We start from the raw sequence: 115,343 nt of genomic DNA, 5'->3' as shown, positions 1-115,343 counted from the left end.
TAAATGAATTCTAAAAGAAGTGCCGAGATCCTGGTCGGTTTGTTTGTTGCTGCTGGGATTGCAGCGTTATTTGTTCTGGCGATGAAAGTAAGTAACCTGGGTGATTTTACCGACGATAAAGGGTATGAAGTCGTTGCCAATTTCCAGAATATCGGCGGTCTTAAACCTCGTTCACCAGTGACTATGGCCGGAGTCAGAGTCGGGCGCGTCTCGTCGATTTCGCTGGACCCGGATACTTATGACGCTAAAGTCACCATCAATATTTATCCGCAGTATGACAATATTCCAATGGACACATCCGCCAGTATTTTTACTGCCGGTTTATTGGGGGAGCAATATATAAGTCTGTCTCCAGGTGCTGACGACTTTTTTCTGCAAGATGGCGATATTATTGATTTGACTCAACCAGCAGTTGTATTGGAGCAGGTCATTGGTCAGTTCCTGTACAGTACCGCAGAAGGTGAATAATATGATTTACAATATCAAACGATTTTCTATCCAGCTGCTGGCAGTTGCATTTATGGGCATGATGGCGCTAAGTGCCTCAGCTCAGGCCATGCCGGAACCGCAGGCATTAGTGAAAGAAGCTTCAGACAACATGTTAAAAGCGTTGAAAGAACATGAGGCCGAACTGGAGCAGGATCCACAGAAAATTTTCTCATTGGTTCAGGATATTCTGATCCCGCATTTTGACTTTGAGCGTATGGCAAGACTGGCGTTAGGACGTAGCTGGCGTGATGCGTCAGCGGAACAGCAAGCCAAGTTTGTTGAAGAGTTCCGTCTGTTGCTGGTCAGAACCTATGCTACGGCGATGCTGGAATATACCAACGAAGAAATCCGGTTTTTACCATTCCGTGATGATATCGAAAAAGGTCGGGTAAATGTACCGATGGAAGTCGTACAGCCGAATGGCCCGTCCATTCCAATGGCTTTATCACTTTATAAAAATAAAAATGATGAATGGAAAGTTTACGACGTTAAAATTGAAGGCATCAGTCTGGTGACCAACTATCGTTCATCTTTCAATCGGGATATTCGTACCAGTGGCATGGATGCGTTAATTGAAAATCTTTCTAAACGTAACGACAGAGCCAGATGATGAATCTGATTTTTGATGACGTTGCGAAACGTATTCTGGTTTCAGGTGAACTGACGTTTGGCACGGCAGCCAGCGGAATTGATATGACCGAAGCGTTATTTGCTGAAACAGCCAATCTGGATGTTGATCTCAGCAAAGTCACTCACAGCGATAGTGCCGGTTTGGCGTTGCTGATTGAGTGGATGCGCCAGGCCAGGAAATTAAACAAACCAATTCGTTATTTCAATATGCCGGCACAAATGCTGGCGATGGCTGAAGCCAGCGGATTGGAAGAACTCCTTCCTCTACAATAAATTTACTATAAGTGGTGAAACATGAAAGCAGCAGATATCAAAATAATGATAGAAGCAGGCTTACCTGATGCTGATGTTGAAGTGTTTGGTGAAGATGGCCAGCATTTTGATGCCCGGGTTTTTAGTCCGTCATTCTCCGGAAAAAGCCTGATTGAACAACACCGTATGGTCAAAGCAACATTAGGTGACAGCTTCAGTAGTGGTGCTGTTCATGCCTTGTCACTTAAAACCGGTGTCTCTCGCTAATCCATTCCCTTATTCTTCCAGAGCAAACTCATGGACAAACTAATCATTAAAGGTGGTGTCGCGCTGGATGGCGAGATACGTATTTCCGGTGCAAAGAACGCAGCTTTGCCTATATTGATGGGCGCGTTGTTAGCCGATTCGCCTGTACGTATCGGCAACGTACCACATTTGCATGATATTACCACCACACTGGAGCTTTTAGGCCGCATGGGGGTAACGCTTACAGTTGATGAACGCTCTGGGGTATTAATCGACCCGTCGACTTTAACGATTACCGAAGCCGCTTATGATCTGGTCAAGACCATGCGGGCATCTATTCTGGTTTTAGGGCCGTTATTAGCTAAATTCGGTAAAGCCGATGTGTCATTACCCGGAGGTTGTGCGATTGGTTCTCGCCCAGTAGATTTACATTTACGTGGTCTGGAACAGATGGGCGCTGAAATCAAAGTGGAAAACGGTTATATCCGCGCGACCAGTGGCAAAGGCTTGAAAGGCGCGCATATCTTTATGGATCAGGTCACCGTAACCGGGACTGAAAACCTGATGATGGCCGCCACTCTGGCATCCGGAACCACAATCATCGAAAACGCTGCCCGTGAGCCAGAAGTCGTGGATTTGGCAAAATACCTGAATCAAATGGGCGCTAAAATTACCGGTGCTGGCTCAACAACGCTACAGATTGAAGGTGTTGAAAAGCTCAATGGTACGCATTACGCGATTCTGCCGGATCGTATTGAAACGGGTACCTATCTGGTGGCTGCGGCAATCACACGTGGTCGTGTCAAACTGAAAGACACCGATGCTAATCAGTTAGAAGCTGTGTTACTCAAGTTGGAAGAGGCCGGGGCTAAAATTGAAGTAGGAGAAGATTGGATTACATTGGATATGGAAGGCAGAAGGCCTAAAGCGGTTAATATCCGTACAGCACCATATCCTGCATTTCCAACTGATATGCAGGCCCAATTTACTGCGCTTAACAGTATTGCCGAAGGTCAGGCGACCATCGTTGAAACCGTATTTGAAAATCGTTTTATGCATGTGCAGGAAATGCAGCGTATGGGGGCTAATTTGCAGATCGAAGGTAATACCGTGGTTTGCAAAGGTCAGGAAAAACTGACGGCAGCGCCAGTGATGGCTACAGATCTACGTGCATCAGCATGTCTGGTGTTGGCTGCTTTGGTCGCTGAAGGCGAAACTCAGGTAGAACGTATATATCATATTGATCGTGGTTACGAGTGTATTGAAGAAAAACTACAGCAATTAGGTGCTCGTATACGCCGTATTCCCACTCAGGCACGGGTGGCTTCGAATGGCTGAAATGTTAACGCTGGCTTTATCAAAAGGCCGAATCTTTGAAGAAACATTACCGCTTCTGAAGGCGGCAGGCATCGAACCATTAGACGATCCGGAAAAAAGCCGTAAGCTGATTCTGGAAACCAATCTGCCGGATGTCCGACTCATCATCGTACGAGCTTCAGATGTACCGACATATGTTGAATATGGTGGCGCTGATATGGGTGTGGCCGGGAAAGATGTGTTGATGGAACATCCGGATGCCGAGCTGTATGAACCGGTGGATCTGAATATTGCCTGCTGCAAATTAATGACGGCTGGTAAACAAGATGAACAGAAGCCTCAAGGCCGGTTAAAAGTGGCAACAAAGTTTGTGGAAAGTACCAAGCGGTTTTATGCAGAACAGGGGCAACAGGTCGAGATCATCAAGCTCTATGGTTCAATGGAGCTGGCTCCTCTGGTCGGTATGGCGGATCGTATTGTCGATGTGGTTGATACTGGCAACACGCTGAGAGCAAATGGATTGACACCCATGGAGCATATTGCGGATATAAGTTCACGGTTGGTGGTCAATAAGGCATCCATGAAAACCAAACATGCACGGATTCAGCAATTTATTGAGCAGATCCGTAATGCAGTAAAAGAGCAGGCAAATGATAGAAATAAGTGAATTAAACTTCCAGCAAGCTGATTTCTGGCCCAAGCTTTCCGAGCTGTTGGCTTGGGAGGGTGTGTCTGATGCAGCGATTACGGATACCGTTAGAAGTATTCTGGCAGATGTAAAACAGCGCGGTGATCAAGCGGTGGTTGAATACAGTCAAAAATTTGATCGTGTTAAAGCTACTGTCATGACTGATCTGGAAATTCCGTTGTCTCGGGCTGCTGCTGCGTTGGAATCAATTCCTAAGGCACAACGCCAGGCTTTGGAAAAAGCAGCGGAACGTGTACGTCAGTATCACGAACATCAAAAACAGGACTCCTGGCACTACGTGGAAGATGATGGCACCGTGTTGGGCCAGCAGGTCACTCCTTTGGATCGTGCCGGTTTATATGTGCCAGGTGGTAAAGCGGCTTATCCTTCATCCGTCTTGATGAATGCCATTCCGGCCAAAGTGGCGGGTGTGCAGGAATTGATCATGGTGGTGCCGACACCGGATGATGAAGTAAACGATCTGGTATTAGCCGCTGCGGCCATTGCTGGTGTTGATCGTATTTTTGCCATTGGTGGTGCGCAGGCTGTTGCAGCATTGGCGTATGGTACTGAAACCATTCCACAGGTCGATAAAATTGTCGGTCCGGGTAATATTTTTGTGGCGACTGCCAAGGGTATGGTTTTTGGCACCGTGGGTATCGATATGATTGCCGGACCATCAGAAATTCTGGTGATTTGTGATGGAAAAACCGATCCGGACTGGATTGCCATGGATTTGTTTTCACAGGCCGAACATGATGAAGATGCCCAATCAATTCTGATTTCACCTGATGCAGACTTTTTACAAAAAGTTAAAGCCTCTATTGCTCGTTTGTTACCGACAATGGAACGCCAGAAAATTATTGAAACGTCATTAATAAATCGTGGTGCAATTATTCTGGTTGATGATATGCAGCAGGCGGTTGAAGTCTGCAATTATATTGCGCCAGAGCATTTGGAATTGTCAGTTGATGAACCGATGGAAATGGCTAAACAAATTCGCCATGCCGGTGCTATTTTTATGGGCCGATATACCCCTGAAGCTTTGGGTGATTATTGTGCAGGACCAAACCATGTATTGCCGACGTCACGCACAGCACGTTTCAGCTCACCGTTGGGAGTCTACGACTTCCAGAAACGTTCGAGTCTGATTCAGGTGTCACCGCAGGGTGCTCAAAGTTTGGGACAAATTGCATCGGTGTTGGCGCGCGGTGAAAGTCTTACTGCACATGCCCGAAGTGCTGAGTATCGTTTACAGGAAAAATAAATGAGCCGTTTCTGGAGTGATTTTGTTCATTCATTAGAACCCTATGTGCCGGGTGAGCAACCTCGCGGCCAGAATCTGGTCAAGCTCAATACCAACGAAAATCCTTTTGGTCCGTCGCCTAAGGTGTTGGAAGCGATTCGCATGGCAACTACCGACCGTTTACGCTTGTATCCGGTACCTGATGGCGGCCCCTTTAAACAGGCGATTGCTGACTATCATAATGTGCCAGCTGAATGTGTCTTTGTCGGCAATGGCTCAGATGAAGTACTGGCGCATGTGTTTAATGCCTTGTTCAAACATGGCAAGCCGGTGTTGTTTCCGGATGTCACTTATAGTTTTTATCCTGTGTATTGTCAGCTGTACGACATAGATTCGGTTTTAGTGCCTCTCAATGCAAAATTCCAAATTGATATCACTGATTACGAGCGTGATAACGGTGGGATTATTTTGCCGAATCCCAATGCGCCTACCGGCTGTTTATTATCTCTGGATGATATCCGGCGGTTAGTAGAAATGAACAGTGACTCAGTCGTGGTTATTGATGAAGCGTATATCGATTTTGGTGGGGAAACAGCGATACCGTTAACCCAGAGGTTCCCCAATCTGCTGGTGACTCAGACCTTATCCAAGTCTCGCTCTCTGGCTGGAATGCGCATCGGCTTTGCAGTCGGACATCCGCAATTGATTGAAGCATTGGTAAGAGTAAAAGACAGCTTTAATTCCTATCCATTGGATAGTCTCGCGATTGCCGCTGGTGTTGCAGCATACAAAGATGAAGTCTACTTTAAACAATGTCAGCAACAAGTCATCGCTGAACGCGAATGGGTAACTAAATCTTTAGCAGAGTTAGACTTTGAGGTTTTGCCTTCGGCTGCAAATTTTGTGTTTGCCCGTCATCCTCAGAATGATGCAGCAACACTTGCAGCCGGATTACGGGAAAAAGGGGTGATCGTACGCCACTTTAAAAAGCCGAGAATCGATCAGTTTCTGCGTATCAGTATTGGTAATCGTACTGAAAATCAGTTGTTGATGAGCCAGCTGGATCTTCTGGTTTAATCGGTCGTATCGGTTCCCAGTAGCTCTCGCAAACGTTGAAGATCCAGATCATATTGCATGTTGAGTGTCTCAATTTCAGTTTGTAACTGCTCCATGCTTGACTGATTGTTATCCAATTCTTGCTGGGCTGCCTTCAAACGACTTTTCAGGTTGGCACTGAGGCCAACACCACTTAATTCATTATCTGCTGCCTGTTGTTGTACCTGTTGCAGCCGCTGCTGTAATCCTTTGCGTTTGCTTTTTAATATTTCAATACGTTTTTCGCGATATTGCAGATCTTTATTGCGTTCATTCAGCAGATCTTCTTCAGATTGATAGACCGAGAGTAAATTATGATCGTAAATGGCTTGTTTACGGCGTTTTTCCGCTTCCATTTTTGCCTGTAGTTCTGCTTGTTCGCGGGCTTCCAAGTCAAGTTTCTTTTGAATTTCGCGCTCGGCGATTTCTGCTTCAGTGGGGGCAGGCGGGACACGCTCAATCACTCGCATCGATTTCTCATCCAGAATGTCGTAACCTTGCTGAGCCACTTCCGGTGGTAATGTTTTACTGAGTGTTGGTATACCGTTTTCATCGTTAAACCGGTAAAGTTGTGCCGCTGAAACGGTTGTTACAGAAAATAGTGTTGTGCTTAGCATCACCGCCACTAAAAAGCGTATTGAAATCATTATCTTTTCCCAGAGAGCATTGTTAATTTGAGCCTTGTTGAACATTTTATTCTGTTTGTCATTTCTTTGCTGGCAAATACGTTTTCGGCATTAAGCGGCGGTGGTGCAGGATTAATCCAGTTTCCGGTACTGATCTTCCTGGGCTTGAGTTTTTCCGTTGCCTTAGCTACCCATAAAGTGGCCAGCGTGGCGTTGGGTTTGGGGGCAGCTTTGCGTTATATTTCTACCAGCCGTCTGGAACGTCAGTTTGTGATCTTGTTATTGATCGCTGGCTTACCTGGTGTGGTGATTGGCGGTAGTGTGATTTTGTTAGTGCCAGACAGAATTGCCGAAATTGCCTTGGGAATATTAACCGGTTCACTTGGTATATATTCTCTATTCAAACCTGCGTTAGGGCAAACCTATTTGCCGGTTCATCGCGAGCGACGTGGTTACCTTATTGGCGCTTTGGTGTTGTTTTTTTTAGGTATTCTTAATGGTTCGCTGACGTCCGGAACGGGATTGTTTGTCACCTTGTGGCTGATATTGTGGTTTGGTATGGATTACCAGCGTGCAGTGGCCTATACGCTTATTCTGGTTGGGTTGTTCTGGAATGGAGCCGGTGCCATTACGCTGGGTATTTTGGGCGAAATACGCTGGGACTGGCTACCGGCATTGTTGTTAGGCTCTTTATTGGGCGGCTACCTCGGATCGCACTTAGCTCTGCTTTGGGGTAACCGCTGGATAAAACGCAGTTTTGAAGTTGTTACGTTGTTAATTGCGGTCAGATTGATTTGGGGGCCTTTTTAGCACTGGGAGGGGGGATCATCACTTTTAAGGAGATGATGATAGGGCTGGTGCTACTTTTCCACCTTATTGGACGAAAAAAATGCCTCCAGTAGTGGTGGCGATGAAAGAGCCAACAAGCCCTAGACCCCATATTGTTCCCGATAAGCTTTTACGGAAGGTAAGTGTTGTTGTAACTCGGGAGTGTCCTGCAGATAACTGAGTAAGTCGTTCAGACAAATAATACTCACGACAGGTATACCATGGGTTTGTTCGACCTGTTGAATAGCGGATAACTGACCTTGCCCACGTTCCTGGCGATCCAGGGCAATGATTACCCCCGCAGGTTCGGCACCTGCTGCACGGATGATTTCAACCGACTCACCTACAGACGTTCCGGCGGAGATGACATCATCAATGATCAATACCTTGCCTTGCAGTTCAGCCCCCACCAACTGACCACCTTCACCATGATCTTTCTTTTCTTTGCGGTTAAATACGTAGGGTACATCGCGATCATGTTGATCGGCTAATGCGACGACTGTTGTGGAAGCTAACGGAATGCCTTTGTAGGCTGGACCAAACAACACATCATAGTCGAGACTGGATTCACTAATCGCCTGAGCGTAAAAGCGTCCCAGCCGGGCCAGTGTTGCACCACTGTTGAATAAACCACTGTTAAAAAAATAGGGGCTAATCCGCCCTGATTTCAAGGTGAATTCGCCAAAACGTAATACACCGGTTTGCAGCGCAAATTCGATAAAAGCGTGTTGATAATCTTTCATGGGGTTCCGTTATGAATCAAATAAACAGCAATCTGGCCAAAAAGGTTGGGTAGTAAACGAATGCCAAGGGTATCTTTATGTTCGTGATTAACCACACTGCGGTTGACTACACTGAAGCCATACTGGCCACAAAGCTTTTCAAAATCTTTCAGAGTACATAAATGGATATTGGGCGTATCGAACCATGCATTCGGCAGGTTTTTGGATACCGGCATCTTACCGCGCATGCCTAATTGAAAACGGCATTGCCAATGGCCAAAATTCGGGAAGCCGATAATACCCTGTTTGCCAACCCGCATAATTTCTCTAAGTAAAAAATCCGGTCTTTTTACCGCCTGCAGGGTTTGTGACAGAATAACAAAATCAAAACTTTGATCAGCGAACTGGCTGAGACCTGCATCCAGGTCAGCCTGGATCACATTGACACCGCTTTGAATACATTCAGAAAATTTGCTGTTGTCTATCTCTAGGCCATAGCCTGTGATATGGCGCTGTTGCAGATGTTTTAATAATGCGCCATTACCACAGCCCAAATCCAGAACATGGGCATTATCTGGTATCCAATCACTGATTATTTGTAAATCAACGCGTAAAGCCATTAGCCATTCACCTCTTTAGCAACCTGCTGCATATAACTGGCAAAGATTTCCATATAACGTGGTATCGGCATCAAAAAAGCATCATGGCCCTGAGTGGCTTCGATTTCCGCATAGCAGACAGACTTACCTGCACTGAGCAAGGCATCGACGATTTCCAGTGAACGTAATGGTGAAAAGCGCCAGTCACTGGTAAATGAAATGATCAACGACTTGGCCTGAATTGCTTTGACGGCCTCATTCAGATCGTCATTAAATTCCTTGGCCGGATCAAAGTAGTCCAGCGCTTTGGTCATTAACAGATAGGTGTTGGCGTCAAACCGCTCGACGAAACTGGAGCTTTGATAACGTAAATAACTTTCTATCTGAAATTCAACATCGTAACCGTATTGAATTTTGCCGCTGCGCAGTTCACGACCGAATTTCTCGCCCATTGCTTCATCAGAAAGATAGGTGATATGCCCCAGCATTCTCGCCAGTCCCAGCCCTTGTCTGGGAACAGTATTAAATTCCTGATAGCGACCTTCGTGAAATTCAGGATCCGATTTAATTGCGGTGCGGGCGACTTCATTAAAGGCAATATTCTGGGCTGAGAGTTTTGGTGCGGCGGCGATCACCAGAGCGTGACCAACCCGTTCAGGCAGGGTAATCGCCCAGTGCAATGCTTGCATGCCACCCAGACTGCCACCAACAACGGCCGCCCACTTATCAATGCCTAATGAATCTGCCAGAATCGCCTGACTCTTTACCCAGTCAGCTACGGTCACTATTGGAAAATCAGGACCGTACAATTTGCCGGTTTGTGGATTAACCGTATTGGGGCCGGATGAGCCTTTACAACCACCCAGGTTATTCGGGCAAACTACAAAAAAATGATTGGTATCAATGGCTTTACCCGGACCAATTGCCGTATCCCACCAGCCAGGCTTGCGTTCTTCCAGAGAATGGAAACCGGCAGCATGATGATCTCCGGACAATGCATGACAAATCAGAACAGCATTGCTTTTATCTTCATTCAATGTGCCATAGGTCTCATAAATCAAATCAAATTGCGGCAGCACTCGACCACAATCCAGAGCTAGTGGCGTATCAATATGCAAGTGAGAAGGGGTTACCAATCCAACTGAGTCAGCTGGCAGGGAGTCCGACATAATGTATTGTGTCCTATAACAAAATTAATACTGGGGATAGGCTGTGCCGAGTAATAAAGGCATCACCAGCATCGACAGAACCTGCAGGCCTAATATGACGACTAACGGCGATAAATCAATGCCACCCAGTAAAGGCATTCTGCGCCTTACCGGATCCAGTAAAGGGGCATTAATCGCCTGGATCAGGCTGGCGACCGGATTGTAGCCTTGAGGGGCCAGCCAGCTGAGCAGAACTTCGATAATAATCGTGACAGTAAATAAGCTGATAAACAGTGAAAACAACTCTGCTACCGTGAACAGTATTAATCCGGTTAATGCCGGCCATGCACCTGCCAGACTGAGCAATAAAGTCAATTTAATCAGCGTAACCAGGATCAATAAAAGTAAAACAGCAGAATCAAATTTACGTGAGCTGGGCATAAAGCTGCGTAGTGGTGCACACAGCGGTTCAGTAATACGAATGATGGTCTGTATTAATGGATGCGTAAACGATGTTCTGATTAGCGGTAAAAGTAAGCGTATTGCAACGATGTACATATACAACTGAAACAGTGTTTCAATCAGAAACATCAATGGATTTGAGAAATAACTGTTAGGCATGGTGATCTTGTCCTAATTCATCTGCCAGTTCACGAGCGCGTAATGCCGCTGCCACTAACGCATTTTCAAATAGGCCGTGCAAACCACCATCCTCCAGTTCATGAATAGCTCTTTCAGTAGTGCCGCCGGGCGAGGTGACCTGTTTTCGCAACGTGCTGGCAGATTCGCCACTTTCCAGTGCCATTTTAGCGGCCCCAAATGCGGTTTCCAAACATAATAGTCTGGCTGTTTCCTGCGGTAACCCAAGCTCCACAGCTGCTTTTTCCATGGCTTCCATAACAAGAAAAAAGTAGGCAGGACCACTACCCGATAAAGCGGTGACAGCATCCATATGTTTTTCGTCTTGCAGCCAGATAGCTAGACCGCAGGCACGTAGAATTGATTCAGCCAGTTCATGTTGTTGATGAGTGACATTTTCATTGGCGAATAAAGCCGTAGCACCGGCTTCTACAAGCGCGGGAGTATTTGGCATGGCACGTACGATGGAGGCATGAGGTTTATCAAGCCAGCGGCTGATGTCTTTGATGCGAATTCCTGCTGCAATGGAAATCATCAGTTGCTGCTGTTGCCAGTCAGGATTGAGTTCCTTTACTACATCCTGAAGTTGCTGCGGTTTCACCGCAATAATAATAACGTCCGCGCCTTCAATGGCTTGACGATTGTCCGTAAATGTCTGAACGGGATAGCGACTGTTAAGTGATTCGAGTGTGTCCGGCTGTTTATCGGCAACATGGATATTGTCGGCAGAAATGCCATTGGCAATTAAACCACCAATCAGGCTGCGCGCCATATTTCCACCGCCGATAAAGGCGAGCTTACAAGGTATCATCTAATCAATCTCCATTGAGCCAAATGTTTAAGTGGGTAGTGTACTGGTTATTGTTTATCGGGTGTATGTCTCTCGCCAAACAAAGCGGTGCCAATCCGAACCATCGTGCTGCCCTGAGTGATTGCAGCCTGCATATCAGCAGACATTCCCATTGACAGTGTGTCGGCTTCGGGATGTGCGATTTTCAATTCAGAAAATAGCTGTTGCGCCCGACCAAAGGTATCCAGCTGTTTTTCCTCCGTCTCAGCAATAGCAGGAATGACCATTAAACCTCGCAAACACAGATTATCCAGTTGACTGACCGCTGCTGCGAGCTCCAGTAATTTTTCCGGCTGAACGCCGGATTTGCTGGGTTCGTTATCAATATTCACCTGCAGACATATATTAAGGGGTGTTTTATGTTGTGGCCGCTGAGCCGATAAACGCTGAGCAATTTTTAACCGGTCTACGCTCTGTACCCAATCAAAATGGACAGCAATTTCACGGGTTTTATTGGATTGGACCGGGCCGATAAAATGCCATTCCAATGTTAAATCATCTAACGCAGCGATCTTTTCCAATGCTTCCTGCAGGTAATTCTCACCAAAACGTGTTTGTCCGGCTTCGGCTAATTCTCTGAGCCGGGAGGCTGGCCAGGTTTTGCTTACTGCTAGCAATTTTACTGAGCCTGGATGTCTGTGCGCCTGTTGTTCTGCCAATTTGATGAAGTTCATCACAGATTGCAGACGTGTTTTTGAGTTTGTCATGTTGCAAGCCTGTCTGGAGCACGCTACCTTTAGCAGTATTCGCTATGTTGTCGTTGACGGGTAGCCGTAACTTTATGAATTAAGGAATGTGCATGGATATTACTGAATTGCTGACCTTTAGTGCAAAAAACAATGCGTCGGATTTGCACATTTCTTCCGGTGAGCCACCAATGATACGTGTTGATGGCGATATCAAACGTATAAACTTGCCGGCCATGGAGCATAAAGAGGTCCATGCCATGGTGTATGACATCATGAATGATCGGCAGCGCAAGGATTTTGAAGAGTTTCTGGAAGCTGACTTTTCGTTTGAGATTCCCAATCTGGCACGTTTCCGGGTCAATGTGTTTAATCAGAATCGTGGTGCAGCTGCTGTTTTCCGGACAATCCCTTCAACGGTCCTGACGTTAGAAGAATTGGGGGCCCCTGAAATTTTCAAACAGATTTCCGATAATCACCGGGGTATTGTACTGGTGACCGGACCAACTGGTTCAGGTAAGTCGACAACATTGGCTGCGATGATCAATTATCGGAATGATAAAGATAATGAACATATACTGACCATTGAAGATCCGATTGAGTTTGTTCACCGCAGTAAGAAGTGTCTGATTAATCAGCGTGAAGTTCATCGAGATACGCATGGGTTCAGTGAAGCCTTACGCAGTGCCTTGCGGGAAGATCCCGATATTATTCTGGTGGGGGAGTTACGTGATCTGGAAACCATTCGTCTGGCACTGACTGCTGCAGAAACCGGTCATCTGGTGTTTGGTACATTGCATACTTCCTCAGCGGCAAAAACTATTGACCGTATTATCGACGTATTCCCCGCCGCAGAAAAAGACATGGTACGTTCGATGCTGTCAGAATCATTACGTGCCGTTATTTCTCAGACCTTGCTGAAGAAAGTGGGTGGTGGTCGGATTGCTGCACATGAGATTATGATCGGTACCCCGGCGATTCGTAACCTGATTCGCGAAGACAAGGTGCCGCAGATGTATTCGTCAATTCAAACCGGTGGTGCCTTGGGCATGCAGACATTGGATCAGTGTTTACAGGATTTGGTCCGTCGTCAGCAAATCACCAAGCATGAAGCACTGCCTCGTGCTGTGAACAAGGACCTGTTCCGTTAGGAGATCAAAGTGGAAATTGTCACAATATTAAAAGCAGCTGTAAAACACGAAGCCTCTGATATTTTTATCACTTCGGGCAGACCTGCCACTTTAAAAGTAAATGGTCGAATGGCAACACTTTCACAGGAGCCTTTATCCGAAGAAGAGGCGCGTGAATTGGTATTGAGTACCATGAACGATGAACAGAAAAGGACTTTCGAGCGGGATAAGGAATGTAATTATGCCATCGATACCAAAGGTGCTGGTCGCTTCCGGGTCAGTGCACTTTATCAGCGTAGCCGTATTGCCATGGTTTTGCGACTGGTCAAAGGTGAGATCCCTACCATCGAAGAGTTGCATGTTCCTGAAATCATCAAAGAACTGGCAATGACCAAGCGCGGACTGGTGATGTTTGTTGGCGCTACAGGCAGTGGTAAATCAACCACGCTGGCGGCGATGATTGGCTATCGCAATCAGAACAGCACCGGGCATATTTTAACCATTGAGGATCCTATCGAGTTTGATCATAAACATGCAGGATGTGTTGTGACACAGCGTGAAGTTGGAGTGGATACGGATTCATACGAAATCGCCTTGAAAAACTCTTTGCGGCAAGCCCCGGATGTCATTATGATCGGTGAAATCCGGAGTCGGGATACCATGGACTACGGCATTTCATTTGCTGAAACCGGTCACTTATGTTTATCCACCCTCCACGCCAATAATGCCAATCAGGCGATGGAGCGGGTGATTAACTTTTTCCCGGAAGACCGTCACCAACAATTGTTTTTGGATTTATCTTTAAACCTGAAAGCCATTGTTGCCCAACGACTCATCCCCAAAAAAGATGGCGCCGGGCGGGCGGTGGCTGTTGAAGTGCTTCTAAATACGCCACTAATCGGTGATCTGATCGAGAAGGGGAAGGTATCTGAAATCAAGGATGTTATGAAACGTTCCCGTGAACTGGGGATGCAAACTTTTGATCAGTCCTTGTATGATTTGTACAGAGCTGGCGAGATTTCATACGAAGATGCGTTGCGAAATGCTGATTCAAGCAATGAAGTAAGGTTGATGATAAAGTTAGGTTCAGAGACCGGTGAACTCCCGGCCGAAGCCGGTGCCCAAGCTTTATCCCTTGAAATGGAAAATGAAACAATGGGCACACGTTTTTAGGTTTTTAGGGAGTTACAAAAAAAGGCAAATATGTCTTTTTTTTAATATGTTACACTTCAAACGTAAATCGTATTATTATGATGTTTGAGTCTGACACATGGAGTAACGGCCGTGTCAGTCAGGATATCAGCAAACGATTACCTACTAATAAGCAATAAATCTAAAGGAACTTAAACTATGAATATTACAGTTAAATTAACGGCAGCATTGCTGACGATTGGTTTGCTGGCTGGTTGTGCAGGCCCAAATCAACGTGCTTACGACAATTACACCTTATGTTCGGCGCTTGGTGGTGCTGTTGGTGGCGCAGCCGTTGGTGCTGCAGCGAGTGGCGGTTCTGGTGCAGTGGGTGGCGCTGCGGTTGGTGCAATGCTGGCATTATTACTTTGCCCTACCGATGAAGCGCAAGCAGAAGAAGTAACAGAAAAAACCATGTGTGAACATGAGCCAGTCCCTGGTGCTTTACTTGATGCCAATGGCTGCGCAATGGATTCAGACAACGATGGTGTCGTTGATGGTATCGATATGTGTGCCAACACTCCAGCGGGTGTAACTGTTGATAACGTTGGTTGCCCGATTGATTCTGATAGAGATGGCGTAGCGGATTACAAAGATCTGTGCCCTAACACTCCTGAAGGTGTAATCGTTGATGAAGATGGCTGCCCAATTGCTGGTCAAACCATTTTATCTCTGACGGGTGTGAACTTTGAATTTGATAAAGCGACTCTGACACCAGAAGCGCAAACCATTCTGGATGACGCGGTCACTGCTTTACTCAACACTGATGAAGTGGTTGAAGTGCGTGTAGAAGGTCATACTGACAGTATCGGTTCAGAAGAGTACAACTTGAAACTGTCTCAACGTCGTTCGGAATCTGTAGTTGAATATCTGGTATCTAAAGGTGTTAACGGTAACAACCTGATTCCAGTTGGTATGGGTGAGACTTCACCTATAGCAAATAACTCGACTGATGCTGGTCGCGCCCTTAACCGTCGTGTTGACTTCATTGTTAACACACAATAACAACCCGTTTTAGTTGTTACGAAAAAGGCCCTTAACCGGGCCTTTTTTGTGTCTGTTGTTTTTGATTGAGTCCTGGTTTGTATCTGAAATATTTACATTTCACTATGTTATTTCTTCTGATTTTTAAGGTTTTATTTCCAATGTGATTCTGTATAAACCATAAGGATCAACTGCTTATCGGAATGGCATGAATTCTGTAACACGCTGTGCAGGTTATAACTCCTTGTTGAAAACGGTTTCATCCAGGAGTTTTTCCGAGTCTTGAGATACAGAATGTTTGTTTTCTGTGTTCAGAGAGACGGACGTCTGGATATGAATTTAATGCCAGACTTTCCATTAATTAAGCGAAGAGGAGATTGTCATGAATAAAGATATTACCGAAGGTAAGTGGATACAATTCAAAGGTAAATTCAGAGAAAGCTGGGGTAAATTAACGGACGATGAAATTGAACAAACTAAAGGGAATGCTCAGCAACTTGCAGGCTTATTACAGGAGCGGTATGGCCTGGCAAAAGATCAGGCAGAAAAAGAGGTCGAAGCCCTTAATAAATAGTCATTAGTCAATTAAGCCTGAATATTATTTTTTCGGGTATCGATCAAAAGGCGTCGTTAAGACGCATTTTTATTTTAAAACGGTGGTTAAACATGAATATTTTCCCGATAGGGTTTGTAAATTATTCATGACGCCCTCTTTTTTGTTGCTGAATATCTGTCTAACTCATTGATCTTTATATGTATAAAAGGCTGGCATGGTTATAGCAAAATTTCATAAGTGACAATTAAATCGATAAGGAGATAAATAATGAAATTTAAAATGAATGGTTTAGCAATTTTGACTGCAGCGACATTAATCAGTACCCCGGCATTTGCTAATGATTGGCAAGGTGAAGCGAATGATGCCTGGTTGGATGGGAAATTGGAAACATCATTATTGCTCAACACGGAATTAAATAATTTTAAAATTGATACCGACATTGACAATGGTGTTGCCGTATTAACCGGGGAGGTTAATAACGAAACCCAAAAAGATCTGGCAGGTGAAATTGCTCGGAATGTAGAAGGAATTACCGACGTTAAAAATAATTTAACGATTGATCCGGATTACCGCCATGACGAAGCCAAAGATAACGATAACAAATCATTTAGCCGTGCTTGGCATGATATGACGGTTACTGCCGGTCTTAAAATGGAGCTTGCAGCTCATGATAAGCTCGAAGCTACATCCATTAATGTTTCAACTGATAATGGGGTTGTCACATTGAAAGGCAATGTGAAGAATGAGACCGAAAGGGATTTGGCTATCGAAATGGCAAAAGGCTACGACAAAGTTGTCGAGGTCAAAGATGAACTGGTTGTAACAAACTGAATGTCAGATGTTAAATAACAGAGATCAACAACTTATACATGAGTTGAGAAGTATCTGTGTAGATGGAGACAGCTTCTACAATATGATCGCAAGGAAAGCGATCAGTAGTGAGGTAAGAATGCTGTTTCGTGAAATGGCCCTTGTAAGGGCAGACATTGTTAATGATATAAATAAACGTTTTTCAGGGCTGAAAAATATTCAGCCCTGTAATACCGAGTTAGCGTTAACAATGCGGGCGATTTATAAAATTACATATGGAATGTGTAACCCTGCAATTGATAAGGAATGTCTTGCTGACCTTGAAACAATAGAAAGGCGTTCATTAGAGATTTTGAAAATCTATGTAAGAAGAATGAACGACCGTCGGATGTCCTCGTACTTAGCTGGTCATTTGGCTAATATACAGTTGAGCCAGGATCGTTTGCAAAGACTAAAAAATGATCGGCGACAACATCGGCGGGTAAGTTAGCCCGAATTTCACTCATTGAATTTAAAGAGGCTGGAACAATTGTTTCAGCCACTTTATCTATGTTAAGAAACCTGTAAATTGACCATGTTAGACTCAAAATCAACATTTAATTGATAACGAGTCTTATGCCAAAATTATTATTAATCTCACCGGATGACGAGCTCTCGGCGAAACTGAGCAATCAGCTCTCTGCGTGTAACTTTAGCCTGATTCAGGTTGCAGATTTGACTGAGCAAAGTTATGAAGCTGACCTGGTAATCTTTGCCCCCCAGCAAGTAACTGGGAGTGAATATAAATTATTCAAGGCACATCCATTATTAAGCACCGCTGACTGGATTTTATTAAGTGACGGCCTTCCCAATAAATGGCTGGATCTTATGATGAGTCAGGGGGTAGCCTATCATTTTCGACAGATGAGCGACTTTACTCCGCTCATAGAAATCGCTAAAGAATTTGCTGAAGAATTTAAACAACTTAAACGAAACCGTCATACTGCCACACTCACTTCCACTCTCGATCAATATGGTTCATTACTGGGGTCATCAGCAGTAATGCATAAGCTGTATCGCTTGATACGTCGTGTCAGTCAAACGGATGCCAATGTTTTTTTGATAGGTGAAAGCGGTTGTGGAAAAGAGGTCGCAGCAAGAACTATTCACGAACAGAGTGAACGGGCCAACGAACCAATGGTTTCAGTTAATTGTGCTGCCCTGGCTGCTGATTTGGTTGAAAGTGAATTATTTGGCCATGAAAAAGGCGCGTTCACTGGCGCGGTAAACCAGCATATCGGTTTTTTTGAGCAGGGTGGTAATGGAACATTATTACTGGATGAAATCACCGAAATGCCCCTTGCATTGCAAAGCAAATTGCTCAGAGTGCTGGAAAGCGGAGAATTCAGACGAGTGGGCAGTGACGTTGTTCGGCAATCCAAAGTAAGAATCATCGCCGCAACGAACAGGGAGCCCGACGAAGCGATTGAAGCAGGTTTTCTGCGGGAAGATTTATATTTTCGTTTAGCGCATTTTCCGATCAAAATTCCGCCATTGCGTCACCGTGATAATGATGTGATTGAGCTGGCAAAACATTTTCTTGCCTATCGTAATGAAGCGACCCAATCAGGAAAAGTTTTTGCCGATGAGGTTTTGGATATATTTGCTCAATACAGCTGGCCGGGGAATGTCAGAGAACTTAAACATTGTGTTGAGCGGGCTCATATTCTTGCGGAAGAACTTATTACTGTCGCTGATTTACCAAACTTTTCGAGTATCCAGTCTATAAAAGACAATGGTATTGGGCCAGGGACATCGATTAAAGATGCAGAAAAAAGTTTGATACTTTCAACGCTTGATGCTTGTAAGCAGAACAAAACTCAAGCAGCAAAACAACTTGGGATCACGGTTAAAACTTTATATAACAAACTGGATCAATATGGCCAGATGGAGCCGCCCCTCCAAACAGGTTCGGAGATTACTTAACCTGCCCTCGTAACAAGTCGATGTCGGAAAAGTGGTGCGCCTGACAGGAATTGAACCTGTGACCCTCGGTTTCGGAAACCGATACTCTATCCAACTGAGCTACAGGCGCTTTGACTTATTGCTGACAGCGCGAATTATACGGACTTTAATAGCCTTAAACCACCGAAAAAGCAGAAAGCCCCGGCCAGTAAGTATTTGCGTTTACGGGCAGAGGCTTTTTATAGCTGGAATCAGCTATCCGGATGTGGAGCGATTTTTTCCAGTTTCCAGATATCCTGATTATATTCTTCCATAGTACGATCAGTGGAAAACTTCCCGCTTCGGGCTGCATTGGTAATGCTCATTGCCGTCCACCGTTCTTTATCCTGATAGGCCTGACCCGCTTGGTGCTGGGCATCGATATAACTACGAAAATCCGCTATTGTCATCCACGGGTCATTTGGACTGGTAAAGGCACGAATGATGTTGTCAAAACAGCCAGGCTCAAACTGATTAAAGTGTCCACCGGTTAATAAATCCACTACACGTTTCAAATCAGCGTCATTGTCGATAATAGCCTGCGGATTATAGTGACCACGTTTTTCGGCAACTTCAACTTCAGAAAGACCGAATAAGAAAAAGTTGTCATCGCCCACTTCTTCGCGAATTTCGATATTAGCGCCATCCAGAGTGCCAATGGTAATCGCACCATTCATCATAAACTTCATATTGCCGGTACCTGATGCTTCTTTACCGGCAGTTGAAATTTGTTCAGATAAATCAGCTGCCGGACAGATGACTTCCATAACTGAGACTTGATAGTTCGGAAAAAACACCACTTTCAGCAAGTCACCAATATCAGGATCATTGTTTACGACATCGGCAACATTGTTAATAAGTTTGATGATCTGTTTAGCCATCACATAGCCCGGAGCTGCTTTTCCACCAAATAAAACACAGCGTTTGGGCAAACCTTCCGTTTGTCCTCGTTTGATCTGATCATACAAATGAATCACATGTAATACATTAAGCAGCTGGCGCTTGTATTCATGGATGCGTTTCACCTGAATATCAAACATGGCTTCTGGGTTAAAAGTGACACCGCAGTCTTTCTCGACCAAAGCGGCCAGGCGTTTTTTATTTTCATATTTGGCTTTATGCCAGGCGTCCTGAAAATCATTGTCATGGGCAAGTGGGGCAAGATTTTCCAGTTCGCTCAGACGGGTAATCCATTTGTCACCTATGGTATCTGTTATCAATTGGCTTAGCACAGGGTTACACCAGGCCATCCAGCGCCGCTGAGTCACACCATTGGTTTTGTTGTTGAATTTTTCTGGCCACAATTGATAAAAGTCTTCAAACAGACCTTTTTTCAGTAACTCCGAGTGGAGGGCAGCAACACCGTTTACTGAAAAACTACCGATAATGGCTAAATGGGCCATACGAACCTGTTGCTGGGAACCTTCCTCAATAATTGACATCCGCGCCAACCGCTCTTTATCGCCAGGCCAATGATTGGCAACTTCACGTAAGAAACGGGCGTTAATCTCGTAAATTATTTCCAGAATCCGTGGCAATAATCGTCCGAAAAGATTTGCAGGCCAGCGCTCCAAAGCTTCAGGCAGTAATGTATGGTTGGTATAGGCCATAGTGTTTGTGGTGATTTTCCAGGCTTTATCCCAGCCTAATTGATGCTCATCCATTAGCAGCCGCATTAATTCAGCAACGGCAACGGTGGGATGCGTATCGTTAAGTTGAAACACATTTTTATCCGCAAAGTTTTCAAAATCTTCACCGTGGGTAGTGACCCAGTAATCCAGAATATCCTGCAGGCTGGCTGAAGCCAGAAAATATTGTTGACGAAGTCGTAATTCCTTACCGTTTTCACTGGCATCATTTGGATACAGTACCATGCTGATATTTTCTGCTTCATTTTTAGCAGCTACAGCTTCTGTGTAGGAGCCGGCATTAAAATCTTCCAGATTAAATTCATCTGTGGCCGCGGCTTTCCATAAACGCAAGCGGTTCACCGTACCATTCTGATAACCGGGAACTGGTAAGTCATAGGGAACGGCCAGAACATCATTGGTATCAACCCACTGAATTTCCATTTGTCCGTTGGCATTGCGGCGTAATTCAGTATGTCCACCAAACTTGATCCGCTGAGTGTACTCCGGCCGTTCAAGCTCCCATGGGTTACCATCCCTTAACCAATGATCCGGCATTTCCTGTTGATGACCATTTTGTATTTTTTGCTGAAACATGCCGTATTCATAACGCAGACCATAACCTGTCACAGGTAGCTGCAGAGTAGCGCAGCTATCAATAAAACAGGCGGCCAGTCGCCCAAGACCGCCATTACCCAACCCGGCATCATGCTCAAACTCAGCGAGTTCTTCATATTCGAGCCCCAGGTTGATCAGGGCTTTTTTCAGTGGTTCTTCAATACCCAGATTTAATGCAGCATTGCCAGTTGCTCTGCCCATCAAAAATTCCATAGATAGGTAATAAGCTTGTTTACAGCGAGTATCCGCATAGGTGTGCTTGGTGTTTTTCATTCTTTCAAAAAGCCGATCACGCAGGGTGTGGGCCATGGCAGAATACAGGTAATGCCCTGAAGCACAGCCTTTGTCCTGACCGAGATATATTCCGAAATAGCGTTTAAAATCTTCGGTTAAAGCGAGCGTGTTCATCCCCAGTTTTGACGTCTGATAAAGCTCAGGCAAAGGGGTTGTTATCGCGGTATATCTTGGCGTCATAGCGGCAATCCTTGAATGGGAATCGTTATGGAAAAAAACAGATGTGGGTACGGGCTTTGGCTACGATGCCATGAAGCGCCAGCTTCAACATTGAACTTAATTATTCTATGGTAGCATTGCACCCATTGAAGTAAACGTTAGCAGAGAGTGGCGACATCTGCCATCACCTGCAGCATAAATTTTGTAATAAATTGATTCAGCAGAAAATTCTAATCTTGTGCTGGGGTTGAAAGCTCAAACCATTCATCAAGAACCTGTATCGCTTCATCACGACCCTGATGATTCAAAGATGAAAATAATTGTACTGAGGCATTTAATCCGGCTTCCTTCAATTCCTTTCGAACTTGCTGTAAAGCGTTGCCACCGGCTCCACGGCCCAACTTGTCAGACTTGGTTAACAGGATATGAATCGGCAGTTCAGCCTGTTTGGCCCAGCCTAGCATTTGTAAATCAAAGTTTTTTAGCGGGTGACGTATATCCATCATCAGCATTAATCCGCGTAATGATTGCCGCGTTTCAAGATATTTACTTAGTGTTGCCTGCCATTTCAGCTTCATTTTTTCCGGGACTTTGGCATAACCGTAACCGGGAAGATCAACCAGCGCTCTTTCATCATCAAGATGAAAAAAATTGATCATTTGCGTTCTTCCTGGTGTCTTACTGATGCGTGCCAGTGCTTTTATTCCCGTGATAGTGTTGATTGCACTGGATTTTCCGGCATTAGAGCGGCCTGCAAAAGCCACTTCAAAACCTGAATCGGATGGTAGTTGGGACAATTGTGTCGCGCTGACAGTATAATGCGCGCTGCGGTATAGCTCTGACATTTCAGTCTTTCCAGGTGCAAAAAAGTGCCAATAAGAGTAGCATACCGGAAGTTTTGTATCCGAAAGTTAGTAGCCAGGAACGACAATGAAAAAATTTATTTTTGCAGTGGTGTTGGGTTTTGGAGTAACAGCTTCACCGCTAGTCTTAGCTGCAGGTGACATTTCCGCCGGCAAAGCAAAATCAGCGGTTTGTGCAGCCTGTCATGGTGTTGATGGGAACAGTCCTTCTGATATGTATCCCAAACTGGCCGGACAGCATGCCAGTTACATCTATAAACAGTTAGTCGAATTCAAAAGCGGCAAGCGTGAAAATGCGATTATGGCACCAATGGTTGCCGGGTTATCTGAAGAAGATATGGCAGATTTAGCGGCTTATTATGCCAGCAAAGAGTCTACTCCTGGCGCCGTAAGTGAAGATTTGCTGGACCTCGGTAAGCAGATTTATCGCGGTGGCAACAGTGAATCGGGAGTGCCAGCCTGCATGGCCTGTCATGGCCCAAATGGCAGTGGTATGCCTGCAGCGAAATGGCCGAAACTATCTGCTCAATATCGTGCCTATACAGAAGCGCAATTACACGCTTTTGCAAATGGTGAGCGGCATAACGATCCTAATGGCATGATGCGTGATATTGCCTCTAAGATGACAGAGGAAGAGATCAAAGCGGTTTCCGCTTATGTATCCGGTCTGCACTAAATGCTGATAATGCTCCGGTGAAAATGATTCAACATTTCACCGGAGTCATAAATCGGCTCATGTTTGAGCTATATCATGTCTGAGTCCACTAAAAAAGGTCCATCAAGCCTGAGTTTTACACGCCGGTTATTTCTGTTTATCGGTTCGATGGAGCTTGCTATCACCTTATTACTGACGTTAGCAGTCGCCTCTGTTATCGGTACAGTACTGCAGCAAAATCAACCCTATGCTGATTACGTCATAAAATTCGGACCATTCTGGTTTGATGTGTTTGAGCAACTTGGGCTTTATGATGTATACAGCGCTATGTGGTTTATAACAATCCTTGCGTTATTGGTTATTTCTACATCAGTCTGCGTTATCCGCCATTTCCCTGCCATGACCAAAGAAATGTGGCAATTGCGCACCAATGTGCAGAAAAAATCATTAAAAGCCATGCACCACAGTGCTCAGTGGCAATCAAACGACAATCTGCAAACCGTTGCCAATAGCCTGCAAAAGGAATTCAAAAATCTCGGCTTTCGCAGCCGGCAAACCGTCAAGCAAGACGATGCGATCTTAATTTCGGCGATGCGGGGTGGGATGAATCGCCTTGGTTATTTATTCACCCATATTGCCATTGTGGTGATTTGTGTTGGCGGCCTGTTTGACAGCAACATGCCGCTCAAACTTGCAGAATGGCGTGGCGATATCAAAATTGAGACACGTGATCTTTCGATTCGTGATATTCCTGCGGAGAGTCGGCTGGGAGAGGGAAATCAGGGATTCAGAGGATCTGTCAGTATTCCGGAAGGTAAGGCCTCAGAAGTGGTTTTTTTGCCGGTCCGTGACGGGTATTTACTGCAAGCTTTGCCGTTTCGTATTGAAGTTAAAGATTTCCGAATTGAACATTATCCCAACGGTCAGCCGAAATCATTTGAATCTGATTTAGTTATTCACGATGATGAGCTGGATGCGCCGATGGAGGCAACAATCGCGGTAAATCATCCGTTGATCTATCGTGGGCATGCGATTTATCAGGCCAGTTTCAGTGATGGCGGTTCTTTATTGAGTCTGGATGCCTGGCCATTAGACAGTCGAGCCGGAACCGAACCTGTGTCTATCCAGACCAAAGTATTTGAAAATCGACAAATGCTCTGGGGTGAAGAAAGCATGCAGTTGGAAATGATTGATTTCCGTCCCTTTAATATCAATCCTGATCCTACTGAAGAAGATATGCGCAACGTACGTGATTTTGGCCCAAACTTCACATTCAAATTGCGTACTGAGACCGGCGAAGCCAGAGAATATGAAAACTACATGTTTCCGGTGGAGCGTGATGGCCGTGAATATTTTTTAAGTGGTGTACGCAATACCCCGGCTGAATCTTTTGCTTATCTCTATTTACCTGTTGATGAAGATGGCAGCCTGACACGTTTTCTTGAATATTCGGCCTTGCTGCGTGATGAGGCGCTGGTTTCCGGTATTGCAAACTCAATGATGAAAGAAGCACTTGCCATGCTACCGGAGCGTGATGAAGCACTGGAAGGCAGTTTGCAACAGACTCTGGAAACACTGATCAAAATGTTTGTCCGTGGCGGCTTTGATGAAGTAAGAGACTTTATTGATAACAATCTTCCCGATGCAGAGCGTGACAATTTAGCACCAGCCTATTTAGGCATGTTACGGGAAATGCTGGCACGTATTTATTTCAGCATGGACGGCATTGATCCACAAACGGTGACTAACGACCAGTTACTCTTTTTACAGGATACGGTTGATTCGATCGGCACACTGTCACGTTATGGCTCACCGGTATTTTTACAATTGACTGATTTTGAACATATACAATCTACCGGACTGCAAATTGCGAAGGCACCGGGTAAAAATGTGGTGTATTTCGGTTGTGCCCTATTGGTTATCGGTGTGTTTTTACTATTTTATCTTCCGCAACGACGCCTGTGGGCATGGATTGAGCAAGGGCCTGAGAAGACTGACATCATTCTGGCAGGATCAAGTAATCGCAATGCACGTGAATTTGATACATTTTTCAATGAGCAACAAACCGCATTACCAGCTAAAACGGGGAACTCCCGGCAATTGCCGGGTTCTTAGTGAAAGCGTTATAGAGAGTATGAGAAACCAATGACAACAAATACTGAAATAATGACCAAACCAGCCGCACATACATGGTGGTGGTATAGCCTTTTGTTGCTGGCAACCATTGGTATTTTGACGATTTATCATGAAGTACTGGATGTTTACGAAGTCTCTATTCTGATTTTTACTGCAGTCAGTATGGCATTGGTGGGAAATCAGTGGCCCGGGTTTCGCGGACACTCCATTGCTGTAGCAGTCTTAAGCTTAATGGCTTTGCAGTTGTACGGATCTGAGCTTGGCGCTGCTGAAACCAATGGTCTGCTTAAATATATGTTGGCCAGTCAGTCGGCGATTATGTGGATGAGTGTGTTTTTTATTGCTGCAACCTTTACCTATTTTGGTGGCTTGATTTTTCGTTCTGCTTATACTGAAAAAGTGGGGAGCGCTTTCACCTGGATTGCAACTACATTTGGTATGACAGGACTGATGGTGCGCTGGCGTGAAACCCATATGATGGGTGCTGATATCGGTTATATCCCGGTTAGCAATCTCTATGAAGTATTCATTCTGTTTGCCGTCGTTACAGCACTGCTTTACCTGTTTTATGAACGTCGCTATCAGGTGCGCAGCTTAGGTGGCTTTGTTTTATTGGTGATTTCCGCTGCCGTTATCTTCCAGCTCTGGTATGCATTTGAACGTAATGCGCATGAAATTCAGCCATTGGTTCCTGCACTGCAGAGCTATTGGATGAAAATTCATGTGCCGGCAAACTTTATCGGTTACGGTGCGTTTGCTATGGCAGCCATGATCGGTATCGCCTATTTACTGGTCAGTTGGCGTGCTGCAAAGAATCCTGACAGCGGTGTGGTAAAAGCCATGCCGCCACTGATGATGATGGACGATTTAATGTACAAAAGCATCGCCCTTGGCTTTGCCTTTTTTACAGTGGCAACCATTCTTGGTGCCTTGTGGGCTGCTGAAGCCTGGGGTGGCTACTGGTCCTGGGATCCAAAAGAGACCTGGGCATTGATTGTCTGGCTGAATTATGCTGCCTGGTTGCATATGCGTATGACAAAAGGCTGGAATGGTGTACCGATGGCCTGGTGGGCAATTGTTGGACTGTTCGTGACCTTATTTGCCTTTCTGGGTGTCAATATGTTTTTGTCCGGACTTCACTCATACGGCAGTTTGTAAATATAAAATTTAAGGATATTGAAATGACGAGATCTATTCGTGCTTTGTTACTGACTACGGCGGCATTGTTAATGCCATTTACTGTGTCAGCGGATTCAGCAAGCTACAAAGAGGGCGATCACTACAAGCCAACCACTGAGCGTATGGCGAAAAATACTTCAAATGAACAGATTGAAGTTATCGAGTTGTTCTCGTACTCCTGCCCACATTGCTTTACTTTGGATTCACAAATTATGCAGTGGAAAGAAACCCTGCCTGAAAATGTGAAATTTACTCAGGTACCGGCTATTTTCCGTGATAGCTGGTTACAGCTGGCAAGAGTGTTTTATGCTGCACAAGTTACCGGTGATTCCGAAAAACTGCATAAAGCATTATTTAATGCCATTCATATTGATAAGCGTCGTCTCGATACCGAAGATCGTTTGCTCGACTTTGTCGAAGAGCAGGGCATTGATCGTGAGAAGTTCGTTGAAACGATGAATTCGTTTACAGTCAAAACCAACGTAAAAAAAGCATTAATTATCAGCCAGACATCTGGCGTTCAGGGCGTTCCAGTTCTTATCGTCGATGGACGTTATTTTACTGACGCACCCCTGGCAGGAGGGATGACTGAAATGCTTAATGTGGCGGAGCATTTGATTGAAAAAGTTGAAGCTGAAAAATAATGCTAACTTAACCATTGTCCGAGGCCGGTTAACGAAGTTAACCGGCCTTTTTTTTACTTTTATAAGGCTGCTGGTAGCGTCTGATTCAGTTCAGCTGGCGGTGTGGTCGAATTACGATTTACTTCATCATGGTGCAACATAATATCGTAGTAACGACGAATATTGCCTACGTAACGAACCGGTTCACCACCACGGGCATAACCATAACGGGTCTGGCTGAACCATTGCTGTTTTGCCAGTAATGGCAAATTTTCCCGTACGTCTGACCAGCGATCCGGATTACCGCCATTTTTTTCAGTGAGAACTCTGGCATCTTCCAGATGACCAAGCCCGATATTGTAGGCGGCCAGTGCAAGCCAGGTCCGATCCGGTTCAGCAATACGTTCAGGCAAACGGTTTTTCATAATGGTCAGATAGGCGGTACCAGCAAAGATACTTTGTTCAGGATCCTCCCGGTCACTGACCCCCATTTCTTTTGCAGTAGCCTGTGTCAGCATCATCAAGCCACGTACACCAGTGCTGGAAACAGCTTGTGGATTCCAGTGTGATTCCTGATAGGCAATTGCAGCCAGTAACCGCCAATCATAATCATAAGCCAATGCCGCTGCTCTAAACATAGATTCATATTGTGGCAAATGTGTCTGAATCCGACGGTGAATGGCACGCGAATCCACATAATCAAAACGTCGAATATGACCGAAATAGGTTTCAATTAATTGATCCAGATAGCCGGAAGTTTCGATTTGATCAAAAAAAGCATTTACAGCGAGTTGTAAACTCATATCATCACTGCGTCGCATACCCCAGGCTAATGGTTGCGGATCGGATACATCAAATGCGACCCGTAACTCAGGATAAAGACTATGACTGGCGGCCATCTCGTTGGAATCAACTATGGTGTAGTCAATCAACTCAAGCTGGACCAGTTCCAGTAAACCGCTGGTATCGATTGTCTGATTTTCGGTCCAGGACAATAAAGGGATTTCCTGCTGCAACACAGTGAGTTGTTCGGCGTGACTGCTATTGGCAACTATTTCTAACTGACCGCTGCTGATTTCAGTTATATCGCGAGGTTTTTGACTGCCATGACGGTAAATAAGCTGTTGCGTCACTTCATGATAAATAGGGCCGAACCGCAATCTGTTCTGTCTTGCTCGGGTGATGGTTAACCCTGCCGCCGCAATATCTGCCTGACCATTTTCAATCATATCAAGCGTCTTACTGAGGTTATCGGGGACAGTGACTTTGAGCTCAACATCGAGATAATCAGCAAACGCTTTTGCCAGATCGTACTCAAAGCCGGCCAGTTGCCCCCCGTTATTGTAATAACTGGTCAAGCCGTAGCGGCTGACGACACGGAGTTCGCCACGCTCCAGAATCTGTTCAAGTTGATTGCTGGGGGCATTGCAAGCGCTCAATATGCAGAGCATGAAAATGAGAAAAATTGGCTTTTTCAAAACTTCACTCTGACAGTAGGGCATGAAATTATCCTACATAAGTATCGCTTTGCCCAACAAATTCCCCGAAACTTACAATTGAAAACTGGGGAAGTGTGATGTTCATCGCTTAGAGCGGAAGAAATCTCTTAGCATTTGACTGCTTTCCTCAGCCAGCACGCCTTGTTCACACTTAACCCGATGATTCAGCTGGCTGGTATTAAAAATATCAAAGCAGCTACCGGCCGCGCCGGTTTTCGGTTCAGTGGCCGCGTAAACCACCCGTTCAATTCTGGCATGCACAATGGCACCTGCACACATGATGCAAGGCTCCAATGTGATGTACATTGTAGAATTCGGCAGTCGATAATTCTGTTGCTGCAAACAGGCAGCACGTAAGGCAATAATTTCGGCATGAGCTGAAGGATCCTGTTGACTGATAGGTTGATTCCAACCCGATCCAATAAGTTCATTGTTTAATACAATGACTGCGCCGACAGGAACCTCTCCATATTGTTCGGCTTGTTGCGCCAGTTTCAATGCCTGGCGCATCCAGTATTCATCGTTGACCATGACGGATATAAATATCGATAAGGTTGAGCAAACGTTGGCTGGCTCCCTTGCTCTGTTCAATTAATTGTCTGCCTGCATCCCCCATTTCAGCGCGACGTTGGGGGGCTTTCAATAAATCAATCACCGTATCAGCTAATTGCTCAGGATTTTTAACTTCAATCGCCGCATGGTGTTCGAGAAACTGCTTGGTAACTTCAAGAAAGTTAAAATAATGCGGTCCAGTGATAACGGGTCTGGAAAGCGCTGCAGGTTCCAGTAAATTGTGGCCACCATGAGCAACAAGACTGCCACCAATAAATGCGACATCTGCAGTTCCATAAAAAATAGATAGTTCACCCATGGTATCGACAACCAATGCCTGGATCTGACTGCCACAGGGCTTATTTTCACTTCTACGAAGTGTGTTTAACCCTGCACGTCGGCATAAAGCGGCTACGCGATCAAAACGTTCAGGATGGCGCGGTACAATAACTAACAATAAATCACGAAACTGTCCGCGAATTTTGCGAGCAGCATCTATGATTTGTTCTTCTTCCCCTTCATGGGTACTGGCAGCAATAAACACCGGACGGTTTCCCCACAATGAACGAATCGCTTCTGCTCGTTCCACAGAGCTGGCGGGTAAGGTAATTTCATATTTGAGGTTTCCCACAGCGTGGACTTTTTCTTTGTATGCACCGAGCTGAAGAAATCTTTCGCGATCACTGTGAGTCTGAGTGGCAATTAATGGCAAGCTTTGCAGCATTTGCCGTGTCAGCTTACTGACCTTTTGATAGCCATGGGCACTGCGGGCGGATAGTCTCGCATTGGCAATCACGACGGGAATGGATTGTTCAGCACAGATCAGAATCAGGTTAGGCCATAATTCCGTTTCCATAATAATCCCAAATTGGGGCCGCATAGCCTTTAAGAAACGTTTAATGGCAAAAGGCAGATCGTAAGGCAAGTAAACATGTAGAACGCTGTCGGCAAACAGGCTTTTCACCCGTGCACTGCCGGTTGGGGTCATGGTGGTGATTAAAATCTGATGCTCAGGATATCGTTGCTGTAAACCACTAATTAAGGGTCTGCAGGCCTCTGCTTCGCCCACTGATACAGCATGAACCCAGATCAGGTTTTGTTCAGAAATGCGTTTGGGAATACTGCCAAAACGTTCGTTCCAACGCTTGAAGTAATCCGGTGCCTTGAACCCTCGCCAGATCAATCTGATCAGGACGAGTGGTAAAGCCAGATAAAATAATATTGTGTAAAAGACTTTCAAATTGGACTCACAACGGGCAGTTTTTTTAAGCTTAAATTGAGTTGGGATGATAGCATAGACGCTGTTTTGTATTGTTATTGAACAAATGAATATTCTCAGTAAAAAATTCCTGCACCCGCGATTCTGGCCAAATTGGATTGGTTTGTTCCTGATGCGACTCTCCATTTATTTGCCCAAAACCTGGCAATTGTTTGCTGGCCAGACTTTGGGAAGATTGATGCGATTGTTTATGAAAGATCGTGAGCGTGTTGCTAAGCGGAATATTGAACTATGCTTCCCCGACATGAGCTCTCTGGAGCGCAAGGAATTGCTTAGTGAAAATATGCTAACAATGGGGATGATGCCGATTGAAACAGCTATCAGTTGGTGGGCCAGTGACAAAAGTCTCGAAAAACGTGTCGAATACCACGGACTAGAACATATCCAAAATGCATTGGCAAAAGGCAAAGGTGTGCTGTTACTGACAGGACACTTTACCAGTATGGAGCTAGGCGGTCGGCTGATTATGTTGAAACAGCCTTGTTATGTCATGTTCCGGGAGTTAAAAAGTCCTTTATTTAATGCGGTTATGCTGCAGCAGCGTCAACGCCATAGTGAGGGAACAATATTGCAGGCGGACATGCGAGGCATGTTGCGGGCATTAAAAAAGAATAAGGTTGTCTGGTATGCGCCGGATCAGGATTTTGGTCGCAGAACCAGTGTCTTTGCAAAATTTTTCGGCATCAATGCGGCGACAATTCCAGCGACAGCTCGACTTGCCAAAATGAGCGGAGCAGTGATAGTGCCATATGTTCCGAGACGTATGGCGAATGGGAATTACTCAATTGATATTGGTCCTGCATGGGAAAACTATCCAGTAGGCGATGAACTGGCTGATGCGCAAAGAGTAAATGACTGGATTGAATCGGAAATAAAAAAATCGCCGGCGCAATACTTCTGGGTGCACCGGCGTTTTAAAACTCAGCCTGAAGGCAAGGGCTTGCTATATAAAAAGCCCGGAAAGGATTAATCCTGCATATTCACCTTTAAGATTCCAGCGGAGGTGGATATGCAAGATAAACAAGCCCTAGCGATTAAACGGCGAAAAACTGTAACTCAGCATTAACGATTCGGAGCCGGGATTATTTTTGGCGAGGTTAGCATTAGACATATGGTAAAGCGTTAATGCCACACGTGAGCCAGGGGCTACCCGGTAACCGATTTCGATACCCGAACGAAATAAAAAACCGCTTCCCAGATCCTGCCCATCACCATCTTCGTATCCGACCACAGCAAGTTGCGGGGTTAAAATCCATCTCTCTCCAAGGTTAATATCATATCGGCCTCCGGCATGCGCCCAGTATCCGCCATCGGTATTGGCGTTGATGCCGATGGCCGGGATAATGTTAAAGAAGGATTCCTGGGCAGCAAAACGATATTCAACACCTAGTTCCAGCGAACTGTCTTCAAAAACTTCAAAGCTCCCTGCAGATATGGCGATTTCTGGTGATTGTGCCTGGACGTTAAAGCAGGCCAGCATGCCGATGAGTCCGAAAATGCCCTGTTTTTTCATCTGTTATTGTCCTTTTTAAACTTACCAAAATCAGTTTATTAGATAGCATGATTCATGCACTTTGAGAAGTTTAAAGCAAAAAAAAACCACCCGAAGGTGGTTTTTTTGTTCCATAAACGTTGAATTAACGTTTTGAGAACTGTGGTTTCTTACGTGCTTTATGCAGACCGATTTTCTTACGTTCAACAGCCCGGGCATCACGAGTGATGAAGCCTGCGCTACGTAAATCAGTTTTCAGTTCGCTGTTGTATTCAACCAATGCGCGGCTGATGCCATGACGGATTGCACCGGCTTGGCCGTTGTTACCACCACCACGAACAGTGATGTTGAGGTCAACTTTATCAAGCATTTCAACCAGTTCAAGTGGCTGGCGAACAACCATACGAGATGTTTCACGACCGAAGTAATCTTCAAGGCTGCGAGTGTTGATGGTAATGTTGCCGCTGCCTGGCTTCATGAATACACGAGCGGTTGAGCTTTTGCGGCGGCCTGTAGCGTAGTAAGAATCTGCCATGACGATATCCGATTAAATTTCGAGCATTTTAGGTTGTTGAGCTGCGTGCGGGTGTTCAGTACCAGCATAAACTTTCAACTTGCTGAACATAGCACGGCCCAGAGGGTTTTTAGGCAACATGCCTTTCACTGCTGTCTGGATGACACGCTCAGGTGCTTTGTCCAGTTGTTTTTCCAGCGAAATAGATTTAATACCACCGATGTGACCCGTGTGATGATAGTAAATTTTATCTTTCATTTTGTTGCCGGAAACACGCAGTTTTTCAGCGTTCACAACAACAATGTAATCGCCGGTATCAACGTGAGGTGTATAGATAGCTTTGTGTTTGCCGCGCAGACGGCGAGCGATTTCTGTTGCCATACGGCCCAGAGTTTTGCCATCGGCATCAATTACGAACCAGTCGCGACGAACTTCTGCTGGTTTTGCACTTAAGGTTTTCATTCCGCGGGGTGCTCCTGAAAATATACGCATGCGGTCAAATAAAGAGGGAGAATGTTACGGATTCACACTAAGTATGTCAACTGCAATTAACTAAATACAAACAGCAAGATGCCGCCCAGTAACAAACGGTATAGGACAAAAGGCCACATACCGATACGTTCCAGTAACTTCAGAAACAAATAGATACATATATACGCGCTGATGGCAGAGAAAACGGCACCTGCGGTCAACGCAAACCAGTCGGTAGCCTGGTCGGCTTTAATCAGCTTTAACGTTTCGAGTCCGCCGGCCAGAAAAATAACCGGTATAGATAGTAAAAAAGAGAATCTGGCAGCTGCCTGACGGGTTAATCCTAACATTAATGCAGCTGTCATGGTAATGCCGGAACGTGATGTCCCCGGAATTAATGCCAAAGCCTGAACGATTCCGATAATGAAAATGTCTTTCCAGCCCATTTGCTGTTCATTACGGCTGCGTCGACCTTTCCAGTCAGCCCAGCCTAATAGCAGTCCAAATAAAATCGTGGTGCTGGCAATAACCAGTGGACTGCGCAAAAACAGCTCGATAAAGTCACCGAGAAACAATCCGGCAAGACCAACGGGAATGGTGCCAATAATCACGGCCCAGGCTAATTTACTTTCACCAACAGTCTGTCTTTGTTGCAGTGAACCAAACCAATCAGTAATAAGCTGTCTGATAGTAGTGCGAAAGTAAAAGATAACCGCCGCCAGAGTGCCAACATGGACCGCTACATCAAAAGCCAGCCCCTGATCTTCCCAGCCGGCAATAATGGGCAACAGGATTAAATGAGCAGAGCTTGAAATGGGCAGAAATTCAGTCAGCCCCTGTAACAGGGCGAGGGCAATGATTTGTATAATTTCCATATTTTTTTCCGTGAACAGCCTGATCGATAAAAAGGCTCATTATTAATAGGTCTTATATTACCCGGCTTCGTGTTAAAATTAGTGATTGACTGCCACTTCTCAAACTAGGATTCGCTGACCCATTATGTCAACTCGTATAAGAGAAATCCCTTACAACTACACTTCTTTCTCAGATCGTGAAATCGTTATTCGGTATCTTGGTGAACCGATGTGGGAAATTCTGCAACAGTTACGTGAGCAACGCAAAACGGGTCGCAGTGCCAAGATGTTGTTCGAAGTATTGGGTGATATGTGGGTTATTTCGCGCAACCCTTATATTCAGGATGATTTGATCGAAAACCGCAAGCGTTGGGACTCCCTCCGTCATGCGTTGCATCATCGTCTGGATCAGATCCGCGAGCGCGCTACCGAAAATAAGAATCAACTGGCACTGCAATTGGAACAGGCAGCTCGTAAAGCGGTAGAAAAGTTTGAGCGAGAACTGCTGGCGACTGCTGATCGCCGTAAAGTGGTGATGCGTCGTCTTAGCCGTGTGACTAAAAAACATAATATCTGTTTTGATGGTTTGTCGCGTGTGTCGCATGTGACTGATGCTACTGACTGGCGTGTTGAGTACCCGCTGGCCGTGATCAAACCCGATAATGAAGAAGAAATGGCTGCCATTATTGCCGCCAGTATCGAGTTAGGATTAACCGTCATTCCTCGTGGTGGTGGCACCGGCTACACCGGTGGTGCAATTCCATTGACGGCTGACAGCGTAGTCATTAATACCGAAAAGCTGGAAGGTCTGGGGGGCGTTGTTTATCGCAAGCTCCCCGGTCGTGATGATGAAGTCGCTACCGTTCGGGCTGAAGCCGGTGTGGTGACGCGTCGTTTATCGGACCTGGCCGGCAAAAATGGTTTGGTCTTTGCGGTAGATCCAACATCACAGGATGCCTCGACCATTGGCGGTAATGTGGCGATGAATGCCGGTGGTAAAAAAGCGGTTATGTGGGGAACGGCACTGGATAATCTGGTTTCATGGAGGATGGTGACACCCGATGCCACCTGGATGGAAGTTGAGCGTCTTAATCATAATATGGGAAAAATCCACGATATTGAGATGGCCACTTTCCGTATCAGCCGTTATCAGGCCGATGGTAAGACCTTGCTGGAAGCGCCTGAAGACATTGCTATTCCGGCACAGCAATTACGTAAACTGGGCTTGGGTAAAGATGTAACCAACAAGTTTCTGGGCGGTTTACCCGGTATTCAGAAAGAAGGCTGTGATGGTCTGATTACCTCTGCTGTGTTTGTTTTACATCGTATGCCGCAATTTATTCGTACGGTGTGTCTGGAATTTTTTGGTAATGATCTGACCAAAGCCGTGCCGGCAATTGTGGAAACCAAAAATTTCCTCGATAGCAACAAAAAAGTGTTGTTGGCAGGCATGGAACATCTCGATGAGCGTTATGTAAAAGCTGTTGATTACAGTACAAAAGCACCTCGTTCAGAATTACCGAAAATGGTTTTGCTGATCGATATCGTTGGTGATGATGAAAATGCCGTCGCTGAAGCCAGTTCTGAGGTTGTTCGGTTATCCAATGCCCGTGAAGGGGAGGGCTTTGTTGCTGTAAGTCCTGAAGCAAGAGCCCGTTTCTGGGCTGATCGTGCTCGTACGGCCGCGATTGCCAAACATACCAATGCTTTCAAAATCAATGAAGACGTGGTTATTCCGCTTGAGCGCCTGTCGGAGTACAACGATGGTATTGAACGTATCAATATTATTCACTCTACCCAGAATAAATTACGAATGGTGGATACGGTGCTGCAGTTTTTAAGCAGTGAACCGAAAGAGCTCAAACAAACCGTTAAGAAACTGGATGACAGCGCGGAAAATGATGCCATCCTGCAATCAAAGATTGATACCGCCTGCAGCCATTTACGGGTGGTGCAAACCCGCTGGCAGGAAGTTTTGGATAATCTTGACTCTGTCGCACTGAATCATAAGGAACTGTTATCCGATGAGGTTCTGAATTTACTGGCGGATACCGATACATTATTTAATGTACTGCAACGCCGTGACCTGCGTATTTCTTATCGTAAGGAAGTCGAAAAACCCCTGAAAGAGTTGTTCCAGGGGCAATCTCTGGAAGCTCTGCGTAACAAGCTGGATGATATTCATAAAGAACTGCGCTCAAGCCGCCTGTTTGTCGCTACGCACATGCATGCCGGTGACGGTAATGTGCATACCAATATCCCAGTGAACTCAAATGACTATCAAATGATGCATGAAGCAGAATTGATAGTTGATGAAGTCATGAAGCTGGCTGGCGATCTGGGCGGTGTTATCTCGGGTGAGCATGGTATTGGTCTGACCAAGATGCAGTATCTGGATAAAGCGACCATTGATGCGTTTGCCGGTTACAAGCAAAAAGTGGATCCACTGGGACGCTTTAATGCCGGAAAATTGCTGGCGGGGTCCGGGTTGGAAAATGCCTACACGCCTTCGTTGCGATTATTGCAGCAGGAAGCTTTGATCCTTGAAGCCAGTGACTTGGGTGAGATAAACAACGATATCAAGGATTGTTTGCGTTGCGGTAAATGTAAACCGGAATGTACTACTCATGTACCTCGTGCCAATTTATATTATTCACCACGTGACAAAATCCTGGGCACCGGTTTGATTATGGAAGCGTTTCTCTATGAGGAACAAACCCGTCGTGGCATTTCAGTACGTCATTTTGAGGAAATGAATGATGTCGCTGATCACTGCACGGTTTGTCACCGCTGTCTGAATCCGTGTCCGGTCAATATTGACTTTGGTGATGTGTCAATGAAGCTGCGTGCCGTGTTGAAAAAACAGGGTAAACGCCATGTGAATCTGGGCACCTGGTCTTCGATGGCGTATCTGAATGCGACTGATCCACTGACCGTGAAAATCATGCATAAAACCATGATTCAATTGGGGTTCAAAGCCCAGCGTCTGGCACATTCGGCGGCTAAGTATCTGGGACTTCTGGCGAACAAAAAGAAAAAGCCACCATTGCCTACTACCGGTAAAACACCATTGCGTGAACAGGTTGTGCATTTTGTTAAAAAACCAATGCCGGGCAATCTGCCAACGCGAACCACACGCGGTATGTTGGGTCTGGAAGATGACAAAATGGTGCCGATACTTCGTGATCCGACTAAAGTCACGGAAGATTCCGATGCGGTGTTTTATTTCCCGGGGTGTGGTTCAGAGCGTCTGTTCAGTCAGGTAGGGCTGGCGACTCTGGCGATGCTTTATGAAGTGGGGACTGAAACGGTATTGCCGCCAGGCTATTTATGTTGTGGTTATCCGCAGGCCTCTACCGGTGATGATGATAAAGCGACGGCGATTTCCACCAGTAACCGGGTACTTTTCCATCGCGTTGCCAATACGCTGAACTATATGGATATCAAGACCGTTATCGTGTCTTGCGGTACCTGTATGGATCAGCTGCTTAAATATGAGTTTGAAGCCATTTTCCCCGGCTGCCGATTATTGGATATTCATGAGTATCTGATGGAAAAAGGCGTGAAGATGCAAGGTGTCGATGGCGTTCAATATATGTATCACGATCCCTGCCATACACCGATGAAAACTTACAAACCGACTTCCGTGGCGGCCAGCCTGCTGGGGCAGGATGTGACGCTGAATGATCGTTGCTGTGGCGAAGCGGGTTCATTTGCGGTTGCACGTCCGGATATTGCCACACAGGTCCGCTTCCGTAAGGAAGAAGAGATCACAAAGGGGATTCAGGAGCTGACTGGCGAGGATAAAGCCGTAAAAGGCAATGTGAAAATGCTGACCTCATGTCCGGCATGCCAGCAAGGTCTGTCACGTTATAACGAGGATACCGGCATAGAAACCGATTACATCGTGGTGGAAGTCGCCAAACATGTACTGGGTGAGAAATGGCACACACAGTTTATTGATAATGTGAAAGCCGGTGGTATTGAGCGGGTACTACTTTAGTAAAACTCAATGATCCCGAACGCAGGCAGTCTGCGTTCGGGATTTTTATTTAAACAAACTTTAATGCATAGGCGTTAATGCTTCACCATTGAAGCTCACACGATCCCAGCCATAACGCAGAAAGTTACGGATATTCTGATGGTCATCACCTTTAGGGTTGAGCAAAACATCGCTGCGGTAATAACGTCCAAAACAGGCTAATGTCTGTGATTCGCCCAATTCATGCAAAATGCCAAAAAACAGAATCTTGCATGATCCATTATTTTCTCCGGCATTGTTATGCAACTCCCCGTTGTGAAATGCAGTAGGAGTGAACTGATAGTTCGCATCAATCACCGCCATCGTATCTTCAAAATCAATCTCAGACGGATTGTTTGTCAAGGTAGCGAGAAATGTCGCTAAATCCATAATAAAACTCCAAAATCAGCTAAAAAAGCGGGTAAACACAGAAACTGGTTCACGATCTGTTCGATAGTCATTGACGGCTGCCGTGGTGTCTTCATATCCCAAAGCCATGCCACACACCAGAATACTGTCAGCAGGATAGTCCAGAATGGTTTTAATTTGTTGGGGATATTCTGCCAGAGCCGCCTGGGGGCAAGTTGCCAGTCCTTTCTCCTGAGCCACTAACATCAGGTTTTGCAGAAACATGCCAAGATCCAGAAATGAGCCGGTCTGCATTTCGGTATCCATAAAAAACAATAACATTACCGGTGCATCAAACGCCCGGTAATTCGCTTCCCATTGTTTTTGCTGAGCGACCTTGTCTTTTCGATCAATCTGTAGACTTTGATACAGCTGCAATCCACAAGCACGGCGGCGTTCGATATATGGGGAGTGCCAGATTTCCGGATAATAGGAATAATCGGGTGCTGATTGAATGCCCTGCTGAAATGCATAGACCAAACTATCGCTGATTTTTTGCTTGGTTTGGCCCGTAAGTACAGCAACTTGCCATGGCTGTGTATTAGCTCCTGAAGGTGCGTAGCGGGCAATATCCAGTATTTCACAGATATCATCTTCACTGACGGGCTTATTTAAAAAAGCCCGAGTACTATGACGTTGCTTAATCAGATCATTAATCTTCATATTTTGGCTCTGCTTCTTTTAATCTCAGTACCACGCCTAACATCAATATTGCCAACCCCAGTAAAAGCAATTGCATGCCAATACGCCCCCACAGCATCGTTATTGAAGCACTAAAAGCGATAACCAACATGATAAGTGCCTGGATTTTAGTACGTCGGCGGACTGTTTTGGTTTGATCCCATTGTTTTAAAGGTGCACCAATCCAGCGATTATTTAATAACATCGCGTGAAAACGTGGTGAGGTCTCAGCAAAACAGGCTAAGGCGAGAATCATGAATGGCGTGGTGGGCATAACGGGAAGTAACGCCCCGATTATCCCCAAAATGATACAAATCCAACCACAACTGAAGATTAAATAATGTTTAATTTTTTTTTGCATAGCCTGAAAAGCATAGCCGAAACCAGGTTTTAGTTCGATGTAAAGGATTGTTATAGAAGGCGAGTTAAATGTTAATGTCATTATCGAATCATGATTATACGTGTTGACTCATCAAAATGAGTTTCAAATTACATAATTTTAAAAATCAGGGTTTGTTCTAAGATTCCTTTGTATGCTTGTGACAGGCTTAGATGATTGATTAGCGTTGAGTTCGCCAAAGAGGGTAGTAATGGAAAAGCGAAACAAAAAATTTCAGTTATCAATTCGTACGGCAGTGGTCGCCGGCTTAATACTTTTCAGCCTGCTGGTGGCTGTTGCCAGCATCACGGTGCAGTATTATTTCAATAAAAATGCCGCGGAGAGTTCCATTACCAAGCGTTACCAGCAAACGCTAAAAAGTATTCACGAGTATCTGGACTCAATTGATACACGAGCCAAAAATGAAATTAACGAATTGGCACAATTACCGGCGATAGCTGAAAATCCCCGGATGAGTGGTGATACTCGTCAGGTACTGATGGCGGTCATGCAGCGTAATCAGTTATTTCAATCGGTTTATATTGGTCAACAGAGCGGTGATGTCGAGCAGCTCATCAATCTCCAGTCCTCACCTGATTTGCGCCCGCATTTACGGGCAGAAGAGGCTGATCGGTGGTTATTAATCAAAATATTTAATCAGGGAGAGCAGCAACAACGCCGGCTGGAATACTATGACCGTAACTTTACGCTGCGCCATGTCTGGCAACATAATAGCGATATCGATATTAATCATCACCCATGGTTTTCTGACGCGAAAACCAATGCGGCTATTAAAACTCAATCTTACCTGCTAGCCGAAATTAAAACGCCTGCACAGAGCTATTCGATTAAGTTGCCTGACAGTGGTGCAGTGCTAGCAATTACCGCAGAACTGTCACCGTTATCTACGCTATTGCAAAATCGCGATCTGGGCAAAGCTACGGAAATCTATTTTTATCCGCAAACCGGCGGGGTGATCGCGTCAAACCAGCCCGAAAAGTCAACGGCCTTATTACCTGCCGCTCCCCGGCTTGAGCTCAGTAATGAGCAGTTAGCAATAATTCAGAATGATCCGGTATTAAGCGTCACCAGTGAGATAGACTGGCCGCCGTTAAATTATTCAAACAACGGTGTACCAAGTGGTTATGCAGTTGATGTGCTGGCCTATATTTCACGAATGACGGGCCTAGAGATGCAATTTATTTCCGGTGAGAGCTGGCAGGAACTGGCGACGCAGTTCGTGGATGGTGAACTGGAAATCATGCAACCGGTTTTTTACAGTGAATTTCGTAACTTCATGGGCGAAATGACCATCCCGTTTGTCGAGGTTCCTTATGGCATCATTACGACTTCACAAACACCTATAACCCACATTTCCGAGCTAAATAATAAAACCGTTGCCATCCCCGAGGGCTGGTCATTAATCGGGAGACTGCAGGCTGATTTTCCGGATATCAATATTATCGAAACGGAGACAACAAGAGGTATTTTTGAGGCGGTTATCAGTGGAAAGGCAGATGCTGGAATGGATACGGCAATTACCTTGCAATACATTACCGCACAGGAATATGCCGATGAAATAATGGTGCACCAAGGTGTTGATTTTGCCCCGGCTGAATTACCTGCCGGTTTACATTTTATGGTGAATCGACAACGAACCGGTCTGGCTGAAATTTTTAACAGTGCACTGGAAAATTTATCGGATACCCACCATCAGGCGTTAGTCGATAAGTGGTTTAATTCAATTGATAGAGAAGGTAATCCACAAGCTTTCAGTTTCGATCGTTTCAGAAGTGATGCGTTACAGGTCTCCGATGAGCTGCAATCAATAACGCTTAATGGGCAGGATTATTATGTCTATCACCGCGCTATTGAAATGAATGATGCTGAGAGCCAGTTTCTCACCATCATTTCACCGCAGAATACCGTGATGAGTATGGTGTGGAGTAAAAGTAAAAATGCTGCACTGGTTGCTGCTCTGATGCTGTTGCTGTTACTGCCATTCAGTTGGTGGTTCGCCTCTATCCTGGTATCCAGACTGAAAAAAATTCAGCTGGATATAGATCATGTTCAACAGCGTCATTTTGCTGCCATCAACTCCCAATCCAGTCACCTGCTGGAGTTCAATGCATTGAGCGATAAGCTGCGTGATATGTCGCTGGCAACGCAGTTTTATCAAAAGTCTCATCAGCAGTGGACGGATAGCCTGGTGGAATCTGTAGCGCATGCTATAGATGCAAAGTCAGCTTATCCAACCCGCCATTGTGAGTTAGTCCCTGAGCTGACAATGTTACTGGCAGACAAAGCCTCTGAGTCAAATGAATCAGCTTTTAAAGACTTCCAGCTGGACAATGACGTTCAACAACGAGAATTGCGTTTAGCAGCCTGGTTGCATAGCTATGGAAAAATCACAACACCGGAATATCTGGTTGATAAGCGCACCAAACTGGAAATGCCATATAACCGTATCCATGAAATTCGTATGCGCTTTGAAGTACTTTGGCGGGATGCCGAAATTGAATTCTGGCAACAGACGATGCAACGACCCGAAAAAAGAACGGTTTATGAAGACGCTTTAAAGGTGAAGCAGATCCAGCTTGAAGATGACTTTGCCTTTGTCGCCCAATGTAATATTGGTACGGAGTTTATGGATCAGAATACCAATGAACGACTGAAACGTCTGTCAAAGATAAGCTGGCAACGACATTTTGATGATCAACTCGGTTTATCGCCGGTTGAGCTTGCCCGGTATCATGATTCAAATACCCGTCTTCCTGCCACTGAACAGCTGCTTGACGACAAGCCGGAACACATCATCCCGCATAATCAGAAAGCGGCTGAAGATGCAAAATCCGGCGTTAATCTGAATCAGCCGGAATATGGCTTTAATCATGGTGAACTTTACAATCTGACCATTGAATCCGGCACTTTGACCAAAGAAGAGCGTTTCAGAATTAATGAACATATTCTGACCACCATCAAAATGCTTGAGTCACTTCCCTATCCTGATGAGCTTTCAAACATTCCGCGTTATGCGACAACTCATCTGGAAACCATGAATGGCACCGGGTATCCGCGTGGTTTGACGGCAGAAAATTTATCGGTGCCGGAACGCATTATCATGCTGGCCAATGTGTTTGAAGCGTTAACGGCAGCAGAACGTCCTTATAAAAAAGCCAAAACCTTAAGTGTGGCGATTTTCATTTTGCATCAGCTGGTTGAGCAGCAACTGATGGATCGTGATGTGTTTGAATTATTTCTCACCAGCGGGGCCTATAAGCAATACGCTGAACGTTTCATGGCGGCTGAACAAATTGATGAAGTCGACATCAGCAGGTTTATCAGCGATGCCGACCGTTATATTTAGCGCTGAAGCGTTATAATTAATCTACCAATTCCGGTATTTTTAGTGAGTTCTTGATGGCAATTCAGTGGTTCCCCGGGCATATGCATAAAGCCGGGCAGGAAATGAAAAAAATCCTGCCGCAAATGGATCTGATAATTGAAGTACTGGATGCCCGGCTGCCTTATAGCAGTTCCAATCCGATGCTTGCCGCAATACGTGGAGATAAACCCTGCCTGAAAGTGCTTAATAAGGCCGATCTGGCTGATCCTGCACTCACTGCAATCTGGCAGGAATATCTTGAACAGGAACAGGGCATAAAAACACTGGTTTTGTCGGCAAATGCGACGTCGCGAGGCAAGGAATTGATTGCGATGTGCCAAACCATGGTGCCCGGTAAAGCCAGCAGTGTAAAAAAGATACAGGCACTGATTATGGGCATCCCGAATGTTGGAAAATCGACGTTAATTAATGCGTTGGCCGGACGACAGATAGCCAAAACAGGTAATGAACCGGCGGTAACCAAAGTGCAGCAACGGATTATTGTTGATGATGTGGTGGTGTTGCATGATACGCCGGGCGTGTTATGGCCAAATCTGGAAAATCACGACAGTGGTTATCGTCTGGCGATCACCCATGCGATAAAAGAAACAGCCTTTGAAAATCACGATATAGCTTTATATGCCGTCAAGTATCTGATGCAGCAGTACCCTGAAGCCCTGTTCAGTAGATTTCATGTGGATGACATCACAGACCACGAGCAAACGATGTTGGAAAAAATGGCTCAAAAACGTGGTTGTATTAAAGCGGGTGGCGTGGTGGATATTGAGCGGATTAGTAAAATTCTGCTCACTGAATTACGCAATGGTCAGCTTGGCAGACTGACGCTCGAAACGCCCGAGATGACTGAGCATGAGTGGTTACAGGTAATACAGAGACGCGAAGAAAAAGCGGCCAAAAAAGCGGCTCGTAAAAGTAAACGCTGATAGCTGGCAACATCTGCGGGTTGAATCGGTCTATTCAACAACGTTAATGGAGAAATGAGTTATGCGTATTTTAAGTCTTTCACTGATGCTTATATTGACGGCTTGCGGGGCAACAAAACCCTCTCTTTATGCAAAATCAAATAACGATATTACCTATGAGCAGGTTCTGCAGAATATCGAGATGCATCAAGGACAAACGGTTCGCTGGGGTGGAATGATTGCTCAGGTAGCCAATTACGAGGATTTTTCAGAGTTGACTATTGTGCAATTTCCATTGACCCGGCATGGGGTGCCTATATCAACTGAAAACAGTGCCGGGCGCTTTATTGTTCGCAGTGAACGATTTCTTGACCCATTGATTTATTCACCGGAGAGACTGGTGACGTTTCTTGGAACCGTCAAGACACTGCAGCTGCAGAAAGTCGATCAGAAAATGTTATCCGTGCCTTTGGTTACAATGGAAGATGATCATGTCTGGCCACAAAAAGATCCGGAATCATCCCGGGCCTATAACCCCAAACATGACGCGCCATTTTTGGGTTATGGTTATTATGGAACCGGCACCTATTCCCCTTAAAGACTGCGCTGTTGCTTGCGTCTTAATCTAAATAATAATTATTTGCATTTAGAATAATCAATCCTTATACTGCATCTAACCTTATCAATCTTGCTGAGGTATTTAAGATGCAGACATCAAAAACGTACTTTCCGAAACAAAATGCCATACAAGTAGCGTTTAGCCCTGATCGACTGGAAGCGTTAATCAGTCAGGGAAAACTACACGCTGCTGACTTTAACTGTCTGGACAAAAAATCCAAACGAACGGTGTGGAGCATGTTGCTCGCCGCCGCAGCTCACAGATTGAGTTAATCATGAATGTAAACAGAGCCGAACGAGCAGAAACCTGGTGTGAAGCTGTCATTTTAGCCGCCAATGAGCAACTGGAATCAATGTATCGTCAACATGCTTCAGCATGCCTGGCGTTGCAGATTTCACGAAATTATCGATTATTACTGACCCACAACGAACATCCCTTAAAGAAACAGCACTGGCGGGCCTTATCTCAGCGCTGGCTGCTCAGTTATCAACTTCATCGAGGCCAACAACGTGGATTACCCGATATGTTGGAAAGTCTCTGAATTTTCAAATTTACAATAAGGAACTTCATCATGGCTTCAAATTCCTGCCAACCTGAAAATGTTTTTTCTTCCAGTACCTGTGACATCCAGTTTTGTCCTGATTGTCAGATGGTGCATGTCAATATGGGCGCTATCACCATCCGTATGACCGAACAGCATTTTGCCACTTACGCAATTGATATCAGCAAAGCGTTGTTTCATATGCGGCAACGTGAAATTCATCAGGCGGATATGCGGGTAATGATGTAATTAAGCATTTCGCGCTGTAATTCAGACGATCATGATTCAGGCTGTTTAATGTCACTTTAAGTGATATCAGTCACCATTGAAGGGAGCTTGGCTCCCTTTTTTGTCTGAAATGTATGGCAAGATAAAATCCTGCTGCTATTTTCAGCTATGCTTACACTTTACTTGTCAGTAATGGTTGAGGAATGCGGTGAATGCTGAAAGGGATTAAAGTCGCGGGTGTCGTGATAATTTCTTCGCTGATATTGATTTGGCTGGCTTGTGGAATACTGATAAATCATGCCAAGGATTTGAAGCTGGAACAAATCAAGCTTGCTGCCCCATGGTTGCTTGAACATTACAAAGTCACAGATGTACCAGTGAAAAATGGATGGCTGTTGGCCGATCAGCTGTTTATCGAAATTGAATCGCAGCTTTATGTGAATGCCGAACCTAAACTACGTCTTAACCGTCCATTATTAGGTGGGATTTTACTCGAGGACATTATTGCCCTGGCAACGGATGATAATCTTATCCTGTTTGATACCGGGGGCCAGTATATTGGTGCGTTGGGAGCCGCAGAACTTATTCCGGCGGAAATTCAGAATATAGGCCTACATCATGGACTCCCAATACTGCAAACAAGAACTGGAATGTGGCAAGGGAATTCGATTTTGGATGATTGGCAATTGATCTCCCTCGATGGCGTTTCATGGAGTGAGTCGGTACCGATTCCAGATTCAACACTGGACCAACTGAGACAACAGTTTGAAGCATACGGGATCACACTGGGGACGCTGTTAACAGATCTGCATAGCGGACGTTTTTTCGGTGAACAGGGCCGATGGCTGATTGATGCGTTAATACTGTTGATTGTAGTTCTGGCCCTGCGCGGCATGTTTGGATTATCAGACAAGTCATAATGTAATGACTATGCCATTATAAAAATCACTTACGGGAGGTAGGTTTTTGAGACAGACAGGGTTTCCGTTTCTGCCCAAAGACTTCATTGAAACTGAAGATGGATTGATCTTTGCTGTTGTTAGCTATCACTCTCATGATCAGAAAGTGGGCTGCTTTTTACGCTACGTTCATGATCAAAATGGCTGGCATAAGGTCGATACAGAGCAGGCCAACCGATTACTTGAACGACATCATCCCGAGTTTCTGTTTTATTCAAACCAGTTTGATGCAGCATTTCATGCTGTACCGGTGGACAGAATTTTTCGGCATCATCGGCCCGAACAACGGCTGCAGCAGTTATTGAATCAGCCGGCAGAAGATCTGCTGCAACACAAATTGCATAAATTAATAGCGATTTTCCGGCAATATTCAGTAGATATTGATGCAATAGGTCTTACCGGCTCAATGCTGATTAATCAGCAAAAAAGCACATCAGATATTGATTTAGTTATTTATGGACGTGATGCGTTCCATCAATGCAGGCAAGCAGTCAAAAATGCAATTACCAATAATATTCTGCAGAAACTTGATAAAGCACAAATGCAGGAAAACTATCAACGTCGTGATAGTGAACTGAATTTTGAAAGTTTTAGCTGGCATGAATATCGAAAATACAATAAAGCGATGATCGATGGCAGTAAATTTGATATCGGCATGGTCTGTCTAACAGATGAACTGGATATTGAGCATCGGCATTTTTTTAAACAAGGCATTAAAACCATCCAGTGCCGGGTGACCGATGACAGTCGTGCGTTTGATTTTCCGGCACGATACCGAGTTGATAATGCGCTGACGCCTGAAATCATTTCCTTTACCCATACCTACGTTGGACAAGTGGAAAAAGGTGAATTTATTGAGGTGTGCGGTGCATTGGAATGTGATGCCTCCGGAACCTGCCGAATTGTGGTGGGTTCTACCCGTGAGGCTCGAGGCGAATACATAAAGGTGATAAATCAGAAATGAGTGAATTGATTCAAAATACTAATACAAAAGCAGATATTGGTGTGGTGGGGCTGGCTGTTATGGGTCAGAACCTGGTGCTGAATATGAATGATAAAGGCTTTAAGGTGGCGGTCTATAACCGAACCTCATCCAAAGTCGATGAATTTTTGGAAGGTCCTGCCAAAGACACCAATATTATTGGTTGCCATGATTTGAAAAAATTTGTTGAGAGCCTGCAAATCCCGCGACGCGTGATGTTAATGGTGAAAGCGGGACCGGTGGTAGATGCCTTTATTGAGCAACTGGTCACCTATCTGGATAAAGGTGACATCATTATTGATGGCGGTAACTCGCTGTTTAATGACAGTGACAGACGCACCCATGAACTGCATAAAAAAGGCATCCTGTTTGTTGGTAGTGGTGTTTCCGGTGGTGAAGAGGGTGCCCGTTTCGGACCTTCCTTAATGCCCGGCGGTAATTTTGCAGCGTGGCCTGCGATTAAACCCATTTTCCAGTCCATTGCCGCGCAAGTTGATGGTGAGCCTTGTTGCGACTGGGTCGGCAATGATGGTGCCGGACATTACGTAAAAATGGTGCATAACGGCATTGAATACGGCGATATGCAATTAATTTGCGAAGCCTATCAGATGATGCGTGAAGGACTGGGTATGTCCGGTGACGAGATTCAGCAGGTGTTTGCTGAATGGAATGAAGGTGTTCTGGACTCATATCTTATAGAGATTACCCGCGATATTCTGGCGGTCAAAGAGCCGGATGGCAGTTTGCTGATTGATCATATTCTGGATACGGCAGGCCAAAAAGGTACCGGCAAATGGACCGGAATAAATGCGCTGGAGTTGGGTATACCGTTAACACTGATTGGAGAAGCAGTTTTTTCCCGCTGTTTGTCTGCCCTTAAAGATGAGCGAGTCACTGCCGCCAACATTTTGCCTGCTCATGCGGGGCAATTTTCAGGTGATAAAGCTGACATGATCAATGCGATTCGTGATGCTTTGTATGCCTCAAAAATTATTTCCTATGCTCAAGGTTATATGTTGATGCGCGAAGCGGCCAAAACCTATGGTTGGGAACTTAATTATGGTGGCATTGCTTTGATGTGGCGCGGCGGCTGTATTATTCGCAGTCGATTTCTGGGGAATATTCGCGATGCTTTTGAGCGTAATCCAAAACTGGAAAATCTGTTGCTGGATGATTTCTTTATCGATGCTATTACCGAAGCTTTACCGGGTTGGCGGAAAGCAGTTGTTTGTGCCATTAGTCTAGGTGTGCCAACTCCAACCTTCAGCAGCGCGTTAGCCTTTTATGATGGTTATCGTAGTGAGCGATTGCCTGCCAACCTGCTACAGGCACAACGTGATTATTTTGGCGCGCATACCTATGAACGACTGGATAAACCTCGTGGCGAATATTTCCATACCAACTGGACGGGGAGGGGCGGAAATGTATCAGCCTCAACTTATGAGGCCTGATTTCTAAATAGATAAAGTTACGATGAAAAGGGCGGTTATTCGCCCTTTTTGTTATTTAAAAATTGGTTTACCCGTCAAGACTCACTTATCATTTACGCCATGGATAGAATGACACATTGGCGCATGATGCCAGAATTTTCACATTTGCATGCTGATTTTGCCGATCTGGATAAAATTTTTAAGTTACAAGGTGAGACCATTACCAGTGAACGACTTTCGGATCTCATCCGGGTAAACATTAATAATAGTGACTACTACGTTAAACGTTACCGATTTGCTGGCAAGGGGTTAAGGCGTTTTTTGGGTATGTCTCGTATACAATCTGAATGGCAAAACCTGCTCTGGTTTAGAGAACAAAAGATTGCTACAGCGACAGTAGTCGCCTTTGGCATCGAGAAAACGTGGGGCGTGTTTCAGCGAGGTGCGTTAATAACGCAGGCCATTCCAAACAGTGAAGATTTGGCCAGCCTGGCCAGAGCTGATGATCCACGTTTGAGTGATGCAAAATGGGTGAATAAAATCAGTATGCAAGCTGCAAAAATGCTGCAAAAAATGCATAACAAAAGCTTTGTGCACAATGATTTTAAATGGCGAAATCTGCTGGTGGACGATGAGGATCGGTTATTTGTGATTGATTGCCCGCTGGGAGCTTTCTGGCGGGGAGCTTTATTGCGTTACCGTTGCATCAAAGATTTGGCTATGCTGGATCGTGTTGCTAAATATAAACTGAGACGCAGTCAACGAATGCGCTTTTATCTGCAGTACCGTGGTCATCAGCATTTAACCAATGAGGATAAACGTCAGCTAAAACAACTTTTATCACGAAAGGTCAGGAGAAAAAGCAGTTTTGCGCCTAAATCAGCTGTTTAGCGGTGTTTTTCGCGTTAATATCAACAGCTGATTCGGTTCGCCAACGATATAAATATTTCCCTCTGTATCTGATGTGACACCTTCAGGTTGCTGCATTAATGGCCAGAGATTAAATGGGCCCAGACCCAGTCTGACACGTGACCGTTCCTGACCCATAAAATCAATGACATGCAGACTATGCGATTCATCACTGAGCACGAGTAATTTCTGCTCGGTACTCTCATTGAGTAGCGTTAATCCCGAAAAATCACCCACATCAAGCCGGAGCTTTTTTATCGCATCAAATTGACTATCATTGCTATCATCAGTCAATGAAAAATGCAGGATCCGTGCGGGCTTTTCACGTACGATAAATAAGCCATTTTGTTGTGAAATCGCGATGCCTTCAATACCTTTGTTCTCCTTTTCAGGAGAGGATATCGCGATCGTTTTTACATCCTGGTAGTTTATCTGTGTTGTTGAATCAAGGATTTCAATAAAGCTGACAGTTTGCTGTCGTTCTTCACTGATAATAAACATATTGTCTTTTACATAATCAATACTTTCAGTATCCGAGAAGCCAATTAAATCAATTGTTTGCAGTAATTGTCCGGTTTTACTCATCACAACGATTTGTTCAGGATTGTTTACGACACCATACAAATGTCCTGACTCAGGATGATAGGTCAATCCTGATAAATTATCGACAATTCCATCAATAGTAAGTACGTTACTGAACTGATAATCCTGTTGCAGATTCCACCGGCTATCCTGAACGGCTTTGGCGGAGCTAACTGTGCTGAACCAAAGGCAACCACTCAGTAGCGTAGTAATAAGCAGAACAGCAATCCATAATCTCGATTTTGTTTGGTTCGAGAATAACGACATGTGTGAATCCTTCAGCCTGAATAATTTATCAATATCACGAATGGATATGACATTAAGACTGTACGATAGAGATACAGGCTTAATTCAAGCTGAAAATTTTTTAATACACTGCGCCGTAGTTTGAGTCAGATGATTTATTTCTGTCGAATGCGACGGTGGCGTCTAATCATCTACATCATCCATATCTGCCTGACCCGATAATCGACGACGGATATGTGACCAGGACATGCCGACCGCAAGAACAGCCGCAATCAGGAATAAGGCAATATAGGTAAACGCCGCGTGATGGCGCAGTTCGAGAATACCCAGATCAAACAGCCACCAGACGATAATGGCAAAAAAGGCAAAGGCGAGAATCAGGCCAAAACCGCCCAGGGAACGAAAGGTTGCCCGCAGGTAAACGGTCCAGCCAATCAGGATAATCACGGTAGCCATGGCAAAAGGAGGAGTGATACCCGTGCCATTACCTAAAATGGCGTCATTAGCCCAATGATAATAACTGTAACCGCTCGGGTTGTAGCTGATATAGACCAACAAAACAGCAAACAACAAACGTAATAAAAAGCCTTTGCTATTAAAACGTTGTGCCATGTCGGATTCCTTTTGGGTTATTTGGGCTAACTAACGGATCTTAAAATTATCAAATTCACCTGTAGCAGATTGTTCTGTAACGGAAATATCCGTTACTTCCGCAAAACGAGGACCTTGCCAGGCCCAGTCCAGTAATTGCTTGAGTTGTTCAATCTGGCCTTCAGCCACGATCTCAACCTGACCATTGCTGAGGTTTCGTACCCAGCCCCACAAGCCGAGTTTCTCAGCAGCAATCTGTGCCGACATACGATAGCCAACACCTTGCACACGGCCTCCAATCAACAGATGATAACGCGTTATTCCCATTCAATCGTAGCGGGTGGTTTCCCGGAGATATCGTAGACGACTCGTGAGATACCGCTGACTTCATTGATGATACGACGTGATACCAGATCCAGGAACTCATAAGGTAAATGCGCCCAGCGCGCGGTCATAAAATCGATGGTTTCAACCGCACGAAGTGCGACTACATAGTCATAACGGCGGCCATCGCCCATTACACCAACTGATTTGACTGGCAAAAACACTGCAAACGCCTGACTGGTTTTGTCGTATAAATCGTGAGCCCGTAATTCTTCGATGAAAATGTTATCGGCTTTACGCAGCAGATCGGCATATTCTTTTTTGACTTCACCGAGGATGCGTACACCCAGACCCGGGCCAGGGAAAGGGTGGCGATAGACCATATCGCTTGGCAAACCAAGTTCGACGCCCAATTTACGTACTTCATCCTTAAACAATTCGCGTAATGGCTCAATTAATTTGAGTTTCATGTGCTCCGGTAAACCACCAACATTGTGATGGGTTTTAATCACATGCGCTTTACCGGTTTTAGAGGCAGCCGACTCAATGACATCAGGGTAAATAGTGCCTTGTGCCAGCCACTGTACGTTGGTGAGTTTGGACGCTTCTTCGTCAAATACTTCAACAAACTCACGGCCGATAATTTTGCGTTTGGCTTCCGGATCATTTTCACCTGCCAGTGCTGACAGGAAACGATCTTCAGCATCCACACGAATCACGCGAATGCCCATATGTTTGGCAAACATCGCCATCACCTGATCGCCTTCGTTTTCACGTAGCAAGCCGTTATTCACAAACACACAGATCAGCTGATCGCCAATGGCCCGGTGCAGCAAAGCGGCCACGACGGAGGAATCGACACCACCAGATAAACCCAGCAATACCTCATCTTTGCCAACTTGTTGACGGATGGTTTCGATACTGTCTTCAATAATATTGGCGGAAGTCCATAAGGTTTCACAACCACAGATTTCGGTAACAAAACGCGAAATCATCCGTTGACCCTGAGTGGTATGGGTCACTTCTGGGTGGAACTGCACACCGTAGAACTGTCGTTCTTCATCCGCCATACCGGCAATAGGCGCACTGTCGGTACTGGCTATAACTTTAAATCCATCGGGCATTTGGCTAACCCGGTCACCATGACTCATCCACACATCCAGCATGCCAAAACCTTCAGGTGTCGCATGATCTTCGATATCTTTCAAAAATGCAGAATGCCCGCGAGCGCGGATTTGTGCGTAACCAAATTCACGATGTGATGACGACTCAACCTGACCACCTAACTGTGTAGCCATGGTTTGCATACCGTAGCAAATGCCCAAAACCGGTACATTCATTTCAAATACACAGAGCGGTGCGGCAGGTGCCGCTTCGCCAATAGTTGAATCCGGGCCACCCGATAGAATGATGCCTTTCGGAGCAAATTCACGAATTTCGGCTTCGCTGATATCCGGGTTACGTAACTCGCAATAGACACCGACCTCGCGAATACGACGGGCAATCAGCTGGGTGTATTGTGAACCAAAATCAAGGATCAGAATGCGATGGTCGTGAATATGGCTGCTCATGAATCTCTCTTACAGTCAGATAAAAGATACCGGTCTCTGTTCAGAAACCGGTATGCAACATTAATTAACGCGATAATTTGGTGCTTCTTTGGTGATGGTCACGTCATGAACATGGCTTTCATTCATGCCAGCAGAAGTTACACGGACAAATTCCGGTTTGGTGCGCATTTCTTCAATAGTGCGGCTGCCGGTATAACCCATGGAAGCACGAACACCACCCATCAGCTGATGAATAACAGGACTCAGACTACCTTTGAATGGCACGCGGCCTTCAATGCCTTCCGGAACCAGTTTGTCAGCCTCACTGGATTCCTGGAAGTAACGATCGCTGGAACCCTGTTTCTGTGACATTGCTCCCATTGAGCCCATGCCACGATACGATTTATAGGCACGGCCCTGGAATAATTCCACTTCACCGGGAGCTTCTTCAGTACCGGCAAACATACCACCAACCATAATGGCATGTGCCCCGGCAACAATCGCTTTGGCAATATCACCGGAGTAGCGTACACCACCATCAGCAATCAACGGCACACCCGTTCCGGCCAGTGCGGCAGCCACATTACTGATGGCAGTGATTTGTGGTACACCGACACCGGCAACAATACGCGTGGTACAGATAGAGCCGGGACCAATACCGACTTTGACCGCATCAGCGCCGGCTTCAACCAAAGCTTTTGCCGCAGCAGCTGTGGCGATATTACCGCCGATGACCTGCACTTGAGGATAATGTTGTTTGACCCAGCGCACCTGATCCAATACGCCCTGTGAATGACCGTGTGCTGTATCGACAACAATGACATCCACACCGGCTGCAACTAATGCATCAACACGCGCTTCGCTCTCTGCGCCAATGCCGACTGCCGCGCCAACACGCAAACGTTCCTGTGCATCTTTGGAGGCCAGTGGATTGTCTGTTTGTTTTTGAATATCTTTAACGGTGATCATGCCCTGCAGATGAAATTTATCATCCACAACCAGTACTTTTTCAATACGGTTAGTGTGCAATAAGTGGAGAACTTCCTCACGACTGGCATCTTCACCGACGGTCACCAGTTTATCTTTGCCAGTCATGATTGATGACACCGGATTTTCAAAATGTTTTTCAAAGCGTAAATCACGGCTGGTTACAATTCCGACCAAATCATTACCATCTACAACTGGAACACCGGAGATATTGTGGGAACGGGTCAACTCAACAACATCGCCGATTGATGTGTTGGGGCTGACGGTAATCGGATCACGAACCACACCACTTTCAAATTTTTTCACCTTACGGACTTCGTCAGACTGCTGTTCGATGGTCATATTTTTGTGCAGAATACCCAGACCACCTTCCTGTGCCATTGCTATTGCCAGACGGCTTTCTGTGACGGTATCCATCGCAGCGGATAACAATGGAATATTGATGGTGATATCTCGTGTCAGTTGAGTTGACAGACTGACATCACGCGGCAGAACATTTGAATAGGCAGGGACTAATAAAACGTCATCAAATGTCAGGGCTTCTTGCGCAATTCTCATGAGGCGGGTTCCCGAATTTACTGTAATATGATCGACAAATTATATCAGGAACTTAGTGGTTTATGGCATCACTTATGACATCGGATTCGCAAGCAAAACTCGCTGCCCGTGCTGTCAAGGATGTATATCCGGTTTCGCGATTGGTCAGAGAAGTCCGGCTGATGCTGGATGGTTCGTTTCCGCTATTGTGGGTCGAAGGAGAAATATCCAATTTAGCGATGCCGGCTTCCGGGCATATTTACTTCACACTGAAAGACTCAGCTGCGCAAGTACGCTGTGCCATGTTCCGTGGCCGCAATCAGCAATTACGCTTTACCCCTGAAAACGGCATGCAGGTATTACTGCGCGTCAAAGTCACGCTGTATGAAGGCCGCGGTGAATTCCAGCTGGTTGTTGAGCATATGGAAGAAGCAGGCAGCGGGGCCTTGCAACGCGCCTATGAAGCGTTAAAAGCCAGATTGGGTCAGAAAGGTCTGTTTGATACCGCTCATAAAAAACCGTTGCCGGCTTTGCCGCAAACCATCGGCATTGTGTCCTCACCGGATGGGGCAGCGGTACACGATATTCTGCATGTTTTGAAGCGTCGTTTTCCGGCAATCAAAGTGATTTTGTATCCCGTTGCTGTACAAGGTGAAGCAGCACCACGGCAGATTGCTGCCGCCATTCAAACCGCTGATCAGCGACAGGAATGCGATTTGCTGATTGTGGGGCGGGGTGGTGGCTCGCTGGAAGATCTGTGGAGTTTTAATGATGAACTGGTTGCCAGAGCGTTATTTGCCTGCCAGATTCCCACTATCAGTGCCGTAGGCCATGAAATTGATTTTACCATTGCCGATTTTGTCGCCGATGTCAGAGCACCGACCCCTTCGGCAGCAGCCGAGTTAGCCGTCCCTGAAGCACGACAGTTGGTTTTGAATCTGGGCAATTTGTTGCAAACCCTGAACAGTCGGATTCGTCAAAAGCTGTTTAATGAACACCGGCATATCCGTTATTTATCACAGCGCCTGCCGAAACCCCAGCAACAGATCAAGCTGCAATTGCAACAGCTGAAACGCTTGCAGACACAACTGGATTACAGCTTTCAACGTCGTTTGCAAAGCAAACAGCAGCAACTGGATTATCTGTCAGTGCGCTTACCGCATCCCCAACTGCGAATCAGCTGGCGGCAAACCCGCTTAAAGGATTTGGCTCAGCGATTTGAAAAAGCATTTTCCGTGCAACAGCAGCAGTTCAGACAACAAAGTCAGAATCTGAACGCTCGTTTGCAGCGACTGTTACCCGTTTCCCGGTTAAAGCAGCAGCAACAGCTTGTTGATGCACTCTCTGCACAATTAAATCGTCTGACCAGACAACAGATCAATGATCATAAACAACAACTTGCGCAGTTAATGCGAACTTTATCTGTCGTCAGCCCTTTAAATACGCTGGAGCGTGGCTACAGCATCACCAGTGATACTGAATCCGGGAATGTTATTTACCGTTCCGATGAAGTGGAAATTGGCCAAACACTGCAAATTCGTTTATCAGAAGGCCAGTTGGACTGCGAAGTGCGTGATAAAAAATGAGGTTCAACGTTTTTTATTTACCCATTCTGCTGTTGCTGAGTTTCTCTGCCTGGGCGTTACCACAACAACTTCCGGTACCTGGCGGCGTGATCATTTTACCGTTGGAAACGGGTGGAAATGTTGCACCTGAAGTCAGCTATGAACAACGGCAGGTGATGGTGATAAAACAGGGTTCCCAATGGCAGGCTGTGGTTGGCATTCCTCTGGCAGCCAAACCGGGAAATCATAAAGTTTTGGTGGATGACCAGGGCGTATTGAGCAGCATTGTGTTTGAGGTCAGAAACAAATCCTATCCCACCCAGCATGTGAATGTGCCCGATGATCGTAAAGTAAATCCCTATGCCGAAGATATGGTTCGCATCGAAGCTGAAACCGCCAGGATTAATAAAGCGTTGCGTAATTGGCGAGTGAGTGATGATGTTCCCTTCAACTTTGTCTGGCCGGTTGAAGGACGTGTAAGTGGCCTGTTTGGTCGCCGCAGAGTGTTTAATGGCGAAGAACGTAATCCCCACAGCGGAATTGATATTGCCGCGCCAACAGGAACCGGCATTATGGCGCCTGCCGATGGTGTGGTGACCGATAGCGGCGATTACTTTTTTAATGGCAATACCGTCATGATTGATCATGGCCAGGGTCTGGTGACCATGTTTTGTCATCTGGATCGAATTGATGTCAAAGTCGGCCAACAGGTTAAACAAAGAGATATTATTGGTACGGTGGGTGCAACAGGACGGGTGACCGGGCCGCATCTGCATCTTGGAGTCAGTCTGAATGATGCTCGGGTAGAACCTTTGTTGTTCTTTCCCCCGCGGGATGGTTACCCATTGTTAGACTGATCGCTTTGCTTGCTGTACTGGTTTAACAATTCTGTCAGCAAGATAAAGTTAACCGGTTTGGTGAGATAGGCGGTAAATAACCCTTCTGCCTGCTGTAAATCATAGGGCATAGCCGCAGCAGTCACGGCGATAACCGGAATATGACGGAACTTGGGATTGGCCATGATCTGCTCAGTGGCCTGCAGACCACTGATTCCAGGAAGATTAATATCCATCAGGATAACTGCCGGCATATTTTGCTCCAGCCATTCCAATCCGGCTTCAGCGGTTTTACAGACATGCAGGTGATATTGTGGCAGGCGTTCAAAAAACGCTTCCATTAATTTGATATTGGCCGGGTTGTCTTCAATATGCAGAATGACCGAACCGGAATCGGCCTGAAGTGGATTGTCAGAGGGAATCGAGGGTGGCGGTTCATGATGATGAACATTGTGCAGAGACCGGTCAGTGACAGGTAACTCTACCCAAAAGCGACTGCCTTGATTTTCGCTGCTTTCGAAACCGATGTGACCATCCATGGCCTTTATCAGTCTCTGGGTCACAATTAATCCGACGCCGGTACCTTCAATCCCCGAGTTTTCCTGCCCCAATCGATCAAACGCCGTAAACAGATAGGCTTGTTTATCCGGTGGTATGCCCATACCGGTATCTTTAATGGTAATACGCAACCGGTTGGTCGATTTGATGATTTCGCCTGTAATGAGTACCTCACCATCAGGACGGTTGTATTTTATGGCGTTACTGACCAGGTTGATCAGTACTTGTTTAAGTTTGGTCAAATCAGCCAGCACTAATTGATTGGGGATATCTCCCGTCAGAATTGTTACCTGATAGCGATCCGCCAGATTTTTCAGCATTGGCAGGCAATGTTTTATGGCGCTCGTAACATCAACAGCCTCAATGGAAACTTCTACAGAACCGGTTTCAATTTTTGCCAGTTCCAGTACATCGTTAATCAGCTTGAGCAAGTGTTCACCACTCTGGATGATGAGCTTCAGACTATCTTGCTGAGTATCGGTAAGCGGTGCCTGTTTATCACTTTGTAGCAGCTGGGCGAAACCTAATATCGCATTAAGAGGGGTGCGTAACTCATGGCTCATTGCCGACAGAAATTCCGATTTTGCCTGGTTGGCTTTTTCAGCTTCTTCCTTGGCGGCGATCAAGGCCAGGTGCTCCGCTTTTTGCAAAGAAATATCACGGGCTATGCCGGTAAAAAAATAACGACCTTCCCATTTAAAGGCACTTAAGGTCAGTTCAATGGGAATAATTTGACCACTTTTATGTAATGCTTCCAACTCAATCGGCTGGCCAATTATTTTGGATTGCTCGGTGCTTAAGAAACGTGACATGCCATTTTCATGATGATGTCGATGTTGAGCGGGCATCAGCCGGGTAATATTCTGGCCAATAATTTCTTCCGGTTGATAACCGAATAAGCGAACAGAAGCCGCATTAAAATTCTGGATAACACCCGTTTCGTCAATGGTAATAACGCCTTCAAGTGTGTGATTCAATAATGTTTGTAAACGTTCACTTTCGCGTTTGGCTTTCTCTTCCAGCGCTTTGCCTTTTTCTAATTCCGCTTCAAGCGCTGCCGTTTGCAAGGCAATCTTTTCACTCAACACTTTGGCATGATGGCGTTTAATAAAATAACCAATCATGGTGACTGCGGCTAAAGCGATAAGCGAAAATACCAGCCATTTCAGCCATATTGATATGCTGGGTGTAGGGTCATAGATAAATCCATCAAGTTGATGGTCATTATTAACCAAGCCTAACTGCTGATAGTGTTCAGCGATTTTTTGCCAGCGTTCAATCGTCATATGACCTAATGAAACGGTGGGATATAAACTGAGCTCGCTGAGTTTTTCAGCTTCAAATTCAAGATGAGCCCGGGTTTTATTTTGATTGTTATAGTCCTTTAAAATCAGATCAATCATTTCCTGGGGATGTTCCAGGGCATATTGCCAGCCTTGTATAGTGGCCTCTCTGAATGCTGCCACGACCTGCGGATGACGCCTTAAATACTGTTCAGAAGTAAACAGGATATCGCTGTAGAAATTAATATTGAATTCATGCGGTGACAAGGTGTGGTAAGCCACACCCTGATTCTTCATCCAGAAAGGTTCATTGGAAATATAGGCTGTAAGTGCATCCACTTCACCGGCAATAAGATTATCGATATCAGCCGGAGAGGGATCCACTATATCCAGTTGTGAAGGATGAATATTGAACTTGAGTAGCATCGCCGATAAATCATCAGCGTAGGACTGCCGGGTAACCGTTTTACCAACGAAATCGTTCGGATGTTTTATATCTGAATCCGCTCTGACCAGCCAGGTGTAAGGGCTGCTTTGAAATATGGCGGCTATAGCGACAAACGGGCGACCTTTTAATCTTTCGACCACCAGGCCTGCACCGGAAAGTCCAAAGTCAACGATACCGGTTTCAACTTCATTGAAAGGTGCTGTATGGCCGTTAGTCATGGTTACTGCCAGCCCGGCTTCCTGATAAAAGCCTTTTTCGACGGCGGCATAAATGCCAGCAAATTGAAATTGATGCTGCCAGTGAAGTTTGATTGATACGGGTGTCAGCTTTTGATTTGGTTCATCGGCCACTGCTAAATTGGCAAACAACAGCAAGGCAATCGCAATCAATCGACACATAAATAGTACTCAAACAGAGTTCAATTCATCTTACCTTACTGATCCGGGGAATTGCCAGAAACTTGTTGTGGAAATCTACAGGCGAAAGTCCCGTCCCAGATAAACGCTGAGTACACGCTTATCCTGCAGGATTTCATCGGGTGTACCTTTGGAAATGACTTCACCTTCGTTAAAGATGTAGGCTCTTTCACAGACACTCAATGTTTCACGAACATTATGGTCAGTGATTAAAATGCCAATACCTCGCTCAGCAAGTGCTTTGATAATACCCTGAATATCTAATACAGAAATCGGATCAACACCGGCGAAGGGTTCGTCGAGCAAAATGAATTGAGGATCCATGGCTAATGCCCGGGCAATTTCAACGCGGCGTCTTTCACCACCGGATAACGCCATGCCTAACGATTTTCGAATATGGCTGATATGAAATTCATCCAGCAATCTTTCCAGTAATTGCTGTTTAGCGTCGAGGCTCAGTTTTTTGCGGGTTTCAATAATGGCGTAGAGATTATCTTCTACTGACAATTTACGAAATACGGAAGCTTCCTGGGGGAGATAACCAATACCTAATTGAGCACGTTTGTGGATCGGTTCATGGGTGAGTTCTTGTTGATCGAGAAAAATGCTGCCGTGATCGACCGGGATCAACCCGACAATCATGTAAAAGCTGGTCGTTTTTCCGGCTCCATTGGGGCCAAGCAAACCGACAATTTCACCACTGTTTACTTCAAGGGAAATATTTTTAACAACCTGTCTATCGCCAAATTGCTTGGCAAGCGACATTGCAGAAAGCTGACTCATGTAATTTCCGTGATTTATTCAGGATTCATTTGCAGATAACGCGCACTGACCCAGCCAATGATCGCTTTATCACCACTCATCCCTCTGACTTGGATCCATTCGGGTTGACGGGTCAGCACAATCACCTCTGTGTTTTCGATAAAGGCACCAATACGTTCATATTGGGTGCCGGGACCGGTTCTGACATTCAGCGTGGTTTGAGTGGTCGCCGTTGGATAACTCATTTCCGATTGCTGTTCCGGTGCCTCTGTTAAAGGCTGAGGTTGTGGTGCGGTTGGTCTGGCCGGTTGAGTCTTGTTTTTTTCACGCTGACCGGGAGGCTGAATAGTGATATGAACCCGGCCGCTGGATTGTGTCTGGCCATCGACTTCGACTGGTCTGGAGTTGGCAATAACAATGTTTTTATCAATATCATATTCAATATGATTGCCACGGAATTCATCGCCTGATTGCCAGACATAACCTTGGCCTACCAGATAAATTCGTTGGGTACGGGCGTGGTATTCCATCTGTAAGGCTTTGGCTTTAACCGGTTTGTCGCCTTCCTTGTGCACCTGTTCATAGGTGGCGAGATTACCTTCCGCAATGGCTTTTTCCAGTTCACGGTTTTCATCATAAAAGAAAGTAATGATGTCGCCTTCAATACGTAAAGTACCCTGAGTCAGAATAGCATCACCTTTGTATTGGGTGACACCGGTTTGATCATCAAGCTGCGCATGATCTGCTTCGATATTGATGGGTTGCTCCCGATCACTGGGTAAGGCAAGCGCAATAGACGGAATTGCAGCAAGAACCCAGAGCAGATTAATTAACAGGTGGCGCATTATATTGTCCTCTCACCCTAGAGTGCAGATTGATAGTTTCTTCTTGTAAAGCCGCATGGAAACCCACTGAATGGGTATCTCCATGTGGCGATTTCATGGTCACCGGCTGATCGGTATACGCTGTATTATGAACAGTATCCAGATTCAGAATGTCAGTTAATAACTGAATTTCCGGTTGATCTTTATTGGTAATAATAACATTGCCGGTGAGAAGTATGTTTTCGCCTTCACCCTGAGTTTCAGCATGATCTGACTCGATTATCCAGTCGTTATTTTCCGGTGCAATAAACAGGGTCGTCGGGTTGAAAATTTCGGTACGGTCATTTTCCGGGTAGTGGTACAGCGTTTCGCCGGTAATGACTCGTGAAGGTTTGCCATTGATATCCATTACTGTCAGTTTGAAGTCAGTCATGCCAAAATCGATACTGTAATGCACAGAGGCTTCCGTTCGAGGGGCTTCTGGTTTATTGAACAGCATCCACAGACTGACCACTGCTATCAGCAGTAGGGCAATTTTGAGATAACCCGGAATATTAAAGATGGCGTTCAATTTGATCCTGCAGGGTTCCCTGTCCTTCCATAATAAATTCACATACATCACGTGCCGCACCTTTTCCACCCATGGAAGGAGTGATCCAGTGAGCATGTTTTTTCACAACCGCATCAGCATCTTGCACAGCAATCGCCAAACCCACTCGGTTCATGATGGCCAAATCAACCCAGTCATCTCCAACATAAGCGCATTGTTCCGGCTTCAGCTTAAGCGTTTTAAGTAATTCTTCAAAAGCAGGTAACTTAACTTTTTGTCCCTGATAAACCAGATTGATGCCAAGGCTTTGCATACGATGCTCAACCACCCTCGAAGTGCGCCCGGTGATAATAGCAATATCGACACCAGTGTACTGCAGCAGTTTCATGCCATGGCCATCACGAGAGTTAAATGCTTTATGTTCCTCACCATCATCGCCAATGATGATGCTGCCATCAGTCAGGACACCATCGACATCAAAAATCACCAGCTTAATTTGTTTGGCACGAGCCGTTATATCTTGCATTGTTTTTTTCCTGAAAATTAGACCACACCCGCACGTAATAAATCGTGCATATTGAGTGCGCCCGTTAAGTTATGGTTTTTATCGGTAATCAACAGCCCATTGATTTTGTATTGTTGCATCATTTGTAATGCTTCGGCGGCCAGCATCTCAGCCTGACCGGTTTTACAATGGCGTGTCATATGATCTTTCAGCGGTGCGGTGAGAATATTCACTTCCTGTGCCAATACACGACGTAAATCACCATCAGTGAAAATACCGACCAGTTTGCCAGCATTATCCACCACAGCGGTCATGCCCAGACTTTTGTTAGACATTTCCATCAAGGCTTCACGTAATAAAGCCTGTTCATTGACCTGCGGAATCGCCGAGCCAGTATGCATAATATCGCTGACGCGTAATAATAAACGTCGACCAAGATTGCCACCGGGATGAGAAAGGGCAAAGTCTTCGGCGGTAAAACCGCGGGTTTCCAGTAAGGCAATGGCCAGGGCATCCCCCATGACCAAAGCAACGGTTGTACTGGATGTGGGGGCGAGTCCCAGCGGACAGGCTTCCTTGTTCACACTGACATTAATATTGGCATCAGCACATGATGAAAGTGTGGAATCCATCCGGCCACTCATGGTGATTAACGGTACGCCAAGGCGTTTAATCAGTGGCAATATCGTCAGAATTTCGGCAGTTTCCCCGGAATTCGACAACGCCAGTACGACGTCTTTATCGGTGATCATGCCCAAATCACCATGGCTGGCTTCACCGGGATGAACAAAAAATGCCGGACTGCCGGTACTGGCTAAGGTCGCGGCAATTTTACTGCCGATATGACCTGACTTACCCATGCCAATAACTACAATACGCCCCTGACACTGCAGCAGATATTCACAGGCGCGGACAAAGTCATCATCAATCCGATCTCGTAGTAATGTCACCGCTTCCAGCTCGGTATCAATCACCGCCAGCGCCAGCATTTTTAATTTTTCCGCATCTATTTTCATATACCGTTATGCACACCTTGGTAGGCCAGCAAACTTATATAGCCTGCATAAACCAGTAATAGCAACAAACCAACCGGACGGCCCAATCTGCCCTTCAAACAAAATCGTGCAAAGAAATACAGCACGATCGTCAGACCAATCATAAAACTAAAATCACGCGTTATCAGCAGCGTATCTATTTTTGATGGTTGAATGAGCCCCGGCATGGCAAGTACAGCCAGTAGATTAAAGATATTTGAGCCAAGAATATTACCAACGGCAATATCATGTTCATTTTTTAATGCGGAAGCGATACACGCCGCCAGTTCCGGCAGGCTGGTACCAATAGCCACGACCGTCAGACCAATGACCAATTCACTGATGCCCAGTAACTGGGCGACGCCGGTGGCTCCCCAGACCAACAGTTTTGAACCTGCCAGCAGGGAAACAAGGCCGATAAAAAATAACAGGATGGATGTTTTCAGCGACAGTTTCGGCTGGGAATATTCTTTGGTGAATTCAATTTTGAGTGGGTCATCCTGCGCACTTTTCACTGCCAGCCAGGCCATACCAGCCAGCGTCAGCAGAAACCCCGAAAACAGAATAACACCATCAATACGATCCAGTTCCATATCCCAGAGCAACAGCAGCAGGGATAGAAACATAATAAACACCAGTACCGGAAATTCTCTTCGTAACGTAACGGAATGAACTGCCAGTGGGGTAATGACTATTGTGAGGCCCAAAACCAGCCCGACATTGGTTATATTCGAGCCAATGGCATTGCCAATACCCAGTGCCGGAGCACCATCAAATGAGGCTAATGCCGATACCATCATTTCCGGAGCCGAGGTACCAAATCCAACAATAGTTAACCCGACAATCAGCGGGGCAACACCGAGATTGGATGCAATACCAGCAGCGCCATCAATAAATTTATCTGCACCCCAGATCAGCAGTACAAAACCACTGATAATCGCGATGGTAAATAATAAAGAAGTCATTTCATAACCGGTGGTGGTGTCGTGAAAATAAAAAAAGAGCCGGAATAAATCCGGCTCTTTTTATTATAGCGATTGGGTTGAAGAATTACTCATCATCAAACAGATCGAAATCATCATCGTTTGGTGGATTACCATCGTAAACCAGGTATTGGCGACGTTGCAGATAAGCGTTGCGAACATAGGCATATTCATCATCTGTTGCTTCGCTTAATACACGTTGCGTTTTTAACAGATTGGCGCGGGTATCCACCACACGGGTTCCGGCTAATGCGTTACGTGCGCCCGGACCTTCAACATACATCACCGGGTCAGTAAACATATCACCCACTAAACCGAATGAGTCACGTACCGTACGTGGACCAAAAAACGGTAATACAATGTAAGCACCGGGTTCAGCACCCCAGACACCTAATGTCTGACCAAAGTCTTCATTACGTTTTTTGTTGCCGGCATGGCCTGCTACATCAAATATACCGGCTACACCCACGGTACTGTTTAACAGGAAACGTCCGGTATCATCCGCAGCCTGACTGAATTTACCCTGCAACAGACTGTTAATGGCAACAGTAATATCATTCAGATTGCTGAAAAAGTTACTGACACCCCAGCTGATGGCATCAGGAACAACAGTATCGTAACCCTTGGCTACAGGCTTCAGAACCGCACGGTCAACCGTGTCATTGAATTTGTACATTGCACGGTTGTAGCTCTCGAAGGGATCACGCTCATCGTTATATTGTGTAGTGGCACAACCGGTAAACAGAACAACCATGCTGATGAGGCTGAATCTGAAAAAATATTTTGAGTCGAACATTGCGGCATTCCCTGAAACAAATTTAACGGGAATAATCTCACGGCAGTTCCCGGCTAATCAAGTATTCTGTTGTACGAATACCAAGAAAGTATGACGATGTTGTCACTTTGCAACATGAGAATGAGAATGTTTCAGCTTTTCTGACTGAGTATTTGCGCTGTTTGGGTTGGAATAGCTGGCTGATTGTCATACATGAAACTCGCAAATACGGCGCTACATTTCTGCCAGCTATTTTCGCGAGCATAAGCAATGCAATCGGTTTTTTGCAGATTCAGCGCACTTAAAGCAGCTGTTTGCAAGTTCCAGTCAAGCTCGCCGGTTTTGCCCTCAATGATAATGTCCTTCGGACCCGTAACCGGAAAAGCAGCCACGGGCAAACCACATGCCATGGCCTCAAGAATCACTAAACCAAAGGTATCAGTCTGGCTGGGAAAAACAAATACATCGCCACCTGCCAGACAGGCCGCCAGTTCCTCTGCAAATTTGGCTCCGGTAAACAGAACCTCGGGGTAACGTTTGCGCAGCATCTCCAAATCCGGGCCATCGCCAATCACCACCTTGCTGCCGGGTAACGTCAGATCCAGAAAAGCTTCAATGTTTTTTTCCACCGCCACACGTCCCATATTGATAAAAACCGGTCCGGGTAAATCAAATTTTTTGGCGTTATCGGGCGTAAAGATCTGTGTATCCACACCACGGCCCCAGACATACACATCCTGAAAACCATGTTGTTGCAATCGTTGCTGTTGTGAAACGGTTGGTACCAAAGTTCTCGCCGCTGGCCGATGAAAGCGGCGTAACCAGGCATAACTCCAGTGGAGTGGAACAGGCAAACGCAGACGTAAATATTCTGGAAACTGGGTATGAAATGAGGTGGTAAATCGAACTTTATGTTTTAAACACCAGCGCCGGGCAGCCATACCTAATGGGCCTTCAGTCGCTATATGCACTGCATTGGCTTGCAGATTTTCCAACATATTGGAAAGTTTTCGATATGGCAGTAACGCTAAACGAATTGAGGGATACGTCGGGCAGGGAATAGTTTTAAAATTCAGCGGGGTGATCATGATCACCTCATAACCCATTTCCTGAAGATGATCACGGGTCTTGCCCAGAGTACGCACTACGCCGTTGACCTGGGGCTCCCAGGCATCCGTCACGATAACCAGTTTCATCAGGCGGCTTTGGCAATCAATACTTGCTGATTAAATAACTCCGCCCAGGGAATGATTTCCATCTGGCCGTCAGGGTGTTCCACCAATGCCGTACAACTTTCTACCCAGTCACCACAATTGTAGTAATCGATATTCTGGATTCGGGTAATTTCAGCCCGGTGAATATGCCCGCAGACCACACCATCAACGCCTTGTTTTGACGCTTCATGTGCCACAGCTTCTTCAAAGTTGCTGATGTATTGCACCGCATTTTTGACTTTGTGTTTAAGAAACGCCGCCAGTGACCAGTAGGTAAAGCCCATCTTGCGACGGAAGTAATTGACCCAGCGATTGGCGCGCAACAAAAATTCATACAATCGACTGCCAATTTTCGCCAGCATCGGCGAAATTTTTACCACGCTATCAAATTGATCGCCGTGAATGATTAATAGCTTCCGTTTATCGGCCGTGGTGTGAATAATTTCATTATGGATTTGCACATTACCGAACACCGCACCATCATAATCCCGCAGAATCTCATCATGGTTGCCGGGGACGAATATCACCTTGGTATTGTGTTTGGCTTTACCAAGCAGGGTACGAACCACGTTATTATGTTCCTGAGGCCAGTACATGCGTTTTTTCATTTCCCAGACGTCGATAATATCGCCGACCAGATAAAGATAGTCGCATTCCACATTATGTAAAAAGTTAAGGAGGAGCTCGGCACTGCAGCCTCGGAAGCCAAGATGGATATCCGATATAAACACGGTGCGAACTTTCAGCTTTTGCTTGTGACTTAGTTGTGTTTGCATAAGGCACTCATTCACTTAAAATTCTGAACAAACCCTATCTATTAGATATTGCAGTGTGATGACTGTTTTGTTGCGTTACCATGACACAAACTCCACGCACCATACTGCGGGCGATACCGAACTTAATCAGGACATAAATATGACCAACCCACTATTGGAAAATCACCATTTACCACCATTTTCCGCCATTAAAGCCGAGCATGTTGAGCCCGCAATTGATCATGCGTTGAGCACCGCACGCAATAAAATCGACACGATTTTAAGCACACTGACAGAGCCCACCTGGGAAACCCTGGTACAACCAATGGAAGATATGGATGCCCTGATTGACAGTGTCTGGTCACCAGTCAGTCATATGAATTCGGTGGTCAACTCAGAAGAACTTCGTCAGGCTTACAACGCCTGTCTGCCAAAACTCAGCGAGTTTTCTACCGAATTGGGCCAGAATGAAACGCTGTATCAAGCCTATAAAGCCATTGCCGAAGGCGCTGAATATCAGAAATTGGATACGGCACAGAAAAAAGTTATTGATAACGCCGTGCGTGATTTTCGTTTGTCCGGTGTTGAGCTGGATCAGCAACAACGTGATGAGTTTAAAAAACTGTCACAGCAAATGACTGAACGCACCGCCAAATTTGAAGAAAATCTGCTGGATGCCACCCACGCCTGGCGCAAGCTGATCACCGATGAGTCATTATTATCCGGTTTACCGCCATCCACTATTGAAATGGCCGAGCAAATGGCCAAGCGAGAAGGCGAGGAAGGTTGGTTGTTTACCCTGGATTTCCCATCGTATATGCCGGTGATGTCTTACGCTGATAATCGTGAATTGCGTGAGGAAATGTATACCGCGTTTGCCACCAAAGCCTCAGACCAAGGTCCGAATGCCGGCAAATGGGATAACACCGAAGTGATGCTGGATATTCTGAACTTGCGTCATCAACTGGCTAACCTGTTGGGGTTTGCCAATCACGCCGAACGTTCTTTGGCCACCAAAATGGCCCAGTCACCGCAACAGGTTCTGGATTTCCTGCAAGATCTGGCCAAGCGTTCCAAACCGATTGCCGAAAATGAATATGCCGAATTACGGGCTTTTGCCAAAGTGACTGCCGATCAAGGCCAGCTGGAAGCCTGGGATGTCACGTATTTTGCTGAGAAACTGCGTCAGCAGCGTTATTCGATTTCACAGGAAGAACTCAAACCGTACTTCCCGGAAGACAAAGTGGTCAGTGGTCTGTTTGCCGTGGTGAATCGTCTATATGGTCTGGATATTCGCGAACGTAATGATGTGGATGTCTGGCATAAAGACGTGCGCTTTTTTGAAATTGTTGCTGAAGACGGCAGCGTTCGTGCTCAGTTTTATCTGGATTTATATGCCCGCCAACATAAACGTGGTGGTGCATGGATGGATGAATGCAAGGCACGCCGTCGTACAACCAATGGCATTGAGATTCCTGTCGCCTTTTTGACTTGTAATTTTTCTGAGCCCGTCGGGGATAAACCAGCTTTGTTCACCCATGATGAAGTGACAACACTGTTCCATGAATTCGGTCATGGCCTGCATCATATGTTGACCAAAATTGAATATGCCGGTGTCTCCGGTATCAATGGTGTGGCTTGGGATGCTGTTGAATTGCCAAGCCAGTTTATGGAAAACTGGTGTTGGGAACGTGAGGCGCTGGATTTGATTTCCGGCCATTACCAGACCGGTGAAAAACTACCTGATGAATTGTTCGACAAAATGATCGCTGCACGTAACTTCCAGTCCGCGATGATGATGTTACGTCAGCTGGAATTCTCGTTATTTGATTTCCGTTTGCATCTGGAATTTGATCCGAATCAGCCGAATCAGGTCGAGAAAATTCTTGAACAGGTTCGTAATGAAGTGACCGTGGTCAAGCCACCCAAATTCAATCGTTTTGCTCACAGCTTTGCCCACATCTTTGCTGGTGGGTATGCCGCAGGGTATTACAGCTACAAATGGGCAGAAGTGTTGTCAGCAGATGCCTTCTCCAAGTTTGAAGAGAAGGGCATTTTTGATCGGCAAACCGGTCTGGAATTCCTGGAAGCCATTCTGGAGCAGGGCGGCAGCCGCGAACCGATGGAACTTTTTATTGAATTCCGTGGACGTGAACCGCAGATAGATGCGCTTTTGCGTCATACCGGAATTGCCGCATAAACAAAAAAGGGCCGAAAGGCCCTTTTTTATGAACTCAGGAATCTGACTTTTACGAATTCATACAAATTTGTACGGATTCCTGAGCAGTGACAATCATTCTTGTTGCCTGATCTTTGGTTAGCTTGTCCGCTTCAATATCCTGCAGAATGGTTTGGTTCAGGTTTTGAGTTGTTTGAGCTAAATCTGCTCCCCCTGCTACCGGCAAAATGGCTTTGTCACGATAAACTTCCGGGAAATCTTTTAAGGCATTCAACTGGCAACTCGCCATTCTCATGACATAGGCATTGGCTTCTGACTCAACAGCGGTTGCCGTCATTTCCGGTCTGGCAGCATTCAACTGCTGCACAACCATAGGTTTTAATTGTGTGGTGTAGTTTGTTGTATAGTTTTTTTCATCCTGCTCATCAATTGCCAGAGCTAATTGCGCAGCAAAGATAAAAGGTAATGCCAGTAATAATTTTTTCATTTTATATTTCTCTAAAAGTGGGCCAGATAAAGCACCAGTCTTTCAATGTCAGACTTTAAACTGGCTAATATCAAATTCTTGTGAACTGCAAAATAAATCCACAGCACAGCTTTACACAATGCAGTACTGAAAAGCAAAAGAGCACCGAAGTGCTCTTTTATAACGTTGAAATGCGCCTAACGTAATTGACTGTCTTTACTGCCACGTCGGTTAAACAGACTGGCAGTCTTGTTTTCCTTATCAATCATTTCCTGACATTTCACGCAGAGGCGAACACCTGGCACCGCCTCACGGCGTGCCTGAGGGATTTCCTTATCGCACTCTTCACAATGCGTCAGGCTTTCGCCTTTAGGTAAACGGGAACGTGCCTGTTGAATACCGTCTTCAACACTGGCATCAATCTGATCCTGCACCGCGCCATCACGAGACCATCCTCCAGCCATAACAACCTCCAACTGACTGACTTCACAGATTTATTTAAGCATATTAAACCTATATTGGGGTGGTTGCTTTAAAAGGTAAGATGATAAAGATGGATTGTATTTCAAGGGTAGGTTGGGTTGAACTGGAGAAACCCAACAATAGCTTTTGTTCTATAACTATTTTGTTTCGACTTTATGTCGAGTCAGGGGAATGCGTGCCCATTCCCCTAACAACCCCAGGGCACCCCTTGTGTTGGCCTGCGGCTCCCCGATAAAAATGGCTATCTCAGGGAAATCGAAAAAACTCGCTGCGCTCAGACATTCCGATTTCTTATCCTGAGATAACCATTTTTATCGGCAACACAAAAGGGGATTTAGGGAGTGGCTGTAGGTTGGGCTGAATGCAATGAAGCCCAACAATCTTGACGTGAATTTTAATAATGTTGGGCTTCGTAAACTCAGCGCCAACCTACGAAAAGCGTTGATAATGTCCTTATGCGAAGCCGAGCATCGCAAAGCTGCTCGTATCAGCATAACGGTTGTTTGACCGAAGCGACAAATTTGTCTGGAACAAATTTGGACGCCGGACGCGCTAAAAGGGTGAGTGGCATGGATGCCATGAATCAGACAGGCAAGTTTCTATTCCTGACAAAAAGTCGCTACTCGTCACCATATAACGGGATTAGGGGGCTTATAATAAAATGACCGAACACCTGTTCTTTTCTCCCTGATTCACTTTGGCAGTGCATCGGATAAACTTAATGATGTGAACTACATTATTGAAAATACTTTATTAGGGTCATATAAAAACCGTTTATAAGCTTCCAACCTCAATAGCCATGCAAAATAAGAGGATTCTGATGCGATTCCATCAGCTATTGGATGTAACGCTACAAGACCGGCTGAGTTAGTAAAGTGGCCATGTTCTTTTACAGCATGACATACTTTAGATGCGCCAGAGTTTGGGAATGGCCGCTTGCCATCATAGATATGATGAATACTCCAGCCATGGCCATTATCACGAATTGGTCTTTCACCTCCTGCGAGCAAAAAAGCCATAATTGCTGGACCATTTGAACGACGGTCAGGAGATATACCAGCAGTTTTTAAAGTAAGTAATTGCTCATTGCTGTAAACATGAAATTTTTGACGTACAGCATCAGGCATGAAAATAATTTTATTTTTAGGCCATTTAATAAATGAATCAGGTTTTTCAAAATAGACTTTATCTATTATTTCGTTGATATATTCTTCATCAGGTTTTTTGAGCTTCCTTTGAATTAAACTCGGTATGCTAAATCTCGTTTTATGATGAAAAACAGTCGCCCTAAAAATTTTTTTTAGATTTTCTCCGGTATTTTCAGATGGCCAAGTTGATTCTGGATTGTTCGAATGTTCAAGAGAATGTATTTTTGTGTAGTCCTTTTTTAGAGATTCTATGTCGGTAATTAATCGAATTGTTCCAAAGCCGTACCCTGATCCAGATAGTTGAAATCCATCTGGATACATATCGGTGAATAAAAAATTGCTTGTAGTGATATTGCTGAAACCTGGAGTACTGTGGAATCTACAAGTAACACTCAATGATTTATTTATACTTTGAATATCACTGATCGTTAAGTGAATTAATGTTCCACCTTCTTTGTATATACCTTCCCGATTTACAAAGCGATGTTTAATATCCCTATCACTCAACACATCATTTCTACCTGTTTTGAGATGAAGTCCAATCTTATCAAACTAATTGGTAAAGCTGTTAAGCTACAACTAATTCAATAAAAACATCTAATAGAATGAAATACACCGACCTAAGAGACTTCATCACCAACCTGGAAAAACAGGGAGAACTAAAACGCATAACAACCGAGGTAGATCCCCACCTAGAGATGACGGAGATTTGTGATCGGGTATTGCGTGCTGGTGGTCCGGCGATTCTGTTTGAGAACCCGAAGGGTAGCAAGATTCCAGTATTGGCTAATCTGTTTGGTACACCTAAACGGGTGGCGCTGGGCATGGGTGAGGATTCGGTTGAGGCGTTACGTGAAGTCGGCAAGTTACTGGCTTTTCTAAAAGAGCCTGAACCACCGAAAGGTATGAAAGACGCCTGGGATAAGTTGCCGATCTTTCGTCAGGTTTTGAATATGGGCCCGAAGGTGGTGAAAAAAGCCCCTTGTCAGGAGCAGGTGATTGAAGGCGATGACATTGATCTGGGTGAATATCCAATTCAACTGTGCTGGTCGGAAGATGCGGCACCTTTAATTACCTGGGGTTTGGTGGTCACCAAAGGGCCGCATAAAACCCGGCAGAATTTAGGTATTTATCGGCAGCAGGTTATTGGTAAAAACCGGGTGATCATGCGTTGGTTATCGCATCGTGGTGGGGCACTGGATTTTAAAGAATGGCAGCAAACGCATCCTGGCGAACCGTTTCCAATCGCTGTGGTGCTGGGCTGTGATCCGGCGACTATCTTAGGTGCGGTGACCCCCGTTCCAGACACGCTTTCTGAATATGCGTTTGCTGGTCTGCTACGCGGTAGCAAAACCGAGTTAGTGAAATGTATCGGCAGTGATTTGCAAGTGCCTGCCCAAGCCGAGATTGTATTGGAAGGCTTTATCTACCCGGATGATATGGCACCGGAAGGGCCGTATGGTGATCACACGGGTTATTACAATGAAATCGACAGCTTTCCGGTATTTACCATTGAGCGAATTACTCAGCGTAAAAACCCGATTTATCACAGCACTTATACCGGTCGTCCACCTGATGAACCGGCGATTTTAGGTGTGGCACTCAATGAAGTATTTGTACCGATTCTGCAGAAGCAATTTCCAGAGATTGTCGATTTTTATTTGCCGCCCGAAGGCTGTTCATATCGGATGGCCGTGGTCAGCATGAAAAAACAATATGCCGGTCATGCCAAGCGGGTGATGATGGGTGTCTGGTCATTTTTACGGCAGTTTATGTATACAAAATTCGTTATCGTCGTCGATGATGATGTGAACGTGCGCGATTGGCAGGATGTGATTTGGGCCATTACCACACGGATGGATCCGGCTCGGGATACGGTTTTAATAGAAAACACGCCGATTGATTATCTGGATTTTGCTTCACCGGTATCAGGGCTTGGTTCCAAAATGGGGATGGATGCCACCAATAAACTGCCCGGCGAAACCAACCGCGAGTGGGGCAGGCCAATTGAGAAAGATCCGGCGATTGTCGCTCGGGTTGATGCGATTTGGTCAGAGTTGGGATTGGATGACGACGACTCAGCCCGGTAATTGAATACCGACAAAAGCCAACAGATTCAACACGGCCATAATGATCAGCAGCCAGATGGTGAATTGCATACCAATAATCCGTCGGGGAATGATGGCTTTTCTGACGCCATTGGCGTGAATCATTCGACCGATAATAAACAGGCTGCCCAGTGAATGAATTAACCAGGCTGGTCCTTGACTGAGTTCCAATAGTAATAACAGCAGCAAACCAATCGGCAGATATTCAATGGCATTGGCATGGGCGCGAATGGCCGCGAGTAAATCCTGATGTCCGCCATCGCCTAAAGCCACTTTATGTTGCCTTCGCAGGCCGATCACATTGCGAGCTAAAGTGACTACCATCAACGCAGCCAATGCGGCATAAATTCCGGTAATCATAGTCAGCTCCTATAAACCGTCGGTATTGGATTCCACCCAGCGTTCGCCACTCGGGTTCTGTTCTTTTTTCCAGAACGGCGCTTTATATTTCAGCTCTTCAATCAGCCAGTTGCAGGCATCCAGAGCGGCACGGCGATGGGCTGACCAGCAGCCGATTAATACTATGGCTTCACCGGGAAACACTTCACCGACGCGATGCACGATCAAACAATCATTTAACGGCCAGTCGGTTTTAGCCTGTTTTTCCAATTGTTCGAGATAACGCTGAGTCATGGCGGGATAATGTTCCAGCGTCATGGTTCTGACGGTAGCGTCATCATTATAATCACGCATGGTTCCGATAAAGCTGGCGGCTGCGCCATCTCTGCCCGCAGGCATCTGCTGCGAAAACTCACTGAGCCATTGATAAGGCTGAAAGTCTTCATCGAGAATATGCGTGGCCATAATTAACCTCCGGTGACCGGTGGGAAAAAAGCGACCTCATCACCGTCTTTCACCTGACTTTGCATATTGGCGTAGTCAAGATTAACGGCGACCAGCAGATTATTGGGGGGCGTGGCGGACTGGGTTGCCAGATCCCAGACTTCGGTAACAGTAGAGGCCTGTTCTACCGTAGTCTCACTCTGTCCCAGACTTTCACGCAGACTGGCAAAAAATTTGACTTGAATAGACATCTGGTTGATTGTTTCCTTGTTTAAAACATAAGGATAACACCCAAAATGGCAGAGTTAACGCATTTTAATCAGGCCGGTGAAGCGCATATGGTCGATGTTGGCGATAAAGCCGTGACACAGCGCAAGGCCATCGCTACTGGCCGGATTATCATGTTGCCGGAAACCCTGAAATTGATTGAGCAGGGCAATCATAAAAAAGGGGATGTCCTGGGCATTGCCCGCATTGCCGGCATTATGGCGGCCAAACGCACCTCGGATTTGATTCCACTGTGTCATCCACTGGCGTTAACCAAAGTATCTGTCGAGTTTGTAATGGATGCAGCTAATAATGCCGTGAATTGTCAGGCTGAAGTCGCTACCTCTGGCCAAACCGGAGTGGAAATGGAAGCACTTACTGCGGTACAAGTGGCGCTGTTGACTATCTACGATATGTGTAAAGCCGTGGATCGCGGCATGGTGATCACCGATGTCTGTCTGTTGGAAAAAGCTGGCGGTAAATCCGGTCACTGGCAACGTTTTGTTTAAAAAACGTTGCTCTGTCCACAATGTAATTTTCAAAATTAAGTTTGAATTCAGTATCTGTCCTCTAAACTACGTATAGGAATTTTTCCTATGTTCGAGAGGGTATAACCTCCCGATCAGTTCAACTTAATGCTGAGTTCATTTATGCCTCATTTGATTTTAAAACTGGTTTTCGCCGTGTTTCTCGCTTTGCCTATGGTCAGCCAAGCCTCAGAATTACGCCTATTGATCGATATGTTGCATGAAAATGGCATGGTTAGCGAAGAACAATATGGTCGTTTGTTAGCAGAGCTGGAACAGAACCAACAGAAATCAGCAAAAGAAAAACAGGAAATTGTCGAAAAACTTGAATTAGCCACGCAGCCGCCGGAAGTGGAAGTCACTACTAAAGGTGGCCTGCGTGTCAGAACGACCGATGGTGAGTTTGAGACCCGTTTACGTGGCCGTTTGATGATCGATGCAGCCGATTACAAAGGCGATCCGGAAATGGGTGATGGCACCAATATCCGCCGTGCCAGACTGGCCTGGACCGGACGTATGTATCGGGATTGGGGTTTTCAGCTTGATTATGATTTTGCCGACGGCGGCAAAATGCGTGATTCATTTATATCTTATCTGGGGTTTGAAGATACCCGTTTACGGGTAGGTCTGATGGAGATCCCGTTCCAACTGCAATACCGTAGCAGCTCCAGTAACTCGCAATTGATAGAACGTAGTTTATTGGGTGCCTTTGGTGGCGATCGTTATATCGGTGTTATGGCCGATACCAAAAAACAGCACTGGACTGCTGCCGCCGGTTTGTTTGGCGAAACAGCGACCCGGCAGAATCCGATTGTCGATGAAGGCTGGGGAGTCGGAGCCCGCTTTACGGTTGCTCCGATTAATAACGAAAAAGATAAATTACTGCATTTTGGTATCGCCAGCATGTACCGCAATGTTGAAGATGTTGGTGTCATCGAGTTCAGTGATGAACCAGAAGCCAGAGTTGCCGGCAATAATATTGTTGATACCGGTGAGATTTTTAATACGGATAGTTTTACCCGTTACGGCGCAGAGTGGGCGATGATAAATGGTCGGTTGTCGGCGCAATCTGAATATGTATTAACCACCGTTGAACGTAGCAGTGCTGACGATTTGAAATTCAGCGGCTGGCATTTCCAAACCGGCTTCTTCCTGACCGATGACTCATTAAATTACCAGCGTGGCGATTTTGGCAGCCCTTCGCCTAATAAGCGTTTAGGCGATGGTGGTATCGGCGCGTGGGAATTAACCTTGCGTTACAGCAGCCTGGATCTGAATGACAAACTGATTGATGGGGGGGAAATTCAGAACATCACGTATGGGGTGAATTGGTATCCGGTACCGATGCTGAGGTTTTCAGCCAACTACATTGATGTGCTGAACGTCAGCGGGGGACCCAATGATGGTCAGGAACAACGTATCTTTCTGGTGCGAAGTCAGTGGGCTTTTTAGACAAATATTACAATTGCTTAAGGCGCTTCAATAACGAATGTCACTGCTCACGTTACCTATATTTTTAAGAGAAACGAATTGTGGTGTCAATAACATAAAATTAAAGCGGATTCTCACTAAATTTAGTTAATATATTCATTAAAAACAATGGATTAATTTATTATAAGTATTTATTAAGTAGTCCATCACAATTATTAAAAATAAATCTGTTTTTAATAAAAAAATAATTAAGAAGATCCCGGAATGTGACGATAATATTACAGAATTTTTATCGTATCCATTTTGAGGGACTTTAACATGCTATCTAAAAAACACCTGTTGGCGGCCGCCATAGGTTTATCTCTGAGTTTTTCCACCCAGGCCTCCGAGCTGGAAACACTGATTAATATGCTGCACGAAAACGGCATGGTGACCGATGAACAATACGGTCGGTTAATGGATGAACTGGCAGAAAACAAAAAAACCAATGAACAACAACAAGCCGAGCTTGATGAAAAGCTGGCTGAAGCGACCAAACCTTCTGATGTAGAAATATCCACAAATGGCGGGTTAACACTGAAAACCCGCGATGGCCAGTTTTCAACCAAAGTCGGTGGCCGTGTTCAGGTTGATGCTGCTACTTATGGCGGTTCGCCGGATATGGGGGATGGAACCGATATCCGGCGTGCCCGGTTATATCTCTCAGGTACTTTATATCGTGACTGGGGATATAAACTCGAATATGAATTTGATAATGACAGTATTACGGATGCGTTCATTAGTTATAACGGGTTTGAAAACTATCAAATCATGGTCGGTAATTTTAAAGATCCGTTCAGTCTGGATTATATGATCAGTGCCAATAACACCATGTTTATGGAACGTGCTTTACCCACAGCCTTTAATGCCGGACGGCATATCGGCGTGATGGGCGCTCGTAATAGTCAGTATTGGACATTGGCAGCGGGTGTGTTTGGTGACACGGTTAGTAATACCGGCGGTGATGAAGATGAAGGTTGGGGCTGGAGTTCACGTGGCACCCTGTCGCCAATCAATGAACCCGGTAAACTGCTGCATTTTGGTCTGGGTTTAAATTATCGTGATTTGCAACCGAGTAATGAAGTACGTTTCAGTCAGGCTGCGGAATCCAATGTTTCCGGTGTGCGAATTGTTGATACGTCAGTGCTGGATAATGCCGACAGTATGCTGAAATCAGGTCTGGAACTCGCCACGGTAATGGGGCCTTTTACTGCCCAGGCAGAATATATCCGCGCCTCAGTGGATCGTGACAATATCAGTGATGCCGACTTTGATGGCTGGTATGTGCAGAGCAGTTATTTACTTACCGGAGAATCCCGACCTTATAAAAACGGCGTATTTGGTGGCATTAAACCTAATCGTCGCCTGGGTGATGGTGGCATCGGTGCCTGGGAAGTGGCCATGCGATACAGCTCACTGGATTTGAATGATGGAGCGATTAATGGCGGCGAAGCCGATTCAATGACGCTGGGTCTGAACTGGTATCCGGTGCCGATGTTACGTTTCTCAGCGAATTATGTGCATGTATTGGATATTGACGGTGGGCCACTCTATGATGGCAAGAAACCTAATGTGTTCCAGGTTCGCAGTCAGTGGGCTTTCTAAAATATAGCCTTAACCATCAATAACGTATTACTTAGCAGTAAAGCCATGGCGATGTAATCTGCTCTGTCCTTCGGGGCTGAGCAGATACATCGCCAGTTTTTGGGTTGCAGCCGATGCACCATGACGGATAATCAGTCCATATTCCGCGCCGACTGAAAGGTTTTCTGGCAGTTGGATTATCTGCAGCTCAGGCAGCTCTTGTTGGGCCAATACCGCATTAGTGCAATAAGTCAGAAATACATCCACGTTGTTTTGTTGCATTACCCAGGCATATTGATTTTGGTTTTCCGGAGCTTTGGGGCTGTCTGGTCCGCCAGTCAGTTGCTGGGCTTTGTTGCTCAGTAACTTTAAACTACCCGGATGACTCTTTTCGGCTTGGTGAAACAGTTCCCAGGCATAGTCACCACTGGGATCGGATTTTGGTGTTGAAGTCCCTAACCGGATATTTTTATCGAGCAGCGTTTCCAAAAAATTGTTGGTGGTCAGTTCAATTTCAGGTTGAGCCAAGGCGCACAGTTGATTCCGGGTCACTAGCGTTACTGTTTCTCCCCAGCCTTGAGCGGCGAGAGTTTGTGGATGTGACATATTCGCCGAGACAAAGATATCAACATTTTCCCCAGTTTCAATGGCTTCTCTTAAGATCCCACTCGGTCCGAACTGACTGGTAATCGCAATACCATGCTGTTGTCTGTACGCCGTCAATACTTCGCCGAGAGCAGTTTTCAGGCTACCTGCGGCATATAGCGTTATGCCCTCAGCCCTTGCCGTATTGAGTGGTGCAATCATCATTATCACCCAGAATATTCGCAACATTGTTTGAGTGGTCATGTGTGTTTTCATCATCTTTTTTTCTACAAAGCGTTGAGAAATTGCAGTAAAGCATCACGATCCGCTTTAGGCATAGTGATCACCGCATCTCGACTCTTTTGAGCTTCACCGCCATGCCAGAGAATAGCTTCCAGCAAGGTTGTGGCCCGACCATCATGTAAATATCCGACCTTGTCACCAACCTTTTCTGCAAGCCCGATTCCCCATAATGGTGACGTTCGCCACTCCGATCCTCTGGCGCCATTATCAGGACGATGATCGGACAGTTCTTCCCCCATATCATGCAAAAGAAAATCGCTATAAGGTGCTATAAGTCGATTGGCAAATGCTGCAGGTTTGGCTGTTAAAGACGTTTTGAGCTGTGGACGATGACAGGCTGTACAACCTGCCTCGTCAAATACTGCTCGACCCCGAATTACTTCAGGTTCAGATTGATCCCGTGGCGCCGGCACGGCCAGAAACTGTAAGTAAAAACTCACCGCTTGTAATTGTTCTGCTGTGAGTTCCGGCTCACCCCCCGAAACAGCTTGCTGGCAGTCAGTTTGAACGCTACTGCAGTTTTCTTCAGGAAATAATGCTGATGTGAGACCTAAATCCGCCTGAAACGCACTGGCAATTTGTTCATCTAAAGTCGCAATATTGGCTTTATAGCCAAACCGTCCCACATGCCGGGTTTGTCTCGCTTCATCGATTATCCAATTTACTCGTCCGGAAATGCCATCCGCATTTTTATCATCAGGATCCTGCCAGCTGAGAATTTCCTGTTTATCAATCATCTCAATCAGTCCCATTCCCACTAAAGCCGGGCCAATCCGTGCTGATGTCAGTACCTCACCAAACTCACCATAGCCAGGATTGACCAGCTGAATCGATGGTTTCCGTATAGTGAGCGTTTCACCCTCACTGAGTGTGATGCTGGAATATTCATAATGAACTTCGGCTCTGCCCTCTGCGGGCACACCGGGGACAGCAAATTCCTGTAATTGCCCACCGTAAACCGGGTGTGGTTCGCTATGAAAAGGATTCTCGCCCGGAATACTAAGTCGGACCAGCATCGAACGCATTTTTTCTGTCGGACCATCGGGCGCCCGGCCACGACCATTTCCGGCATGACAGGCTAAGCAGGAAATGCTGTTATACAGTGGTCCCAGGCCATCAATTTCTTCATCATTTGATGGGGCAATCACCCACATCTGATTAAACAGACTGCGACCAGCGGCAAATTGTCCGAGTTGCTGATCACTATTCAAAAATGGCATCGGCATGGATAATGCGCGGCGACTTAGCTCAGTGGTTTCCAGTAAATCCTCGGCATACACACTTTCTGACAAAACTACGCCCATATAGATAAGGGCTATCAGACGGATCATGGTTTGGAGGTTAATTGCGCCAGCATAGTGAGGGCTTTGTCATATTGCCTTTCAAATGACTGGGCAAGCTCGGATTTAAATGCCTCACAGTTTTGCTGTTTTTTGTCATCATCATGACGTTGGGCACAGTCTTGCAATACCACGTTATCCATTGCCGGTTCTTCTACTGGCCAATGCTGCAAAAGGCTTTTTATTTCAGCTAATGCTGCCAGTTGTTCGGCATCTGCGTTTTGCTGCAATTGATGCCATTGCTGCCAGGCCTGTTTTAACTTGTCATGCTGCAGGGTAATCGCCGCATCAAATACCACGGCGTTGAACTCACGTCGTTGCAATCCTGTTTGATAATCATATTGATGGCGGATATTGCCGGCAAATGGGTTCTGCATTTTTGACGCCTGACTGTAAACGCTGGGGCGAACCGGTAATTTGCGTAAATCGGGGTGCAGTAATAACGATTGCCCTGGCTCGGAGACAATAAAGTCAACAAAGGTATTCGCTGCTTCGGGCTGAGTGGTGACAGATAAAATGCCAATGTGAGCCGGATTAAAAGCCGTTTGTTTCGGGTAGATAAACTTGCCATTGGCCCCATTGGCAATACTGGAGGCGGCAAAAAAATCCATGGTAAAAGCGACTTTGGCCTGACCTGCTAAAACCGCTTCGGTGGTGAACATGCCACCACGCCCCATTAAATGGCTATTGGCGGCAATCTGCTGCCATTGATTCCAGCCGCTTTGCCAGCCTTCAGCCTGTAATAGCTGATCGATAAGCATATTGGCAAAACTGACTTCGGATGGAATCGGTAACGCGATATTGTCCTGCCACTCAGCTTCCAGAAGATCCTGCCACTCATCGGGAACGGCCAGTCCGGTCTGTTTCAGTTTTTCTGGTTCAAAGAATAAGCCGTATCCGGCGACTTCCGTTGCAATGAAATAACCTTCTGGATCCGATATCGCTGTTTCACCCAGCAATATTGGCAAACCTTCACGGTTTGTTTTGAGCTGTGCTAATTTTCCATGCGCTTTTAAGCTCAAAAAGGTACGTACGGAAGGCATCCAGATTACATCAACCTGTTCAGATTCCTCTTGCAGCAACATTGACAGGGCATCATGCGGTCTGCGCCACAGAATATTCAGTTCGATATCGGGGTGAGCCTCTTCAAACGCCTGCTGCATCACCATGACCACGGGTTGTGGGTAGCTGGTCATCACATTCAGTGTGACGGCTTTTGCCGCTCCGGAGAAGATCAGCAAACCGGTCAGCGCGAAAAAATGCAGATTTTTCAGCATTAGAATTGATAACTCAGATTAGCGTAATAAGTGCGGCCTGCTTCCGGGAAGCCTTCCTGATAGCCGTAATTTTTATCAAACAGGTTTTCAATGCCCATTCTGGCAGTCACACCCTTATCAAAAGCATAACTGGCGCGAAGACCGGCAATGGTGAAGGCATCGGCTCGACGTTCACCATCGGTCGTGGTGTCACGTTCGCTTTCATATTGGCTAGTGGCCGATACGCTGAATGGTTGGGTAATATGCCAGGTGGCGTAGACAAACACCTTATGACGGGGCACGTCTGTCAGCTTGAGATCGGAGCTTTTATTTTCCCGATCCAGATAGCTGTAATGACCACCAAACTCCCAATCGCCAAGCCAGAAATCACTGCTGAGTTCCAAGCCTTTGGCAGTCACTTCGCCAACATTTTGAAACTGGAACAGGTCAGGGGTAATGCTGACTTCCTGAATCAGATCCTTGATATCACTATAAAATACAGCCGCCTCAAATCGTGCGGTGGTGCCCACTTTATGTACCCAGCCAGTTTCAATGGTTCGGGATTGCTCGGCATCAAGTCCGGGGTTAGGCAGGGCAGAGCCAAACCGATAGGAATAGCGATCTTTAATAGTGGGGAAGCGGGATTTTTTCGACAGTGTCAGGCGGGCTTCATTACGATCATCAATGTCGATAAAGTATCCAATCTGCGGGTTCCATGAGTTGGCATCATTAGTCTCAAAAGGCTGTCCTGTTGCTACATCATCTGCCTGATCACTGCGGCGTCTGTCATAGCTTGCTCCAGCCACCAGATATTGTCTCTCGGTCAGACGAATAGTGTCTTCAATAGCTAAAGAGGTTGTCTTGTCCTGAAAGGTTCTGACTGGTTCGCCTAGATCGTTTTCTGTATGTTCATCAAACTTATAGTGGGCTGCCAGTTTGACATCATGCCGGCCTAGCGTTTTGCCAAATTCAACACTGGCACCGTAGGTTTCATCATCGTAAAAACTGTCAAAGGCATAAGGGCGATTTTGCGTGGTGTAAGTGTCATCATCGAAACTGGAAAGCAGATTATCAAAGCTGTCGTAATACAGACGCGTCTTGATATAGCTATCATCCCCGATCGCTGTATTACTGATGAAATAAACACTTTCTTTATCCCAATAAGGCCATTGCCAGTAACGGACACGGACATCGGGATTATCACCGGCATAGGGAGGCGTATTTTTTTCACCGTCCTGTTTGACATAGCCGATGGCGTATTCATCAGTTGAGTTGGGTGTTAATCCCAGCTTGATATTGAGCTTGGTATCTTTACGATCGGCATTATTACGCAAACCAGCGCCCTGGGCTTCAGTGGAATTAAAATCATCTGACAGCGAAAAACTGTCTTGCTGACGATAACTGGCACCCAGCTGGGCATACCACAGGCCTTGATTACTGCCGAGATTCAGCCAGGTACGTTTGCCATCACTGCCACTTCGATCACCCACGTTATAACCGGCTCCAATTTCCCCTTCGAGTTTTTCGGTGGGTTTGCGACTTACTAAGTTGATGGCACCGCCAAGTGTATTAGGGCCATATAAAACAGAGCTGAAGCTTTTTGAAACATTGATCTCTGCTAAATCAAATGTCGTAAAGCGGCCTAAATCTACATAACCATCGTATGGAATATAAACCGGAATACCATCAACAAATACCGGAACCTGACGCAAATCAAATCCACGGACAAACACCATCTGTTCACTTCTCGGGCCGATATTATTGGCGGTGACACCCGGCAGTCTATCCAGCGCTTCAGTGACTGTCTCACGATTTTCATCACGCATGGTCTGGGCATCAATAGTTGCTGATCCCAGTGCTGGAAGCGGTTGCACTGCATTGACTTCAATGCGACCCAAGTCAAAGCTTGAATCAGCTGAGGCGATAGCGCTGCATGCCAGAGATAGCGAAATAACGCCGAGGTTTAGTTTAAATGGGGTCATTTTTATATCCGTTTATATTTCTCAATGTATTTTTGTATATATATCGATAGCTAACGTTAAGCTTCAGAATTTCAATATTTACTTTTATTTATTTATTGGGTGGTGTGGCGGTAAAAAACAGCTGCTGATTATTTACTGTGAAAGTATCAATAATCTGTTTGCCTTTTTCGCTGGTCATAAAATCCATGTACTGTTTTGCCATAGTTGATTGCACATGGGCATGTTTTTCCGGGTTTACCGCCATAATGTGATACGGATTGGACAGCATTGATCCGCCTTCAAACAACAGCTTCAATTGCATTTTCTCCTGATACGCAATCTGAGTACCACGATCGGTTAATGCATAGCCTGACATTTCGTCAGCGATTTTCAACACAGCGCCCATGCCCTGGCCAGCTTGCACATACCAGCTGCCAGATGGGCTGATATTGGCGGCTTGCCAGAGTTGAAGTTCTTTTTTATGCGTACCGGAATCATCGCCACGGGAAACAAAGCGACTGCCGGATTCGGCAATTTTTTGCATTACTTCAGTGATGTTTTTAGCAGACGCAATGTCAGCGGGATCGTCGGCCGGGCCCACTACAACAAAGTCGTTATACATAACGTAGCGACGATCAATGAAATAACCTTCTTCGACATATTCAAGTTCGGCTTGCGGGGCATGCACCAGGGCAACATCGACATCACCATTTGCTCCCAGCTTCAGGGCTTGACCAGTGCCAACAGCGATCACAGCTACTTTGATATCGGTTGATTTAGTAAAGGCTTTATTTAGCACGCCTAACAGACCGGTATTGTCTGTACTGGTGGTGGTTGATAATTTCAGTAAAGAGTCGGCGTAAAGCGGAGAGGTCAGAAACAAACTGAGTATCAATACAATCGAAAAACGTTTCATGTTAATGCTCGATAATGTCTGGAAAAAATTCAATGTATTTCATCATACATATCGAGGGCTGTAAACGAAATATTTCAGCGTATATACCGGATATTAGTTTTTGAGTTGATGGGATAAAGTAAGCATTTCGTCTTCAATAGCCTGTTCAGCACGAAGCTGGGCTAGCCGATATTGCGTTAATACCTGTTTACCCAGTTCGGTTACTTCCGCTCCGCCGCCATGGCTGCCACCTTTAGCGGTGGTTACTATAGGCTGAACAAAACTCTCATTCATGGTGTTGACGAGATCCCATGCGCGTTTATATGACATATTCATCGCGCGGCCGGCAGCCGAGATAGAACCATTCTGGATAATGGCTTCCAGTAAATCAGCTTTGCCCGGGCCTAACGCGATCTTGTCATTGAGGTGAAGCCGGATTTTAACCGAAGTTTTAAAACTCATCTGTTGCTGAACCTGTTTGAATACCGCGATATTCTGATTTTACCCCTGTTCAAGCAATCGACGCAGATCAATCATAGCGGCATTGGCCCGAGAAACATAAGAAGCCATGACTAATGAGTGATTGGCAAACAGACCAAAACCGCTGCCGTTGAGAATAATTGGACTCCATACGGTGGCTTGGGTGGCTTCCAGTTCACGAATAATTTGCCGTAAGCTGATAAGTGCATTTTTTTTCTGTAATACATCAGTAAAGTCATGTTCTGCTGCTTTAAGCAGATGAATCATCGCCCAGATAGAACCACGTGCTTCGTAAAACACATCATCAATTTCAAGCCAGGGTGTTTTTGTTATTTTTTCATTTTGGGTAACCGTCGATTGGTGGGCACTGGGGTCACCGGCTAAGTCAGTATTAATACGCGCCTGTCCCACACTGGCACTGAGACGCTGAGACAGACTGCCTAAACGTTTTTCAGCGATACCAAGCCATGCGGCAAGGTTATCTGCCCGGGCATAAAACTGCGCTTCATCACGTTGCTCGTCAGCGAGCCGGGCCAAATAACTTTCAAGCGCTTTAATACCGTCACGATATTCACTTTCAGTCGGGGGGAATAACCAGGAGTCTGAATTAAAATTAAATTGTGGTTCGGCAATGATTAAGTCTTTATCTTCTGCAGATTGTGACTGGGAGCGGCTGATGTCGTTGCGTAGCGCGCGCGAATAGTCGCGAATCTGGACCAGAACGCCGAACTCCCAATTAGGCATATTGTCCATCCATACCGATGGTGGCATGACGTCATTGGTTAAATACCCACCAGGCTTGTCCAATAAGGTGTTGGCTAATGTAATCAGTGTGGCAGTGGAGGTGTAACCGGTCACCAGATCATGCTGTTTTTCAGCGGCTATTTCGACTGCATTTTGTTTGGGGTCAAAAGCACTCGGAGCTGAACTCCACCAAATCATGATCACGATGAATAAAAACACAATGATGGCGATTGCCACGAATAAGGCTTTGGATATTTGTCGGCGGCTGTCAGGATCGCGGAAGGAATCAATAAAATTCCACCACCGCTGACGAGTGCGCTGAATAAAAGTATTTGCGGCCATAAAACATCCAGAAGAATTAATTGTCAGATTTCACCATAGCGTATTTTTAACAGCAATAAAATGTAAAGATCCTGTTGGACAGGCATCGCATGTTTCACCCGGCTGGATGAAAAAATTTTCTACGGCGGGGCTGGCGATGTAAGGTCAACGGGCGCTGACGCCTTTCGGGAGCGGTTTCCCATAATTATGCAGGATAATTTCCTGAAAAGTTTACTTTAATAAGCTTGACGTAATAGTGAATGGGGCTGAATAATGCCCGGTTTGAAAATGCTTTTGATGAAGCGGGGGACGCTTTAAAAATGACACTCAGAGTTGAGATTGAAGATCTGGCCAAACATTTTGGCGAGATTCGAGCTGTAGATGGGGTAACCTTCTCAGTCAGTAAAGGCGAAGTACTTGGTTTTCTCGGACCGAATGGTGCCGGTAAATCCACCACAATGAAAATGATAACGGGTTTTCTGGCACCCACTCGCGGTACGGTCAGAGTCTGTGGTTATGATGTTCTGGCAGATCCTATTTCGGTCAAGGCCAACCTGGGCTATTTACCCGAAGGTGCGCCAGCCTATGCGGATATGACGCCAGACAGTTTCCTTAAATTTATTGCGGATATTCGCGGCCTGTCCGGTGCGGATAAAAAACGTGCTGTAGCATCTGCTGCTGAACGTGCCAGGGTCCTTAATGTGATGTATCAACCGATTGAAACCTTATCCAAAGGTTATAAACGTCGGGTCGGTCTGGCACAGGCCATATTGCATAACCCGCCGGTATTGATCATGGATGAACCGACCGATGGTCTGGATCCGAATCAGAAACATGAAGTGCGTACCCTGATTAACGAAATGGCAGAAGACAAAGCGATTATCATCTCCACGCATATTCTTGAAGAAGTGAATGCCCTGTGTACCCGTAATGTGGTGATTGCCAGTGGTAAAGTCGTGTTTGATGGCACGCCTGCCGAACTGGAAGCCAAATCACGTTATAACAATGCGGTGGTATTAACGGTCAATACAATCGATAACACCCAATTACTGCAGTATGTATCGGCACTGGATTTTGTAGCCGATACCGAAACGCTGACAACTGGTAACGGTATCCGGGTATTTCCAAAGAACAATGCGCATATCACCATTGCCTTATCGGAAAAAATTCGTGAACAAGGTTGGGAAATTGTATCGCTGTACGCTGAAAGCGGACGTCTTGATGAAGTTTTCCGGAGCATCACTTTGCCTAGTACTGCAGGAGTCAAATGATGAATATGCTGAATATATGGTTCATCATGAAACGTGAGTTCGGTGGTTATTTTGCCACGCCCGTTGCTTACGTTTTTATTATTATCTTTTTGTTATTGGCGGGTTTCTCGACTTTTTACGTGGGTAATTTCTTTGCCCGTGGCGAAGCCGACCTCTATCCATTCTTTTCTTTACATCCCTGGTTATACATTCTGTTAATCCCGGCCATCTCGATGCGCTTATGGGCCGAAGAACGTAAAAGTGGATCGATTGAACTCTTAATGACATTGCCGGTGTCGGTCTTTGAAGCGGTGCTTGGCAAATTCTTTGCCGCCTGGGCATTTACCGGACTGGCATTAATTCTGAATTTCCCGTTATGGATTACCGTGAATTATCTGGGTAATCCCGATAACGGTGTCATCTTTACTGGTTTTGTTGGCAGCTTTCTGATGGCCGGTGGGTTTCTGGCGATTGGTTCGTGCGTCTCAGCGGTGACTAAAAACCAGGTTATCGCTTTTGTTCTCAGCCTGATTGTCAGTTTGATATTTGTACTTGCGGGTTACGGTATTGTGCTGGATTTCTTCAGCAGCTGGGCGCCACAGCCTTTGGTAGATGCCATCAGTTCATTTAGTTTTCTGACCCACTTTGATGCCATTTCCAAAGGGGTAATTGATTTACGTGACATTTTGTATTTTGCAGCGCTTATCGCTATCTGGTTGTTTGCCAACGCCTTGATAGTGAATGCACGTAAAGCCGATTAGGAGCACGAGTCAGTAATGAATAAACAACTATTATCTTCAACCGGTTTGGTTCTGGCCGTCATACTATTTATTGCGTTTATTATCGTGGTAAATGGTAATTTCAAATCAGCCCGGGTCGATTTAACCGAAGACAAACTGTATACCCTTTCAGAAGGTTCTTTGAACATTTTGTCATCGTTACAGGAACCCATCACACTGCGTTTTTATTATTCTGAGCAAGTTGCTCAGGCGTTGCCTTCGCTAAAAGCCTATGCCCAAAGGGTTCAAGAGTTGCTGATGGAGTATCAGCGTGCATCCGGTGGCATGATACAGGTCAAAATCATTGACCCTAAACCGTTCTCCGACCATGAGCAGCGAGCTAAACAATACGGTTTGCAATCGATTCCAATTGAAGGTGAAACCGATCCGTTATTTTTTGGGGTAGCGGGCACCAATATTCTTGATGGTCTGGAACGGATCCGCTTCTTTCAACCGGAAATGGAAGATGTGTTGGAATACGATTTGACCCGGATGATTTATCAATTGTCAGACGTTGAACGTAAAAATGTCGCGGTGATGAGCTCGTTGCCAATTGATGGAGAAGGTTACGATCCGTTGAAAGGTCAGTTGGATACTGAGGGTGGTGCGAAACCATGGGCGGTGATGGGTAAACTACGTGAAATGTTTAATGTTTCTGTGCTGCCCGAAGATATTCGCCGTATTCCATCATCAGTTGATTTATTGATGGTGGTGCATCCGAAAGAATTACCCCAACAAACGTTATATGCCATTGATCAATATGTGTTGCGTGGTGGCAAATTAATTACCTTCGTTGATCCGTTTGCGGAGGTCGATGTTCCGGAAAGAGACCCTGAAAATCCGATGGCTGCAATGGTTGCCAATCGAAGCTCAAATATGCCAGAGCTGTTAAGTAATTGGGGTGTGGAACGTCATGCTTCAGATGTAGTGGCCGATCGTAAAACGGCTCGACAGGTCGATTTTGGTGCTCGCAGTAATAATCAACCGATTGAATATGTGTTGTGGAATGCGCTCAGCGAAGAGAACATGAATGAAGAGCAACGCATTACTTCTAAATTACGCAAGATCAACGTGGCAACAGCAGGTCACTTTATCACGTTGGATGATGCGACAACTAAAATCACGCCGTTATTGAGTTCCAGCAATGAAGCGATGCTGGTGGATAAGCGAGTGGTGCAATTTCGTAATGATCCGGTCGCGCTGCTCACTAAATATGAGAGTGGCACTATCAGCTATCCATTAGCGGTGCGTATTACTGGCCAATCTGATTCAGCCTTTCCGGAAGGTGCGAAAAGTGATGGCGGTACCATGGTGAAAATGCCTGACCATATCGACCAGGCAGTAGATGGGATTGATGTTATTGCTATTGCTGATGTCGATCTATTGGATGACCGTTTCTGGGTCATCATGCAGGATTTTTATGGTCGGGATTTAGCCTTTAACACTTCCAATAATATCGACTTTGTGCATAACGCTATTGAAGAATTGACTGGCTCGGAAGGGCTTATCAGTGTCCGCTCCCGTACCGGTTTTACCCGTCCATTCGTTCGGGTTGAAGCCTTGCAGCGTGAAGCCGAAAGACTTTACCGGGCCAAAGAGCGTGAGCTGGAAAATAAATTACAGCAAACCCGTCAGCGTATTGCTCGTATGCAGGTGGATCGTTCTGCCACTGGCGAACAAATAACGACACCGGAGCAGCAGAAAGAAATTGCTGAATTCAGAGCAATTGCCGACCGTACCGAATTAGAATTGCGGGCGGTAAAAGGTAACCTGCGTAAAGATATCGATCAGTTGGAAGCATTGATCAAGTTTATCAATATTGGTTTGATACCCATCATTGTGGCGATACTGGCACTGATTACCGGATGGTTGAGGGTGCGTAAGCGTTCACGTGGCCGTTTCCAATCGTAAATTCTGCATCCGTCATACGACGGATGTATCAAATTGAACAGACAGGTTTTACAGATGCTGAAAAAACTAAATAGCCTTTCCATACTCACTATCATCACTGCAGTGATGGTCGTTTGGATGTTGATAACCATTTATAAAGCAGAGGATACCAGCGATGATTTTTCATTGTTGTTTCCAGAATTGTTTGAACAGCTCAGCGATGTGAATAAAATCACTTTCCACAGCGAAAGAGATGAATTTACGCTGACTCGACAAGGAAAAGGTTGGTTTATAAAGGATTATCATAATTACCCGGCTGATCAGGCTTTGGTCAGAAGAATGCTGGTGGATATGGCCGATGCCCGTATTCTTGAGCAGAAAACCGATGATCCTGATTTGTATCCGGTATTGGGGGTTGAAGGCGCTGAAAATGACGGCAGTTCTTTTGTCATTAATTTATACAACGATGAGCAGGAAATTGTTGGTTTGATTCTGGGGCAACCCCGCGATTTGAGTTCTGAATCGGCCGGTCCGCAACAATTTTATGTCCGCCGTGACGGAGATGAACGCAGCTATCTGGCTGAAGGTTACTTTCAATTCAGTCCGATGATGTTGAACTGGATTGATGGACAGATCGTCGATATTGCACGTGAGCGGATTGCCAGAGTAGATATTATTCAGCCAAATGGTGACACTGCTACTTTGGTTAACCTGGGCCAGAAAGATAAATTTGGTACACCGGAGAGTCGTGAAAACACTGTCTTCAGATATGAGCAGCTTGGTTACGATATTGCCGGTTCGCTGTACCAGATGCGTCTGGAAGATGTTCAGCCGGCCAGTGATTTTTCCCGAGGTAATGCTGAAGTCGTTCGGGCAGAGTTTTTAAGCTACGATGGTTTAAAAGTGATCGCCGAGACTTCCTTTAATGACGGATTTTACTTCTCTACTTTCCGCGCGGAGTATGCACCTGACGAGGTTCCTGAGGTACCGGAAGCCATTGCCAGTCTGGAACAATTAAAAACTCCTGAACAAGTACAGGCAGAGGTCGCTGAAATTAATGAGAAAGCAGAACCTTGGGTATATCGTCTGGGTGGCTTTGTTGGTAACAATCTGATGCGCGCCAAAGCCGATATGGTGACCGAGCGGGATCAGGTTATTCCTATGCCGGGTGGATTTGGCCCTTAAATAAATTAAGGGACAGATTGATATAAAAAAAGCCCCGGAAGGGGCTTTTTTGTGCCTGCTCAGCCTTATTCCGCTTCAGCTTTATCCCGCCATTCTTCCAACAATTCCTGCACGGTAATGGCCAGATCATCCGGGGCAAACTTGGCAATAAATTTATCTGCACCGACTTTCTCAACCAAAGCATTGTTAAAAGTGCCGCTCATTGAAGTATGCAGCAGAATACGGATATGTTTCAGACTTGGATCCTGGCGGATAGCCGTCGTCAGGGTATAACCATCCATCTCCGGCATTTCAATATCGGAAATCAACATGGCGATATGTTTACCGACATCAATGCCTTCTGCAGCCCATTCTTTCAATTGATCTAACGCTTGTTTGCCATCATTAACAATCGTACAGCTGACACCAATCTGCTCCAAGGTACGACGAATCTGATTACGGGCAACACTGGAATCATCCGCCACCAGAATATGATGTTTGTGTTCAGCATTTGCCTGGGCGAAACGCGTAACCAAATCAGCTGAAACCGTATCATCGATTCCCAGCACTTCCGACATGACTTTTTCCACATCAATAATCTGGATCAACTCATTATCTATTTTGGTTACTGCAGTCATGTAGTGTGCTGAACCCGATGCACTAGGTGGTGGCAATATGTCTTTCCAGCTGATATTGACGATTCGATCGACTTGACTGACCAAAAACCCCTGAACATTACGGTTATATTCGGTAATGATGACAAAGTTTTCCTGAGGATTCACTACAGGACGTTTACCAATTCCCTGAGATAAGTCAAAGATGCTGATGGTTTTATCCCGGATGCGTGCCGCTCCACGGACGACGGGGTGGGAATGAGGCATTTGAGTAAGAGGCGGGCAGGCAATAGCCTCGCGCACTTTAAACACATTAATGCCATAACGTTGTGAGCCACCCAACTTAAATAATAAAAGTTCCAACCGGTTCTGACCGGCAAGTTGTGTGCGTTGGTCAATACCGTCAATCATGCTTGCCATAAAAATTCTCCTGATTACTACAAGAGTATAACGGCAGTAATGTTGATTTCTGAACCGTAAATATCGGAATGAAAGTTGCAGGCTTTGAATGTGAGTTTATTTACCGTGCTTATTGCCGGGGGAAATCGATGTATAAATTTTTAAGCAACATCAGTTTAGCGTTATGTGTCAATTTATTGACATTTTCCGTGCATGCCGACAATTTACAATCCCTGGCGGATGTAGAGCATACCGCGTTCATCTATACTCTGGCTCAGGCTCAAACACGATTTAATAATCCACAAGTCAGTGTGACACCGTTAGATAGCCGGTTGCGTTTGCAGCATTGTGAGGGGGGGCTTGAGGCTTTCAGTAATCGGGATATAACCGCTGCCGGTAACGTGACCGTTGGTGTGCGCTGCCACCAGCCTGTTGCCTGGACGGTGTATTTACCTTTGCAAATTAAGGTGATGCAACCCATGGTGGTTATTGCCCGGCCTGTTTCTGCCAACCATGTATTGACGGAACAGGATCTGCGTATTGAACAACGGGATATTGGCAATTTACGGCAGGGTTATATGGCAAATATTGCCGCTGTCGTTGGACAGCAAGCCAAATATTCATTGGGTATGGGGACCGTTATTCAAAAAAACCACTTGCGACCTCTGAACGTGGTGAAGCGTGGAGAGTCGATTGTACTGGTAGCCAGTGCGGGAACTATGGAGGTCCGTATGCAGGGAACCGCTATGGCAGATGCCGGTATAGGTGATCGTGTTCGTGTCAGAAACTTGTCTTCCGATCGAGTGGTGGAAGGAGTGGTCGATTCTCCGGGTGTGGTACGGGTTACAATGTAAAACAAAAAAACATAGATCGAATCACATTTTATTCAAGTTTATTTATTTCGATCCGCTAACAGTTACAGAACCAATATGGAGACATTTTTATGTCGGATATTAACAATATAAAACCACCCATACAGGGCGGTGGACTCAACTCGACGCGTAACGTCAATGTTGAAGATAAACGTAATGATACGGCCACTGGTCAGGTTAAATCAGGTAGCGACTCAGCTCTGGATAAGATTAGCCTGACGGCGACAGCAACCCAGTTGCAATCCTTGCAACAGGAAATTGCCGCTTTACCTGCTGTTGATGAACAGAAAGTGGCTGCTTTACGTGCCGCTATTGAAGATGGAAGTTATCAGGTTGATAACCAAAAGTTGGCACGAAACATGATTGATTTTGAAGGCAACCTATAAACTGAGGAACCTTCATCATGGCTATGTCACCCGGACAGCAATTACGCAGTGTTTTACAGTCTGAACTGAATGTTGCCACACAATTAGCCGAATTATTGGTAGCAGAGCGTGAAGCTCTCGCCTTATCTGACATTGAGACCATCAACAGCATCAATAACAAAAAACAGCCTTTGATTATGAAGCTGGAACAACATAGCCGTCAGCGTGATGCGCTGTTGATGTCATCTGGTTTTCCCGCAGGCAAACAAGGTCTGGAAGCGTTCATTGATAATCAAAGTGAAGAAGAAGCGGTTGCACTTACTCAATTGATAAAAAACTTAAAAGCTGTTGCCATAAATTGCCGGCAACGAAACCAGGTCAATGGCGGCATTGTCAGCATCAATCGGCAGTATCTGCAACGCGCTATATCGGTTCTTCGTGGCCGGGATCCCGAATCCAGTGCTTATGGACCAGGTGGTGAATATACCAGTGCTGTTGTTCGCCAGCCTCTTATCGGACGTGTCTGAATCTAGGTTCTGTTGCTCTTTCATCGCCACCACTGCTGGAGGCTGTTTTTCCGTCCAACAAGGTGGAAATGATGCGATGCAGCTTTTCTACTTAAGGCGTTTCACACCACTGCGCTAACAAGTCTACCCACACTGGGTCATCATTCAGGCATGGGATTAACGTCAATGAGCGGCCACCGGCTTCGATAAATACTTCTTCTGCACGAATAGCGATTTCTTCCAGGGTTTCCAGGCAGTCTGTAACAAATGCCGGACACATGACCAGTACATTCTTGGTGCCGTTCTGAGCCAGTTCAATCAAACGATCTTCGGTATTGGGGCCAAGCCATTTGGCTCTTCCCAATCGTGACTGAAATGCGACAGAATAGTTATCCGGGTTGAGCTGTGCTTTTTTTGCGAACGCAGCGGTGGTAGCCATTACTTGGTGCCGATAACAGGTAGCATGTGCCGCATGTGGCTGCGTACAGCAATCTGGTTGTTTTAAACAATGCTGACCACTGGGATCCCGTTTAAGGATGTGCGATTCCGGAAGACCATGGTAACTGAATAGCAAATGGTCATAGTCTTCCATTAAGTAGGGACGAGTCTGTTCAACCAGCGCGTTGATATAACCCTCTTCACGGTAAAAGGGCGATTTGACCGTTAAAGTAATATCCAGTTGATGTTCGTCAATCACCTGTTTGGCCATCTCAATACAGGTTGTTACTGTGCTGTCGGCAAAATGCGGATACAGCGGAATAAATAACACTTCTTTGATACCTTCAATCCCGGCCAGTTTTAACAGACCCGATTCAATACTGGGATTGCCATAGCGCATGGCTAATTCTACCGGCATATCGACCTGTTGTTGTACAGCTGTATGAAGTTTTTCAGATAAGGCTATCAGCGGTGACCCTGCTTCTGTCCAGACACTTTGATAAGCCTCAGCAGAGGCCTTGGGACGACTTGGTAAGACAAACAAGCTCACGATTAAACGTCGCATCAGCCAGGGTAACTGGATCACATACGGGTCCATCAAAAACTGATTCAGATAACGTCTGACTGAGGGAACATCAGGCTGATCCGGAGAGCCGAGATTAACTAATAGAACTGCACGTTGTGTCATGATAATTATTATTTTGAGTTAGAAGTGAGAACAACATCGCTTAGCGCGCTATGGATGTCAGTATAGAGAAATTCAAAGCGCTCAGCTTGTGCTTTTTCAGGAATGGCTCTTTGTCCACCGAGTAGTAAACCGGCCATCTCACCCATGGAAAGTTTGAGCGCACAAGCCGGAACCCGGAAGAAAGCAGGACGGTGCAGTGTTTCTGCCAGAGCTTCACTGAATTGTTGATTGGTTACCGGACGGGGAGCGGTGCCGTTAAAAACACCTGTAAGCCTTGGGTTTTCAGCCAGAAACAGAAAAAGCCGGCAGATATCATCGATATGAATCCAGGGCATATATTGCTGACCATCGCTTATTGGGCCACCCAATCCCATTTTGAAAGGCAAGAGCATTTTGCTCAGAAAACCACCATCAGGTGCGACAACTAATCCCGTGCGTACAATAGCGACGCGCATTCCCAGAGATTCTGCAGTTACAGCTGCATTTTCCCATTGTTCACATAATTCATGACTGAAGTCGGGTTTAAAACTGCTTTTCTCAGTCAGTACTGTATCACCCTGGTTGCCATACCAGCCTACTGCAGAACCACTGATGAAACTGTTGGGCAGACTGGAACGTTTTGACAGTTGCTGAATTAAATCCTGTGTATAAGTGACACGGCTGTCGAGAAGTTTTTGTTTACGTGTCTCGGTCCAGCGTTTATCCACAATCGGTGCACCAGCCAGATTAATCACAACATCAATAGTAGTCTCAGCGGGGAAAGCGTCAACTGATTCAGCACAGTACACCTGGGAACCAAGAATTTTTCGGGCTCGCTGGCAATTACGGCTTAACGCAAAAACGGTTTCGCCATTGTTTAAAAGTCGTTGACACAGCGCTTGGCCGATGAGTCCTGTCGCACCGGTTATTAAATAAGCCGCCATGATAAATTCCTCTTATTAATTATGATTATTGCTTGTATAGAGTCATAACAGCTGGCAAAGTTTACTAACATTCAGGATAAAACCATTTATTAACGGTTTAACGAGTATTTGATGCGGATAAAAGTCGGAATCAGCAGCTGTTTATTAGGAGAATCCGTGCGTTTTGATGGCGGACATAAACATCTGCGCCTCTGCACTGAGAGTTTGTCACGTTTCTTTGAGTTTGTGCCTGAGTGTCCTGAGGTCGGTATTGGGATGGGCATACCCCGAAAGCCAATCCGTCTGATTGGGGATGTAGAATCACCACAGGCTGTTGCTGTCCATGATGACCGTTTGAACTATACCGATAAGTTAACCGCCTTTGGGGAACAAAAAGCGCGGGAGCACAGTGATTTATGCGGCTATATTTTTATGAAGAACTCTCCCAGCTGTGGTCTTTTTCGGGTTAAGGTGTATCAGGAAAATGGTTGTCCAGCCCCTGAACCGGGAAGAGGTCTGTATGCTGATGCTTTAAAAAAAGCGCATCCATTGATGCCGATGGAAGAGTCAGGCAGATTGAATGACCCTTTGTTACGTGAGAATTTTATTACCCGCGTTTTTGCCTATCATGACTGGCAGAAACTGGTTGATAGTGGGTTAACCCACCACAAACTGATTCAATTTCATACCCGTTATAAATACACCTTAATGGCCCATTCACCCAAGGACTATGGCGAGCTGGGCCGGATGCTGGCAGATGCCGGAAAACATGACATAGACACGTTAGCAAAAAGTTATTTTTCTGAGTTAATGACCGTTTTATCGAGAATTGCGTCAAGGAAAACACATACTAATGTTTTAATGCATATTCAGGGGTATTTGAAGCAAAAGCTTTCCAGATCAGAAAAACAGGAACTGGCTGACATTATCAATCGTTATCGCACAGCGGAATTACCGCTGATTGTGCCGATTACATTGTTGAAGCACCACTTTAGTAATCACCCGGACCCCTATATAGCCGAACAGGCATATCTGCAACCCTATCCCGATGCGTTAAGCCTGAGGAATGCGATATAGATTGCAGAATTTTACAGAACCATGAATCACCTCACGAGGGCCAGGTCTCAAGATAAGCATTGAGGCATGACTGGAAAATGATCTTTTGAAGTCAGTCATATTGTGGGTGTATGGTGAAGTGTATGATTTATAAAAATGGCTGAAAGATGGCCAGCCAGTTCTGGAAACCAGATATGCAACGCAGAGATGTATTAAAGTTAGGGGTATTAGGAGCCATCAGTACCAAAACCCCGGCCGCAAGCCCAACGGCGTTAACTGGTCTGGTTATCGATCCCCGGTTCGCCGATTATCATATAATGCCTCAGCATCCTGAGTCCCCGGCAAGATATGACCGGCTGATGGATGAGCTGGAAGTCAGTGAATTGCTGTCAAACGTGACGTTGTTAAAACCCAAAGGCAATATTGATTCAGAATTACTCCTGATTCACTCAGCAACCCACATAGCGTCAATAAAGCGTCACGACCCAAAAGCACATCAGGCCGCTATGCTGGCAACGGGGGGCGTACTGGTTGCTGTTGATGCTGTCTGTAAAGGGTTACTGGATAATGTTTTTTGTGCCTCAAGACCCCCTGGACATCATGCAACCAATACCGGAAAAGAAGAGGGTTTCTGTTATTACAACCATGTCGCAATTGCCGCCCGATATGCTCAGAAACGCTATAAATTAAAGCGAATTTTAATTGTCGACTGGGATTATCATCATGGCAATGGTACTGAATGGGCTTTTTATCATGATCCTTCGGTCCTGTTTTTCTCAACGCATGATGCAGAGGCATATCCCGGTACAGGTTCTCCGGAAAAAACAGGTGGCGGCACCGGAAAAGGTTTTAATATAAATGTGCATTTGCCGTGTGGGGCCGGAGATGCAGAAATTGTTGCTGCGTTTGAAGAAAAACTTGTTCCAGCTGTGGCAAAATTCAAACCGGATTTAATCCTGATCTCAGCAGGCTTTGACAGCCGCGAGGATGACTTGCTGGGATGTTATAAAGTCACCGATCATGGTTTTATTAAACTGACACAAATTATGCTGCGATTAGCCAAACAGCATTGTGATGGCAGGCTTGTTTCGGTACTTGAAGGAGGTTATAACCTGACCGGTAATGCCAAAGCCAGTGTGGCTCATTTGAAAGCTTTGATGCAGATAGTCTCTTCCACTAACTAAAATTTGTGATTAACGGCACACTTCGTGCTAATCCTTAATTGAACCCATTTTAGTGACAGATTTCAGTCACTTGATGATTGGCAGCCCAAGCCCTTTTAAGGAGAAAATGATGAACGCTGTTGTGAAACTCAGAGACGAGAATGACGCTGGTCTTGACCAGAAACAGGGAAAGCAATATCAACATCTGAACACTTATTATGACCCAACCTACAAAATCGGCTGGTTTATGATGGATGCTGCTCCCCGCCCATGTTTTACCCCGACCCTGCTAAATGAATTATCAGATTATCTGGCAAATGTAAAAGCTGAGATGCAACAAACCAATCAGGAAAAATATGATTATCTGGTGGTTGGTTCCAGTGTTGACGGAGTATTTAATCTGGGCGGTGATTTAAATCTGTTTACTTCACTGATTGAAAAAAATGACCGTGATGCCTTGCTGGCTTATGCCATTCATTGTGTGGATATCCTTTACGACAATATGTTCCACTTTAATTGTGATCTGACTACGGTTAGTCTGATTCAGGGAGATGCCCTGGGTGGTGGTTTTGAAGCCGCCCTGTCGAGCAATATTATAATTGCCGAGCGAGGGGTCAAATTAGGTTTACCGGAAGTGTTGTTTAATCTGTTTCCGGGTATGGGAGCTTACACATTATTATCCCGTAAAGTGGGTGCTGCCAATGCGGAGAAAATGATTCTGTCCGGAGCGCTTTATACTGCTGAAGAGCTTTATGAAATGGGTGCAATCGATATTCTGGCCGAAAAAGGTGAAGGCGAACTGGCTCTGTACAAATATATTAAAGCGGCTAAAAAATCGCCAAACAGTTATAAAGCCATGTCCCGTATTAAAGATCTATGTAATACCGTGAGCTATGAAGAGCTGGTCGCGATTGCCAATGTCTGGGCTGATGCAGCATTAAACCTGACCAGCAAGGATATCCGGATGATGACGCGGCTGGTCAATCGGCAAACAGCTAAATCAACCAGCGAAGCACAGAATTAATGATCAGCTTTTTGTGAGTGCCCTTGATCTTTAAGGGCGGTCTCCAATTCGCTCAGGGTTTGATAAAAAGCGTGTTCCAGCTTTTCGGTAAGGCGTAATACCTGAACAGAGCCGATATCAAAGGGTTTGTAGGATTCTCCCTGACGGCAAAGCTCTGCAACAGTATTTGCCCCTAATTCGGATGATGAGCCTTTCAATGCATGTAAACTTTCGCGGTAGGTCAGATAATCATCGTGCGCCGCTTGACGAATCAACTGCAGATGTTTTGTCGCATCTTCTTTATAACCATCAAATAAAAGCTGTAAAAAGGCTTCTCCTCCACCTAACTGAGCTAACTCAATTAACACCTGTGGATCACACCATTTTTGCGAAGATAGCGAGGATTGATGAGCCGGTTTGCGGGTTTTAATCTGCTCCTGATTATTAAGTGCCAGGCGGGCAATCGATTCCAGCAATGAGCGGGAATCAATCGGTTTGGTCAGAAACTCATTGGCCCCGGCTTCCAGGCAGCGCTGTTTTGCCTGAGGCGTGGCATCTGCGGTTAATATGATAATCGGTATATCGTGACCGGTATCCATATAACGCATGGCACGGATAACTTCGGGTCCACTATAGTCCGGCATGTTCATGTCCAGAATCAGCATTTCAATACTGTCAATTTGTTGACTCAGAATATCCAGCGCCTGTTCACCACTACTTGCAAGTAATACCGTGTGTCCTGCATGAGACAGTATGCCCTGCAGAACCTGCTGGTTAACCAGGTTATCTTCGGCGATCAGAATATTTAAGGATTTAGCATAAGACTGAGCCGCATAATGCTCTGCCAGTGTGATGACTTTTTCATCCTGGATGGCATGATTGCTTTGGGCTGCGTGGATGGCGTTGAATAAAACCGGTTTTTCCTTAACATCATGCACAATGCAAATGAAATGATGGCGCAATCTGGGATCCCGCTTGCTGGCATCTGATGGGTTCAACAAAATCAGTGCGGTATTGGCTAACAAGGGCTCGCCATGAATCATATTGGCAAACTGGATTGGATCTATTTCATGCATGCAATCCTGATCCAGCATAACGGTTTGATACGGTATTTGATTTTCAGCCGCGCGAATCAAAGCTGAAAAAGCTTTGGCAGTACTGTCGACATGTTGGTAGTTCACCGACCACCCTTGAATAATGGGTTTCAGTAGGTCGTGCAGTGAATCGGTGCTTAAAATCAGCATAGGGCTCTCAGATAAAGTTAATTCATTTGTTTCATTGGCGGTGAAAGGCAATTCAAACCAGAACAGCGTACCTTCCCCCAGTTCACTGGATACGCCAATCTCACCACCCATCAATTCAACCAGTTCTTTGGCGATAGTTGTGCCTAAACCGGTTCCCCCCTTGTTCAGTGTATCAGGTGAAATCTGCGTAAAATCATCAAAGATATGTTGCAGCGCTTCCTGTGGAATTCCAATCCCGGTATCACTCACTTCAAAGCGGATCCACAGATTCTGATTCGATTTACGTTTTATTTCATGTACTGAAAGTTTAACGGCGCCGTTATCAGTAAATTTAATACTGTTACCAATAAGATTGATAAGAACCTGTCGCAGATGCTGTAAATCGCCGTTTATGGAAAAGGGCAGAGCAGGATCGATATAGCAATTTATATGTAATCCTTTACCGTTCGCCATCGGCTTTTGCATAGCAATGATGCTGTTTAATAACTGGTGTAAATCGAAAGCCTTATCGCTGATTAATATCTTGCCTGCTTCGATTTTGGCGATATCCAACACATTTTCAATCAGACTGAGCAAAGTATGTGCTGAGGTCTTCATGATTTTAACAAAATCATGCTGTTGCTTGCTAAGTTGCGTCTCCGCCATTAAATCCGCAATACCGATCACACCATTTAATGGCGTTCGCAGTTCATGCGACATATTCGCCAGAAAGCGGCTTTTAGCTTCATTAGCCTGTTTTGATAAGGCGATCGCGACATGCAGCTTTTTGATCAGAAAAGCGGAATACAATGGAATAATCAGCAATAAAAATAAAAGACTGAACCCAAAGGGTTCATGCTGTGGATGCAACCAGTACTCGCCGTTCAGAATGGCAATAGTAAAGCCGATCATTCCAACGACCAGTGAGATATACAGGTAATTCACCCCGAAGCGAAAGCCGTTGCCAAGAATGACCCAGAGATACAAAACAAACAAAAATACGCTTTGTTCACCGGCAATCAGCATAACGATGGAGAGTGCAGTGAGATCCAGCAAAATGCCACAAACCCTTCTAATCGGTGAAGGTTTGGGGTTGAGAAACAATGCTACCGCAATGACTACTGCCAGCGAGTAGTAAGCCAGTGTAATTAAACTGGGTAAACTGACGAGGTTTTCAAGAAAGGTTTTCTCAACGCCCCATGGCACACAAAAATAAAGTAATAATGCAATACCCAGTGTCAGTCGGATTTTTATTGCCTGTTCGGGCTCTGTATCCCCTGTTTTCGGCATGTTGGCCGCCAGTCGTGACAGCCAGTTTCCACTCTGAGGAGGTACGGGAGCGTTACTCATGATTAAAGAACAATATTAATCAGCATATTCAGCCTGAATCTGCTGGATCGCATCAATTCGGTCAAAAAAAGCTTGTACGCAACGCGGATCGAGTTGTGTTCCGGCACTTTGTTCTATGTAACGACAGGCATCTTCATTGGACCAGGCTTTTTTATAAGGCCTTTCGGAAACTAAAGCATCGTAAATATCTGCCACTGCCACCACTCTGGCAATAAGTGGAATATCCTCACCTTTTAATTGATTTGGATAGCCTTTTCCATCATATCGTTCGTGATGATGTAATGCGATGACAGCACCAATATGCATATATTTTGATTGACTGTCTGAGAGTATTTCGTGTCCGATCGTCGTATGGGTTTTCATGATTTCCCATTCGTCCGGATCCAGTTTGCCCGGCTTCAGTAAAACGCTGTCCGGAATGCCAATTTTACCTATATCGTGCATGGGGGCAGCATATTCGAGATCTTCGCATTGCTGTTCATCGAATACGCCCAATGCTTCTGCGATAAAACGGGAATATTTGGCCATACGAATAACATGATTTCCGGTTCCTTCATCACGGTATTCTCCCGCTTTGGCCAAACGGATAATGGTTTCCTTTTCTCGTAAAATAATCTGTTCAGTGGCGATTTCAACCTGCCGTGCCAGCCAGTTAGCACGATCTTCGATAATTAAATGCTGTTCATGCATCTGCAACAGATTACGGCAACTGGTTCGGCATTCAATCTGATCAATAGGGCGAGTCAGAAAAGCCGTGGCCCCGGCATCCAGTGCGTCATAGCGCACGGCTTTTTCACTGACGACGGTGATCATCATAATAGGCACACTTTGTAAAGCTGGAATTTGGCGGACACGCCGGATAAATTCTATGCCGTCAATTTCTGGCATACGATAATCCGTTACGATTAAATCAACCTCATGGTGGTCAAGCCATTCCAACGCCACGGAGGGGTTACCCAGCGCTGTAACATGAATATTGTCACCAATTTGCTGGATAATTTTTTCCAATATCGTTCTGCCGGTGGATTGATCATCAATGATCAATACCTCTTTGGTCTTCTTAAGAATACTCAGTCTCCTTGCTGATTCATAAGGCTTTAAATTGTCAGGACGACCATATTGGTTTGCCAAGACACGTTCCCCATCAAGGTTGCCCTTCCGTCACTTCCCTGCATAGGCAGTTTTATTAACAGATGTCTTATCCTTGAATCCGTGTCTGTTGTTCGGTTTAAATAGAAATCTTTCTTATCTCCGCATTATGCTGGCACAGATCGAAGCTGTCCATCCTATTTAGATAGTCATCATTTACTATTAGCGGTTTGATCTGCATTGTGTTCACATGCAATTCACATCGCTAAGCGGATTATATTTATTATGAAAGCATTATTACTTGTTGCCCATGGCAGTCGCCGTCAGCGTTCCAATGACGAAGTCATTGAACTGGCCGAAAAACTCAAAACAGAATGTGCTCAGCACTATGATATTGTTCAGGCCGCTTTTCTCGAACTGGCAGATACATTAATAGCGGATGGAATCGAAAACTGCGTAAACGATGGTGCAACACACATTACGGTGTTGCCATACTTTTTAAATTCCGGACGGCATGTAACGGAAGATATTCCGCATGATGTTGATAGTACCCGGGCCAGGTTTCATGATGTCCATATTCAAATTGCTGAGCATATTGGTGCATCAGCAGCGATGATCGATATGTTGAAAACCGCCGCTGTTCCCAAGACCTGATTCGGTTCAACTGTTCTGTAACTGCAAAAAAAACCGGGCTTCAGCCGATTTTTTATAGTGGTTGATAATCAATTCAGGTGGTAGCTATAGAGGAATAGTGTACTCACACAGCTCTCAATCAGGGTTTTAGGAATCTGGAGGCAATAATCATAGAGTCTGCTGGCCTGTCACGCTGAACCTGCCACCCCTGAGCCAGAATGTAGTCCAGCGCCTGCTGATGACTTTCAAACTTTTTATCCACGGTTTCTTGTATTCCATCAACATCCTGACGGATAACAAAAAAAGGCTCAGTTGCGGAGCCTGCCTGTTCAATGCGGCATTGCGGAATAGATGACATCGCGGCTCTCCAATATTCGTTAAGACTTAGTTAAATAAAATATTCTACAAATGCAGTATAGGCGTTCTGCAAAACTGAAAGAACACCTATAAACACCAGATACAAAAAAGCCCCTTTGAAGGGGCTTTCTGTTAGCGCATTTTTGCGTTTAGCGATTGCAAATGTACATGGTAACTTCAAAGCCGAAACGCATATCTGAGTATTCTGGTTTAGTCCACATGATGAAACTCCTTAACGAGAGAAAAAACTATTTGCTACAGTTCACATATTAAACATCTGACATCAGTTGCAACAGCGGATATTACCTATTAGGGGTCAGTATTTTCCTTAACCGCTGTTTGACGGATTGGAAAGTATCTATATCTATGATTATTAATAAAAATTATCGATTTATATGATTCCCGTTTAGGTATAAGCATTTGAGGTCTGTGTTTCTGTGCTCATAAATTTTTATCCGTCACTGCGCCTTCAGATGCCGAAGAAACGGTTTTGGCATATTTAGCTAAAAGCCCCCGGGTGTAGCGGGGGGCAATAGGTTTCCATGCCATGCGTCTTTTTTGGATCTCGCTGTCGCTCAGGTGAAGGGTTATTTCAGCCGTTTCTGCATCAATAGTAATCTCATCGCCGTTTTCAATCAGCGCGATCGGGCCGCCATCAAAAGCTTCGGGGGTGATGTGTCCGACCACAAAGCCGTGGCTTCCACCGGAGAAACGACCATCGGTGATTAAGGCAACGTCGTTGCCCAGGCCTTTGCCGATTACGGCGGAAGTCGGGCTGAGCATTTCCCGCATGCCAGGGCCGCCTTTAGGGCCTTCATAACGGATAACGATGACATCACCTTTTACCACAGTGCCATTTATAATGTCCTGCTGGGCCTCTTCTTCAGAGTGGAATACCCGGGCTTTGCCAGTAAAACGTAAACCTTCTTTGCCGGTGATTTTAGCGACCGCGCCTTCAGGGGCTAAATTGCCTTTGAGAATGACCAGATGGCTGTCTTTTTTGATGGGGTTCTCAAATGAACGAATAATATCTTGATCTGCAGAATAGGGGGCCACATCGGCCAGATTTTCAGCCAGAGTTTTGCCGGTCACCGTGAGGCAATCGCCATGCAACAGACCTCGCGCCAAAAGCATTTTCATCAAAGGTTGAATACCACCGATGGCAATCAGTTCCGACATCATATATTTGCCGCTGGGACGCAGATCAGCCAGTACCGGAACTTGACGGCCGATTCGTGCAAAATCCTCTAACGTCAATTCAACATCCACGGCATGCGCCATTGCTAACATATGTAAGACGGCATTAGTCGAACCGCCCAGTGCGATCAATGTGGTGATGGCATTTTCAAAAGCCTTTTTGGTCATGATGTCGGTAGGTTTGATATCCTGCTCCAGCAGAAACATCACTGCAGCGCCGGCCCGGCGGCAATCCGCTGCTTTTGAGGGAGAGATGGCTTCCTGTGCTGAACTGTTCGGCAGGCTCATACCCAATGCTTCAATCGCTGAAGCCATGGTATTGGCGGTGTACATGCCGCCACAGGAGCCGGCACCGGGGATCGCTGTTTTTTCAATCTGTTTTAATTCCGCCGAGGACATATCCCCCCGGGCATGCTTTCCAACCGCCTCAAACACCGACACAATATCCGTATGATTCGCGCCAGGTTGAATGGTCCCGCCATAAACAAATACCGCAGGACGATTCAGACGGGCCAGGCCGATCAGACAGCCCGGCATGTTTTTATCACAGCCACCGATGGCGACCAGTCCATCGAACCCTTCACATCCAGCAACAGCCTCAATCGAATCGGCAATCACTTCACGGGACACCAGTGAATACTTCATGCCAATCGTGCCATTCGCAATACCATCAGAAATGGTGATGGTGTTGAAGATAACCCCTTTACCACCGGCTTCGTCAGCGCCTTCGCAGGCAAAGTCGGCCAGCTGATTAATGTGCATATTACATGGCGTGACCATGCTCCAGGTCGAGGCAATGCCAATTTGCGGTTTCTGAAAATCAGCATCATTGAACCCGACGGCGCGTAACATCGCTCTGGCAGGTGCTTTGCCAGTACCATCTACCACTTGGGATGAATATTTTCGTGTCTCTGTCATTGCTTGACCTTTCGAATTTTTAATTAGTAGCCCTGACGTTTAAATCAGATTAGCCAATAACCAATTTTATATTATTGATCGTGGTGTAGACCTTATCAGTTCCTGTTTTAAACAGACAGTTCGTATCCAGGTGAAAAAAGAAATACGCCCAGCTTAAAAAATAAGGTGGGTAAAAGTGATTTGCGAGTGCTGTTATAATTGCCGCCGATGTCCCCGTAGCTCAGATGGATAGAGCGTCCCCCTCCTAAGGGGAAGGCCACAGGTTCGACTCCTGTCGGGGACACCACTGAAAATTCAGTAGATAATCTGTAATCGGGACTGAAAAATAGCCGGCGATACATTGGCAAATTCGCCACCATCAACTTTCAGGACTTTCACATATTCATTACTGATACTAATGTTCTGATTCAGTAACCAGTTTATCCCGATAGTAAAGTTTCGCTGATGGCCACCGGTAATCGGATGATCCGTTAAATCCAAATCACTTAATCTTACGCCTAAACGCCAGGCCCCCCAGCCACCATGTTGAATAGAATGCGCAGGTCTTAAACGTCCGAAAGTGCCTTTTTCATGGTTATAAGGTTGTGATTCACCGCTGACAATCCAGGTCAGATCAATATGCCAGCCACTAAAATGAATAGTATTGCCGGGTTCTATTTTGCTGATTCGTGCCTTTCCTATATGACTATAGATATATTCAGCTTGCAATGCCCAGGGGCCTCGGGCGATGGCAGATTCTATTCCTATATAGGTGTAGCTATCGGCAATAAAGGTTTGGGTATCGATTAATCTGATATCGGTGTTTCTGGTTTCGGGACGTTGACGAAAGCGAATTTCTTGCTGGCCGTCAGTATTTCGATGCGCGATTCCCAGGCCAAAATGCAATATGCTTCCAGCATCGCTTTTAGGGGCAAATGTGATGCGGGCAGATGTACCGAATTTTGTATCATTTCCGCTGCTTTCGGTGCCTGTAGTGAACAGACCGGCAGCAGCCGTCCAATACGAAGTGTGTTTGTGAAACTCCATACCAAATGAGCGGGGCGGTGTTAACTGGCTGGCCAGAGAGCGTTCCATAAAGGCCAAATCCTGCACACTGGTCAAGCGTTCCATGCCAAAGGGCTCTTTAAAATGTCCAACAGTGAATCTGCTGTTGTTGGAGCCGGTATATCTTACAAATGCATTTCGAATAGCGGAGCGATCATCTCTGGCAAAGTCATAGGTGAAATCGATTGATAAATACTGGCCTATTTGGGCGCCGCTTGAGAGCCGGGCACGACGAATATTCCATGCATTTTGAAAATCAGTTTCTCCATCGTTATCAAAAACACCGTGATCAAACTGCAGGCGCATAGCGGTTTCAAATTGCAGGTTTTGATTTTGACTGCTGTAACAAAATAGTGAATCACAAGGTTGGTTAGCGGGTTCAGCCAAGCTGAGGCCGGGGAAAAGTAATAACCCCAAAATGTAGTAGCCATAGGGACCGTAAGAAAAGAATGACAGTCCTTTGTCAGAAACCATTTAAAAATTATTTCTCAACAATGATCTTAGGTTGATGGGTTTCGGTTTCGCTATCAGAGAGACCGGCTGTCAGAATCCAGCGCATGGTATCTTCATTGGACATTTGCAATGATTTCACCTGATCACGTGACACACAGACAGTATAGCCGCCAATCTGATAACTCAGCGGTAAGTACACCGCCACCAGATTATTTTCTTCACCTTCCATTTCCAACAGATGAGTGACATCTTCTTTCACCAGAAAGCCAATAAATTGCACACCGCCAATGGTGACGGCAACGGCGTGATTCAGGTTTTCCTGCTGCTTTTCACGTGAGAAGAAGCGCGTAAAGTCACGAAGTGCACCGTGGATGGATTTAACCAGGGGGATCCGATCTAATATTGACTCACCGATGTCGAACAGGCGTTTTACCAACCAGGCATTTACAGCGATACCAATAACAAAAATCAAGCCGATGGCAGCCAGTAGTCCCAGACCGGGCCAGTAGAAGTCATAAGGTAAAATGGCAATCATCAGCGGGCGTAACACACGTTCTGCCGATACGGCCAACCAATAGATAAGATAAAGCGTCAGTGTGACCGGCAGTACCGTAGCCAAGCCTTTTAAAAAAGTCTTCCAGACAAATTGCATAATGCGGCTTCCTGTTCAGTGATTAAAGATTGCCTGGTTCAAATATAAAGTGTGATATCGGCTTCACTGGCAAATTCCAGAAAAGTGGCCGCACCACCATGACTGATCCCATCAATAAAATCGGTATTTTTAAAGTCAAACAAATCCACTGTCATTTGACAGGCAATGAGTTCAACATCGGATTCCAGGCAAATATCTCGTAGCTCAGCAACACTGGCCACACCCTTCTTTTTGAGTTTCCGCTGCATCATCCAGGTGGCAAATGCCTCCAGGCCGGGAATAATTTGCACAATGCTTGGTACAGGAACTGGCATCGGCATTGCCGGGTTACCCAACGGTGAGACTTTCAATGACAAGTCTTTTTTAAGTAGTTGCAGGCCATAAAAGGTAAAAAATATTTTTGCTTCAAAACCCAAAGCCGCAGCGGTTGATGCAAGTAGAAATGGTGGATAAGCTCCATCCAATGTCCCTTTACTTGCGATGATGGCGAGTTTTTTGGCCATAATGTCATGCCCCTTTTTCTATAATGAAATACAGTTTTCCGTCGATTTCGTCGCTACTTATCAGCGGATTTCCCGTCATTTTACAAAAGGCAGGAATATCTTTTAGCGCACCACTATCCGTACAGATGAGTCGTAGACGCTGTGCGGAAGTCATTTCATTAAGCATTTTGCGGGCTTTAAGTACTGGCAACGGACAGTTTAAGCCTGAGGTATCAATTTCTGTATCAAAATCTGACATACTGATTTCCTTTAAAAGCTGTGTTTACATAATAGACGCTAGTCGTGTTTTTGTCTTTGCGGAACCGGTCTCAATGAGCCAAGGTCTATAGGCATTATGAAATATCTGATCGCTATATTTGTTTTATTAATGAGTAATCCTGGTATTGCTCAGGCAAATCTGGATATTGCATTGCCAGAAATGGGTGACAGTGCCGGAGCACTGGTTTCGCCAATAGAGGAATATCAGGTTGGTCAGTCATTTTACTGGCGCTTACAACAATCCGTCACGCTGGTAGAAGACCCTGAAGTGAACAGCTATATCCGTTCATTGGGCCATCGACTGGTCGCTAACAGTGATGATCCCGGCCGTTCATTTACTTTTTTCGTGGTGCCGGATACGTCGGTTAACGCGTTTGCTGCGCCGGGGGGATTTATCGGCATCAATACCGGCCTGATGCTGACCAGCGAAGCCGAAAGTGAATTAGCTTCAGTTCTGGCGCATGAGATTGCTCACGTTACCCAGCGGCATATTTTACGTAATTTTGAACGTTCCAAGCGTATGAGTGTGCCAATGACGGCTGCTATGATTGCGGCGGCTTTATTGGGGGTGGCAGATCCGAGTGCCGGTTCTGCAGCCATTATGGCCGTGCAGGCCGGGAATGTGCAGATGCAACTGGATTATAGTCGGGCCCATGAAGCTGAAGCCGATAATCTGGGGATGCAAACATTAGTAAATGCAGGGTTTGACCCCCATGCAATGCCTCGTTTTTTTGAAAGGTTGCAAGTAGCGGGGCGCTTTTATGGTGGAAGCCAGGTGCCTGAATTTCTAAGAACTCACCCCATAACCGGTTCGCGTATTGCCGATGCACGGGGGCGTGCTGCAAATTTGACACCTCGTCCGCAGATAAGGGATCAGGAACAGTTTTATCTGATGCGTGAAAAGTTAAGAGTGATGTCAAACTCTAACATGCGTGAGCTGATTAAAGTTTATGAGGATAAATTAAAGGAAAATACCGATGAAGATATGTCAGCCACACGATATGGTTATGCACTGGCATTATTAAAAAACGGTAACCTGACTCAGGCGCGTGATGAAATTAATGACTTAATTGCTTCTGACGATAACCGATTAAGTTATCATTTAGCATTGGCAGATGTGGAAATAGCCTCGGGAAGAATGGACGCAGCACTGGCAATCTACAGCGACTTTCAACGGGTTTATCCCGATGACTGGGCCTTGTCCATTAAACAGGTTCAGGCTTTGTTAAGGGCCAATCAACCTCGTAGAGCTGTACCCATTCTGCAACGCCAATTGGACGTTGGTGAGTCTTCGGCAACCTTGTATCGTTTACTGGCTCAGGCCTATGGGGATATGGGGCAGAAAAGTCAGTCACATGTCTGGTTAGCGGAGCATTATCATAGCTCGGGACGTTTAATGCAGGCCGCGGATCAACTGCGTATCGCAGCGGATTATGCTCGTGGCGATGAATTTGAATTAGCGAAAATCAGTTCCCGTTTACGGCAGGTTGAAACTGATATTGCGATGATGGAACAAGTCCGATGAACGATAATTTTGACGAACAACGTCGCCAACTGATTAAACGATCTATCTCTGCTTCAACGCTGGCGTTAGTTGCCGCCAGTGGTCTGATGCTGCCACGCGTGTTATTAGCCCATTGGCCACAAGATGCTTTCAATGCCGAAACCCTGGAAGATGCAATTTTAACCTTCCTCGGAGAAGCGGAGGAAGTAAATGAAGAAGCTATTCAGTTTACTATCGGTTCACCACCAACCTACGCTGTGAACGGAGCCACTGTGCCGGTTGAAATCCACACCAGTCTGGAAAATATTCAGCGTGTGGCATTTCTGGTTGAAAAAAATCCTTTTCCCCTGGCGATGGCACTTGAGCCGACTTCTGCCGTGATCTTTCCTTTCAAAACGATGCTTAAAGTTGCCGAAGATTCGGAAATCATTGCCATGATTAGGGCCGATGATAAACTTTATCGGACCAGTCGTTATGTCGAAATTGATATTGGTGGGTGTGCTTAATGACGACAAAAAGCAGAGACCGGATTCGGGCTAAACTTCAGGATGGGAATACTGTGGTGAGAATTTTACTGGCTCACCCCATGCATACCGGGCGAGGCAAAAATGCAGAAGATGAGTTGATACCCGCTGAATTTATTCAGGATATTCGCTGCTGGCGTAACGACGAAGAAGTATTAACGGTCAAATGTGGTACAGCCACCTCGCGAAATCCGTATTTTGCATTTCAACTTGAGGCCGGTGAAGTCGGCGACATTATCCGCTTACGTTGGGTGGATAATATTGGATCCAAAGGCACAGCGGAAACCACCGTCGTATGAGTCTGAAGCTTCGTGCTAATGTTTTTTTTGCCATATTGCTGCTGCTGTCGATGTTAGGCAGTGCAGCTATTCTCATGACGAATGCCAAACGATCTGTTGAAGCAGAAGTTATGTCAACGATGGATGCGACGGCGCACATTATTACGGTGACGCTGGCGGGCGGTCCGTTGACTCGTGATACCGGCGTCAGTGAGCATATGCATGAGTTGGTCAGAGCCTTAAGCGAAATTCGCAGTCTGCATATTTTATTGTTTGACAGGCAGGGCTTGATGTTTGAAGGCACACCCGAAAAAGAATTAACGGTCCAACCTCCCGCCTGGTTTGTTAAGTTATTGTTCCCCGATGTTTCTCCACTTTCGAAGCGCTTTGGTACAGGTCATATGGTGATTTATCCAGCGCCGATGCAGGAAATAAGTGAACGTTGGCAGGATATCCGCGCCATTATGGCTCTGGGAATGATCATTTTTGTCGTCGTGGCTTTCATGATCTATTGGGGTGTGGGTTGGGTCATCAGACCATTGCAACGTTTACTGGATGCCCTGGCGGGCTTTGAGCGGGGCGATTTGCATATGCGTTTGCCGCGTTTTTCGCTGAAAGAAATGGACCAGATCAGTCAAAGTTTTAACCGGGTGGGGGATGCTCTGGAACAAAGCACTACCGAAAACCGGCGTTTGGCGATGTTAGTCAGACAATCTGGTGATGCGATACTTTCATTAGATCATGCGGGCTACATTACTTTCTGTAATGCAGCAGCCGAACGATTATTTTCAGATATACCCAATTTACTCGGCGAATCTCTGGCCTCCATGCCATTCCAGCATGATCGAAATGGCATTATTTCAGTATTAAATGGTTTTGAGTCAGTGGAAAACCTGGAAACCACGCTCAAGCGTAATGATGACGAGTTACTGTCTTTATTAATCTCTACCGTGCCGCTGACCGAAAATGACGGCTGCGTTGCCGGTATGATTTGTACCCTGCGTGATATCACCGAACATAAACAGGCTGAAAAAGCCCGTGCCCAACTCTATGAAACACGTTTATTAACCAATCATATGAATCAGGTTCAGGAGGCTGAACGGCGCCATCTGGCTCGCGAGTTACATGATGAGTTAGGTCAATGCCTGACGGCCATCAAGACCGATGCGGTATTAATTCGTAATCGATCAGAAGAGACAGACAAAAAGATTTATCAAAGTGCACAGGCAATCATTGATACTGCCAGTCATATCTATGATGTAGTGCACAACATGATTACCCGCCTGCGGCCAAGTCCACTGGATGACCTGGGGTTAATGGCAACTCTGCAGGAAAGCATCAGCAAGTGGCAACAACGGCAGCCTGATATCCAGTTTAATCTGATTACCGAAGGCCAGTTAAACGGCTTTGACGAAGACACCAATATGACTGTTTTCAGAGTCGTACAGGAAGCGTTAACCAATGCCGTCCGTCATGCAGATGCTGAAAATATTCTGGTAAAAGTGATTCGTGATAAAAACGAAACAACAGATCAGTTAACAATTAATATCCGTGATGACGGCAAAGGCATGGTCGTCAACGATTTTCACTCTGATGTGGATTTTGGCTTGCTAGGCATGCGTGAAAGAGCGCAAAGTCTTGGGGGAAGCTTTGATCTGCAAAGTCAGTTAGGCTCAGGTGTTAATCTGACCATCACCATACCATTGGGGGTAAATGTACACCATGAATCTTAATAAAATAACGGTCTTATTGGTTGATGATCATGAATTGGTTCGCGCTGGTTTTCGTCGCTTATTGGAAGATGGCGACAAGTTTGAAGTGGTTGCTGAAGCAGGATCAGGGGAACAGGCAGTTCAGGATTTCGCAAAATACCATCCCAATGTTGTCGTGATGGATATTTCTATGCCGGGTATTGGTGGCGTAGGGGCAATTGAACGCATTATTGCCCGTGAACCGTCGGCTAAAATCCTGGTGCTAAGCGTGCATGAAGACAGCGTTTTTACCACTCGTGCAATGCAGGCCGGAGCTTTGGGATTTATCCCGAAACGCAGCGCCCCGGAAGCTATGTTAAAAGCTGTTGAAATGGTGTCACAGGGCAGAACGTGTATCGCCCCGGAAATTGCTCAGCAACTTGCGATGCAAAAACTAACCGGTTCGGAGAATCCGCTGGATGTGCTGAGCCAGCGTGAGTTTGAAGTATTTCGATTATTGGCGGAAGGGAAAACCGTTAATGAAATTGCCGATATTTTGAATTTAAGCCCCAAAACAGTGGGAACCCACCATACCAACATCAAACAAAAGCTCAATGTTTCAAACTCTGCAGAATTAGCCAGACTGGCTATTCGTAGTGGATTGCTGGAAGCCTGATTCAATTTAAGCTTCGCAGGGAAACGGACAAAAATAACGGTCACTGAACGAAAATATTTTTAGCCTTTAACATCCCGGAGCGACCTGGCTTTTATCACGACATTGCTGGTGGCTATGAACGATAAGCAGCGCGTATGGTGCTATTTTTATGCGTGAATGATCACATCTGTGAATTGTTTAAAGCTGCATTGCATCCTTCCATTATTATAATTGTGCTATTTTTGACAATGCGGTTTTGTAAGGATCTTTAAGTTTGTGAATTTAATTCTTCAAGTGAATCTCATCATTTTGGTGGTATTCATCGTCATGTGTGGTTTGGGTGTGAACAGTACGCTAGATGACATTCGTCTGCGAGTTGATCATGAGCTTGATGTATCCACTGAAGTCGCAAATTATGCCATTGAAGCGCAGGTTGCACGACTCGAATTAGAGCTGTCGCAACATAATCTCCCGTTATCTCAATGGCACACTTTATTTCACTTGAAAGATCTTCGTGAATTACTTCATGTAGACATTGAATTAATAGCCAATGATGGCGAGTTACTTGATTCAAACCATCCTGACAGCCGTGATGAACCCACCGGTTTGCCAAGTTGGTTTGAAAACAGTTTAAAAGCCTATTTGGGTCATACAGAAATTATTACCACCCCGATTATTTTCGCCGAGCAGCATTTAGGCGATATTGTGATTAGCCCAAGTTTTAGTGCCGAGTGGAATGATATTCGGACATATATCCAGAAGTCACTGATGCCGCTGATTCTTATCTTTTTTATTGGCAGCTTGCTGATTGCGGTATTTGCGTCGTTGATTTTGTGGCCTATATCAGAAATGCTGGCCAAGACTAACAAAAAATCAATGCAGACAAGATCGCCCTTTGCCTTGTTAAGATTGAATCAATTATTAGCAGTGAATAAGCAACTCAAATTGTTAGAGCAACGTTATGTCGACACAGGACAGAAAGTTGACGTGCTTAACCAGCAGTTGATTACCATTCAGGAGTCGGAACGAAAGCGCTTATCGGCCGAATTACATGATGAGATTGGTCAACATTTGACAGCAATACAGTTTGATTTAAATGCAATAAAATATTCAGTATCGCTGGATGAAGCCAAAACCAGTGCGGCAGCAATTGATTCTGTGCATAGCCGCATGACCACCATTGTCCGCTCCATGTTACAGCGGTTGCGTCCTCCAGAGTTAACTGATTTAGGCTTGCAAGGTGCTGTTAGGGAGTTGTTTAATGACTGGGTCATCCGTCATCCTCATCATCAAGCTAAACTCTCGTTAGAGGGCAACTTTAGTCAGCTTGATGAAACCAGGCAATTGACGATATACCGAATTATTCAGGAATGTATGACCAATGTCAGTCGTCATGCGGGAGCAGAAAATGTTCACCTGGGCGTGCATTTGCGTTGTAATAACGACTTTATAGATATAAGTGTAAGTGATAACGGAAACGGTTATCATCCCAGCTGTTCTAATAAAGGTTATGGTTTAACTGGAATGCGAGAGAGGGTAGAAGCGTTGTCAGGTAGTTTTAATATTTCTACTGCACCCGGTAAAGGATTTACTGTTTCTGCGAGCTTTCCAACCCAAGGTGTTGCTGAATGAAAAATGAAATACGAATTTTACTGGCGGATGATCATGAAGTAGTCAGATCCGGCTTAGCCAGAATGCTCGAACGAAATGATGATATGCATATCGTCGGTGAAGCAACCAGTGGCGAGCAGGCCTATCAGATGTATACAGAACTGGATCCCGATATTCTGGTTATGGATATGAGCATGCCTGGCATAGGGGGCCTTGAAGCCCTTAGACGTATTCTTGTCCGTTATAACAAGGCAAAGGTAATAATGTTTTCCATGCATGAAAACGTTACCCTGGCAGTTCAATCAATGAGTGCCGGTGCCGCTGCCTATTTAGCTAAATCGGGCGATTCTGAAGACATCGTCAAGGCAATTCATCAGGTGATGGATGGCAAAAGTTATCTGAGCTCTGAAATGGCACAACGAATTGCCTTGCAAAGTGTTTCCGGATCGGAAGATCCAATCCAGCGGTTGACGGTAAGAGAGTTTGAAGTTTTCCGGTTGCTGGCAGAAGGCCATGCTCTGGAATATATTGCAGAAACGCTGAATTTAGGTCAGAAAACGGTCGCGAACTATCAAACGATGCTTAAACAAAAGCTCGGCTTTCACTCATCTGTAGAGTTAGTGCGGCTTGCAATCAAATATAACGTGATAAAAAGTCATTAATTTTTCAGTCCTCTATAGGCATGAAACTGAGGAATAATGGGAATAACTTCCCTGCTCGGGAAAAAATCCCGATATCAGAGTGATTGGTTCCTAATGATTCTCAGGCAAAATCGGAATAAAGTCACAACCTCATGAAAGAACAGCAACGCTGGCGTCATGAACGATAAAAACTATAGAGGACAACTTTATGAAGCTGAAAACATTATCAATCGCAATGATGGGTTTAGCAGCACCAGGTCTGGTCGCTGCCGATGAACTCATCGAAATGCAAAAAAATGCAAACAATTGGGTTATGCCAGCTGGTAACTACGCTAATACGCGTTACAGCGAACTGACTCAAATCACGAAAGACAACGTTAAAGATCTGAAAATGGCGTGGTCTTTCTCAACAGGTGTTTTACGTGGCCATGAAGGTAATGCTTTGGTCATGG

At 45.6% G+C, this 115,343-nt stretch carries 117 protein-coding genes, 2 tRNA genes and 1 pseudogene (1 of these 120 only partly in view); 60 read left to right on the top strand and 60 right to left on the bottom strand.

The window, feature by feature from the left end:
• The 9 genes in view from mlaE to hisC are tightly spaced (at most 30 nt apart) and all read left to right on the top strand, a layout consistent with a single transcriptional unit that may run on beyond the window.
• Positions 1–3, top strand: partial view of a lipid asymmetry maintenance ABC transporter permease subunit MlaE gene (gene mlaE / locus B2W60_RS06705; RefSeq protein ID WP_292361983.1) — the end only. The gene continues 780 nt to the left of window position 1, outside the view; 3 of the gene's 783 nt are visible here — the last part of the coding sequence; its start codon lies off the left edge, out of view; the stop codon is at positions 1–3.
• Complete coding sequence (gene mlaD, locus B2W60_RS06700; protein WP_292361984.1) at positions 4–468, top strand: outer membrane lipid asymmetry maintenance protein MlaD; 465 nt, start codon at positions 4–6, stop codon at positions 466–468.
• A 1-nt stretch (position 469) separates the two neighbouring features.
• Positions 470–1,099, top strand: coding sequence for an MlaC/ttg2D family ABC transporter substrate-binding protein (locus tag B2W60_RS06695; protein ID WP_292361985.1), 630 nt, complete (start codon positions 470–472; stop codon positions 1,097–1,099).
• Complete coding sequence (locus B2W60_RS06690; RefSeq protein ID WP_292361986.1) at positions 1,096–1,392, top strand: STAS domain-containing protein; 297 nt, start codon at positions 1,096–1,098, stop codon at positions 1,390–1,392. The genes B2W60_RS06695 and B2W60_RS06690 overlap by 4 nt, the downstream gene beginning before the upstream one ends.
• Positions 1,393–1,413: 21 nt before the next feature.
• A complete protein-coding gene (locus tag B2W60_RS06685; RefSeq protein ID WP_292361987.1) occupies positions 1,414–1,638 on the top strand; it encodes a BolA family protein in 225 nt (74 codons plus the stop codon).
• A 30-nt stretch (positions 1,639–1,668) separates the two neighbouring features.
• Positions 1,669–2,955, top strand: coding sequence for a UDP-N-acetylglucosamine 1-carboxyvinyltransferase (gene murA, locus B2W60_RS06680; RefSeq protein ID WP_292361988.1), 1,287 nt, complete (start codon positions 1,669–1,671; stop codon positions 2,953–2,955).
• Between the two features lies 1 nt (position 2,956).
• Entirely contained in the window at positions 2,957–3,601 is a 645-nt protein-coding gene (gene hisG / locus B2W60_RS06675) for an ATP phosphoribosyltransferase (protein ID WP_339612383.1), read from the top strand.
• Entirely contained in the window at positions 3,585–4,889 is a 1,305-nt protein-coding gene (gene hisD, locus B2W60_RS06670) for a histidinol dehydrogenase (protein ID WP_292361990.1), read from the top strand. The genes hisG and hisD overlap by 17 nt, the downstream gene beginning before the upstream one ends.
• A complete protein-coding gene (hisC, locus tag B2W60_RS06665; protein WP_292361991.1) occupies positions 4,890–5,945 on the top strand; it encodes a histidinol-phosphate transaminase in 1,056 nt (351 codons plus the stop codon).
• Here the strand turns inward: hisC and B2W60_RS06660 are convergent.
• Positions 5,942–6,610, bottom strand: coding sequence for a DUF4124 domain-containing protein (locus B2W60_RS06660; RefSeq protein ID WP_292361992.1), 669 nt, complete (start codon positions 6,608–6,610; stop codon positions 5,942–5,944). The genes hisC and B2W60_RS06660 overlap by 4 nt on opposite strands.
• A 27-nt stretch (positions 6,611–6,637) precedes the next feature.
• Here B2W60_RS06660 and B2W60_RS06655 point away from each other — a divergent pair, with 27 nt between their 5' ends.
• The gene (locus B2W60_RS06655) at positions 6,638–7,399 is read left to right on the top strand and encodes a sulfite exporter TauE/SafE family protein (protein ID WP_292361993.1); all 762 of its coding nucleotides are present in this window, start codon (positions 6,638–6,640) and stop codon (positions 7,397–7,399) included.
• Between the two features lie 119 nt (positions 7,400–7,518).
• Here the strand turns inward: B2W60_RS06655 and pyrE are convergent, their stop codons facing one another.
• Genes pyrE through B2W60_RS06625 form a run of 6 tightly spaced genes read right to left on the bottom strand, consistent with a single transcriptional unit; the run spans position 7,519 to position 12,082 of the window.
• Positions 7,519–8,160, bottom strand: coding sequence for an orotate phosphoribosyltransferase (gene pyrE / locus B2W60_RS06650; RefSeq protein WP_292361994.1), 642 nt, complete (start codon positions 8,158–8,160; stop codon positions 7,519–7,521).
• Positions 8,157–8,759 carry a methionine biosynthesis protein MetW gene (metW, locus tag B2W60_RS06645; protein WP_292361995.1) on the bottom strand — a complete coding sequence of 201 codons (603 nt, stop codon included), beginning with the start codon at positions 8,757–8,759 and terminating at the stop codon, positions 8,157–8,159. The genes pyrE and metW overlap by 4 nt, the downstream gene beginning before the upstream one ends.
• On the bottom strand, positions 8,759–9,907 hold the full coding sequence (metX, locus tag B2W60_RS06640; protein ID WP_292361996.1) for a homoserine O-succinyltransferase MetX: 1,149 nt from the start codon (positions 9,905–9,907) through the stop codon (positions 8,759–8,761). Before metX ends, metW begins: the two co-directional genes overlap by 1 nt.
• A gap of 24 nt (positions 9,908–9,931) precedes the next feature.
• Entirely contained in the window at positions 9,932–10,507 is a 576-nt protein-coding gene (locus tag B2W60_RS06635; RefSeq protein WP_292361997.1) for a YggT family protein, read from the bottom strand.
• A complete protein-coding gene (gene proC, locus B2W60_RS06630) occupies positions 10,500–11,336 on the bottom strand; it encodes a pyrroline-5-carboxylate reductase (RefSeq protein ID WP_292361998.1) in 837 nt (278 codons plus the stop codon). The genes B2W60_RS06635 and proC overlap by 8 nt, the downstream gene beginning before the upstream one ends.
• A 47-nt stretch (positions 11,337–11,383) precedes the next feature.
• Positions 11,384–12,082: a YggS family pyridoxal phosphate-dependent enzyme gene (locus B2W60_RS06625; RefSeq protein WP_292361999.1), complete on the bottom strand. Its 699-nt coding sequence runs from the start codon at positions 12,080–12,082 to the stop codon at positions 11,384–11,386.
• A gap of 92 nt (positions 12,083–12,174) precedes the next feature.
• On the opposite strand from B2W60_RS06625, the gene B2W60_RS06620 reads away from it, so the two are divergent.
• From B2W60_RS06620 to B2W60_RS06590, 7 genes are all read left to right on the top strand, one after another.
• On the top strand, positions 12,175–13,212 hold the full coding sequence (locus tag B2W60_RS06620; protein WP_292362000.1) for a type IV pilus twitching motility protein PilT: 1,038 nt from the start codon (positions 12,175–12,177) through the stop codon (positions 13,210–13,212).
• A gap of 9 nt (positions 13,213–13,221) precedes the next feature.
• The gene (locus B2W60_RS06615; protein WP_292362001.1) at positions 13,222–14,364 is read left to right on the top strand and encodes a PilT/PilU family type 4a pilus ATPase; all 1,143 of its coding nucleotides are present in this window, start codon (positions 13,222–13,224) and stop codon (positions 14,362–14,364) included.
• Between the two features lie 177 nt (positions 14,365–14,541).
• Positions 14,542–15,387, top strand: coding sequence for an OmpA family protein (locus tag B2W60_RS06610; RefSeq protein WP_292362002.1), 846 nt, complete (start codon positions 14,542–14,544; stop codon positions 15,385–15,387).
• A gap of 361 nt (positions 15,388–15,748) precedes the next feature.
• Entirely contained in the window at positions 15,749–15,940 is a 192-nt protein-coding gene (locus tag B2W60_RS06605) for a CsbD family protein (protein ID WP_292362003.1), read from the top strand.
• A gap of 249 nt (positions 15,941–16,189) precedes the next feature.
• Positions 16,190–16,753 (top strand): BON domain-containing protein, encoded by a 564-nt coding sequence (locus tag B2W60_RS06600; protein ID WP_292362004.1) that lies wholly within the window; start codon positions 16,190–16,192, stop codon positions 16,751–16,753.
• Positions 16,754–16,760: 7 nt separating this feature from the next.
• Complete coding sequence (locus tag B2W60_RS06595) at positions 16,761–17,222, top strand: hypothetical protein (RefSeq protein ID WP_292362005.1); 462 nt, start codon at positions 16,761–16,763, stop codon at positions 17,220–17,222.
• Between the two features lie 125 nt (positions 17,223–17,347).
• Positions 17,348–18,697, top strand: coding sequence for a sigma-54 interaction domain-containing protein (locus B2W60_RS06590; protein ID WP_292362006.1), 1,350 nt, complete (start codon positions 17,348–17,350; stop codon positions 18,695–18,697).
• Between the two features lie 32 nt (positions 18,698–18,729).
• Here B2W60_RS06590 and B2W60_RS06585 read toward each other — a convergent pair.
• The 3 genes from B2W60_RS06585 to yihA form a co-directional block, all read right to left on the bottom strand.
• Positions 18,730–18,806: transfer RNA gene (locus B2W60_RS06585), tRNA-Arg, on the bottom strand.
• Between the two features lie 121 nt (positions 18,807–18,927).
• A complete protein-coding gene (locus B2W60_RS06580; RefSeq protein WP_292362007.1) occupies positions 18,928–21,435 on the bottom strand; it encodes a glycogen/starch/alpha-glucan phosphorylase in 2,508 nt (835 codons plus the stop codon).
• 209 nt (positions 21,436–21,644) lie between these two features.
• Positions 21,645–22,259 carry a ribosome biogenesis GTP-binding protein YihA/YsxC gene (yihA, locus tag B2W60_RS06575; protein WP_292362008.1) on the bottom strand — a complete coding sequence of 205 codons (615 nt, stop codon included), beginning with the start codon at positions 22,257–22,259 and terminating at the stop codon, positions 21,645–21,647.
• An 85-nt stretch (positions 22,260–22,344) separates the two neighbouring features.
• Here yihA and B2W60_RS06570 point away from each other — a divergent pair, with 85 nt between their 5' ends.
• From B2W60_RS06570 to B2W60_RS06555, 4 genes are all read left to right on the top strand, one after another.
• Complete coding sequence (locus tag B2W60_RS06570; RefSeq protein ID WP_292362009.1) at positions 22,345–22,953, top strand: c-type cytochrome; 609 nt, start codon at positions 22,345–22,347, stop codon at positions 22,951–22,953.
• A gap of 75 nt (positions 22,954–23,028) precedes the next feature.
• Complete coding sequence (locus B2W60_RS06565; protein ID WP_292362010.1) at positions 23,029–25,047, top strand: cytochrome c biogenesis protein ResB; 2,019 nt, start codon at positions 23,029–23,031, stop codon at positions 25,045–25,047.
• Between the two features lie 30 nt (positions 25,048–25,077).
• Complete coding sequence (gene ccsB / locus B2W60_RS06560; protein ID WP_292362011.1) at positions 25,078–26,226, top strand: c-type cytochrome biogenesis protein CcsB; 1,149 nt, start codon at positions 25,078–25,080, stop codon at positions 26,224–26,226.
• Between the two features lie 23 nt (positions 26,227–26,249).
• Positions 26,250–26,891 carry a thiol:disulfide interchange protein DsbA/DsbL gene (locus tag B2W60_RS06555; protein WP_292362012.1) on the top strand — a complete coding sequence of 214 codons (642 nt, stop codon included), beginning with the start codon at positions 26,250–26,252 and terminating at the stop codon, positions 26,889–26,891.
• A 59-nt stretch (positions 26,892–26,950) separates the two neighbouring features.
• Here B2W60_RS06555 and mltF read toward each other — a convergent pair whose 3' ends face one another.
• The 3 genes from mltF to waaA form a co-directional block, all read right to left on the bottom strand.
• Positions 26,951–28,372 (bottom strand): membrane-bound lytic murein transglycosylase MltF, encoded by a 1,422-nt coding sequence (gene mltF / locus B2W60_RS06550; protein WP_292362013.1) that lies wholly within the window; start codon positions 28,370–28,372, stop codon positions 26,951–26,953.
• Between the two features lie 78 nt (positions 28,373–28,450).
• Complete coding sequence (tadA, locus tag B2W60_RS06545) at positions 28,451–28,900, bottom strand: tRNA adenosine(34) deaminase TadA (RefSeq protein ID WP_292362014.1); 450 nt, start codon at positions 28,898–28,900, stop codon at positions 28,451–28,453.
• Complete coding sequence (gene waaA, locus B2W60_RS06540; protein ID WP_292362015.1) at positions 28,887–30,161, bottom strand: lipid IV(A) 3-deoxy-D-manno-octulosonic acid transferase; 1,275 nt, start codon at positions 30,159–30,161, stop codon at positions 28,887–28,889. The genes tadA and waaA overlap by 14 nt, the downstream gene beginning before the upstream one ends.
• Positions 30,162–30,246: 85 nt before the next feature.
• Here waaA and lpxL point away from each other — a divergent pair, with 85 nt between their 5' ends.
• Complete coding sequence (gene lpxL, locus B2W60_RS06535; protein WP_292362016.1) at positions 30,247–31,170, top strand: LpxL/LpxP family Kdo(2)-lipid IV(A) lauroyl/palmitoleoyl acyltransferase; 924 nt, start codon at positions 30,247–30,249, stop codon at positions 31,168–31,170.
• 57 nt (positions 31,171–31,227) lie between these two features.
• Here the strand turns inward: lpxL and B2W60_RS06530 are convergent, their stop codons facing one another.
• The 4 genes from B2W60_RS06530 to B2W60_RS06515 all read right to left on the bottom strand — a co-directional run bounded on the left by B2W60_RS06530 (position 31,228) and on the right by B2W60_RS06515 (position 33,552).
• Positions 31,228–31,713 (bottom strand): acyloxyacyl hydrolase, encoded by a 486-nt coding sequence (locus B2W60_RS06530; RefSeq protein ID WP_292362017.1) that lies wholly within the window; start codon positions 31,711–31,713, stop codon positions 31,228–31,230.
• A 124-nt stretch (positions 31,714–31,837) separates the two neighbouring features.
• Entirely contained in the window at positions 31,838–32,227 is a 390-nt protein-coding gene (gene rpsI, locus B2W60_RS06525) for a 30S ribosomal protein S9 (RefSeq protein ID WP_292362018.1), read from the bottom strand.
• A 12-nt stretch (positions 32,228–32,239) separates the two neighbouring features.
• Positions 32,240–32,668, bottom strand: coding sequence for a 50S ribosomal protein L13 (gene rplM, locus B2W60_RS06520; RefSeq protein WP_014705973.1), 429 nt, complete (start codon positions 32,666–32,668; stop codon positions 32,240–32,242).
• A gap of 86 nt (positions 32,669–32,754) precedes the next feature.
• Positions 32,755–33,552 (bottom strand): undecaprenyl-diphosphate phosphatase, encoded by a 798-nt coding sequence (locus B2W60_RS06515; protein ID WP_292362019.1) that lies wholly within the window; start codon positions 33,550–33,552, stop codon positions 32,755–32,757.
• A gap of 124 nt (positions 33,553–33,676) precedes the next feature.
• Here B2W60_RS06515 and B2W60_RS06510 point away from each other — a divergent pair, with 124 nt between their 5' ends.
• On the top strand, positions 33,677–37,534 hold the full coding sequence (locus tag B2W60_RS06510; protein ID WP_292362020.1) for a DUF3683 domain-containing protein: 3,858 nt from the start codon (positions 33,677–33,679) through the stop codon (positions 37,532–37,534).
• Between the two features lie 60 nt (positions 37,535–37,594).
• Here the strand turns inward: B2W60_RS06510 and B2W60_RS06505 are convergent, their stop codons facing one another.
• The 3 genes from B2W60_RS06505 to B2W60_RS06495 are packed head-to-tail and all read right to left on the bottom strand — an operon-like array spanning position 37,595 to position 39,002.
• A complete protein-coding gene (locus B2W60_RS06505) occupies positions 37,595–37,942 on the bottom strand; it encodes a HopJ type III effector protein (protein WP_292362021.1) in 348 nt (115 codons plus the stop codon).
• 15 nt (positions 37,943–37,957) lie between these two features.
• The gene (locus tag B2W60_RS06500) at positions 37,958–38,623 is read right to left on the bottom strand and encodes a nitroreductase (RefSeq protein ID WP_292362022.1); all 666 of its coding nucleotides are present in this window, start codon (positions 38,621–38,623) and stop codon (positions 37,958–37,960) included.
• Positions 38,613–39,002, bottom strand: coding sequence for a YbaN family protein (locus B2W60_RS06495; protein WP_292362023.1), 390 nt, complete (start codon positions 39,000–39,002; stop codon positions 38,613–38,615). The genes B2W60_RS06500 and B2W60_RS06495 overlap by 11 nt, the downstream gene beginning before the upstream one ends.
• A gap of 229 nt (positions 39,003–39,231) precedes the next feature.
• On the opposite strand from B2W60_RS06495, the gene B2W60_RS06490 reads away from it, so the two are divergent.
• From B2W60_RS06490 to B2W60_RS06445, 10 genes are all read left to right on the top strand, one after another.
• A complete protein-coding gene (locus tag B2W60_RS06490; protein WP_292362024.1) occupies positions 39,232–42,387 on the top strand; it encodes an HD domain-containing phosphohydrolase in 3,156 nt (1,051 codons plus the stop codon).
• A 53-nt stretch (positions 42,388–42,440) separates the two neighbouring features.
• On the top strand, positions 42,441–43,349 hold the full coding sequence (gene ylqF / locus B2W60_RS06485) for a ribosome biogenesis GTPase YlqF (protein ID WP_292362025.1): 909 nt from the start codon (positions 42,441–42,443) through the stop codon (positions 43,347–43,349).
• A gap of 61 nt (positions 43,350–43,410) precedes the next feature.
• Entirely contained in the window at positions 43,411–43,926 is a 516-nt protein-coding gene (locus B2W60_RS06480) for a Slp family lipoprotein (protein ID WP_292362026.1), read from the top strand.
• Between the two features lie 107 nt (positions 43,927–44,033).
• Positions 44,034–44,219 carry a hypothetical protein gene (locus B2W60_RS06475; RefSeq protein WP_292362027.1) on the top strand — a complete coding sequence of 62 codons (186 nt, stop codon included), beginning with the start codon at positions 44,034–44,036 and terminating at the stop codon, positions 44,217–44,219.
• Positions 44,220–44,221: 2 nt separating this feature from the next.
• Positions 44,222–44,488, top strand: coding sequence for a hypothetical protein (locus B2W60_RS06470; RefSeq protein ID WP_292362028.1), 267 nt, complete (start codon positions 44,222–44,224; stop codon positions 44,486–44,488).
• A gap of 30 nt (positions 44,489–44,518) precedes the next feature.
• Positions 44,519–44,737, top strand: coding sequence for a hypothetical protein (locus B2W60_RS06465; RefSeq protein WP_292362029.1), 219 nt, complete (start codon positions 44,519–44,521; stop codon positions 44,735–44,737).
• Between the two features lie 191 nt (positions 44,738–44,928).
• Positions 44,929–45,636 carry a peptidase gene (locus B2W60_RS06460; protein ID WP_292362030.1) on the top strand — a complete coding sequence of 236 codons (708 nt, stop codon included), beginning with the start codon at positions 44,929–44,931 and terminating at the stop codon, positions 45,634–45,636.
• Between the two features lie 46 nt (positions 45,637–45,682).
• A complete protein-coding gene (locus tag B2W60_RS06455; RefSeq protein WP_292362031.1) occupies positions 45,683–46,639 on the top strand; it encodes a nucleotidyltransferase domain-containing protein in 957 nt (318 codons plus the stop codon).
• A complete protein-coding gene (gene gnd / locus B2W60_RS06450; protein WP_292362032.1) occupies positions 46,636–48,108 on the top strand; it encodes a decarboxylating NADP(+)-dependent phosphogluconate dehydrogenase in 1,473 nt (490 codons plus the stop codon). The genes B2W60_RS06455 and gnd overlap by 4 nt, the downstream gene beginning before the upstream one ends.
• Before the next feature lie 108 nt (positions 48,109–48,216).
• Positions 48,217–48,978 carry a lipopolysaccharide kinase InaA family protein gene (locus tag B2W60_RS06445; RefSeq protein WP_292362033.1) on the top strand — a complete coding sequence of 254 codons (762 nt, stop codon included), beginning with the start codon at positions 48,217–48,219 and terminating at the stop codon, positions 48,976–48,978.
• Here B2W60_RS06445 and B2W60_RS06440 read toward each other — a convergent pair.
• The 5 genes from B2W60_RS06440 to guaB form a co-directional block, all read right to left on the bottom strand.
• Entirely contained in the window at positions 48,967–49,845 is an 879-nt protein-coding gene (locus B2W60_RS06440; protein WP_292362034.1) for an SdiA-regulated domain-containing protein, read from the bottom strand. The genes B2W60_RS06445 and B2W60_RS06440 overlap by 12 nt on opposite strands.
• Positions 49,846–50,007: 162 nt before the next feature.
• Positions 50,008–50,436, bottom strand: a complete 429-nt coding sequence (locus B2W60_RS06435; protein ID WP_292362035.1) for a DUF6524 family protein — start codon at positions 50,434–50,436, stop codon at positions 50,008–50,010.
• A gap of 30 nt (positions 50,437–50,466) precedes the next feature.
• Positions 50,467–50,742, bottom strand: coding sequence for an acylphosphatase (locus B2W60_RS06430; protein WP_292362036.1), 276 nt, complete (start codon positions 50,740–50,742; stop codon positions 50,467–50,469).
• On the bottom strand, positions 50,733–52,310 hold the full coding sequence (guaA, locus tag B2W60_RS06425) for a glutamine-hydrolyzing GMP synthase (RefSeq protein WP_292362037.1): 1,578 nt from the start codon (positions 52,308–52,310) through the stop codon (positions 50,733–50,735). The genes B2W60_RS06430 and guaA overlap by 10 nt, the downstream gene beginning before the upstream one ends.
• A 60-nt stretch (positions 52,311–52,370) precedes the next feature.
• Positions 52,371–53,834 (bottom strand): IMP dehydrogenase, encoded by a 1,464-nt coding sequence (gene guaB, locus B2W60_RS06420; RefSeq protein ID WP_292362038.1) that lies wholly within the window; start codon positions 53,832–53,834, stop codon positions 52,371–52,373.
• Positions 53,835–53,896: 62 nt separating this feature from the next.
• Here guaB and xseA point away from each other — a divergent pair, with 62 nt between their 5' ends.
• Together xseA and B2W60_RS06410 are read left to right on the top strand one after the other, a co-directional pair.
• Positions 53,897–55,399, top strand: coding sequence for an exodeoxyribonuclease VII large subunit (gene xseA, locus B2W60_RS06415; RefSeq protein WP_292362039.1), 1,503 nt, complete (start codon positions 53,897–53,899; stop codon positions 55,397–55,399).
• Entirely contained in the window at positions 55,396–56,235 is an 840-nt protein-coding gene (locus B2W60_RS06410) for a peptidoglycan DD-metalloendopeptidase family protein (protein WP_292362040.1), read from the top strand. The genes xseA and B2W60_RS06410 overlap by 4 nt, the downstream gene beginning before the upstream one ends.
• Here B2W60_RS06410 and B2W60_RS06405 read toward each other — a convergent pair.
• From B2W60_RS06405 to B2W60_RS06360, 10 genes are all read right to left on the bottom strand, one after another.
• Positions 56,217–58,901 (bottom strand): ABC transporter substrate-binding protein, encoded by a 2,685-nt coding sequence (locus tag B2W60_RS06405; RefSeq protein WP_292362041.1) that lies wholly within the window; start codon positions 58,899–58,901, stop codon positions 56,217–56,219. The genes B2W60_RS06410 and B2W60_RS06405 overlap by 19 nt on opposite strands.
• Positions 58,902–58,976: 75 nt before the next feature.
• Complete coding sequence (gene lptB, locus B2W60_RS06400; RefSeq protein ID WP_292362042.1) at positions 58,977–59,702, bottom strand: LPS export ABC transporter ATP-binding protein; 726 nt, start codon at positions 59,700–59,702, stop codon at positions 58,977–58,979.
• Between the two features lie 14 nt (positions 59,703–59,716).
• Positions 59,717–60,526, bottom strand: coding sequence for a lipopolysaccharide transport periplasmic protein LptA (lptA, locus tag B2W60_RS06395; protein WP_292362043.1), 810 nt, complete (start codon positions 60,524–60,526; stop codon positions 59,717–59,719).
• The gene (gene lptC / locus B2W60_RS06390; protein ID WP_292362044.1) at positions 60,507–61,076 is read right to left on the bottom strand and encodes an LPS export ABC transporter periplasmic protein LptC; all 570 of its coding nucleotides are present in this window, start codon (positions 61,074–61,076) and stop codon (positions 60,507–60,509) included. Before lptC ends, lptA begins: the two co-directional genes overlap by 20 nt.
• A complete protein-coding gene (kdsC, locus tag B2W60_RS06385) occupies positions 61,060–61,581 on the bottom strand; it encodes a 3-deoxy-manno-octulosonate-8-phosphatase KdsC (protein WP_292362045.1) in 522 nt (173 codons plus the stop codon). The genes lptC and kdsC overlap by 17 nt, the downstream gene beginning before the upstream one ends.
• A 17-nt stretch (positions 61,582–61,598) precedes the next feature.
• Complete coding sequence (locus B2W60_RS06380; protein WP_292362046.1) at positions 61,599–62,576, bottom strand: KpsF/GutQ family sugar-phosphate isomerase; 978 nt, start codon at positions 62,574–62,576, stop codon at positions 61,599–61,601.
• On the bottom strand, positions 62,573–63,559 hold the full coding sequence (locus tag B2W60_RS06375; RefSeq protein ID WP_292362047.1) for a calcium/sodium antiporter: 987 nt from the start codon (positions 63,557–63,559) through the stop codon (positions 62,573–62,575). Before B2W60_RS06375 ends, B2W60_RS06380 begins: the two co-directional genes overlap by 4 nt.
• Positions 63,560–63,644: 85 nt before the next feature.
• The gene (locus tag B2W60_RS06370) at positions 63,645–64,373 is read right to left on the bottom strand and encodes an MlaA family lipoprotein (protein ID WP_292362048.1); all 729 of its coding nucleotides are present in this window, start codon (positions 64,371–64,373) and stop codon (positions 63,645–63,647) included.
• A 131-nt stretch (positions 64,374–64,504) separates the two neighbouring features.
• On the bottom strand, positions 64,505–65,548 hold the full coding sequence (locus B2W60_RS06365) for a glycosyltransferase family 4 protein (protein ID WP_292362049.1): 1,044 nt from the start codon (positions 65,546–65,548) through the stop codon (positions 64,505–64,507).
• Positions 65,548–66,342 (bottom strand): UDP-2,3-diacylglucosamine diphosphatase, encoded by a 795-nt coding sequence (locus B2W60_RS06360; protein WP_292362050.1) that lies wholly within the window; start codon positions 66,340–66,342, stop codon positions 65,548–65,550. Before B2W60_RS06360 ends, B2W60_RS06365 begins: the two co-directional genes overlap by 1 nt.
• 139 nt (positions 66,343–66,481) lie before the next feature.
• On the opposite strand from B2W60_RS06360, the gene prlC reads away from it, so the two are divergent.
• Positions 66,482–68,521 (top strand): oligopeptidase A, encoded by a 2,040-nt coding sequence (prlC, locus tag B2W60_RS06355; protein ID WP_292362051.1) that lies wholly within the window; start codon positions 66,482–66,484, stop codon positions 68,519–68,521.
• Between the two features lie 49 nt (positions 68,522–68,570).
• Here the strand turns inward: prlC and B2W60_RS06350 are convergent, their stop codons facing one another.
• The 3 genes from B2W60_RS06350 to B2W60_RS06340 form a co-directional block, all read right to left on the bottom strand.
• On the bottom strand, positions 68,571–68,987 hold the full coding sequence (locus B2W60_RS06350; protein WP_292362052.1) for a hypothetical protein: 417 nt from the start codon (positions 68,985–68,987) through the stop codon (positions 68,571–68,573).
• Positions 68,988–69,163: 176 nt separating this feature from the next.
• On the bottom strand, positions 69,164–69,430 hold the full coding sequence (locus B2W60_RS06345; RefSeq protein WP_292362053.1) for a DksA/TraR family C4-type zinc finger protein: 267 nt from the start codon (positions 69,428–69,430) through the stop codon (positions 69,164–69,166).
• 750 nt (positions 69,431–70,180) lie between these two features.
• A complete protein-coding gene (locus tag B2W60_RS06340) occupies positions 70,181–71,107 on the bottom strand; it encodes a hypothetical protein (protein WP_292362054.1) in 927 nt (308 codons plus the stop codon).
• A gap of 95 nt (positions 71,108–71,202) precedes the next feature.
• Between B2W60_RS06340 and ubiD the strand changes: the two genes are divergently transcribed.
• Positions 71,203–72,687, top strand: coding sequence for a 4-hydroxy-3-polyprenylbenzoate decarboxylase (gene ubiD / locus B2W60_RS06335; RefSeq protein ID WP_292362055.1), 1,485 nt, complete (start codon positions 71,203–71,205; stop codon positions 72,685–72,687).
• Here the strand turns inward: ubiD and B2W60_RS06330 are convergent.
• From B2W60_RS06330 to moaD, 3 genes are read right to left on the bottom strand one after another with little or no spacing between them, the layout of a single operon-like run.
• Positions 72,676–73,065: an MAPEG family protein gene (locus tag B2W60_RS06330; RefSeq protein WP_292362056.1), complete on the bottom strand. Its 390-nt coding sequence runs from the start codon at positions 73,063–73,065 to the stop codon at positions 72,676–72,678. The two genes, ubiD and B2W60_RS06330, sit on opposite strands and share 12 nt — an antisense overlap.
• 9 nt (positions 73,066–73,074) lie before the next feature.
• Positions 73,075–73,509, bottom strand: coding sequence for a molybdenum cofactor biosynthesis protein MoaE (locus tag B2W60_RS06325; protein ID WP_292362057.1), 435 nt, complete (start codon positions 73,507–73,509; stop codon positions 73,075–73,077).
• Between the two features lie 2 nt (positions 73,510–73,511).
• On the bottom strand, positions 73,512–73,739 hold the full coding sequence (gene moaD / locus B2W60_RS06320; protein WP_292362058.1) for a molybdopterin converting factor subunit 1: 228 nt from the start codon (positions 73,737–73,739) through the stop codon (positions 73,512–73,514).
• A 45-nt stretch (positions 73,740–73,784) separates the two neighbouring features.
• On the opposite strand from moaD, the gene moaC reads away from it, so the two are divergent.
• The 3 genes from moaC (at position 73,785) to B2W60_RS06305 (ending at position 77,357) form a co-directional block, all read left to right on the top strand.
• Positions 73,785–74,264 carry a cyclic pyranopterin monophosphate synthase MoaC gene (gene moaC / locus B2W60_RS06315; RefSeq protein ID WP_292362059.1) on the top strand — a complete coding sequence of 160 codons (480 nt, stop codon included), beginning with the start codon at positions 73,785–73,787 and terminating at the stop codon, positions 74,262–74,264.
• Between the two features lie 141 nt (positions 74,265–74,405).
• On the top strand, positions 74,406–75,734 hold the full coding sequence (locus B2W60_RS06310) for an OprO/OprP family phosphate-selective porin (protein ID WP_292362060.1): 1,329 nt from the start codon (positions 74,406–74,408) through the stop codon (positions 75,732–75,734).
• 297 nt (positions 75,735–76,031) lie between these two features.
• A complete protein-coding gene (locus B2W60_RS06305) occupies positions 76,032–77,357 on the top strand; it encodes an OprO/OprP family phosphate-selective porin (protein WP_292362061.1) in 1,326 nt (441 codons plus the stop codon).
• A gap of 27 nt (positions 77,358–77,384) precedes the next feature.
• Here the strand turns inward: B2W60_RS06305 and B2W60_RS06300 are convergent, their stop codons facing one another.
• The 7 genes from B2W60_RS06300 to B2W60_RS06270 all read right to left on the bottom strand — a co-directional run bounded on the left by B2W60_RS06300 (position 77,385) and on the right by B2W60_RS06270 (position 85,242).
• Positions 77,385–78,185, bottom strand: a complete 801-nt coding sequence (locus B2W60_RS06300; protein WP_292362062.1) for a molybdate ABC transporter substrate-binding protein — start codon at positions 78,183–78,185, stop codon at positions 77,385–77,387.
• A gap of 23 nt (positions 78,186–78,208) precedes the next feature.
• On the bottom strand, positions 78,209–79,555 hold the full coding sequence (locus tag B2W60_RS06295; RefSeq protein WP_292363749.1) for a di-heme oxidoredictase family protein: 1,347 nt from the start codon (positions 79,553–79,555) through the stop codon (positions 78,209–78,211).
• On the bottom strand, positions 79,552–80,841 hold the full coding sequence (locus tag B2W60_RS06290; protein WP_292362064.1) for an ABC transporter substrate-binding protein: 1,290 nt from the start codon (positions 80,839–80,841) through the stop codon (positions 79,552–79,554). Before B2W60_RS06290 ends, B2W60_RS06295 begins: the two co-directional genes overlap by 4 nt.
• Positions 80,841–82,802 (bottom strand): TonB-dependent receptor plug domain-containing protein, encoded by a 1,962-nt coding sequence (locus tag B2W60_RS06285; RefSeq protein WP_292362065.1) that lies wholly within the window; start codon positions 82,800–82,802, stop codon positions 80,841–80,843. The genes B2W60_RS06290 and B2W60_RS06285 overlap by 1 nt, the downstream gene beginning before the upstream one ends.
• An 88-nt stretch (positions 82,803–82,890) precedes the next feature.
• Complete coding sequence (locus B2W60_RS06280; RefSeq protein ID WP_292362066.1) at positions 82,891–83,697, bottom strand: substrate-binding domain-containing protein; 807 nt, start codon at positions 83,695–83,697, stop codon at positions 82,891–82,893.
• Positions 83,698–83,790: 93 nt separating this feature from the next.
• Positions 83,791–84,138: a winged helix-turn-helix domain-containing protein gene (locus tag B2W60_RS06275; RefSeq protein WP_292362068.1), complete on the bottom strand. Its 348-nt coding sequence runs from the start codon at positions 84,136–84,138 to the stop codon at positions 83,791–83,793.
• A 39-nt stretch (positions 84,139–84,177) separates the two neighbouring features.
• Entirely contained in the window at positions 84,178–85,242 is a 1,065-nt protein-coding gene (locus B2W60_RS06270; protein ID WP_292362069.1) for a DUF2333 family protein, read from the bottom strand.
• Positions 85,243–85,541: 299 nt separating this feature from the next.
• On the opposite strand from B2W60_RS06270, the gene B2W60_RS06265 reads away from it, so the two are divergent.
• The 4 genes from B2W60_RS06265 to B2W60_RS06250 are packed head-to-tail and all read left to right on the top strand — an operon-like array spanning position 85,542 to position 90,325.
• Complete coding sequence (locus tag B2W60_RS06265) at positions 85,542–86,492, top strand: ABC transporter ATP-binding protein (RefSeq protein ID WP_292362652.1); 951 nt, start codon at positions 85,542–85,544, stop codon at positions 86,490–86,492.
• The gene (locus B2W60_RS06260) at positions 86,492–87,232 is read left to right on the top strand and encodes an ABC transporter permease subunit (RefSeq protein ID WP_292362070.1); all 741 of its coding nucleotides are present in this window, start codon (positions 86,492–86,494) and stop codon (positions 87,230–87,232) included. Before B2W60_RS06265 ends, B2W60_RS06260 begins: the two co-directional genes overlap by 1 nt.
• A gap of 15 nt (positions 87,233–87,247) precedes the next feature.
• A complete protein-coding gene (locus B2W60_RS06255; protein WP_292362071.1) occupies positions 87,248–89,161 on the top strand; it encodes a GldG family protein in 1,914 nt (637 codons plus the stop codon).
• Positions 89,162–89,215: 54 nt separating this feature from the next.
• Positions 89,216–90,325: a DUF4340 domain-containing protein gene (locus B2W60_RS06250; protein WP_292362072.1), complete on the top strand. Its 1,110-nt coding sequence runs from the start codon at positions 89,216–89,218 to the stop codon at positions 90,323–90,325.
• 65 nt (positions 90,326–90,390) lie between these two features.
• On the opposite strand, the gene B2W60_RS06245 is transcribed toward B2W60_RS06250, so the two are convergent.
• A complete protein-coding gene (locus B2W60_RS06245; protein ID WP_292362073.1) occupies positions 90,391–91,338 on the bottom strand; it encodes a chemotaxis protein CheV in 948 nt (315 codons plus the stop codon).
• A 128-nt stretch (positions 91,339–91,466) separates the two neighbouring features.
• Here B2W60_RS06245 and flgA point away from each other — a divergent pair, with 128 nt between their 5' ends.
• From flgA to B2W60_RS06230, 3 genes are all read left to right on the top strand, one after another.
• Positions 91,467–92,171, top strand: coding sequence for a flagellar basal body P-ring formation chaperone FlgA (gene flgA / locus B2W60_RS06240; protein WP_292362074.1), 705 nt, complete (start codon positions 91,467–91,469; stop codon positions 92,169–92,171).
• Between the two features lie 89 nt (positions 92,172–92,260).
• The gene (gene flgM / locus B2W60_RS06235) at positions 92,261–92,575 is read left to right on the top strand and encodes a flagellar biosynthesis anti-sigma factor FlgM (protein ID WP_292362075.1); all 315 of its coding nucleotides are present in this window, start codon (positions 92,261–92,263) and stop codon (positions 92,573–92,575) included.
• Positions 92,576–92,592: 17 nt separating this feature from the next.
• On the top strand, positions 92,593–93,081 hold the full coding sequence (locus B2W60_RS06230) for a flagella synthesis protein FlgN (RefSeq protein WP_292362076.1): 489 nt from the start codon (positions 92,593–92,595) through the stop codon (positions 93,079–93,081).
• Between the two features lie 91 nt (positions 93,082–93,172).
• Here B2W60_RS06230 and hemH read toward each other — a convergent pair whose 3' ends face one another.
• Both hemH and B2W60_RS06220 read right to left on the bottom strand, forming a co-directional pair.
• Complete coding sequence (gene hemH / locus B2W60_RS06225; RefSeq protein WP_292362077.1) at positions 93,173–94,186, bottom strand: ferrochelatase; 1,014 nt, start codon at positions 94,184–94,186, stop codon at positions 93,173–93,175.
• A gap of 8 nt (positions 94,187–94,194) precedes the next feature.
• Complete coding sequence (locus tag B2W60_RS06220) at positions 94,195–95,109, bottom strand: TIGR01777 family oxidoreductase (protein ID WP_292362078.1); 915 nt, start codon at positions 95,107–95,109, stop codon at positions 94,195–94,197.
• A 111-nt stretch (positions 95,110–95,220) separates the two neighbouring features.
• On the opposite strand from B2W60_RS06220, the gene B2W60_RS06215 reads away from it, so the two are divergent.
• The 3 genes from B2W60_RS06215 to B2W60_RS06205 all read left to right on the top strand — a co-directional run bounded on the left by B2W60_RS06215 (position 95,221) and on the right by B2W60_RS06205 (position 98,331).
• On the top strand, positions 95,221–96,165 hold the full coding sequence (locus tag B2W60_RS06215; RefSeq protein WP_292362079.1) for a YbgA family protein: 945 nt from the start codon (positions 95,221–95,223) through the stop codon (positions 96,163–96,165).
• Between the two features lie 173 nt (positions 96,166–96,338).
• On the top strand, positions 96,339–97,328 hold the full coding sequence (locus B2W60_RS06210; protein ID WP_292362080.1) for a histone deacetylase family protein: 990 nt from the start codon (positions 96,339–96,341) through the stop codon (positions 97,326–97,328).
• Positions 97,329–97,434: 106 nt separating this feature from the next.
• On the top strand, positions 97,435–98,331 hold the full coding sequence (locus B2W60_RS06205) for a crotonase/enoyl-CoA hydratase family protein (RefSeq protein WP_292363966.1): 897 nt from the start codon (positions 97,435–97,437) through the stop codon (positions 98,329–98,331).
• Here B2W60_RS06205 and B2W60_RS06200 read toward each other — a convergent pair.
• Positions 98,328–100,823, bottom strand: coding sequence for an ATP-binding protein (locus B2W60_RS06200; protein WP_292362083.1), 2,496 nt, complete (start codon positions 100,821–100,823; stop codon positions 98,328–98,330). The genes B2W60_RS06205 and B2W60_RS06200 overlap by 4 nt on opposite strands.
• 75 nt (positions 100,824–100,898) lie before the next feature.
• The gene (locus tag B2W60_RS06195) at positions 100,899–102,014 is read right to left on the bottom strand and encodes an HD domain-containing phosphohydrolase (RefSeq protein ID WP_292362084.1); all 1,116 of its coding nucleotides are present in this window, start codon (positions 102,012–102,014) and stop codon (positions 100,899–100,901) included.
• A 243-nt stretch (positions 102,015–102,257) separates the two neighbouring features.
• On the opposite strand from B2W60_RS06195, the gene B2W60_RS06190 reads away from it, so the two are divergent.
• A complete protein-coding gene (locus B2W60_RS06190; RefSeq protein WP_292362085.1) occupies positions 102,258–102,626 on the top strand; it encodes a sirohydrochlorin chelatase in 369 nt (122 codons plus the stop codon).
• Positions 102,627–102,744: 118 nt separating this feature from the next.
• On the opposite strand, the gene B2W60_RS06185 is transcribed toward B2W60_RS06190, so the two are convergent.
• The 3 genes from B2W60_RS06185 to ilvD form a co-directional block, all read right to left on the bottom strand.
• Positions 102,745–102,963: a hypothetical protein gene (locus tag B2W60_RS06185; RefSeq protein WP_292362086.1), complete on the bottom strand. Its 219-nt coding sequence runs from the start codon at positions 102,961–102,963 to the stop codon at positions 102,745–102,747.
• A gap of 148 nt (positions 102,964–103,111) precedes the next feature.
• Positions 103,112–103,183, bottom strand: coding sequence for a pyrroloquinoline quinone precursor peptide PqqA (gene pqqA / locus B2W60_RS06180; RefSeq protein ID WP_081443609.1), 72 nt, complete (start codon positions 103,181–103,183; stop codon positions 103,112–103,114).
• 220 nt (positions 103,184–103,403) lie between these two features.
• The gene (ilvD, locus tag B2W60_RS06175) at positions 103,404–105,077 is read right to left on the bottom strand and encodes a dihydroxy-acid dehydratase (RefSeq protein WP_292362087.1); all 1,674 of its coding nucleotides are present in this window, start codon (positions 105,075–105,077) and stop codon (positions 103,404–103,406) included.
• Positions 105,078–105,286: 209 nt separating this feature from the next.
• Between ilvD and B2W60_RS06170 the strand changes: the two genes are divergently transcribed.
• Positions 105,287–105,363, top strand: a tRNA-Arg gene (locus tag B2W60_RS06170).
• An 8-nt stretch (positions 105,364–105,371) separates the two neighbouring features.
• Here B2W60_RS06170 and B2W60_RS06165 read toward each other — a convergent pair.
• From B2W60_RS06165 to B2W60_RS06150, 4 genes are read right to left on the bottom strand one after another with little or no spacing between them, the layout of a single operon-like run.
• On the bottom strand, positions 105,372–106,595 hold the full coding sequence (locus B2W60_RS06165; RefSeq protein ID WP_292362088.1) for an OprO/OprP family phosphate-selective porin: 1,224 nt from the start codon (positions 106,593–106,595) through the stop codon (positions 105,372–105,374).
• A gap of 7 nt (positions 106,596–106,602) precedes the next feature.
• Positions 106,603–107,226 (bottom strand): DUF502 domain-containing protein, encoded by a 624-nt coding sequence (locus B2W60_RS06160; RefSeq protein WP_292362089.1) that lies wholly within the window; start codon positions 107,224–107,226, stop codon positions 106,603–106,605.
• A 38-nt stretch (positions 107,227–107,264) separates the two neighbouring features.
• The gene (dsrE2, locus tag B2W60_RS06155; protein ID WP_292362090.1) at positions 107,265–107,729 is read right to left on the bottom strand and encodes a sulfur carrier protein DsrE2; all 465 of its coding nucleotides are present in this window, start codon (positions 107,727–107,729) and stop codon (positions 107,265–107,267) included.
• A gap of 4 nt (positions 107,730–107,733) precedes the next feature.
• A complete protein-coding gene (locus B2W60_RS06150; protein WP_292362091.1) occupies positions 107,734–107,967 on the bottom strand; it encodes a sulfurtransferase TusA family protein in 234 nt (77 codons plus the stop codon).
• Between the two features lie 96 nt (positions 107,968–108,063).
• On the opposite strand from B2W60_RS06150, the gene B2W60_RS06145 reads away from it, so the two are divergent.
• The 8 genes and pseudogenes from B2W60_RS06145 to B2W60_RS06110 all read left to right on the top strand — a co-directional run.
• Entirely contained in the window at positions 108,064–109,512 is a 1,449-nt protein-coding gene (locus B2W60_RS06145; protein ID WP_292362092.1) for a M48 family metalloprotease, read from the top strand.
• On the top strand, positions 109,509–109,997 hold the full coding sequence (locus B2W60_RS06140; RefSeq protein WP_292362093.1) for a thiosulfate oxidation carrier protein SoxY: 489 nt from the start codon (positions 109,509–109,511) through the stop codon (positions 109,995–109,997). Before B2W60_RS06145 ends, B2W60_RS06140 begins: the two co-directional genes overlap by 4 nt.
• A complete protein-coding gene (soxZ, locus tag B2W60_RS06135; RefSeq protein ID WP_292362094.1) occupies positions 109,997–110,314 on the top strand; it encodes a thiosulfate oxidation carrier complex protein SoxZ in 318 nt (105 codons plus the stop codon). Before B2W60_RS06140 ends, soxZ begins: the two co-directional genes overlap by 1 nt.
• The gene (locus tag B2W60_RS06130; protein WP_292362095.1) at positions 110,311–112,026 is read left to right on the top strand and encodes a histidine kinase; all 1,716 of its coding nucleotides are present in this window, start codon (positions 110,311–110,313) and stop codon (positions 112,024–112,026) included. Before soxZ ends, B2W60_RS06130 begins: the two co-directional genes overlap by 4 nt.
• Complete coding sequence (locus B2W60_RS06125) at positions 112,016–112,660, top strand: response regulator (protein WP_292362096.1); 645 nt, start codon at positions 112,016–112,018, stop codon at positions 112,658–112,660. The genes B2W60_RS06130 and B2W60_RS06125 overlap by 11 nt, the downstream gene beginning before the upstream one ends.
• A gap of 255 nt (positions 112,661–112,915) precedes the next feature.
• Positions 112,916–114,271 (top strand): sensor histidine kinase, encoded by a 1,356-nt coding sequence (locus B2W60_RS06120; protein WP_292362097.1) that lies wholly within the window; start codon positions 112,916–112,918, stop codon positions 114,269–114,271.
• On the top strand, positions 114,268–114,912 hold the full coding sequence (locus B2W60_RS06115) for a response regulator (protein ID WP_292362098.1): 645 nt from the start codon (positions 114,268–114,270) through the stop codon (positions 114,910–114,912). The genes B2W60_RS06120 and B2W60_RS06115 overlap by 4 nt, the downstream gene beginning before the upstream one ends.
• 187 nt (positions 114,913–115,099) lie before the next feature.
• A pseudogene (locus B2W60_RS06110) lies at positions 115,100–115,343 on the top strand (PQQ-dependent dehydrogenase, methanol/ethanol family); the annotation flags it as partial.

This window comes from Methylophaga sp. UBA2496 (assembly GCF_002341635.1).
GTDB lineage: Bacteria > Pseudomonadota > Gammaproteobacteria > Nitrosococcales > Methylophagaceae > Methylophaga.
Note: the sequence above shows the minus strand (reverse complement) of the source record. Positions and strands in the feature narration are given on the sequence as shown.

Coding starts and splice junctions, on each gene's coding strand:
- mlaD (WP_292361984.1), top strand. CDS start 4: ATGAATTCTAAAAGAAGTGCCGAGATCCTGGTCGGTTTGTTTGTTGCT.
- B2W60_RS06695 (WP_292361985.1), top strand. CDS start 470: ATGATTTACAATATCAAACGATTTTCTATCCAGCTGCTGGCAGTTGCA.
- B2W60_RS06690 (WP_292361986.1), top strand. CDS start 1,096: ATGATGAATCTGATTTTTGATGACGTTGCGAAACGTATTCTGGTTTCA.
- B2W60_RS06685 (WP_292361987.1), top strand. CDS start 1,414: ATGAAAGCAGCAGATATCAAAATAATGATAGAAGCAGGCTTACCTGAT.
- murA (WP_292361988.1), top strand. CDS start 1,669: ATGGACAAACTAATCATTAAAGGTGGTGTCGCGCTGGATGGCGAGATA.
- hisG (WP_339612383.1), top strand. CDS start 2,957: ATGTTAACGCTGGCTTTATCAAAAGGCCGAATCTTTGAAGAAACATTA.
- hisD (WP_292361990.1), top strand. CDS start 3,585: ATGATAGAAATAAGTGAATTAAACTTCCAGCAAGCTGATTTCTGGCCC.
- hisC (WP_292361991.1), top strand. CDS start 4,890: ATGAGCCGTTTCTGGAGTGATTTTGTTCATTCATTAGAACCCTATGTG.
- B2W60_RS06660 (WP_292361992.1), bottom strand. CDS start 6,610: ATGATTTCAATACGCTTTTTAGTGGCGGTGATGCTAAGCACAACACTA.
- pyrE (WP_292361994.1), bottom strand. CDS start 8,160: ATGAAAGATTATCAACACGCTTTTATCGAATTTGCGCTGCAAACCGGT.
- metW (WP_292361995.1), bottom strand. CDS start 8,759: ATGGCTTTACGCGTTGATTTACAAATAATCAGTGATTGGATACCAGAT.
- metX (WP_292361996.1), bottom strand. CDS start 9,907: ATGTCGGACTCCCTGCCAGCTGACTCAGTTGGATTGGTAACCCCTTCT.
- B2W60_RS06635 (WP_292361997.1), bottom strand. CDS start 10,507: ATGCCTAACAGTTATTTCTCAAATCCATTGATGTTTCTGATTGAAACA.
- proC (WP_292361998.1), bottom strand. CDS start 11,336: ATGATACCTTGTAAGCTCGCCTTTATCGGCGGTGGAAATATGGCGCGC.
- B2W60_RS06625 (WP_292361999.1), bottom strand. CDS start 12,082: ATGACAAACTCAAAAACACGTCTGCAATCTGTGATGAACTTCATCAAA.
- B2W60_RS06620 (WP_292362000.1), top strand. CDS start 12,175: ATGGATATTACTGAATTGCTGACCTTTAGTGCAAAAAACAATGCGTCG.
- B2W60_RS06610 (WP_292362002.1), top strand. CDS start 14,542: ATGAATATTACAGTTAAATTAACGGCAGCATTGCTGACGATTGGTTTG.
- B2W60_RS06605 (WP_292362003.1), top strand. CDS start 15,749: ATGAATAAAGATATTACCGAAGGTAAGTGGATACAATTCAAAGGTAAA.
- B2W60_RS06600 (WP_292362004.1), top strand. CDS start 16,190: ATGAAATTTAAAATGAATGGTTTAGCAATTTTGACTGCAGCGACATTA.
- B2W60_RS06595 (WP_292362005.1), top strand. CDS start 16,761: ATGTTAAATAACAGAGATCAACAACTTATACATGAGTTGAGAAGTATC.
- B2W60_RS06590 (WP_292362006.1), top strand. CDS start 17,348: ATGCCAAAATTATTATTAATCTCACCGGATGACGAGCTCTCGGCGAAA.
- B2W60_RS06580 (WP_292362007.1), bottom strand. CDS start 21,435: ATGACGCCAAGATATACCGCGATAACAACCCCTTTGCCTGAGCTTTAT.
- yihA (WP_292362008.1), bottom strand. CDS start 22,259: ATGTCAGAGCTATACCGCAGCGCGCATTATACTGTCAGCGCGACACAA.
- B2W60_RS06570 (WP_292362009.1), top strand. CDS start 22,345: ATGAAAAAATTTATTTTTGCAGTGGTGTTGGGTTTTGGAGTAACAGCT.
- B2W60_RS06565 (WP_292362010.1), top strand. CDS start 23,029: ATGTCTGAGTCCACTAAAAAAGGTCCATCAAGCCTGAGTTTTACACGC.
- ccsB (WP_292362011.1), top strand. CDS start 25,078: ATGACAACAAATACTGAAATAATGACCAAACCAGCCGCACATACATGG.
- B2W60_RS06555 (WP_292362012.1), top strand. CDS start 26,250: ATGACGAGATCTATTCGTGCTTTGTTACTGACTACGGCGGCATTGTTA.
- mltF (WP_292362013.1), bottom strand. CDS start 28,372: ATGCCCTACTGTCAGAGTGAAGTTTTGAAAAAGCCAATTTTTCTCATT.
- tadA (WP_292362014.1), bottom strand. CDS start 28,900: ATGGTCAACGATGAATACTGGATGCGCCAGGCATTGAAACTGGCGCAA.
- lpxL (WP_292362016.1), top strand. CDS start 30,247: ATGAATATTCTCAGTAAAAAATTCCTGCACCCGCGATTCTGGCCAAAT.
- B2W60_RS06530 (WP_292362017.1), bottom strand. CDS start 31,713: ATGAAAAAACAGGGCATTTTCGGACTCATCGGCATGCTGGCCTGCTTT.
- rpsI (WP_292362018.1), bottom strand. CDS start 32,227: ATGGCAGATTCTTACTACGCTACAGGCCGCCGCAAAAGCTCAACCGCT.
- rplM (WP_014705973.1), bottom strand. CDS start 32,668: ATGAAAACCTTAAGTGCAAAACCAGCAGAAGTTCGTCGCGACTGGTTC.
- B2W60_RS06515 (WP_292362019.1), bottom strand. CDS start 33,552: ATGGAAATTATACAAATCATTGCCCTCGCCCTGTTACAGGGGCTGACT.
- B2W60_RS06510 (WP_292362020.1), top strand. CDS start 33,677: ATGTCAACTCGTATAAGAGAAATCCCTTACAACTACACTTCTTTCTCA.
- B2W60_RS06505 (WP_292362021.1), bottom strand. CDS start 37,942: ATGGATTTAGCGACATTTCTCGCTACCTTGACAAACAATCCGTCTGAG.
- B2W60_RS06500 (WP_292362022.1), bottom strand. CDS start 38,623: ATGAAGATTAATGATCTGATTAAGCAACGTCATAGTACTCGGGCTTTT.
- B2W60_RS06495 (WP_292362023.1), bottom strand. CDS start 39,002: ATGCAAAAAAAAATTAAACATTATTTAATCTTCAGTTGTGGTTGGATT.
- B2W60_RS06490 (WP_292362024.1), top strand. CDS start 39,232: ATGGAAAAGCGAAACAAAAAATTTCAGTTATCAATTCGTACGGCAGTG.
- ylqF (WP_292362025.1), top strand. CDS start 42,441: ATGGCAATTCAGTGGTTCCCCGGGCATATGCATAAAGCCGGGCAGGAA.
- B2W60_RS06480 (WP_292362026.1), top strand. CDS start 43,411: ATGCGTATTTTAAGTCTTTCACTGATGCTTATATTGACGGCTTGCGGG.
- B2W60_RS06475 (WP_292362027.1), top strand. CDS start 44,034: ATGCAGACATCAAAAACGTACTTTCCGAAACAAAATGCCATACAAGTA.
- B2W60_RS06470 (WP_292362028.1), top strand. CDS start 44,222: ATGAATGTAAACAGAGCCGAACGAGCAGAAACCTGGTGTGAAGCTGTC.
- B2W60_RS06465 (WP_292362029.1), top strand. CDS start 44,519: ATGGCTTCAAATTCCTGCCAACCTGAAAATGTTTTTTCTTCCAGTACC.
- B2W60_RS06460 (WP_292362030.1), top strand. CDS start 44,929: ATGCTGAAAGGGATTAAAGTCGCGGGTGTCGTGATAATTTCTTCGCTG.
- gnd (WP_292362032.1), top strand. CDS start 46,636: ATGAGTGAATTGATTCAAAATACTAATACAAAAGCAGATATTGGTGTG.
- B2W60_RS06445 (WP_292362033.1), top strand. CDS start 48,217: ATGACACATTGGCGCATGATGCCAGAATTTTCACATTTGCATGCTGAT.
- B2W60_RS06440 (WP_292362034.1), bottom strand. CDS start 49,845: ATGTCGTTATTCTCGAACCAAACAAAATCGAGATTATGGATTGCTGTT.
- B2W60_RS06435 (WP_292362035.1), bottom strand. CDS start 50,436: ATGGCACAACGTTTTAATAGCAAAGGCTTTTTATTACGTTTGTTGTTT.
- B2W60_RS06430 (WP_292362036.1), bottom strand. CDS start 50,742: ATGGGAATAACGCGTTATCATCTGTTGATTGGAGGCCGTGTGCAAGGT.
- guaA (WP_292362037.1), bottom strand. CDS start 52,310: ATGAGCAGCCATATTCACGACCATCGCATTCTGATCCTTGATTTTGGT.
- guaB (WP_292362038.1), bottom strand. CDS start 53,834: ATGAGAATTGCGCAAGAAGCCCTGACATTTGATGACGTTTTATTAGTC.
- xseA (WP_292362039.1), top strand. CDS start 53,897: ATGGCATCACTTATGACATCGGATTCGCAAGCAAAACTCGCTGCCCGT.
- B2W60_RS06410 (WP_292362040.1), top strand. CDS start 55,396: ATGAGGTTCAACGTTTTTTATTTACCCATTCTGCTGTTGCTGAGTTTC.
- B2W60_RS06405 (WP_292362041.1), bottom strand. CDS start 58,901: ATGTGTCGATTGATTGCGATTGCCTTGCTGTTGTTTGCCAATTTAGCA.
- lptB (WP_292362042.1), bottom strand. CDS start 59,702: ATGAGTCAGCTTTCTGCAATGTCGCTTGCCAAGCAATTTGGCGATAGA.
- lptA (WP_292362043.1), bottom strand. CDS start 60,526: ATGCGCCACCTGTTAATTAATCTGCTCTGGGTTCTTGCTGCAATTCCG.
- kdsC (WP_292362045.1), bottom strand. CDS start 61,581: ATGCAAGATATAACGGCTCGTGCCAAACAAATTAAGCTGGTGATTTTT.
- B2W60_RS06380 (WP_292362046.1), bottom strand. CDS start 62,576: ATGAAAATAGATGCGGAAAAATTAAAAATGCTGGCGCTGGCGGTGATT.
- B2W60_RS06375 (WP_292362047.1), bottom strand. CDS start 63,559: ATGACTTCTTTATTATTTACCATCGCGATTATCAGTGGTTTTGTACTG.
- B2W60_RS06370 (WP_292362048.1), bottom strand. CDS start 64,373: ATGTTCGACTCAAAATATTTTTTCAGATTCAGCCTCATCAGCATGGTT.
- B2W60_RS06365 (WP_292362049.1), bottom strand. CDS start 65,548: ATGAAACTGGTTATCGTGACGGATGCCTGGGAGCCCCAGGTCAACGGC.
- B2W60_RS06360 (WP_292362050.1), bottom strand. CDS start 66,342: ATGCAAACACAACTAAGTCACAAGCAAAAGCTGAAAGTTCGCACCGTG.
- prlC (WP_292362051.1), top strand. CDS start 66,482: ATGACCAACCCACTATTGGAAAATCACCATTTACCACCATTTTCCGCC.
- B2W60_RS06350 (WP_292362052.1), bottom strand. CDS start 68,987: ATGAAAAAATTATTACTGGCATTACCTTTTATCTTTGCTGCGCAATTA.
- B2W60_RS06345 (WP_292362053.1), bottom strand. CDS start 69,430: ATGGCTGGAGGATGGTCTCGTGATGGCGCGGTGCAGGATCAGATTGAT.
- ubiD (WP_292362055.1), top strand. CDS start 71,203: ATGAAATACACCGACCTAAGAGACTTCATCACCAACCTGGAAAAACAG.
- B2W60_RS06330 (WP_292362056.1), bottom strand. CDS start 73,065: ATGATTACCGGAATTTATGCCGCATTGGCTGCGTTGATGGTAGTCACT.
- B2W60_RS06325 (WP_292362057.1), bottom strand. CDS start 73,509: ATGGCCACGCATATTCTCGATGAAGACTTTCAGCCTTATCAATGGCTC.
- moaD (WP_292362058.1), bottom strand. CDS start 73,739: ATGTCTATTCAAGTCAAATTTTTTGCCAGTCTGCGTGAAAGTCTGGGA.
- moaC (WP_292362059.1), top strand. CDS start 73,785: ATGGCAGAGTTAACGCATTTTAATCAGGCCGGTGAAGCGCATATGGTC.
- B2W60_RS06310 (WP_292362060.1), top strand. CDS start 74,406: ATGCCTCATTTGATTTTAAAACTGGTTTTCGCCGTGTTTCTCGCTTTG.
- B2W60_RS06305 (WP_292362061.1), top strand. CDS start 76,032: ATGCTATCTAAAAAACACCTGTTGGCGGCCGCCATAGGTTTATCTCTG.
- B2W60_RS06300 (WP_292362062.1), bottom strand. CDS start 78,185: ATGACCACTCAAACAATGTTGCGAATATTCTGGGTGATAATGATGATT.
- B2W60_RS06295 (WP_292363749.1), bottom strand. CDS start 79,555: ATGATCCGTCTGATAGCCCTTATCTATATGGGCGTAGTTTTGTCAGAA.
- B2W60_RS06290 (WP_292362064.1), bottom strand. CDS start 80,841: ATGCTGAAAAATCTGCATTTTTTCGCGCTGACCGGTTTGCTGATCTTC.
- B2W60_RS06285 (WP_292362065.1), bottom strand. CDS start 82,802: ATGACCCCATTTAAACTAAACCTCGGCGTTATTTCGCTATCTCTGGCA.
- B2W60_RS06280 (WP_292362066.1), bottom strand. CDS start 83,697: ATGAAACGTTTTTCGATTGTATTGATACTCAGTTTGTTTCTGACCTCT.
- B2W60_RS06275 (WP_292362068.1), bottom strand. CDS start 84,138: ATGAGTTTTAAAACTTCGGTTAAAATCCGGCTTCACCTCAATGACAAG.
- B2W60_RS06270 (WP_292362069.1), bottom strand. CDS start 85,242: ATGGCCGCAAATACTTTTATTCAGCGCACTCGTCAGCGGTGGTGGAAT.
- B2W60_RS06265 (WP_292362652.1), top strand. CDS start 85,542: ATGACACTCAGAGTTGAGATTGAAGATCTGGCCAAACATTTTGGCGAG.
- B2W60_RS06260 (WP_292362070.1), top strand. CDS start 86,492: ATGAATATGCTGAATATATGGTTCATCATGAAACGTGAGTTCGGTGGT.
- B2W60_RS06255 (WP_292362071.1), top strand. CDS start 87,248: ATGAATAAACAACTATTATCTTCAACCGGTTTGGTTCTGGCCGTCATA.
- B2W60_RS06250 (WP_292362072.1), top strand. CDS start 89,216: ATGCTGAAAAAACTAAATAGCCTTTCCATACTCACTATCATCACTGCA.
- B2W60_RS06245 (WP_292362073.1), bottom strand. CDS start 91,338: ATGGCAAGCATGATTGACGGTATTGACCAACGCACACAACTTGCCGGT.
- flgA (WP_292362074.1), top strand. CDS start 91,467: ATGTATAAATTTTTAAGCAACATCAGTTTAGCGTTATGTGTCAATTTA.
- flgM (WP_292362075.1), top strand. CDS start 92,261: ATGTCGGATATTAACAATATAAAACCACCCATACAGGGCGGTGGACTC.
- B2W60_RS06230 (WP_292362076.1), top strand. CDS start 92,593: ATGGCTATGTCACCCGGACAGCAATTACGCAGTGTTTTACAGTCTGAA.
- hemH (WP_292362077.1), bottom strand. CDS start 94,186: ATGACACAACGTGCAGTTCTATTAGTTAATCTCGGCTCTCCGGATCAG.
- B2W60_RS06220 (WP_292362078.1), bottom strand. CDS start 95,109: ATGGCGGCTTATTTAATAACCGGTGCGACAGGACTCATCGGCCAAGCG.
- B2W60_RS06215 (WP_292362079.1), top strand. CDS start 95,221: ATGCGGATAAAAGTCGGAATCAGCAGCTGTTTATTAGGAGAATCCGTG.
- B2W60_RS06210 (WP_292362080.1), top strand. CDS start 96,339: ATGCAACGCAGAGATGTATTAAAGTTAGGGGTATTAGGAGCCATCAGT.
- B2W60_RS06205 (WP_292363966.1), top strand. CDS start 97,435: ATGATGAACGCTGTTGTGAAACTCAGAGACGAGAATGACGCTGGTCTT.
- B2W60_RS06200 (WP_292362083.1), bottom strand. CDS start 100,823: ATGCCGAAAACAGGGGATACAGAGCCCGAACAGGCAATAAAAATCCGA.
- B2W60_RS06190 (WP_292362085.1), top strand. CDS start 102,258: ATGAAAGCATTATTACTTGTTGCCCATGGCAGTCGCCGTCAGCGTTCC.
- B2W60_RS06185 (WP_292362086.1), bottom strand. CDS start 102,963: ATGTCATCTATTCCGCAATGCCGCATTGAACAGGCAGGCTCCGCAACT.
- ilvD (WP_292362087.1), bottom strand. CDS start 105,077: ATGACAGAGACACGAAAATATTCATCCCAAGTGGTAGATGGTACTGGC.
- B2W60_RS06165 (WP_292362088.1), bottom strand. CDS start 106,595: ATGGTTTCTGACAAAGGACTGTCATTCTTTTCTTACGGTCCCTATGGC.
- B2W60_RS06160 (WP_292362089.1), bottom strand. CDS start 107,226: ATGCAATTTGTCTGGAAGACTTTTTTAAAAGGCTTGGCTACGGTACTG.
- dsrE2 (WP_292362090.1), bottom strand. CDS start 107,729: ATGGCCAAAAAACTCGCCATCATCGCAAGTAAAGGGACATTGGATGGA.
- B2W60_RS06150 (WP_292362091.1), bottom strand. CDS start 107,967: ATGTCAGATTTTGATACAGAAATTGATACCTCAGGCTTAAACTGTCCG.
- B2W60_RS06145 (WP_292362092.1), top strand. CDS start 108,064: ATGAAATATCTGATCGCTATATTTGTTTTATTAATGAGTAATCCTGGT.
- B2W60_RS06140 (WP_292362093.1), top strand. CDS start 109,509: ATGAACGATAATTTTGACGAACAACGTCGCCAACTGATTAAACGATCT.
- soxZ (WP_292362094.1), top strand. CDS start 109,997: ATGACGACAAAAAGCAGAGACCGGATTCGGGCTAAACTTCAGGATGGG.
- B2W60_RS06130 (WP_292362095.1), top strand. CDS start 110,311: ATGAGTCTGAAGCTTCGTGCTAATGTTTTTTTTGCCATATTGCTGCTG.
- B2W60_RS06125 (WP_292362096.1), top strand. CDS start 112,016: ATGAATCTTAATAAAATAACGGTCTTATTGGTTGATGATCATGAATTG.
- B2W60_RS06115 (WP_292362098.1), top strand. CDS start 114,268: ATGAAAAATGAAATACGAATTTTACTGGCGGATGATCATGAAGTAGTC.